A 115,343-nucleotide genomic window follows, 5' to 3' on the forward strand; every position below is an offset into this window, starting at 1 on the left:
CCTTTTCGAGAAATCCCTTTTGTCTGATTCCTATTTTAGATGGGATCGCTATATGCTCAAGATTTCTAATCGTTGTCGTCAACAGCATCTCAACTCCTATTAATTGCGGTTTTCTTCAAGCAAGTCTTTCATAAATCCCCAACAACTGCTGTAGCTTTCGTGACTTTGTATGACGATCTACTGTGGCATTTATAATATGGAATGCTTCCTGCACAGAATCCAACTCAATCTTATCCAATTTCACATTATCAGGTTCATCAGCGCTTCGTCGAATGCCGTTCACTTTTGATCCACTCCTTAATTACCCAATCCTGTTGTATGTTCTTTTGGAACTGGTATGAAAGATGATACTTGGACGAGCTTTACAGAAACCTTTTTCTCTCTGTGTAGCCCCGATATCGGAAACGTCCAACACAGTGCCACCAGTCAATAGGGTCATAACACAACATGAGGTGAAAAGGACTTGACAGCTTCACGAAATTGCCCAGGTGTTTCCTTTAATGATGAAAGTCGAATTTGGATTACATTTTTACTTTTCAATTGAATCTTAGCCGTCATCTCTTCATCGTTGATACTTACAAGCTCGATTCTTTCCCATACGATTAATTGGTAGTGTGCCACTATCCCTTTATCAAACACAAGAACAGTTGGTTTAGGACTTCGATAATGAATGAGATCTCCCAGAATTTCCGATCCGATAAAGAGAGCAATTACCCCTAAGAAAATAGTAAAAGCCATATCGTTTGTGTATTGTAAACCAATCCAAATCATGATAAGCAAACAAAGTGCTTGCATCCCCATCGTAAGATACGGAGGATGTTTCGGATGAAACTTAACCATACCCATAGACACCCTCCTTTCTATTTGAATGTTCATTTCTGCAATTTAATAGTTGATTCATGTTGGAAAAGCCCTTTCTGATTATGAAAGGGCTTCATGTAGGATTACATATCCCTACGCTTAACTACTGCTACAACTGCTACAACTGCTACTGCTACAACTGCTACTACTTCCACTACTACAACTGCTTCCACCACTGCACGACGAATGACCTTTTGAACTGGAAGATCCAGAAGATCCAGAAGATCCATGGGAGCTGGAAGCTGCCATTCCGAATCCAGCAAAAGTAGGGACGACTGCTTCTGACCCAGAAGATCCAGAAGACCCTCTGCGATAGTCGTCGTCATCGTCATCGTCAGTTCGACTACGAGACGGTGATGTGCTTGGAGAAGATGAACGACTTTGCGAAGGCGCCGAACGATAGGAACCTTGAGTTGGTACATATGAATGTATATTTCGTTTTTCAATGTCAGCTTGTCTACTTTGGAGTTCTCGGCTTAGTGAAGCGCTTGACTCTTTAGAATCAGTTGATGCAGTCGTATGAAAGGAGTCCCTCTCATTCTTTGCTCGCTTTTTCTTTCGATTAGCATGTATTACCCAAAGAGAAAGCAAAATAGTAATCATAACAAGCAAAATCACCCATTCTGTCATAACACCCCTACCTTTCATTGTTTATTGTCACCTTATAAATATTATAGACTATAGTCAACAAGTTAGCAAGCCTTGCTTTATTCTAATAAAAAGCAAAAACCAACTATTAGAAAGTTGGTTTTTGTTGCGGATGAAGAATTTTTCAGTCTGTGGTCGGTATAAGAAATAAAAATAAGCAGGCAATTTGCCTGCTTTAGCTTGTTTTCTTCGATACATTCTCTCCTAATTCGCGAAGATCGGGGAAATCATGATAAATCCATGCTACTTGTTCAACCATTGACTTTTCTTTTACTTTACGTAAGGTTTTATGAGCCGATTCTGATCCTTCATAGGCAAACGAAGTCAATGAATTGATTAACATGGTTCGCAAATGAAGAATGTCAGAGAAATTTTTCTTTCCTAATTCTTCGATGATTTCATTAATTACACTATTCATTAACTGATTGTTCCCTTCTCATTATGGTTCCACTTCTATTATCCCATTGAGTGAAGGGTTTTGTGAAGGAGATCCATTTGTTTTTTAACTTCTGAAATCTTTCCAGGATCATCTCCAGTGATCTCCCATGTAGTAGCTAAATCTATAATCGCTTTCATATAGGAAACAATTCCTGAAGCATTGCAAATATGAATAATCGTCCTATCACCAACAGATTGTAAGTTTTCACCCATCTGTGAGAAGGAAATCCCAACTGCCGCATTCCCCGTTTCAGGATAAACCATACCTACAGCGGTTGTTCCAAGACCTAATTCAATCACCGTCGTCCCATCTTCATGTTTATAGACCGACATTCATTGCACCTTCCTTTCCAACTACATTCTGCAAAACAAATCGTTTTTCAAAACGACCGTCTTCATGTTCTTTATAACCGAAAAAGTCATCGACTTGCCGAACCCACAACGACGCATCCGATATTCGTTTATACAAAACCATATACAAACAACAATCAGTGAAATACACTCCATTCTTCTCGAAGATTTTTACCTCTTCTTGAGTATCTGCATGTTTAGCCGTTAACACGTAAGTTGCCTCTTCCATTGTCTTGCTCATGTCAATCGGATAGCAAATATATTGAAAGAGATACTGACCACCCTTAAAATGCTTATACTGATTTCCCATTCTCATAATCTAACATCTCCCTTCTTTATTTTTCTCTCAACAAATTTTATTGAAAATTAGTTTACTCATGAACCTATGCTCACCAGGAATCTCTATTGCATTCTCATATTCAACCTTCATCAGCATATAAACTCGGATTCACGTTCCACTATATAGGAGGAAAACTTCACTCAGCTCTCCACCCTATCCTTTTTCCTCAAGCTCCAGCAAAAGAGCACATTTCTTATCTGAGCATACATGAATGAAAGATACAGAGAGTTGAAAAGACATTTAAATTATACAACCTTAGAGTAATTTTGTAAAATATATTTTACTTGTGAACAACAAAAGGCGGGTTTCATCTCCCGCCTCAACGTTGTTTTCTATTTCATATCTACTGCATCTATACGAGTTTGAAATGCCGATTTAACACTACCATTGACTAATTGATCAACTGATTCCTGTGCTTTCTTTTGATAGGCACTATAACGGTATTTTTCATACATCGCTACTGTTTTCTCAGCTTTTTCAATCAATGGTGTTTGTTCAACAACACCAGGATCTTTTAGTTTGTCCATGCGATTCTGCAATGCATTTTTATCTGCTCCCGCTGGTAATTGATCAACTGCTTCTTGCGCAGTTCTGATATAAGGATCTCGCTTGTACTTCTCAGCGGACTCTACTTTTTTCGTTGCGTCAACTACTTGCTTTGCTAATGCCTCTGCCTCCAATGCACGTTTCACCGCTTCTACACGGGAGATTAAAGCATCTTTACCTGCTCCTTCGGGTAAAGACATAATCGCTGCTTCAGCATCAGATAGGTACGGATTGCGTTTGTACGTTTCAGCCTTCTTCACCTTAGCCTCTGCCGCTTTATACTCAGGCGTATGGGTAGGATCAGTTGGTTGCTTCTCTGGCGATACTGCATTCAATCGTGCAAGTAGAGCGTCCTTTTCTGCTCCTGCTGGCAAATCAGTAACCAATTTACGAGCATCGGTTACATAGGGATCACGTTTGTACATTTCAGCTAATTTTACTTTATCTGTAGCTTTCTTGATTTTTTCAACAAGCAGTGGATCCTTTACTCCTTCTCCGGAATCCGTATCTGCAATAAGCGCATTCATTCGTGCGACCAATGCTTCTTTTTCCGATCCTGGAGGAAGGGCGTTTACAACTGTCCACGCATCTGTCAAGTAAGGATCACGCTTCATTTCCTCGGCCTTCGCCACTTTCTTCTTTGCGATATCCAGTTGTTCACTTAACAGCTTATCCTCAAGCTGTTTTTTGACGACTGTCAAACGATCAACCAGAGTTAGTTTTTGAGGAGATTCAAAGACCTTGTTTATCGCTTCTTCTGCTTCTTTAACGATTGCTGTAGTTGGATTTATTTCTGCCATTCTCACCTTGGATTGTCCCATGTTTAAAGCGGCATCATAACGATCCAGTCGAATGTGTAGTCCGTCTTGGATTGATCCTTTTGGTAATTTACTAACTTCGATACGAGCAAGGTTGATATCTGATTGCAAATGTGTCTGCTCTGCTTTACTTACAAGATCAATAGTTTCAACCACTTTTTGCACAGCATTTAGACGTTGCATTAATTGTGATTTAGTGGATGTATTCTCAACTTTTTCAACCATTTCGATTGCCCTTGTAAAATCAGAAAGAGTTAGAGTTTTTTCTGTCAATACAACATATTTGGTTGCATCCACAATGACTTTTACTCGATTGATACGTTTGATCAATTCTTCTTTGCTGTTCCCTTCTTTTAGATAGTAAATCAATACATTTGCTCGATGTATATCATTTTCATCAAGTGTGTTTTCCGCTTTTTCAACTTGCTCCAAAGCTTTGCTATAACCGTTTACTTTATTCAAATGTTCAATCAAGCGATCTTTTAGTAATCCATTTTCCATCCCAAGTACATGTTTTTCCAATTCTTCGATGATATTTACTGGACTATTCTCGTTTAAATCAAAAACTTTTTCTATCCACTTGAGTTGTTCATTAATCGAATCGATTTTTCGCTTGGCTTCTTCGGTATTCAAATAAGACGGAAGAAATTTCGTTTTAGATTCCAGCAGCTTCATTTTGTCTTTGAAAGTGAGGATGTTATCCTTTCCTATTTCTCCAGAATTGATTTTACCTTCGATCTCGACTAACTGTTGTTCTATAACTTTCAACTCAATAGTCTTTTGAACAACTTCCAGACGATGTAACAAAATCTCTTTTTCTACTATATTAGGCAATGCACCAATTAGATCTTTTGCACGATCTACATTCACCTGATCCATGTTTTTCTCAGCATCTTCAACGGCTTTTGTTGCATTTTCAAGACCTTTCACATTAATTACTTTCGTAAGAGTTGCAACACTACTCTCATTTCCAGCCTTATCTATTGTTTTTACGTGAATGGTATACTCACCATCTTGAAGCGTGATAGGTGTGGCGTATGCTGACCATTGACTACCATTAATCTGAATCAATGTTCGATGAACGCCAGAACCAATATCAGTTCCTGGTGAAACCATTAGCACATTTCCGTTTAGTGTTATCGAAGGTGTTGTCGGGTTTGTCTTGTCAATATTTGTGATCGTGATGGTTTTCATACTTTCATTATTTGCTGCATCCTTTGCATAAACGGTGTATATTCCATTTGCTGAAACCTCAAATGTATTCCCTCTAAGAATTGTGCCACTGTTTGCAAAGAAGCCTACATTCTGATTACCAACCGCATACTTCTGAACTATCACTCCATTTTCGTTATCAGTGATGTTCACACTTACTGTAATACTTTGATTTGTTGGATCTGTTGTTGAAGGAACTAATGCAATCGACGGTGGTGTTTTGTCAACATTTTTCACTTCAATCGTTTGAATTGTTTCGTTACCAGCATTATCTTTGACATAAACACTATATGTCCCATTTAATGAAACCTTGAATGTATTACCGCTAATGACTGTTCCACCTGATTCAAAGAAACTTGCACTCTGTATCTCAGGTGCATATTTCTTCACAGCAACACCGCTCATTGTATCATCACTTGAAACTAATATTTCTGCATCAAGATTAGACGGCGTTTGGTTAGTAGAAGTTAGCGATACGACTGGAGCAGTTTTATCGATCTGTACCAACTTTGTATGAACTGATGAAATGTTTCCAGCTTTATCAATCGCTCTTGCACTTACTGTAGTAATTCCTTCTGTTGTAATAGAGAGTGGTGCGTTATAAATTGTCCAACCTACCGTTGTTGCTCCGCTTAAACTGTATTCAATTCTCCCTACACCAGACCCTCCAACATTATCTCCATTGTTTTCAATGGATACCGTTTGATTATCCTTTTGCCATCCACTCTTACCTGTAATGGATGGGATATTTGGTGGAGTTACATCGGCATTTACGGTGCCAATCGATAAATAGGACGTTGCTACACCAGACTGATTTATCGCTCGAACAAATATTCCATAGTCTCCACCAGTTAATCCTGAAAGAGAAATATTCGCAGAAGAAGATGTTGACTCTCCATTTTTCACAACAACGCCAGAAGAATTGCGAAGTTCATACTGATACTTGGTTCCTGTCGGATTTCCATTTGGATTCCATGTTACATCTAATACGTTACCGTTACGACTAAACTCACCTGATATTAGAGGATTAGCCAAAGTGACAATCGTCCCTTCTGCTGAATAAGCAGTATAGACATTGCTTGTATTTTTAGCTCGAACTTTATACATATATAGGGTATTTGGGCTTAAACCTTTTACATTGTAAGTATTTGAGTTGCCTGTATTAATCGTTGCATTAGAATTTGTAGTATTAACCAATTCATATGTCGTTGTATCTACGTTTCCTTTTTTATCCCAGCTCACAGTCATCGAGTTATTTGACACATTCGAAAATAATGGTTGTCCTGGAATCGAGAAGTTATTAACTATAAATGTTCTGGAATTTGCAGACGAAACGCCACCCTTATTATCCATCACCCAAACTTGAAGTGTGTGCTTACCATCAGCCAAATTGTTAGGCAAAGTATAGTTATAAGAAAAAGCTTGATTTTGTCCATTTGCAACAATCGTTGACAATACATTCTCTGTACCTCCATCAATTGCCCATTTAACTGACATCGTATCGCCGATATCTGTGTCCTTAGCTGTACCTATGATTTGGAAACTTTGACCACGATAATAAGTCTGATTATCCCCAGGCGATGTCATTGTAAATGTAGGCGTGGCATTTCTTGGACCTAACCCAACAATTACGCTGCTTTTTCGAATTGCGCCAGCTTCTATCGTTTGGGGTTCCCATAAAAATCCAGCACCTGTGTCACCAGGGCTAATGATTTGCCCAACAGTATAATTGCTTGGACTTATAGCCAAAGTATCAATATTGTTGGCACTTGTGTGATTTCCAATATATATACGATTTGCATCTACAACGTTAAATGTGTTTCGATGAAAAGCTGTTACTTGTACCCCGCCACTTGAATTGTTCCATCCATTATCCGTTACTTCAAAGGGAGATTTGTCATTTCCATTGACCATCGTATCCCAATAAAACCAGTCCCCAAAGGTTTGATTCGAACCAGATTTATTTAAGGCTTCAAGCTCTACTTTCAAATATCCACCTTCTATTGTTGGATTCACGATAGAAACTCGAAGAGTATACGTAAAATTTGCAGAAGACCTCTTCTGTACAATAGAATTTCCCTCAATCGCGAAATAGTCTAATGGCAAGCTTCCAAACAATGTCGCTGTACCATTTTCCTTTAGTGTGGTAAGTGTTGTTCCAATTTCGCTATTGGCTGGGTAAAAAACTGAAGCACCAGATGGTAACAATCTCATTCCGTATTTCCCGTCATTTTGCATAGAAATTCGAAGTTTTGATGATTGAATTTGTTTGAGAGTCTCAGAATCATTATAGATTGAAATGGTGTCCGAATTTGCATGTGCAATCATCGGAAGCGTTATTTGACTGGTAACAATCGGAGATGCCAATGCTAATGCTAATGCAATCGAAGTTAATTTTGATAATATATGTTTCTTTTTCTTTTCCTTCACAGTTCAATATTCCCTCCTCTTGATAATTATTTTTAGGACTTTATGATTATAAGTTGATAACAATAATTTATTACCGTTGTTGATTATAGGTACAACTATGATTGGTTCAACCACGTTTAAACTCATATGTACAAAAAAAAGACAACTACTTTCGTAGTGTCTTTTTCTTCTTCATGAAATTCCATTGGCAAAGCATCTTTCATTCCATTTTTCGTAAAATCAGATCCGAGCATGAAAAACCTGTCATATTCATTAATGTCCCACTGTGATCAAACAAATAAAGCGGCATGATAATGTACGTGTTCATAATGAGTTTTCACTACAGACAAAAGAAAAGGGACGAAAAGCAACTGATTCATTCTTAAACCAGTTTTCTATCAAACATCAACCAATTTAGCAGCAAGATTACAAGGCAAGGATCGCATCCTCCGAAGAAATGCTATTTATCCGTTTTGTAAGAAGTAAAATATTTTTTACATGAAAAGGTTGAAGATAACCTCGGTAACACGTATACTATATGTAACAAAATAAACAGAGTTGTCTATAGATGATCCACATCGTGATAGCTAAAACTGATTGGGTAAATCCATATGGCATCCTCATCTCTAACCGTAGAATCCAAACATAAAGTAATTTGCGTTTTTGGCGGAACTCGAAGTAATGTTCGATCTAAAAAGTTCTTCTACTCCCAACTAACTCCCTTTGCAATTCACCAAAAATGTAGTAAAGAAGACTATCGAACTCTAAAGCTAAGCACTCAGGTTAATAGAAGCTAAGCATAATAAAGGAGCAATCTATATGATTAAATTGTTAATAAATCCTCATCCCAATAACTATGTAGTTTATTGTGAAAATGAAGAAACGCTGAATGAAGTAGTAACTAAGTTCGAATCGTTTTTACAAGAAAAACATCTACGCTTATTCGTTAAAATCGGAAGAGTTATTCCGAATAAACTAAGCTTTGAATTCAAGTTAACGACCAATGATGAACAGGAGCGAAAAGACATTTTATCTTTTTTGAGTTCCTCTGAGAAAGCAACCGTTACTCGTTATCGAGTTTATGTATCGGACGGTTATTCTTCTCGTTACTACCCAACCAATGATTTGAACTTAGCCATTATACTTGCAAAATCCCTCGATAAGGAAACAGCCGTAAATATTGATGTGTTTCTTTATGAATTCTCGCCAGATACCACTAATCCAGATCTCAATGATGGCTACAAGCTATGGAAAGATAAAGCAGGTAAAACACTCGAAGAAATCATCATTTCTTCTAAAAGTGGTGAATTGGAGATACTCAATCTCGTTGAATAGGAAAAACAAAGGAGGAAGAACTATGAATTTTTCTTCAAATAGTTATCAACCAAACTATGCAATTCCACCTGGAGAAACTATTCAGGAAGTAATCGAAGATCGCGGAATATCAATTGAACAATTATCTACTGAACTCGGTCTTCATGTAGAGATTACAAAATCCCTACTCTCTGGCATAGTTAGAATTACACCTGATATTGCTTCAGGGTTAGAAACTATCTTGCAAATACCCAAAGCATTTTGGCTAAATTTAGAGCGGAGTTATAACGAAACCTTACTTCGCCTCTGGGACGTAGAGAAACAAGAGGAGGAACTAAATTGACCGTATACAAGAACGAAAGGAAACCACTCTATTTCATTTATCAAAGCGGATTCCGACAAATCTCTTTTCCTCCTCGAAATGATCATGAAATAAACTATGATGTGATAACAATTACCTCTTGTGATGACGGGGTGCTCATAACGACAGATATGGATTTTGAAATAGCAAAAGAAAAGCTCGACGAATTTGTTGGTTATCCTGTTGTTGAAATATGGTGCGATTCACATGAAATCAAAGAAGCTGGTTATTTTCGAGGAGCGGAAATAACCAGTGGGAATTATGGCGAGCGTGTGATTTCTCTAAATTGGTGGAAAGAGTCTGAGGTAAGTTATCAAAAGGGACTGTTTCTGTACTCTCATCCACTAAAAGAGACTTTTCAAATCAATGAAGTAAACGAAAACTGCTTTGTACTCCTTACTGTTGATGGAACCTTAAAACAGGAACTAAATTTGACTACTTATCGTTTTGCAAATATGGATGAACGAGAGCAATTTAAAAACAAATTAAAGTCGAAAAAGGAGGTTGCAGAATCATGAATACAATACTTCCTATCAAACGAAAAATTACGGTTATGGGTGAAAATTGGGGATGGTTTGAAATTGAAGACTGTACCGATCATTACAATATGATTCTTTCCTCAGAAGGAAAAGAAAGCGCAGATACCTACTTTCAACCTGGTATTTATACAAGTCAAGAAATTGATGCGTTAAATGGTAAACACTTTTTATTTGGTTTTATTGAAGCACTTGGTCAGAGTGAAAATTGCCCTCCTCAATTATTTGCATTGACGGAACCTCTCGCTTATCATGTGGAAACGATTAACGATAATCTTGTCATCTCTCACAATGCGAAATCAGCAGAAGTGGTAATGTCAGTTATCCAAATGCTCCAAAATACGCAATTGACCAGTAGGAAATATCTTGAGTCGTTGGATGAAGATATCGTTCAACATCCAAAGGTTACAGATCTATTTCAGCATTACTGGATATCCAACTTGAAATTAGAATCTATTGCTCAATTGCTGGAAGTGTCTCAAAAGTAATAGGTAGGATTTTTTCTATGAAGAGTGAAGCAAATACGCTTCATTCTTTTTTTACATAATCTACTTTTTTACAAGGTAATTTTCACTTTAAAAGCAGATATTGGTTTGATTCAGACTGTAATTCACTATGTTCTTTATAATTCTCTTCTGAGATTCTGAATGCTATTGTATAATCCAGTTGTACATCTACGATAATCGAAGGAGAACGACAAATGGGCATAGCCAATAAGATCATGGACTATTTAGGTTTAGGGGATGAATACGAATCAGACCAAGAACTCATAGAAGAGAAACCAAAACAAGTATCAAAGCATCGAATCGTTGAAACCCGCAATGTCATCCCTTTCCCGCAGGAAGCTACGTGGAAAAAGACAACTTGCATCCGATTGGTCGAACCGAGAAATTTTAACGATTCTCAGGATATTGCCGATTATCTTTGTCGAAATCAAGCCTGTATCTTAAACATTAGGATGCTTGACCCACATAATTCAAAGCGAATCCTCGATTTTTTAACTGGCGTTGTCTATGCTTTGGAGGGAGATATTCAACGTATAGGTGACGATACATATATATGCGTTCCTGAATCAATTAATATTGATAGTCTTATTACTACGTCGTTTATTTAATAGGAAAAAGAGAGGATCGCCTTATCATGGCTCCTCTCTCTACTGATCAATTTTTCACTCTTCTTCCTTTCCAGATAATAAACAAGCAACTCGCGAAAACCCAACTTAACACGAATGCCAGGTACTCAGCATCTTCAATCGTTAGTTTGTACATCCAAATTTGATCATGGTTTGAATGGTCATAGTAGTGAACATATGTGATATAAAAGACAGTACATAAGAAGAGCATAGCGACTAATACCGTCAATGTTTTAATTCCACGGAAGATTGCTTTTTTCATACACTTCTCCCTTTCTATTTCAGAAATCCTTTACATCTCTTTCCAACCAATAAATGATGTTTTATATATTATACTCATAAAATTGGTGTTGAAATGTCTTTTCGCAAAAAAAATAACTTGAAGAAGCGCAGACTATACGCCTCGACTACTCTATGCAGCATGAAAATTCCTATTAATCACAGCTAAATCTCCCGTATCAATACAATCTCTAATCTTCTGGACGATTCCGAATACTTGGTTTAGATCGATAAGTTTTGGATCTCCTTCATAAATAACCAATCCACGATAACCACGAATGGTTGCCGTGAATCGACGAATCGTTGAGATCGAAGTTTCTTGGGATACATCTACACTTTCTGTGACCGTGGCACCAACAATACATTTATGACGAGCAAGTATCTTCCATTTCCTCATCTTTATGATACCTCTTGATAATAAGTTTTGTAAGGAATTTTAAACTTCGAGCAATGCTCCGTCATCTTCTTCATGATTTCCTTATCCGATTTACCACACTTTATTAACAGTTGTTCGATTTCCTTTGCACAGGATAACTTGCAAGCTGCATCGTATTCTTTCCACGTAGAATACCCTTTGATTTCATCAAGGTGTTCCATTACATGATAAGCATCCAGTGACCAATAAACTTTTGCGCCCGTTACTTGATGAATGAGTTGAGCCTCGACATCCGTCTCTCTCTGCGCGGGATGGAGTGTACCGCTGTATTCCCCCCAATAATATGGCAATCCAATCACCGAACGTGCGAGTTTTGCTTTATCCTCGTTTACCTTCCGTTGCGCTTTCGCTCCTTCAGCCAAAATCGCAATTGCACCAGTCAAACCTTCCAAACGTCGCTTCAATGTTGTTTCCATATCAACAACTCCCTTTATTCTTAATTTAATCCTCTTATAATTTTGTTTCAACAAATAGACCACGTTTCTTTATATGCATTGAAAAATTATCTTCTGATAGAATACGAAACAAATTTTGATCACGGTTGTCGATTCTTTCACGAAGTTCTTTCGCATTTTGAATAAAGAGTTCCTTATCAAAAAGATCAAGATTTCCTTCATACGTCAGAAGACTTCCCCATCCATGTACATTTCTCACCTGAAATATTCGTAAATTTTCATTGCTTTTTTTTACAAACTCGGAAATTTGCATTCTCCAAGCCCAATCGTGATACTCCACGACTTTCCAGTTTCCCATTTCTAAAGCAACCTTTTCTTCAAATTGTTCATGAATGAGGTGATCAATACTAAATTGACTGTATGGATATCTCAATTCCAACTTTGGGACTTCACAATACACGGCTCCTGCTTCTCTTGCCAAAAGCATACGTCCTACTACTTCATTCGCGTACCCCCAACTGAGAAATGATCCACCCAGCACATTTATACACCCCAAAGTGTGCAGATAAATCTTTCCTTGGTCATTGTAAAAGCCAGCCACTTCATGAATCGATCCATCTTGACCTTTTACAAGCATGATTGGCTTAATATCTTCTATGTCTCCCCTTTCAACTTCAACTTGCTTATCCCTATGATCATTCAACGCACAAACGACATTGCCGTTCTCTAATTGTTCCAGAACTACGAGACGTGGACAAATCTCATGTAAATCTTTATGGTTATACTTTTCATTAGAAACCTCTTCTTTCAACGATACAACCTGCTTCATATAAAAATCCTCCTTAAAAGAAGTAGTAAAACCACCTTTTTTCTATAAACTCTATATTCTAAGCAGTTTCAATCGCAATCATCATTCGGATCGTATTATTTTTTCATAAAAAAAGCCCCGATAATATCAGAGCGAGCTTTCTCTATGCGGCTTGTTGTGTATTTACGAAGGTCATTAACTTTTCAATCACTTCCTGATTGAGAACTGCTCCATCAATTTTGGAGTATACATAAAACACAGGAACTCCTTTTTCTTTTTCATACAGTTCATTTTTAGCTTTGTTACCGAATTTTGCCTTTAATATTTCTGGCGATGATCCTTTTTCATAACTAAGTGGTTTAATCTGTAATGCGCATACTAAAATTGAACCGTGAAACACCTCATAATCAATCGCATATTTATAATCAATTGCCCCATCTACCTTACAGAATGAGAAAGTCGGAAAGAAATTCTCCAATTTTTGGATCGTATTTTTCTCTCTCATAACAACACCATTCCAGGTTTCTCCCATTACACGATATTTGACCATATAAACACATTCGGCAAGTGTAATCCCCAAAAGGTTTCCTCGTTTTTCTAACTCAGCATACATCTTCTCACCCAATTTCTTTAATTCTTCCTCTGTTCTTCCATAGTTTAGATGTAAGTCCTTTGTAGAACCGTTCTTTTCTATTAAAATCAGACGTTCTCTCCCTGACTCATAGTAATAATCTCTCCACTCTTCCTTAGCGGAAAAAGACCGAGATTCAATGAGATTTGTTACATAACCAACAGACATAGGGCTATTCATTTTCATTGCATTCCACATTGCGTTTGTAGATCGAAATTTTTTAGCGTCAATCTGGTTGTGAAATAGATCCATGTGTGTCCAAGCTCCTTTATAGTAAAACTGTTTATAGTCAACAATCCTTGTTTGTTGTTTAAAGTCAACGTAACAAAAATCAAGACTATAATCTATAAAGGAGTGGTCGAACTACGTTCGAGCTTTAGACAACAAAAAAGAGAGGTCTAATTGACCTCTCCCTAAAATTTTCATATTTCAATTTAATATAGCTGTAACTTTACGAAGCACGTTCAATCTCCATATCCACCTGTTGATTAAGATTGACCCAAATAACCGCGCCTTGTGGATGCACATAGGGGATTGGAGTTTGTAATCGTATTGCATTCATTAGCACCCAAGCATGTATGGTTGAATAGGGAGCTACCCCGCAATCTTGAATACAATGTTCATTGATTGCCATCTGGTAGTCAAAAAGTGACAAACTCTTACAATCAACTAACTCTGCTGTTCCGACCACTAACCCTGTTCCACTTTGTATAAGAGCAATCTTCCCTCTGATCTTCGTTTTTGACCCACGAATTTCCCAAACCTTTTTTCCTTCGAGAATGAGGTCTATCCAAGGAGATTTAATTACCAATCCTTTCATGTTTGACCCTCCGTTTTATTCATTCTCAAGTAAACCTCTCACACGTTCCAGCTCTTCTTGAGAATGAACTGTTCCACCAGCATTCAGTTGTAAATACCATTCCAGCACGTCTTTTCGCTCTGCAAGGTTGTTCACATGAAATTTAACTGTGAAGCGGTTTAATCGAATCGGATCTTCATATTCCGAAAAGTAATACCCATAAACTTTGATCTCATTGTTAATAAACCGGGTAATAGCTGTAACACGTTGGAGTCCGTCAACACAAACGAATACACCATCATCTTTTTCTTGATAAGTTTCCCATTTTGTATGATTGAAAAGAATGTCTCGACCCGAACGACCCTCTCGCAACAAGAACTCAACATAATTTATCTGCTGCTCTTCTAACCAAACATGCCCTCGCTGAAAATCTGGATTTAATACAAGTCCCAATTCTTCTTCCCATTTCTGAACCTGATCGGGTAAAGAAGAAAGCGGTACATCAATTCGGTAATTGCCATAGTCATGAAAAGGCTTAATGTCTTTAAATTTCATCTGTCATTACTCCTCTATGCTATTTTTAATTTTGCAATCTTCAGCATATCCTCATTGGTAAGCTTAATCTCAATGCGATCATCCCATTCCCATATTCCCCACCAAGTGCGATACATATAATACGTAAGGCTTATGATTTCTTCGATTTTTTGTGCCAATTCATCATCATTTAAGTATGCTATGTCCGATTGGGTGATTCGAAGTTCACTCTGGTAGAATCGGAGTTGTTTCAATTCCGGTGGATCACCAGGATGATGAATATCAGTAGCAAGAAAGTCTCCAGGATGTTTGTCCATGACGTTCAACACACGCTCAATCGATTTTTCCAATTCCAAACGTATGCGAACTTGAGGATGCTGACCCATATAGATACTTTGATCCGTCAAGAATCGTAACACTCGTCCCATTTCTAAACACATTGACACAAGAATTCCTCGACTTGGTTCTTTTACTTCGGCTCGTTTTCCAACAAAAACCCAATCAGCTCTTGTTACAGCCCCAACAAAATTTACTGTACCGCTTACTTTCATCCGACTATTACTTACTTTTGGAACTTTTGCGTAAACAAGTATAGGATGAGGATCTCCATCATGGGTTTTCGTTACTTGAACCTCGCACCCATTCCATGTTTCAACTGTATTTGTTGCTCGGTATACCTCTCCATGCTCGCCATATTTGAGAACATCCCATATTTTCAACGGTTCCTTCGTCCCAAGTTCTTTAGCATCAAAAATGGTATCTTGAATCCATTTTTTCATATCTTCTAATTCACTCCGACGATGAACAGCAATCATGTGCTCATTTGTTTTTCCTTGTGCATCCAAATCTGGAATTATTGAAGTCAGCTTGTCGATTCGATTGTCAACTTCATTTCGAATTAAACAAGCTTTATGAACAGCATCAATTCGTTTCAATTTGTGATCCCATTCTTTTTTATACTTCACTTTATTGGCATCGGGATTCGTCATTACTTATACCCTCCCTCTATTCCTAAGTAGCATTGTATAGCGGCTAAGTTAACCATCGATGAAATTAATATTTTCAACGGAATCCGACGACTGTTTATAGAAGTTGGAACCGATTCGTTAACTTTTTCATCTGATATTTTGGCATTGGATAATAACCAATACATGTAAGAGAATCAGCAGGAACTTCTGTCAAACCATTGTCTCGATTATAAAACCAGCCTTGATCCATTAGTTTTAAAAGCGCCTTCTCTTTTCCCGACAAAACAATGATTTTCCGATCCTTACTCTCAAACCAATCTTGATAGTAGCGCACGCTTTCTTCGCCAGAAGCATCTCGTTTCGAACAACAATCAATGATTTTTGCCTGAACATGAGCGATCTGTGCTCCAATTTTCCCTGGAGACATTTTTAGATCTTTGTTAACAATAAAATACTGAACTAAATCTGTTTCAGATTGATATTTTTGATACATTTCTGTCAATAGAGTTGCCAACGCAACCACATCAATAGTAGTGCTATAAAGACTTTCACTCTCACGTAGTTCAATTAACCCAACATCTTTTAAGGTTTCCAAATCTTCTTTTGTCAATAACTCCAGATGATTTACCAGCCAATCAAGTTCATGTATGTTCATTGGTTTCGTTCTCCTTAATACAATTTGTGGCGATTGAGTTCCAACACATACCCGAATTCTTTAAAAATTGGCAACAAGCTTCTTATCAGGCGCACCTTGCTGGCTTCTAAGGAAATTTCATCTTGGACACTTATTCTATGGACTTCATCTCGCCTCTTCATCCATTCAAGTTGACTTTCTAATTCCAAAATTCTTATGTTCATCCCTTCAATTATTTTCTTTTTATTGAATGGAATACTTACATGTTCAATGATTTCGTCCCAAAGCATCCTTAGACTCTTTTCATGTAGATTTCGATAATGATTTCGAATATATTCGTGTGGTTTATCGATCCACTTCTTATATTCTTCGAGTTTTAGAGTCAATGCATCGTACTCTTCTTTTTCTTCTCTTTCGCACTGTAAATACGCATCACGAATTTGCTCTTCTTGTCTTACCTCATCTCTAACACCATAGTATTTCTCTGTAATACTAAATTGAATCAATTCAGCATCTTTGAGATAGATCGCAAATATAGATGGATAAGTATTAGGTTGTCGAACTTCAACACGAATCTCTTCTTGTATTCCGTGAGCTTTAGCCCATGATTGAACAAACTGATTGGTTAAATCGGCAAGAAATACTTGAAAATCATGAACTTGAAGCTTCGTTTCGCCAGATACATACCGATTCATAATCTGCGAAGATAAACCCTTTAAACCAAGAAATTGATGTGAAGAACTAAATATAAGTTCAGGTACTATAATTGCCTTCTCTAAAAATTCTTGTTGCTTAGACAACTCGTTTCTTACGTCCTCTATCGCTTGAATAAAAAACGTAGAGGAGAGAACCTCTCGTCTCTCCCTCTGCCGCATTTTCTTATTCTCCTCTCATTATGCAGTTTCTTTCAATTCGCTATCGGAATTATCCAGCAAGCTTTTGAACGCCAATTGTTCAAATATTTTTCGTTTCCCTTCTTCATTGATACAAAGTACTAAATCATCAAGCGTGGTTCCGCTTATTTCTTTTTCATCGATATTCTTTACAATAGTAGCAAGCTTTTTACTTAACAAAGCGGCTTCCTTGCCTACCAATTCGTCATCAGATGTCTTCATCAATTTTGCTGACGGATTTTGCTTGATGCCAAGTGATTTCATCATCACCTTTACATCTGCGTCAGCGGTATTTTCGAGATACTCATAAATCCGTTCCACTGTTCCGAATTCTTGCAACAGCGGAACAACCGATTTCTCCCCCACGCCTTTAACACCTGGAATATTGTCTGATGTATCACCTTCAAGAGCTTTCTTGTCTACGATTTGCTCAGGACGAAGCCCGTAAAACTCCTCTACATACATCGGGGTAAACTCAAATACACCGTCAGGCAAATGAAAGTCTTTGATATTAAGTCCAACCTCTTTATACATTTCTTCTGATTTACTTGTGATATACCAAAGACGGACTCGCTCATCTACCAATTGAAGGGCATCCTGATCTTTTGTCAGGATATTAACTGGAATTTTTTCTTTGAAATTCGTAGCAAATGTGCCAATGATATCGTCTGCTTCATACTCGTCCAACACAAACTGTGGTATGCCCATTTCTTTTAACACTTCTTGTGCCAATGGGAATTGGCTTTTTAGTTCAGGTCTTGTTTCTGGACGGTTTGCCTTGTATCCAGGGTACAATTTGCGTCGAAAGGTATTCCGGCTCAAATCCCATGCAACAGCGACATGAGAAGGACGTTGATTGCGAATGATTTTAAGCAATGTTCGCATCATAGCAAATACCCCATTCGTATAAACCCCATCAATTTTCAACAACTTTTCCTTGGCTTTTTCGTATTCAGCTTCGGTCTTTGCCATCTTGTATGCCATTGGCATATTGCCAAAGAAGCTTGTTGTTAGCAAAGAAGATCCATCAATTATAAGTAGAGATTTCATAGAAATCGTCACTCCCGTCTTTTTGTCACTTAAAGTATACTATAGTCAACGTAATTTATAAAATATTTTTTACGCTATCTTACAAAACATGTTTTTCCGATAGGAAATTCTCGTCAATTTTCCTTGTACAAAACCAAGATTTACGTAGAAACGATAAAGATCGCCTGTACAAGTTCCAAGTGCGTCCGAAGCCTCCAGAACAACGTCTTTCTTCATCCGATGAGCGCACCATAGAATCTTCCTTATCCCAGAAGAACCGATTCCTTGCTTCCTCCTTTTCTCGCTAATTTCTATGACCGTTATATAGAGAAATGTATCGGTTTCGTATGCCTGTACATCCGAAAATTTTTAGAGAAATAAACGATCTACACGATTCTACTCACTGTGATCTCTCTGTATTTCAATCTCTCTCAATTGACTCTTTAGTATCAATTCGATCTCTATTCTGCTCAACTGGCTTATAATCTTTCATCCATCCAAGTGACTTTGCAATCGCAAACGTCAGCAAGGCTTGTCCATATTGCCAGAACCTTTCTCCTGCAACTTGAAATGCCTCAAAATCATTCGTGGATCTTGCTCGTTCCCTCTCTTCAATTACATCTTGAATAGAAACATAGACCATATGAAACAATTCGTAGGGTGCTTTATTGATTAATGTAAGTTCTGTTTCATTTGTGTGAGAAAGCAAATGATCCTTAGCCGCTTCCTTCAACATCCTTTCTTCTACTCTCACATCTACATCGTCCCTTCGGTTGAAAAATACCTAATTAACCGTTATGAATCAAGTCATAAGGCGTTCGAGCACGTTCGACTGGTAAGAAAAAAGCTTCCGTTTGTGGAAGCTCATTCTCCTTTTTTAAAACAACCAAGCGCCTAAGCCTAATCCAATCACTCCACCAACCAGCCAACCCGTAACAAAGTAGGCAACAATGGCAATTGCATTCATTTTGTTCATATAAAATCCCCCTTGTCATATAAAGGCTCAATAAAATGATCGCTACTTACAAAAAAATGATCTCCTTCTATGTGTCATTAACCCTTTATAATATTCACATGCCTATAATTGATTCAAAGATTGAATGATAGACATTGTATGTCTTGATGTTAAGCACTGAAAGTTTCATTGCCGTTGTCTTATTAACCGAATAAGTCTCTTTGTGCTAAAGCTTCGCTTTATCTCTCCCTGTACTAAGTGTCATAAACACCTTTTATATCAAATCTATACATGATATACATGACTACTAAAAGATTGCTTACAAAAAAAGACCAATCCCACAAAGGAATTGGTCTTGCTGTTTATTCTGCCTTTTATAACCGTGGATCAATTTCAGATTCACGACTTGTTTCAAAGAGCATATTCGCTACAACTTGCTGATAATCTCGATTTGACATATCAATGGAATCAATGGGGAAAGACAACATTTTCTTCCCAATCTCATGCTCATTGATCGAAGTCGCAAGTTTTTTACCGATCCTCTTTTGAGAAAAGAGACTGCCGTATTTGTGAGGGAACGTGTAATCATAACCATAGATGATTCGAAGATATTCGGTGTTGCGAACCTTAATAGCAGGAGCAACTCCTTCTTTCTCGATCTCTGGTTTCACAACGACTCCTTCCATCTTACGATCCGTTGTCAATGTTTGATAGAAAGCATTCGCTTTCTCAAAATAGTTTGGATCTGAGAAGTCTACTACCAGATATTCATCATCGGAAATCATGGCAAAGACTTTGCTTGTTTCCACAGAAGGGAATACTTCGGATCCATCCTCTGTAATGGACTTCAACAAGGCGAAAGGTTTGAAGCTTAATTCAGCTTCTGATCCATACAATTCAACCTGCTCATGATAGAGCTTATATGCTTCCTCATGGGCAGACAATGGATAGTAGCTATAGAGTACGTCTCTCACATGTTTGTAATTTCCATATGTGGATTCGCCGTATTTTGCAATGAGTTCCTTCTTAGAAAGATTGTGCTGATCTTTAGAGAAATCCGATTCTTTGTAGGTATCGAACAAAGCGACTGAACTTTCTTCAAAACCATTTTCTTTGAGGAATTCTATTTCCCCTGAAAGTGCTACGTCCATTACTTTAAATTCTCTTTCGATTAGACCTTTTCCTAAAGCCATCCACGGGAGCAACTCGCCATCCAGAATCATCATCTTCCAAGAATTTTTCGCCATCACGCCTGCAAATTTATCAATCAAATCTGCAAAAATTCCTGTAAGATCTACATTCCTGATTTTGTAACCATTACGTGAAACAGCATAGGATTCTTCTACCGTTTTACCAAGGTACACGGTACAACGAGAACCCATGTATTTCGGCTGTAAAGTAACTTGTTGTACCCCTTTAGACTTGAAGTATTCAAGACCCTTTGACAGGCTTTCAAGCTCACCCGTTTCTTCATTTTTATCCGCTGGACTGATTGTACCAGAGATAAAGTTAATCTTGTTTCGCAAGACAAACTGGAGTCTGCGTCGGTCGTCATCATTCAATGCATCCAAGGAGACATTTTCCTTTTTTCGTTCGAACAATCCAGGCAGCTCTACAGGTTCAACAGAAGACCCTTCAACTGACTTGAAGAAGATTTTACCGCCTCCAAATGAGACACTCAGTAGACGATTTCCGTAAACAGAGCCTGTATCAATACCCAGTTTGTTTTTCAAACGAATGCCATTCTTGGATGCAATATGTCCAAAAATGTGATAAGGATGATTTGATACCGCTTCTTTCTGTAAGAAATGCAGTTCCTCTTGTAAGTCCTTTTGCCGATCAAGTGGAAGATTCCGCTGTTTTCTGAGAGAAGTGCTGTCAAGTTTACCCAAATACTTATTTGCGCACGGTGCGTGAGTCACATAAAAAGAGTTCTTCCTCACACCGATATAGCGATAAAACTCAATAGAGCTTTCGACAAGCTCATAAAACATTTCCCTGAGAGGCTCATCCTTTTGTAATACTTCGATTGAGGTGAACTGTGTTTGAATCAGCTCCTCCTCATAGTCAGAAGCAGACAAGTCACCTTTCAATACCTTGTATACAAAGTTCTCATGATTTCCTTTCACCAGCTTAATAAACTCTCGATTCTGAGATAGGAAACGAATGATCTCCTCGGTATTCTTTCCTTTGTCGATGAAATCCCCTACCAGGATCGCAACTTGCTCCCCGTACTTCGGATTTGGACTGAGTTTATCTCCTTCTAAAGAGAATCCCTTTTCTCGGAACAGCTTTTTCAAAGCATTTACATCTTCGTGAACATCGCCGACAATGAAATACTCTTTGTCAGCGGGAAGAATCGCCTTCATATATTCATCTAAGTTTTCGATTTCAACTTTATAACTGACGTTCGCTTTAAAATCTTCATTCAAGAAGTCTTTGCTTTTAATGCGATGAACTTGACGATATTTCCCTTTCCGCAAGCTTGCCAAAACTTCGCTTCTCAGACGGCGAACATCTCTTGAAATAAGAGCACGGTTTTTTGTCTCTGCTCGATAATATTCTTGTGTGTCCTTATAATCGAAGAGGATTACTTCTACGTTGTAGTTGTTTAGCTCCGCAATTTTGCATACTTGATTTCGGAACTCCTCTGACAATCCCTTTGTATCCACGATTACAAACTCTGCATTAATCGGGAACGAAGTTACTGCTCGCAGTTTCTTATCCAGCAAATCAAACGCTTGCTCACTTGCTTCCATCATGATTGAATCATGCTTGTCATACGCATATCCCAGGATATCTCGGCGAATCTCATCAGAAGAGATTACCTGTACGTTTGTTTGGAAGTTCTTCGTTGGAACGAAAACTTGCAACTGAGGAACAAGCACCTCTTGCGCGAACGTTGATTTCCCACATTCTGTCGGGCCTACAAGAATAAAAATGGTATGAAGAGAAGTTTTCATTAGCATGTCACCATCGACTCCTTGTTTTGTTTTTGAATGATTACACCTTGCGTTGTCTGAATTCCATCTACGCTATCACCAATACCGAAGAATTCACAAGTAACAGATGTTCCACACAATTTCTTGATCCAGGTTTGGAATTCGGTTGTAGTCATTTCCCATTTATGATCATCATGACGAAAACCCTCAAGTGCGTAGAACTGGTTAAATTCAGAATTTGGCGTTGTCACGATCAATTGATCGAAATCTACATTCTCAATGATTTGAGTAAGCAAAGCTGAAGATTCCTGAACTTCCATATGTTCAACAACTTCTGTCAAAATGATGTCTACCTTTTCCTCATTATAAGATTCAAGGAAAGCATCAATTGATCCAAAGGTAATGACGTTTTCCATTTCTGCTTTCCGCACTTTTTGCTCGACGATGGCTACCATTTCCTCATTTACGTCGATGGCGTAGTAAAAATATTCGCCCAGATTCTTTGCAAATGGCATCGCATAGAATCCTTCCCCGCAACCAATATCAAGAATTGATTTATCAAAATTGAGGAGAGACTTGATTTTATCCCGACGTTGAATGGCTGTGTTACCAAACTCAAGGTTAATTTGGTTACGATTCGTAGACTCCAGATCCTGTTTGTACTTTTTGAAGCGACCACGATCTACCAAAACATTTCTTCCAAATAAATAGCGGATAAAGAACGGAGCGTCCAGACGATTAATCACAGTGAGATACTTTTTAATGATGCTATCATTAACATCAAGATACTCGCTCGCAAAAATGGCAAGGAACAACGAGAGCAGGCTGACATAATTCAGTAGCTCGTGGATACTCTTCCTTGTTTTAATAAATAGAGAGTAACTTTTGTTTGCTTTTTCAATAGCCTCCAGATGGAATTCAGGAAAATTATCCTGAAAAAAGCGAATGTAACGAACATGTTCAACATTTACCAATGGAATATAAATTTCGTTCTCATAACCATCGATATCCTGATCACTCTGTTTCTTTAACGGTGTATCAAAGAACTCATTCACAATGTTTAGAATAGCCAGAGGAGAACGATACCGTGAAGTATTCAAATACTCAAATTCATCTTTTTCTCTTTGATACGAGACATCATTGTCAGCGTCTTTAAAATAAACACTGTATGAGCCTGGGTTACTGTACCATCCATGTCCTATACCTTTACGAATTTCTTTTAATATCATTCCAGTTGCAGGATTCTTTCGAATTATGAAAGAAAAATCAGGATTTGTCGAAGTTAATTGAACAATCGCCATAGGTAACATCCTTCCTTAACACGAAATTGTATTGTTTATAAACAACATTATTAACAATCTTACCATATTTCTTTCTTACTTTCCTCCTCAATTGTGTTTGAACGCGTACACTCCTTTTTCGTTAAGTTGATCTATTCTATTCAAAAACTCGCTCTTCCATAAAAAGAATAAAAAATAGAGGCGACTCTTGCAGAGTACACCCCTTAATAATGTTTCGTACTAAACCGCTTCTTGTTCTTCGACTTTCACTTGAATGCCTTGTAAGTAGTCCTTATAAGTGTTGTGAAATATCGTATCAGGATACACTTTTTGAATTTGGATCTCATCTCGTTTATCAGAACGATTGAATGCTCCATTTTGTAGTTGATATACTGCCTTTTCTATTGCCTCTTCTGATGTCAGGTTATGAAAAGTCATATGTCCAGCTCCAGATGCAATAAAGTCCACGACATATGTTTTTACACCATCTGTGCTTGTAAGATAGGCATAATAATTTTCAGCCAGCTCCCACTTCCTATCGGGAATTCGTTCCTTCATTTCTGCTCGGTTTTTTTCCTCATCATGAGAGAATAAATTCACTAAAAATGCAAAGTGCCGAACAATATTGACTTCCTTTTTGTTCAATTTCAATTTCACTATCATCATCTCCTTAATGCGCATATGCCTCTTTAACATGCTTTCCAGCGATTGATTTAGCAGTTTGAAAATGGTCTATCATGCTATGAACAGTTTTCCCTGCGACATCAACTCGAAAACGCTTCTTTGCTCCTAAGAATCCTTGATCCTCAAACGCGATGATGTCTGCACTATGTACGATCCCATCTACGATTGCCCAAGACATCCATCTGTTTTCCGTTGTTTTCTTCGTAAGTACCTTAATTTTCCGTGCACCTAACGCCCACCCAAACTTATCCAGATTATTTCGCACCATCCGAATGATCCAAAACCATTCAGCGTTTTCATGTTCTTTTCGAATTTCATCATCAATCGCAAACCAACCCTTTGAAGGAATTCGATTATGTTTCATTTGTTCTGTAAACCACGTAATCGTATCCTCAGAGGATAACCCTTCTGCTTTACCTTTCAAATTTGCTTCATTTGCAATAGAAATAATGAGTTTCTTCTGAGCTTTCATCATGCCCAATCACTCCAATATAAAATAGTTTTTGAAAACACCTTTTTTATAAGCATGTAATATCCTATACATCAGTAATGGTTTCGATAAAATGGCGACAAATAAAAAACGACTGATTCTTTAAAGAACCAATCGTTTAATCTCCTGTTAATTAAGATGTCTAACAGTTTCAGTTGCTCTTGAGTGAAGATGACTCACCAGTTGATAGCGATCCAACACGCCTTGTTAAATTGAATTTGTTTGTTTAGATTTTTCAAGGATAAAGTAACTCCCAATGTACTCGTTTTCACTTTTCCAAACTGTGTATTTCTCGTTAGGAATAATATGTTTGAAAAAAGTGTAAACCCCCATAATCAAAAGACGCCGTTGCTCTCTCTTGGTGTAGCGCTGGAACCTCTCGACGTAGTTCTGAAAAATCCTTGCCGAAAGAGTGTGATCTCCATATGAGGAAAAGAAAAACCATAGATCGAATTTCAACTTTCCTTTCACTTCAATTGTTGCAACGTGATAGTTTCTTTTCGCCTTCTTGATACAACAAGGATTGACTTTTATGACTTCGTTATTTAGGACATACTCTCCGTCTCCGCTCCGTAAGAACCATGAGTGATCAAGAGCGGGGACATCCTTCATTTGTACATCTCTTACGAACATTTACAATCCTCCTTATCACCCTTGTTAAATAGTATCAATATGGTGGATCGCCAATCCTCCGTCATACATTAAGACTGTCCAACAATCCACACAGACGTATTTTCTTGTTCAAGTCGTTCGATGTATGATTTTGCTGTTCTGGCTATTTCCAACCTACCATCGAAAATCCCTTGAATTACACGATCTTTCTTTACGTAGAAGCATCCTCCACAATTGACCAACAGTCATAGTTTTGTTGTTCAATTAAGATATCAGTTAGAATGTTTGGATTTGTTTCACCATACGCAGTCACAAAAACCAACTGCTTTATTTTATCCTTTGGTGGATTATCGAGAGTTTGACTTATCCATTTAATTTGACAGCCATTATCTTTAATGGCTTTCATTCCATAATTTTTAGCAAGGATTTGCAATGCTTCAAACAGATTTAAGTTATTCATTCTTATGACTCCTTTACTTATTTAGCGTTATCTCAATTTCTTAAAACAGAAATCTCAGTTTTACCACTCCAGATATTCTATTTTTCTTATAAATAGACGTAACGTTCGAGGTATTCCCTCTCCTGACTAAATATGGGAGTTTCATAATCTACATCCCATTTATATCGAAGTGCAGTTCTTCTGTAGAATGGTTGCTTGATGATGCAAACACCCCTCTTTTGCCAAACCGGAAGATTGTTCCAATTAATTCCTCTTTCCAGCATCAACTTATCTTGCAATTCCTTTCCATTCAATCCTTGTAGTTCTCCATGAGGAAAGTTTGATTGGGCAACCATTGAAATACTATTTTTTGTAGCATCATTTTGTCGCCAGAGGAAATAATTCGCAACTTCATCTGGTGGTAATACCCAAGCACGACTATCAAATGTTGCAAGTTTCCCTGTTTTAGCAAGCATGATTTCATTGAATTTTGCTGTAGCTAACGATGCCGAAACAGACACCATTTTTTGCAAATTGTTTTCAAACCATGATTGCGAATTAAGTTTGTCGTAATTAGTTATGAGCAATGAAATTTCATCGCTCTGATGATAAACAACTTTGCAACCCATAATATTGCTTGCCAGGTACTTACTTGTTTCCCAGAATGCATGCGCCAAATCTTCATCGAAGGGCTTATTCATCTCTTTGGTATACGTATGAAAATGCGCTCCATCGATTCGAATGATAACAGGCATACGTATCGGCAAATAATAACGAGAAGCATTTTCGTACCGTTTCATCCGATTTGCATAACTATCTCCCTTTTTCATATTCATTCTCCTCCTGTTTGCTTGTTAGATAAAAACACCTATTTAATAAAACATTTCATATCTTATTCAACAGCTCTCTTAACGATAAATCACGATACAAAAAAGCAGACTGCGTGAACTAACACATTCTGCCTTTTACCTTACCCTTTATCAAAGTCAATGATTTGTTCTCCATTATCAATTCTTTGAATTGACACACCCACAGCTAAAGCAGTTGGATTCGGAAGTGATGAAACGCTAATCCATTTCTGTTCAGCGAGTATGACCTTCCGTTAAGAGCTGTGCCATCATCTCATCCTACCAAAAGAAAAGTCAATTAGCGACAGCTAACTGACTGATATTTACCCGTCTTTCTAATTCGTTTCCTTCATTTCCACTTCATACGGATCTTTGTAACCAATCTCTTTCAGTCTTGCCAATACAATTGGCTTCATTGAATCTCGACTCATGTAGGGAATCGCTACAGTTCGACCAGCTGCAATAGGAGACGAGATGACCAAATCTCCTGTTATCAGATCTTGAATCACTGTCCCATTTCCTAAATTATACAAGGCAACACCATTAGGCTTTCTATCTGAACCAGCTTGATTATTTGTTTCTGTTTTTTCTATAGAAGTATCAGGAACTTTGTTTTCCTTCTTATTCGAGGACATTTCATTAATGGATCCACAACCATTCAAAAATATTGTCAACATTACAACACCTAAAATTACTTTCTTCATAGTCATCCTCCTGATTTAATGTCTTAGTTATGAAAGTCAAGATTTTTCTATATTTGCAAACTTATTGGCTGGGTCGCTTCCACTTAAATAAGTTTGCCGTTCTATGATGATCGTTATTTGATCTCCAGTGTTTATCCTTTCTTTGCCTTGATCAACCAACAAATAGTCTATTTCTTCGAAGAGCATATTTGTATCTGATGAATAATTACCTCCATCTTCAAGAGATAAGAAATACTCATCCTTCCACTCGTTGTGACGCAGTTTTCCTGAAACAATATCTCGTACAACTTCTCGTGCCCGACCTTCATCTTCTTCGATCTCAATAAATCCCCTTTTTAAAAGTGACTCCGTAAATACCATTACAGCCCCACGATCATAGATCTCCATCATGAGATAATTACCTTTTGTCGGATGTCCAATCCGTATCACTTGCCAATAGATAGAACGAATTCCTTGTTTCGATATGACTTTGAACTGTTTCATATTCATTAAACTTCCCTTCCCGTTTTCTTTATGAATCGAGTTTTCTCCCTTATTTCTACCAAAAATAGATCCTTCCCTCTACGCATTCCCGAAATAATACATGTCAAAACGAGATGGTTTATGAAAACGCCCCCCAGGATACACATTTTCATCAAGTAGTTCCTGATTTGGAAATAACTCTTTTAGTCGATTCAACAGCTCTTCGGTTGTGGCAATATACAAATGTTTGCAGTCACGCAATGATTCTACAAATAGATCTACATATCTGTCCTCATTTGTATTGATTAAGATTTTTCCATCTTCCCCTCGAATCGGAAAATATCCGAGCGACATGCTTGAATAAACAATATACTTGCTTACATTCAAAGATAGCAGATTCGGGAAGCTTCCAACTTGATAAGAAACATGAGGATGTTCTTGATTAAAAAAACGATACTTATAAGCGTCTACCCCCGTATAACTCTTTTCATTCAGGAATAAATCAGACTGAAATCCAAATTGGCAACCGATATCTAAGATATCTCCATGAATGTTGTTTTCATACATATGTTTTAGTCCTTTTAAATACCTTTCTTCAAAAAAGAGTACTTCTTGCGCTCCGAATAGTTCTTCTTCTGTGTACTCGCCTAACCGATCTTTCACAAGAGGAAACATCACTGAATAATTTCCATTTGCTCTCTCACAAGCCTCCAACAATTTCTTCACTTGTTCCAAGTTCATATAAAAACCTCTCCTTTACACTAAACCTGTTTAAAATTTTTCATAAAAAACCTTGTGTCTAAAAGATGTTGTATTCTATTCATCTCTCCCATGAAAAATCGAAATGAAATCAAATTCAAATAAGCATAATTAGTCCAAAATATTTGCATAAGATATGGAATTAACAATAATAAAAGGAGGTTATACAATGAAAAAAAACATAGCCTTATTCAGTCTTGCTTCTTTAACGATTATTCTCGCGGCTTGCTCTGCTGAAATAAAAACAGATGTTCCCAAACCACATGCATCAGTGGAACAAGGGAAACCTCCTGTATCTGAAAATACAGGGATCGTTGCTGGAAAATTTGAAGCAACCCTTACTGCAAATTCAAACCCTCCAAAACTCGACTTCACCTATGAAATGAAAAACCAGACTGAGAAGGAAACTATTCTTTCATTTAATTCTGGAAAGAAAGTTCATTTTCAATTAAAAGATGAATATGGCAAAGAAGTCCCTATCGACAGCTCGCAGGAGTTCATTCAAGCCATTCAAGAAGTAAAGTTAGCTCCAGGAGAATCTCTCCAAGAACACTTCACGCTTTCTAATCTACAACCTGGGAAGTACACCTTGGAAGCGTCCTTAGCCCTTGTTGAAGATAGCAATGTTTATAAACAAAAGCTTTCGTTTGAAGTAAAACCATCATAATACGTAATCACAAATAAAAAAAGCAGACATTGGGATTTCCCGCCGTCTGCTTTTTTTATTTGATTGGTTTTTTCTTTTCTAATACCATTCCCTCTTTATTAGCTTTCTTCCCTGCTTGAGCTAAGGCTAACACCAACTCTTTGCTCCACGCTGTATCTTTTCCCATCATGAAATCATCCTTTCGAACATCATTCTTACTCTACATTTTCGTCGCATTTTCTCTTAGATATACATGTTTTGAAAACTTGTCTCATAGAGTAGTAGAAACTTTCATTCGAAAAGGAGAGATCATCTTGACTCGGAATAATCTCTTGCATCTCATATATCCAGAGCAGGGAACAGGGACGCTGTGGGACATATGGAAACGATTATTTATTGAAGAAAGTCAATACATGCCTATATCATTGGAGTTGCCAAAAAGAGAATTGTTACGACTTCAAACCTTTATTGATGACATCAATGAACTTGATCAAGAAGCTGACTTTTCAATGGAAAGATTGATCGCTTTCTTATATATGGACTTACTCCAAGATTCTCGCAAAGGAAAACTCAAAAATCGTCCTTTTTCTGAAAAGCTTCTTACCCTGTACCAAGAACATAAAGCACCAAAGTTAAGAGAAGCATGGAAGGTCGTCAACCAATACAAAATGATTCGTGTTGAAGAACCTGTACCAGCATCACATTCCATGACTTCATATCCAATACAGTTGCGAAAAAAACACGTTCTACGTGGGGAAGTCCTTTTGATGGATCTTTATGGTGATGAAAAAGAAAAAATCGGAATCAAAGTTTCCGATTTAATCGCGTTGCTATTAATTGAGTTTGCAGATGAAATCAGAAAGGGACCTACGCAAAAACGAATCCAGTCGATTATGAAAGCCATTCAGTAATAATTATACAGAAGTTCGTTCAAAAACGAACGTTTCAAAGTCCCTCCAATTCATTACGCGGTCTTTTTGTTGTCTATCTGGCTCCAATTGGTTATCAAATAGAAATGTGATGGTTTCTCGATTGTATCCGAGAACCATACTATTTGTACGCAAAAGCCGACTCATTAGATACATGCGATGGAGTAAAACAAAAGCCTCCCCATTATCATCATTATTTTGCTCAATAATTGTTGCGGCATAAACCGCAACTTTTTTTATATGGGAATAAAACAACCCTTTTTTGCTTTTATCACCAAAGCAATTTACATCTACCCAATGCTCCTGACCATCAGCGTTAATGATAAGGCACTTACTAATCTCACCTACTGTTTCATAATCAACAATATGATAGAACTCATTCTCTCTGATGATCCCAGGAATTGTAACAATCGCATCTTTCCAGTGTCCTGACCACCAATGTCTCTCAAGAATCGCCATAATTCCCCCCTTACCACCTCTTCTATAATCATATCATTATTCAGATTATAGAAGAAACACCCTCTTCATTCATTCAAGATCGAAAAATATGCTCGAAAAGGTAAAAGACAATTCGGCTATATGTACAAAAAGGATGGCTTAAAAACCACTCCTTCTTACTTTGCTTCATTTTAGATAAACAATCAACTTACCTGAGAAATCGCTAATTCGTTTTGCTTTTTGCTTTTTGTTTTTTTCTCGTATTCTCTAACAAGTTTCGGCAAGCGAATTGCTTGAATGATTCCTAAGCCTAACAGCATACAACCCGCACTCGCAAATAAGTGATCTGCTCCTACAAACACAGGAAATGACAGCGTAATAACACCAAGCATCACTACATGCGAAATAGTCATGATTGGTTGGATACATCCTTGAACCCGCCCTCGAAACTTGGGATCGATTAAGGTTTGTAACCACCCTCCCATCCCCATATTAACTGCTGGCAAAAAGAATGAGCTGATAAACAAAAAGAGCATCAACCAATACTGGTTAGCAGAGTAGGCAATTAAAATAGTTAAGGTTCCTGTTGCACCAAGCCCAAATAAGAGTAATTGATACTTCTCTAATTTCTTAGCCAGTTTCCCCATGCAAAAGACCCCCAATACAATTCCTACTCCGATGGCAACCCCTTCCCATACTGCCCAATATTCATACTCAGTTGGAACCAATTTGTATTTCAATAAAAAAATCGGAAGGATTGAATATGAAGCATTGATTGCTCCCATTATCAGATATCCCATGATTAATGAAAGCAAAAGTTTAAAGTTAGTGACATACTTGATTCCCTCCATATAATCTCCTGCTACTAACTTCAAATTCAACTGTTTCAAAGAGTGCTTTCCATTCGGCAATCTTACTTCCTCCGAAAACTTGCAAGAGATAATGAGCAAAAAACTAATAATGAATGATATGGCATCGATAATAATTGCGCCTTCAATCCCTGCGATCCAATAAATAAAGACACCCACACCTTTTCCGAATATCCCCATCAAGCTATACATCATTTGATTGATACCTGCGGATATGACATATTCCTCTTTCTTCAATATACCTTGCACCAATGCAGTTTCAGCAGGTTGAAAAAAAGAAGATACTGCTTTCCTCGCAAACAATAAGATCAAGATCAATGGCATCCATTCAATTTTTACTGCGAGCAACAAAAGCAACGTTATTCCCAGACAAATGAGATCAGAGTAATAGGCGATCTTTTGTCTGTCAAATCGATCTGCAACTGTTCCTACTAAAAAGAACACGACAAGAATCGGCAATACATACATAAGTTCGGTGATCGTAGCCCAATAAGGTTGTTCGGAGAATTTACTCAAAATAAATAGTGTAAAAGCTGTCACACCTATGTTTGAACCAATCTGCGATGTAAACGCTGCACATACTAATTTTGTATATGTTTTGTTTTGAAAAATTTGTAACATTTCCTTTTCAATCTCCCTTCCATATTTTTCTCCTATTCTTGCGAAATTAAGTTATTGTATTCGTTTCATGTGAAGGAAGAAATAGATCCTACGAGTAATTTTCATTTTCTTTTTCGTTATCATTAAATCCATTTCTGCATATTATCTCCATTAAAATCGATACACTGGAGGTGAAACTATGAAAAAAAAATCTGAGGTTAAAAACAACTGGACTTCCTGGGCTATAGATAGATCTGAAGGAAGAGAGAATTGGACTTCTTGGAAGAAGAAAGACTAATCTGAAGCAAAAGAGAAACACAAATTATAAAATGGAAAAGACATCTGCATTACTTAACAGATGTCTTTTTCTATTCATCGTATTTTAACAAGTAAGCGTTCTATACGGCTTTAAAAAGATCTTCATCAATAGTAATTCGAATCACAACGTCAGAGATTATTGGCTTTCCCCACTTTCTGAATCTACAAGGTAAACTTCGGCTTCTAAGTAATGATAATAATCATAACAGCCACGACAACCATCCGCCAATTCTTCCATACTAAATGTTGCGGTTGAACCATCTGTACATAAAATTTCAACAGCCTCTGCTTCTATAGAATCTAAGATAGTCGTCCATTTTATAGGAGTTACCCTTTCAATCGTTTTCCCTTCCAGTTGTTGGAGCATCGAGGTGATTCGGTTTTGCTGTTCTCTTTCTTTTCTTTCTTTTCTCTCTTTCTCTTCCTTTTTCATCCTTTCTTTGTCTGCTTCCTCCAACTCTTTCTTTTCTGCCGCTTCTTTCCGTACAAATTCTTGCTCATTTGTGTGACAGCTTGTACATTTTCGGTAATGCTCAACCTCAAAAGTAGACATTGGACTTCCACATGAACAGAAGGAAACTTGTGTCTTCACAGATAAAACCTCCCAACTTGATTCTTATGTTACTTCATGTTTCTTCTTTTGTTTTCATATTCTTCGAGCCTTTTTCTTTGTGAATCTCGTCTATATTTCCAGTCTCTGTATTGCCAGTACATATTAAAAGGAAACAAAACGACCGCTATGATAAATAAAACCCATTCTGGAAATGGATTAAAAGAAAACCCGCTATCACTACCCCTGTGATAAAGAAATACTCCAGTTGTAAATAGTAAGCCTACTACCAAATAACCTATTACCCCATATAGAATCATTAACCACATGATACATCCCACTCCTTATTAGATGCCTTTAACCATAAACCCAATAGACAGTATAGTCCTTTATTCTCTTTTAATTTGACCCTCTAAGTACAAGATGAGTTCGTTATGATTTGGTAAGGAGACAATATAAGGATAATGATTATTTGGTCGAACAACTTGAACAATGCCTAATTCTCCTTCAAAGCACCCATCCATGATGCGAACTTGGTCATTGACTTTAATATTTCCAGTCATTTATATGCCTCCCTTCTAAATTTATTGACTATAGTCTATCATATTTTATGCCACACCAAAAGAAATATTTAGTAAATTAAAATTTACTCCACAATTAAAGAGAGAAGAATGCCTAACCTCTTTCGTTTTCCATATGCATTGGAGTATCTTCTGATTGATTTGATTGATTCCAAGAGGTTTTCCCAATACTCTTCATTCTTTTACGAATGATGTGAAATTGGTTATACAAGAGTCTCCACCCTTTTGCATTTACATAGAATGGAATTTCATTCTTATCCGAAGGAATTTCTTTGTGAACATGCTTGATATATCCCAATTCTTGCATCTTTTGGAGTAAACCACATTGAAACAATTCTGTGTATTGACACGAAATTTCAGTCCAACCAGCAAACCATCTAATTTGAAGTCCTGTCCACCCATTATCGAATAGCTCCAAGAATTGATCTCCGTCCACATCATCAGGAATGTCAAAAATCAGGTAATCCAGTTCCTGTACCGGAAACGCTCCATGTCCTCTCATTTGATTGGTATTATCCAGGTGATTCACTCGCATTTCCCGATAGACCAACATCCCCTTTTTTCTACATTGGATTACATGTTTGCTTATTCCCCACTCTGTTTTGACTTTCTCTTTGTATCTATTAGACATATTGGCACTCCTTTCTGTGATTGTTTTAAATAAGCTATTATGTCAAATTGGTAATTTTTAATAATGGTGATCTAATTATCCACCATTCTACCTTATGACAGTCTTTTCACGGATTAATAACAGGTCGTACAACGTTTGAGCACAAAAAAGAGCTTCTTATTATAAGAAGCTCCCGCTTGTTTTCTATTCACTTTGGTCTTTTACGATCCAGGTAGGCGATTGCTATATCCAACTCTTTATGCAGAGTGCGAAACCCCCAATCTCCCATATTGGTTTGAGGAAGATTGATTTTTCTTTTTCTCTTTCGATTCAATTTCAATATAACCCCCTCCGTTTAGCATTCATTTTTACATCCTATACAGAATGCATACGGATTATACGCAAAAGAAGCGGGACGCTACTTGACCCGCTTCGAAGTGTGAACAATTTATCGATTTGAAATGATCTTGATTGCCTTGTCATTCATTTTCAATAGAGTTTGAAATCCTTCGGTGACAGGAACATGTGTTTCAGGTCGCAATGAGTTCTTCTGCGAAGCCCTTCCTGCCTTTTTGCGAAGACCTACTGCCTTTCGAGCACTTCTTACGTGAGTCCCTTTCATATGGAATCCTCCTTGAGAGTCTTCTTGCCATATATTGTAGCATAATGTTCCAATTGTTTCATCTGTAATAGATCGATATTACGAGTCCGTGTCATATTCTCCATCGGTGATAAACCAATCAAAAATATAAGTAAGATTCAGAATGTGAGAGGCATCGATCCAATCAACGGGAACGTCTTTTGCGGCAATCGTAATCACCATATGATAAAATTCTCCATAATATGGAATGGCAATTAATTTCCCTTCATCAATAGGTACGGCATTTCCACTCGAAAAAGATTCAACCAAATTGGTAACCTCTTCATTCGGAAAGTCTTTGTTATGTCGAATGCCAATGTTTTGTACCAATGATCGAAGAGACTCCTTCTTGTCTTCTTCCGTTTCTGACTTTGGAAACATAAAAAAACTTAGCTTGAAATCAAAAGTCACCGAATAAGTTTTGAGATACTCTTCCAATTGATCCTTGTACATATCCCAATTAGTTGGCAATGGTTTGTTATCAAAGTGAATATCCGTATATTGAATAACATTGGTTAAGGCTTGTACTTTTTTTGTGCTTTGACGCAATGCATCTTTGCTCGCCTGCAAAGTTCTTCGTACCTGATCTTCATGTTGAAACTCAGCATTCCATAGTTTCAATATATTTGGTGTTTGAAAAACAGCCAAATCAACAAAAACAACTAACGCTGAAAACTCAGTCAGCAACTTCCAATCTCTGTAGTCAATATAACCGAACAAGATTCCGAAAGACATCATGATTAGATATAGGACATAAAAGGTTTTTCTGACACGCCCTAAATTGTCCCAATACAGCGAGCTATTTTTCCAATAAAAAATTAACACTCCTAATAGGTATACCATGAAAAGAACAAAGAAAATACCGAAAAAAGTAATCTGCATTGATTGTCCCCTCTCCTATGTAAGCCGAAGCTTTCCTAATTTTTGTTCATCTATGTATTTTATAAACCACCCCTCTTAATTATTGTAGACCGGAAAGAAAAAACCTTTTTTTACACAAAAAAAGACAGCAATAAATGCTGCCTCCATTTGCAAGATTAAAATGTCCAATCCTCTTCTACAACAGGTACAGCTCCTTCAATATCCTCGTGACCTGTTGATGATTCATACGTACTGCTTATCACTTCGAACTTTATATCAAAACCATCAAAGGCTATGTCAAACGGATGAAAGATTCCTTCTTTATCAACGATGCCATAACTGGTTCCGCGATATTCAACAACACCAGTAATATCGCGCTCCCAGAACCCATCATGATACAAGCCTCCATTTGCGCGAATAATGTCAGCCTCAAAGATGTCTTTCTTATGAATATCTTTTTCGTTAATCCAATCCATTAGATCATAGTTATCGTAATCCTCCAGGTGAGCATAAAAACGAGAAAGAGAGACAAAGTTTTGACTATATACCATTTGTCCACCACTTTCTTCATAAACCCAAGCTCGCATTCGTCGATCTCTCATTTTCCATGTCTGTTTTAATACCATCGTATTAGCTCCCTACATTGTCCTATCAACCAATTCAATACCTATTCAATCCAGTATCCTTTCATCTTCTATCTGATGATAACAAGTCTCCAGCAAATTAGGGTGTTGATACACGTTTCCGATCACCTTTAATGAATAACCACTACTCAAATGATTTACAAGTAGGCTCAAATCTTGAATACTCTCTATCGAAATTCTATATACAATCTCATCTCCCTTAAACACTTCTACGAAATCCCCAAAATAGATTTCATTTTCATAATAATCCTGCAAACCTGTAGATTGGCGAATCGACAATTCAGATAAGGCAACCAACCGATCACAGCCATTCGGATCAAGAAGAAGTGCGTCCGAATAATTCATTCTAAGTTGTAACACTTCACACATCATCTGATAGTAGTGATACCAGGCTTGATATTTAAGAGGTAACATCATGTCCACATCCCAACTCTATTGGTATTGTAGAATATCAAAGTCAAGAGCAGCAGATGGTTTCAAGGGTTTGTTACGACTCCCTCCCAAATCGCTCCTCGTTCTTTCAAAAAACTGGAACTCCCTTATCGACATGATAAGAGAATTAATTGTTATGCCATTATTCTTGCTCATTGTTGTTAACTTATTTCTTTACAGTCTTCCCCATGTTTGATAATCGGCTTCTGTCATTTCGTAGTTACGAGCCTTCTCTTGTTCATTTTCAACCTCAATCTTAACCGAACTAAAGCAATCATCACAACACGTTCTTCCTCCATAACGCAAATTTCCGTGTAATGTCGTATAAGCCCTTTTCTCTTTGCAAACAGAGCAATTTACAGGCGAGGTAATAAATTGCCCGGTTCCTTTGTCTTTGATCCTCTTTCTTTTAAATGCCACGATTTTTCCTCCCCGATACTTCAATAGACATTTGTACTGTATGCGCTTTTGTCTCACTTCTCAGAAGTATCTATCGTATGCTTTGCTGGAATAAGCATTGCTGTATTCTCAGCAAGTGAAAACTTCTGTCCTAAGTAATCATCCCATTTCACGGTTGTATATGTTGTAAAGTGAATATTTTGATAGGTATCAGATGTTACAGTTCCGAATCCTCTACCTTCCATATATACACGTTCACCTTCATTAAACCTCTTTTCCATATCCAACCCCCAAGTGATCCTGATCATTTTGAAGAACAATAGACCCTATCTATATCAAAGATTTTCCTTCGTAATCCAGTTCTGGAAAACCAGATTCAAGACTTGAAGTCGTCACTTCTTCCCCACATGAGTGTTTTCCTGTAGAGTCATATTCTTTCGACCACTGGTCACATTTTACACACCACATCGAAGGCTTCATTTTATCTCTACTTTCCATGAAATCATTCAGTCTTCATTGCCAACTATTGTGTCAATTGATTATTCAATTCTGACACAAACCACTTTCCATCTTGCACTTGGTCATGATTTAGAACTTTCATCGGTAATTGACCATGATAAAAGTAATGTGATCTACCAACTACACATTTCATGTGTTTTTTGTTGTTAGACCAAAGCTTCAAAGCTTTCCACATTGGAACTTCAACCCACTCTAAACTATCATAATAAGAAAGATCATGCTCCACCAACATATTTATCATCACCTTATCAGAGTATTTATTTGAGTTTAAATGTTTTTATCTCTATATACCCTCGCATTTCATCATGTGAACTAATTTTGATCACTATCATTGTTGCCAATTTGTGTTAGGTATTTTTACTCTTTTTCTTGATCCAATTCAAAAAGAAATTCTCCGCTATCTCCAGGAGTCTATATCTTCCTCCATCCTCACTTCCTTTACGGACATAAAGAGGAGTCTGAAACGACATAGACTCTATTGCTTTTGCCCATCCTTCATAGCCACCTTTTAAGTTGCTTTTTTTCATATAAAATCCCTCCTAAAAATGATTGCTCGCTGCAATCCTGATTGATAAAAACCATATATTCTATTCAATATTTCTGAGATGTACTTATAAATTTTGATTTGTTATTTGTAAATTATATTTTACATATTAAATCAAACTTACAAATATATCAAGAAGTTCTCGATCATTCCCTGTTTTTGTTTGATCATTCCCTTTGAGAAATTCGAGTCAAAAATTCAATAAATATTGTTCTGCTTTGCTTTGTAAACTCTCCTACAAGGACATATAAGAGTAGTCCAACACGAAATTAAAAGGAGGGTGTAAATTGATGCAAATTGTAACCAATGAATTGACAAATCACTATGAACTATTAACTCCCCCAATGACCGAATTAGGAGAATTTGTATATCTTCGAACGTACAGTCGTTGGCTTCCCGAAAAAGGAAGACGAGAGAAATGGTTAGAGACGATCTCTCGAACAATCGAATATAACTTGGGACTCGAACTTGAGTTCGTAGAAAAAAACATACCATGGGCAAATCTTGATTCAGTAAAAATTCATTTGAAAGAAGAAGCTCAAGAGCTTCTGGATAACATGTTTTATCTTCGACAATTTGCTTCTGGAAGAACGATGTGGGTTGGTGGAACTACGGTAGCCAAGAAGTTTCCCATTTCAAACTTCAACTGTTCGTTCTTAGTTCTCGACAGCTTTGAAGGATTCTGTGAAATGTTTTATCTTCTCATGATTGGTAGCGGAGTGGGCTTCCGTACCATGCCATATGACATTGAGAAACTACCTGTATATCGAACAGGCATTACGTTTACTTCTAAACCATATCGACCTATTCCAAAAGGACAACGAAAAAATCATACTGAACTTCATATCGACGGAAACAAGGCCCGCATTATTGTCGGTGATTCCAAAGAAGGATGGTGTAGCGCCTTAGAACTTTACATCAAAATCTTGACACTATTCTTGTACAACGAAATTACTGAAATTGAAATGGTATTTGATAATGTTCGCCCGAAAGGAGAACGACTTGTTCAATTCGGCGGAACGGCAAGTGGACATACCAGCTTACAAAACATGTTTGAGAAGATTCACCGAATCATGGAAAAGGCTGGAGGCAAACTACGACCTATTGATGCACTTGATATCGCTAACACAATTGGTCAAAACGTGGTAAGTGGTGGAGTACGCAGAACAGCACAAATCAACCTGGCAGCACAAGATGACGATGCTATTGAAAATGCGAAAAACGTTATTTTTACCCAAGATTCCGAAGGTAACTGGATAACAAACAACGATCTTCTTCATCGCACGATGAGTAATAACAGTATTTTTTATGAAGAAAAACCAACCAGAGAACAACTTCATAAGAACTTCGAGAACATGAAGTTAACAGGGGAACGTGGTTTAGTAAATGCAGAATCAGCTCGAAAACGTCGTCAAGATTTCGGTGGGTTGAACCCATGTGCAGAAATTCTTCTGGCAGATCGTGGTCTATGTAACCTTTCTACAGTAAACATGATGGCTTTTGTTCATGAGGGATATTTAGATCAAAAAGCTTTATTCCGCGCATTTGAACTTGCAGCAAGAATTGGGTTCCGAATGACACTCGTCGATCTGGAAATTCCACGTTGGGATGCCCAACAAAAGAAAGATCGATTGATTGGTGTATCTATGACGGGATTCTATGATATGGTGGACGCCATTAATCTCTCGGTACAGGATCAACGCAAATTGTTGAAGGAATTGCGCAAAATTGTTAATACGACGGTGAAAATGTATGCACAATCGTTAAATATCAATCCCTCACTCTTAGCAACGACAATTAAACCTGAAGGAACGATTTCCCAAATTCCAACTGTATCGAGCGGAATTCACCGTTCACATTCTCCTCACTTTATCAGACGTGTTCGCATATCCGCTCATGATCCACTTGCAAAAGTGGTTATGTCACTCGGATATCCGGTCGTCCCAGAAGTAGGACAAACCTGGGAGAATGCAAGCACATTAGTAGTAGAATTCCCTGTTAAGTCACCTGCTAAGAAAACCAAATACGAGATTACAGCTATTGAACAACTGGAAACCTATAAAATGTTCCAAGAGTGCTACACTGACCACAACACATCTATTACCGTAACGGTAAGAAACCATGAGTGGGAAGCTGTTGAACAATGGGTTTGGGACAATTGGGATTCTTTTGTTGCAGTATCCTTCCTCTCATTGGACGATGCGGTTTATCCATTAGCTCCTTATGAGGCTATTGATGAACAAGAATATATTCGTCGCAAAAACGAAATGAAACCATTTGATGCTTCTCTTTTGCTTCGTTTTGAAAAAGGCGAGGACTTGGATATAGGAACGGATAGTTGTGAAGCTGGAGTTTGCCCTGTGCGTTAATCAAAAAGCCCTCTATCAAACAGAGGGCTTTTACTATTTTACCGATTACCGCATCGATTCAACTTTGTAACATGGCTTTCACTGTCGCATAAGGCTAATTAGAGACACATATAATATTTCACAGTTTGTAAAATAGGAGATTTTATATCAATCATGTATTTTGAGGAGGAGTATACAATGGACATTTTTCAATTTGAAAATTATATTTTCGAAATTACAAAAGGATTGGTTCTTGTAAAAAAAGATGAACAGACTATTGCGGAGTTTTTGTTTCAGGAGAATGAGTATAACACCCTGGATATACAAATCTCCGACAATCAACGAATTGATTTGTTTAGTCGCGGCGTAAATAAGGAAAAAACTGCGGGTTCAATTCTTGCTGACCTTGCGATATCTTTGGTTGAGTTAGAGAATAACGAACCCATATATGCAGACATTATTTACACGATTGATTTCAAAAAGGATGCAGATACAATTTTTGATCATCGAGGAATTAGTACTTCTCAAAATCTTGTGACTGATTTTCAGAAGACATCCCAATTGTTTTCTGGATTTGGTATTGAATTTAAAGTCGAGGAGAAGGATAGGGGAAAAAGAATCGTCCTGGAAACGCACACGGAAAAAGTCGAGGGATACATGGGTTTTCAATCTGAGTACGTATTTGATGAAAATGAAGACTTTGTAAAAATCGGCATTTGGGAGTAAATAATCGGTGGAGTGCAACAAATGGTTGCGCTCTTTTTATGTTTGATCACACTATTCAAAATTGAAATTCGAAATTTATTTTTACAAAATAAATTATATGTAGTATAATTGATCAAGATACTTTACAAATGGAAGGATGAATCCACTTGTCAACGCAACTTTTTGGTTATGAGATAACCGAAAGTGATTTAAAACATCAGAATGTAGATAAGTTGATAGGTATTATTGATCGACTCAAAGATGATGGTCCCCGCTTCCGAAACAGTCTAAAGATCATCTGTCAGGTGTACATTGACTCTCCAGATGAATTGCATACGATTCCCAAATACCGCCGCTTTATCCGAAAAGTTGCTACACTTCGCCCCTACTTTCTTTACTATATGAATCTGGATTTGGAGTTTCTTCATATCTTAGGTTGCTTAGGAGACGTTGAGACGTTATCCTTTGATAAACAAATGTCTACAACCGAAGTAGAACAAACCTATGGATCTCCACTATTTACTCCGTTAATGCAAGTCAAGATATCCCTGGATCAAGATGTCTACACCAAAATGGAAGAAAGCATCAAGTCTCTTTGTGTGGAAATCGATGATCCAGTCGGACAGGAAGAACTTATTACCTTTCTTGAGTCTTTCAAACCTAATGAATGAGAGGTAAAAGTATTTGCCTAAATGACGTAGACTTTGGATTTTTTAATGAGGAGGAGTAAGATTGAACCAACTCTCTAAAGAAACGATGGAATTCTTGAGAAAGTATTACCCACAGGTTTCCGTAAGAGCAAACAAGGTGATTATCCAACAGCCTTATCGAATGGTTATTCCATCTGATCTCTATCCACTTCGGAACAAACCTACTATGAAGCTATTTAGCTATATGAATACAAAACGAATCGAGAATGAACCATGGGCTGAAAAGGCATTCAACGACAATGACTATAAAATGGGATATTGTTATACAAATACCGAGAAAATGCATAAGAGTTTTATAGAACAAGGTCTTACAGACGTAAAGACTTACGTTGGATGGATCTTAATTGATGGAATTCCACTTCATCATGCCTGGTTGGTGTACAAAGATATTCATGTCCTTGATCCTGCTATATCGTTAATTCATGAAATCATACGCGAAAAAAAATATGAAGATGTTCACAAGATGAGAGAGGATATCGTAAAGTACCATCGAGAATTTCAAGATAAACCGAACGCTTTCTATCAAACCTTTGGACAAGTCGCTCCTTTTGTTTTGTATATTGGCACAGTTTGCACACCTGATAAGGGGCGGGCAATCTATAATGAAATGATCGACCAATTTCCTAATCATCCATCTTATCGTGCAGAAGGCATGAACCAAAATGGCATGTCTAAAGTGCAGGAGATGTTCTACTCATAATCAATTTCTATTGAAACAAAAAGGAGTTTGAGTTAATAATACTCAAGCTCCTTTTTACGTTGATGGTAATAGTCTCCCCTCATATTTTTACATAATTTTTACCGTAAATCTTGTAGAGCATATCTGCATGCTCTTTTTTCACAAACTTTCTCAGATCACCATCCTTATCCACAAAGGCATAGCGGAACCCAAACTTAGCTTCCTCTTCTGGGGTTGGCGTATAGGCAAATACTCCTTTCGGATAAGTGGTGTCAGTTGAATTCCCATTATCAATATCAGCACTCGATCCGTAGACTTTATAGAGCATATCTGCGTGTTCTTTCAAAGCAAATTTTCGTAGTCCTCCGTCCTTATCAACAAATGCGTAACGGAAGCCAAACTTTGCATCTTCTTCTGGTGTCGGAGTATAGGCAAAGACACCCTTCGGATAATTCGTGTTTGGAGATTTTACATTGTCCACATCAGAATTTGGTCCGTAGACTTTATAGAGCATATCTGCATGTTCTTTCAAAGCAAATTTTCGTAGTCCTCCGTCTTTATCGACAAACGCATAACGGAAACCAAATTTTGCATCTTCCTCTGGTGTTGGTGTATACGCAAATACTCCTTTCGGGTAATTTTTGTTTGGCGAAGTATCCTTATCAACATCCGATGTTGGTCCATAGACCTTATAGAGCATATCTGCGTGTTCTTTCAAAGCGAATTTTCTCAGATCGCCATCTTTATCGACAAACGCGTAGCGGAATCCGAATTTTGCTTCTTCTTCTGCTGTTGGTGTATACGCAAATACTCCCTTCGGATAACTCCCTTTACCACCTGTAGGTTTATCAACCTCTGTATTTTGACCATAGATCTTATAGAGCATATCTGCATTCTCTTTTGTTACAAATTTTCGCAGATCCCCATCCTTATCAACAAACGCATAACGGAAGCCAAACTTTGCATCTTCTTCAGCGGTTGGTTTGTATGCGAACACTCCTTTTGGATAGGTTGTGTTTCCATTCGTTGGTTTTTCAGAATCTGTGACTTGTCCATAGATCTTATAGAGCATCTCAGCATTCTCTTTTGTTACGAATTTTCTTAGATCTCCATCTTTATCAACGAAGGCATAGCGGAATCCGAATTTCGCTTCTTCTTCTGCTGTTGGTGTATAAGCAAATACTCCCTTCGGATAACTTCCGTCGCCGCCTGTAGGTTTATCAACCTCTGTATTTTGACCATAGATCTTATAGAGCATATCTGCATGCTCTTTCGTAACGAACTTCCTTAGATCTCCATCCTTATCGACAAATGCGTACCGAAATCCAAACTTCGCCTCCTCATCCGCTGTCGGTGTGTATTCAAAAACTCCTTTCGGGTAATTTGCATTCATTTGGTTGATAGAGTAAGCATGTGTCGATGTCGTAGTGTTGTTAGTAGAGTTAGCATGAGCCGTTGTCGTTTGAATACTTGCGATTCCTGTTGTTAACATCGCAGTTAATACAAAGACACTCATGATTCTTTTTGTATTCATTGATATTCCTCCTTTTAATTTTTATTGAAACATTGTTGTATTATAGAAAATAAGTTCTCAAATATATCCTTTTGGTGGAAGAACCTTTAGATCTTTAATAAAAATGGACTGAACCACAAAAAGAAAACAAGCTGGTTAATTAAACCCAGCTTGTTCAATAATGTTTAGAAGGAAACGAAATCGAATTCTATCTCTTTTCGCTCTATACTCACTCCTTTTACTCGAACAACGATTGTATCTCCTAATCGAAGACGTTGCTCTTCACCCTCTTCAATCCACTCAAATGTCTTCTCTTCAAAGTAGTACGGAGACTTTAACGAATGCATATAAACTCGACCTTCTACGGTATTCTCCATGGCAACTGTTAACGATGAATTATTCATATTAACAATAGTCGCTATATATGTTTCCCCTACTTTGGATTTCATAAATTCAATTTTTTTAAGAAGTTTATATTCCTCTTCCGCCCGTTCTGCAATTCGTTCGCGCTTTGACGCCATCATTGCAGACTTCTCCACTATTTTCTCCAATTCATTCTTTCTTTCCATCGTAATCATGCCATTTAGATATTCTTTCATAATACGATGAATTTGCAAATCAGGATAACGTCGTATAGGGGAAGTAAAGTGACTGTAATAATCTGCTGCCAAACCAAAGTGCCCTTTGCAGAGTGGTGAATATCTCGCTTGCATCATTGATCGAAGTAGCAAGAAGTTAATTGCCTGTCCCTCTGGTGCATCCTTTACTTTTGCCAACAGCTCTTGAAGCTCTTTGGTTGTAAGGTTTTTCATATCCGAAATGATGTATCCATATTGCTCTATGAAAGCCTGGAAATCTTGCATTCTCTCTTCTCGGGGCTTTTCATGGACGCGATACACAAATGGAATGGCTTTTTTCATGAAGAATTCTGCAACAGTTTCATTGCAAAGTAACATGCATTCTTCAATCAATCCATGAGCAATTCGACGCTCATACTTTTGAACATCTTCTACATCACCATTTGGTGCTAATAAGATTTTTGTTTCGGAAAAATCAAACTCAATAGCACCACGTTTTTTTCGTTTCATCTTTAAAATATCAGACAAATCTTTCATCCATTTGATTCTCTCAACCAAGAATGGATATTTTTCAGAGAACTCCTGAGTATTGCCTTCTAAATGATCAGATACTTCCTTATAAGTTAATCTTGCTCTTGAGTGAATAATCGACTCATGGAATGATCGATCAACCACATTACCTTGCGGAGAAACTTCCATAAATACAGATAGAGCAAGTTTATCTTCATTTGCTTGCAAACTGCATAAATGATTAGATAGCTTTTTCGGCAACATTGGAATGACTGTATCAATAAGATACACAGATGTCCCTCTCTCCAATGCTTCGTTATCTATTTTGCTGTTTTCTTTAACGTAATGAGAAATATCTGCAATATGAACGCCTAAAAGGAAGTTCCCATCTTCGTTTTTCGCTATTGATATGGCATCATCTAAATCTTTTGCATCTTCCCCATCAATCGTAAAGACGATTTCATTCCGCAAATCAAGACGGTTTTCTCTATCTTTAATAGATATGATCTCAGAAATTGCATCAGATTCTCTTATTACCTTAGCAGAAAATTCTTGCGGTATCTTTTTGTCTTTCAGAATAGATAAAAGGTCTATACCCTTATCGAACTTCACACCGATTACTTCTACAATTTCCCCCTCTGGTTTCCGATTTTTCTTCGGATATTTTTTGATTTTGCACACCACTTTATCATAGGACTTAGCATTCAGAGACATATCTTTCGGAATATAAATGTCATATTGAAAGTGAAGATCATCAGGCATAACAAAACCAAAAGTCTCAGAATCCATATAGGTTCCCACGATAGTATCAATCTCTCGCTTGAGAATGCTAATGATTTTCCCTTCAGCGTTACGGCTGCCCACAGGATGACCCATGATGACTGCTACCACAAGGTCTTCGTGCATCGCTTCCCCTACAAAATCCTTTGCTATAAACACTGCTTTTTTCTTCTCAGAGTTTACTACGAATCCATATCCCCTGGAATTTGAATAGAATCGCCCAACAATTAGCGACAATCCCCTCTTAATGGAAACACGACTCTTTTTTGAAGAAACCAAAATTCCCTCTTTCTCCAATTCTTTTATCGCATCTGAAAATACTCTTCGGTGAGATGTTCCGATCCCCAATTGTTGTCTAAGAGATGTTTTACTATAGTGTTTATTTGGGTTGTTTTGCAAGTACATCAGTACATTCTTTTTCAATGAATTCATGTGTAAACCTCCCCTATGTGTATTGGCGTTGACCATATATCTTAGATGGGAGCGGGAAGTTTCATAAACAGTGAGTTTTACAACGATACCTAACATCGATACAATGAAGCCCGAAAGCAGATCAATGGTTGATTTGTTTTTTCTTTTGAGAATTTACGCCACTTTCACGAATACACTCAATTAGGTATTTTCAATGGTGGAGCAAAACCACTTGTCGTATTATAAAAAATGAAGCCAAAGAATTTACTCTCTGGCTTCTTTTTTCGTTGCTGCTTGTTGATAGCTTACGACCTTGTGCTTATTGATAACACCTTTCGCCACTTTCTTCTGCTCCACTGGAGGCAAATCAAAGAAACTTGGATCTTTGATCGTTTGTTGGATGAAGTCTCTGAATGCGCCTGAATAGGGAGACTTCCTTTTATTTTGATTTTTAGAATCTCGGGTTTCACTATCACCTTTCATTGGATACCATCCTTTTCTTAGGATCGTTTTATTAAGTATACCCTCTTTGTCTATGAGCGAGAAGAGACTTACGCCCCTTCCGCCTCGTAGTCCAGGACATTCAAATATCGATAATGACTAAGACGTTTTGGGTCTTTGTGAATGCTACTCACTTCTTCTTTGATACGACGATAAAGATCCATATTCGCCATCATGAGCATGACATACTTATTGTCACCAGATTGTTTTGTTCCAATAAAGTCGCCTGTACCACGGAGTTCTAAGTCGCGCTCCGCAATTTTAAATCCATCCGTAGTTTCAACCATTGCTTGTAATTTTGGGTTATCTTCACGATCTGACAATAAAACACAATAGGATTCAAAATTGCCACGACCGACTCGACCGCGAAGTTGATGAAGTTGGGCTAAACCAAAACGTTCCGCATTTTTAATCACAATCATTGTAGAGTTAGGCACATTCACACCAACCTCAATAATCGTGGTTGAAATTAATACGTTTGTTTCATTTCTGGCAAACCGCTGAATTTGGTCAACTATATCATCCTGTTTCATTTTCCCTGAGATCATGGAAATCTTAACCTCTGGATTGCTCCCAAAATGCTTTGTTAGTTTCTCGAATGTTTTTTCAACTGATTCGATATCTGCCATAGCTTCAGATTCCGAATCTTCAATCAGCGGACAAACAACATATGCTTGATGCCCTTTTTGGATTTGCTGATAGATTCCATTAAAACATCTCATCTCATCAGTTAATAGTACCGTTCTAACTGGCTTTCTCCCCTTTGGGAGTGTTTTAATCGTATAAACATCGACCTGATCACCCCACATCGCTAAAGCTAACGTTCGCGGAATGGGTGTGGCTGACATCGAGATGTGATGTACTCCTTGTCTTGCTTTATCACGCAGTTGATTCCGTTGAACAACACCAAAGCGATGTTCTTCATCAACAATAGTCAGTGCCAATTTAGGGATTACGACGTCTTTACCAATGATCGCATGTGTTCCGACGATCATATGAATCTCCCCATTTTTTAAACCTTTCAAAATTTCCTTTCTCTCTCTGGCTTTCGTATCCCCTGACAGAAAAGCTACTTTAAATGGTGTTCCCTTTAAGCGTTCCGTTAGATCCTCATAGTGTTGCTTAGCTAACACGTTTGTGGGAGCCATTAATGCTGATTGAAAACCATTTTCAGCAGAAACTACCATTAAAAGGATAGCAACAATCGTTTTTCCACAACCCACATCCCCTTGCACCAGTGCATTTACGCGTTGTCCTACCTTTGCTTTTGCACTAATCGAACGCAAGGTTGTACGTTGACCCTCTGTGAGTTCAAAAGGTAACTTCTTCATAAACTCAGAGACTTCTGTAAATCTCGTCAAACAAAACGGTGATGAAAGAAGTGAAGCCGATTCATGTTGATACATTTGCATCGAGTATTCAAATAGATCCTCAAAAATAAAACGCTCTTTTGCTTGTTCTAATTCGGATTCATTTTGCGGCTGGTGGATTGCCTTTAGCGCCTTGCTTGATTTCATCAAACCAAATGATGACAACACTTTCGGCTCCAATGGCTCCTGGTGACTCATCATCATAAGTGCTGATTGAATGGAATTCAATAAGTATTCGTCCGCCATTCCTTTTATTTTTGAATATACAGGAATCATTCTTTGATACTTTTCGACCTCTTGACCAAAATACATGGGGTTTGTCATTTTTGTTTTGTATATTTCATCCACCTGAACCTTACCACAAAAAATGTAAGTTGAACCCACGGTTAACCATTTATATACATAAGGCAAATGAAACCAAGTAATGTTTAAAAAACCACCTGAACCATCGGTTACTTTCGCTCTGACATATTTTTTATCATGGGTTTTCACATCCACAATCTTGCCTACTACAGCAACAATATCGCCATCTTTCAAGTTTCGAATGGGTGTAATCTTCCGAAAGTCGTAGTATTTTCGGGGAAAATACCGCGACAATTCTTCCACACTCGAAATCCCCTTTGATTCAAATTGATTTAATTTTGAATTGGGAATTCCCAAAGCATCAAGCTTCATACCTCCCCGCCCTTTCCTGTCTTTTTTGATATTCATACTATTGTATTTTATTTTTTACAGTTTTATATATTCACGGTATCATAGATACAGCCTTATAGTAAACGATACGACAAATACATATGATATCTGGTGATTTTCGTCGCTATAATGAAACAGCAACAATTTACATGGATTAAGGGAGGTGGAACAAATGCTTTTTAACAAAAAAAGAGAAGTCAAAGAATTTATGAAGTATGAGGATGGGAAGATTGTTTCCATTGAGGTAGAACAAACGCAGAAACACAAACCGATTGATCATTACCAGCAGGAAACGGAGCCAAATATTCCACTTGTGGAAAAAACGAAAATACAAGCGAAGCAGTTTTTTACACCAAAGCGGTTAAAGCATATTGGCTTGATTATTATCTTCATCTTGTTCATATTTGCTCTTTATGATGTTTATAAAGTTTTCTTTGTAACAACATCGGATAAGGGAAATACAGTTGATAAGGGAGTAGTTACCGAACCTATAACACCGCCTACCACGACTGAATCACCTGGCAACACTTCTGTTCCTACAGATAAAACTAAAAATGGAACGACGGTCACAAACCCTATTGAAAAACCTTTAGAAGAGACAATTTCAAAATCCTCAATTGGGGAACTATTGAATGTTGCTAATGAAGTAAATGCCATCATGATGCAAATCGTATCTAAAGAAATAAATGATATTGATAGTTATCATAAAAAACAAGCTAATAAAATAGGTCTTCGCAACAACTTAAAGCAAAGTCAAGCAGATAAAGAAACCATTTATGTAACGCTTCAAAGTTACAAAGACCTTTTTTCGGAGAAGAAGATGATTACTTTGTTTGAAGCAACGGAACGGCGCTTATTTGAATCGATTGCGTTTACAAAAAAGATGTCTGACGCTCTCGCTTCTGATGAAGGAAGCACCTATTCAATACTTGAAGAGTATCCGAAGACAGATGAAGATCTTCAAAAAACTCAACAAAGTGAGTTGATCAAAGTTCTTCAAGAAAATCAGATTCCTTATACAGTTAATGATCAATTGAATGAAGTTCAATATACGATAAAATAGCCCTCTCATTGAGAGGGTTTTTCTGGTTGATTTTTCCTTAACTAAGATACATGATAAGAAGATGATCTTCTATTAAATCAAATGGAGCTGATAAATATGACAACCTATGGATATGGTGGAACAGAAGAGGCGTTATATCTGAAAGCCTATGAATTAGCGAAATCAGGAAAGGCAACATTGTTATTTAGCTTTGAGTCCGATAAGACAAAGCTTTACAAAATTCTCGCATCACATATACTACAAATACCCATTAAAGATGTCACGCTTGAAAAAATAACTGAACTAAAAGAGAAAATTCTAAGTGAAGGTGATTTACCATTTACTTTTGTTGACGTTGCAAGCATGCCTTTAGATGAAATCAGTGAAACAATTGGGCGCAACAAAGCGAACAAAAACATAACAGAGGTTGTATTTGATCGTATTGACGACCAATTAGCCATCGATAATATCGCGAAAAAATTAGGGATTAACGCTCATTATTGATTTACACCATGATGTAATAACAACAGAAGCAACCACAACGGTTGCTTCTTGCTTATTCTATGAATGAGAAACCTAACTGCTTTCACCACCTTTAATTAGGCTACGGGTCTTGGAAGCTTTATCCGCAGGGTTACAGGTTTGTTTCCCGCCTACTATTAACCCTTGTTCGGCGGTTTCAACTCATTGAGAAATAACATTGGAGAAACACACTACTTTAATGGACGGATTTTGGAATAAGACATCCCTTTTCCGATGGCTCCATAAACAATCTCATTTTTATAAGGTTTCAGTTGCATCTCCAACAAGACTCTCATTGCATCTTTACTTCTCAGTTCTCCAACGAAAATAGGGTGATTCGGCTTATTGCATTCGAAATCGATTCCTGATGAAAGCAATCGATATTCTTCTTCAGGATCAATGACAGTAATAGAACCTCCATTGCGCAATTCATGTTGCGGAGACATCAATGAACCCGTAACTCCCACACCAAATCCTGATCTTACAGTTTCCACCAAATCACCATTTGGTTCAAGAATATTTTTATTAAACTTCTCCTTACTTGTTGGGATCAGTAAACATTCACTCATTCCCATATTATATTTCCCCTCTCTTTCTCTGCGCTTACCTCTCATACACATGATAGAAGTAAGTATACGGATTATATTCGTCTGTTATACCTTGAATCGGTGGATGCTCTTTCCACATACTTAAATCAAGATTTGGAAAAAAGGTGTCCCCTTTAAAGCTGTGATGAATACGAGTCAAATAAATCTTATCTACATAAGGAAGATAAATTTTGTATATCTCGGCTCCACCAAAAATAAAAACTTCTTCTTCCCCACTGGTTAAGAAAAAGAGATCCTCCATCGCATGAATGACTTCACACCCTTCTGCCTTATAGGAAGGATCTCTGGTAAGGACAATGTTGCGTCTACCAGGCAAAGGCATTCCAATTGATTCATAATTTTTTCTTCCTAACACAATTGAAGATCCCATCGTTTTTTCTTTAACATATTTTAATTCCCTTGGCAATTTCCAAGGAAGCCCATTATTCTTCCCAATAACTCCATTCTCATCAACTGCGGCTATAATGGATAACTTCATGCTACTTTATCCTCTTGATCTATCACACTCACATCAATTTGAAGCTGATTTGCGATAAATTTTCCAACTTGATCGGAAAGAGTTGAAGAAACACGCTCACGAAAACCAAAAAGCAACGTGCCTCCATCTGTCAAACCTTCTCGAATCAATCTTTCCACGTAGGATTTTACACAGACATCAATATAATCCTGTTTTTCTCCCACAATCCGATTCACTTCTTCACGAACTGTTTCTCGAATTATAGCTCGAATCTCTTCCTTGGTAATTTGGGCCTCATTGTGTATGAAGTTTTTCACTTCTTTATAGCTGCTATGCATAAAACCTATTCACCCCCTTCTTATACAAATTGAACCATCGTAATCACTGATGTGGTCAACATGCAAATCAGCATGATGTAAATCAATGCTTTTTGCCATTTTACTTTTTTCTTTTTATTTTTGTTTGAATTTTCCATGTTTCACTCTCCTATTTTCCAAAATAATTGTCATTTTGTTCTCTACTTTTTCTTACGATAACAATATCAAAAACAAGAAAAAACACCTTACTTGTCGTATGGCGTTCGACGTTGTTCGACTATTCATAACATCTTATGCAATTCATCTTATAATACACATCTAATATTCATAAATTTGTTGCCTATGAATTATGCCTATGTTAAGATTAAGAAGGTTGTTAGAGAACTTGCTATGAAAAGCAAGTGGAAATAAAACAAGTTGTAAGGAGAGGAAAGATCATGGCAAATTCCGCAAAAACAAAGAGAAATATTATCGCAGTAGACAGTGGAAAATACAAAACGAAGGGTGTTCGCTATGAAAACGGCAAGCCCATCAAACGTTTTGAAGCATCTACAAAAATTAATCCTACTACAGAAAAAGCATCAACGTCTCGCTCTTCCTATGTCGTAACTCTTAATGGTCAAGCATCGATGATTGGTGGATTGGCTGGAGAGTACAACTATGACACATCCAAAGCACAAGAAGTTCATCGTCGAGCTACATACCTTGCTGTAAGTGAATTAGCAGATGATCAAAACACCCCAATCGTTCTCGGTATTGGTTGCCCACTTTCGGTATGGTTTAACACTCAGTTGAGAATGGATTATATGCGCTTCATGCTGAACCTGCCAGAAGGCGATCAACGCGATCCAAACGAAGGGGATTTCCATATTGAATTCGAAGTAGATGGCAATAATTTCAAATACAATATTGAGCATCTCATTGTTTACCCTGAAACTTCCGGATTTTTGATTAAAAACGAGGAAAAATACGCTGGTCGGAGCATTGCAGTTGTTGACATTGGCGGTTTGAACGTAAATGGAGTTGTCTATCAACCTACAGGTGAAGACGGCATTTTGGAGCCAAACGAAGACACCTACTTCACTCTTAACAAAGGTGGAAATGTCTTCATGACAGAGCTTGCAAAAGTTTTGAATACTCGCTTTGGAACTAATATTCAAGTCTATGAAATGAATGAACATTTTAAACGTGGGTATATCAAAGTCAACAAAGAAGAATCTGCTAAAATCATAAAAGAATTTACGGATGCCTATCTTGATGAGATCCGCCACAAAATGAAGGCACATAGCTGGAGCGTAGAAACACTCGATTTCGCTTGGGTTGGTGGAGGCAGTTTACTCTTCAAAGGACACATTCTCGCAATCCCAGTTTTCTCCGATTCTGAGATTAGCGACAATGCTGTATGGGATAATGCTGAAGGGTTTGCACTGGCAACAGAAGATGCAATTGAAGAATAATCTAATCATAAAATTCTGCTTACAGGGAGGTGTAACCTGTGGCTCGTAGTAAACAAACCACAAGTGAAGACGGTAAGCGTCAAGGCAACCGAAGAACCTTCTCTGTAAGCAAAGGTTTTTCTGATGTCCATAAAATCTTGGATGAGCTACCTGACAATGAAATGTCACGCTTTGTTTGTGAAGCGATTCGACATTATGACAAGGTAAAAAATAATCCAAATTGGATGACCGAACAAATGCAGCACATCTTACAGACGCAAGCACAATTACAACAAATGATTGCTGGTTTTGGGAATGCGGCTTTTCCAAACCAGCCGTCCCCTTCTCAGCCAATCTACCAACAACAATATGGGGTTTCCACACAACAGGTTCAAATGCCGTTGACAATGCAAATGCCTTACCCTATGCATATGTATCCACCACCGTCTGAACCCATAACTCCTACTCAAGAATCATCACTTACCACAGTGGAGCATGAAGAAATTACAAGTGCCCAGGAAGTGATTGAGCAGTCAATGAAACAAGTGTCTGTGGGTGATAGTGAGGTTACTGGAGATTCTGAGGCTCAGGCTGTAGAGCAAGATCAACGCTTTAATAAACAAGTAGATCATTCACCAGAAAAGACGGAAGAACCAGCTATCAATGCTCCTCGAAGAACGAGATCAGCATTTGCAAAATCATTAGCCCATAAGTCATTGGGAAAAGTTGATAAATGAGAAAAGAGAGTTAGGCATTAAAATTGCTTAACTCTCTTTTCTTTTGCAGAAAAACCTTTATCCCCTCTCCCTTTCGTTATGATGTTCTCTCTCTACGTATAAGATATACTAACCAATTTATATATCTGGTGTTATTAATATATTAACTTGTTGGGTACAGGGAGGAATCATCAAATGATGGATAAAGATCTTTATATGCTTACTGAAAAATTTCAAATACTAATGAGCATTAACGAAGAGGATAAGAAGCGATTTAAAGGCATCGTGTCCTGGGCTGGTCAAATGATGGAGCTAAGTGTAAAAGAAAGGATGTGTAAGGGGATCTTCCCAAAAAGAGGTGAAGTTTGGACGTGTAACTTTGGAGAAAATGTGGGGAGCGAAATCAATGGCATTCGACCCGCTCTTATTCTTCAACTCGATCAAGGGAATCTGTATGGAAACACAACAATCGTCGCTCCTATTACCAATCGTGAAGAACGTCTACCTACACAAGTCACTATTCATTCCGATGATGTCTTGTATGTCGAAACCGAATTGTCTGGGACTGTCGTTTTAGAACAAATTCGATTAGTTTCGAAAGCCCGTCTTGGAAGAAAAATTGCCAATTTGTCCGATTCGGCAATGAGTAGAGTGGAAAAAGCACTATTGCTTGCATTAGGTTATTCAGAAGACATGTTTACTATGTTGGAAATGATTAAGGAAGAGCAAGAACGATTGCAAGTAATGGCATCAAAAAGTGCATAAGCAACACTAAGTAGAGATAACTTTTGTTTCTCTACTCTTTTTTTGATTCATTTTATGAATTGAACGCCTGCCGCATAATATAGAACATTCTTTTATAGATATGGCGTTGTAAAACATTTCTTTCAGGAGGGATTTATTTATGTCTCAAACCGTTTATCAGGCTCAAAAGTATCGCACTGAAATGCTCGTCGCTTCAACTGGAGATCGGGTTAAAAACATCATGAAGGAAAACAAAAAAAGAAAAATTACTCCATACAGAGGGCAAGTATGGACGTGTGACTTTGGTCAAAATGTGGGTGGAGAGATTAATGGTATACGCCCTTGCCTCGTTATTCAATACAACGATGCGAATAGGCTGTCTCGGAACACAATTGTGCTTCCTCTTGACACTTCGAATGATTACCCTGGAGCCATTTACGTACCTTTGGAAGAAGGAGATGTCATATCATTAGGAGGTTATCTGAAAGGCTATGTCATTGTGGATCAAGTGCAAGTGATTTCAAAAGCAAGGCTTGGTCGAAGAATTGCTAAGCTTTCTGATAACGCTATGAATAAAATTGGAGAAGCTATGCGGAAGGTCTTGGATGTTTAACAGCATTAATAAGAAGAGAAAGAGGATTGGTTTCTTTCCTCTTTCTCTTCTTATTATACCGCAACGATAATCAGCGAATTATCGATGAAATATAGAGAAAAGGAGAAAGTAAAAGTATTATGGATTTATTATTAATTTTAGAACTGGTGGGCGTTGTTGCTATCAACGTACTTAGCAATTCAATCGGAACCTTAAAGACCATTTTTATCTCAAAAAAATATCTAAAACCTGCCTATGTGATTACCTTTTTGGATGCGATTATCTTTGCAACTGCACTAAAACAAATTACTTCTGGTAATGGTGTAGAATTCTTGATCGCATTTGCTATTGGTAAAGTGTTTGGTGTATACGTCGCAGATGTAATTGAAACAAGAATGGCTTTAGGCATTTTAGAGACGGAAATTTTCCTGAATGACAAGGAGCGAATGATTGATGTTGCCGATGTCCTTCGAGATAAGGGGTATACAGTTAATACCTCTATCTCTTACGGATACAAAGGAATGAAAAGATACCGAATCGAGGTTACACTTCTTCGGAAAGAGTTCTCCGTGTTAGAAAACGTTCTTAACGATTTTGACATTAAGGATCCAACCATGCAAGTCAAAGACATTTCAAATGTGCGTGGGAAGATATCGGTTAGCAGTGCTGGGTAACAAGAGGCTGGAGAGGAAACTATCTCTCTTGCCTTTTTGTTTGTAAGACACTATCAAGCATGTTTACCTCCCCCACTTGATCATATATTTTATAAAATATGGGTAACAGAAAAACAGACATGAATACAGGAGGATGAAAAATGGTAGACAAAAAGCACAATGGACTCTCCGTTTTGACGATTATTCAGCGCATAATTGCAATTACGATTGGTGGACTATTGATGTCGGTAGGATTGAATGTATTTTTAATTCCTAACCAAGTATTTGATGGTGGCATTGCAGGTGTTTCGATTATTATGTCGCATCTTACAGGAATTGGTTTGGGACTCTTTCTCTTCATACTACACATTCCGTTTGTTTATATTGGATATAAGCAAATAGGTAAGACTTTTGCAATGTCTACAGCATACGGAATCTCGGTTCTTTCGATCAGTACGGCATTTATGCACGGTGTAGAGCCATTCACACATGATGTGTTGCTTGCAACTGTATTTGGAGGAATTATAGGCGGCGTGGGCGTCGGAATTGCCATTCGTTATGGCGGATGCTTAGATGGGGTAGAAATTTTAGCGATTCTTTTCAACAAGAAGCTACCTTTCTCGGTTGGTGAGATTATCATGTTTATCAATTTGTTCATTTTAGGAAGTGGTGGATTTGTCTTTGGGTGGGATCGTGCTATGTACTCACTTATTGCCTACTTTATTGCGTTTAAGGTTATTGATGTTGTCGTTGAAGGTTTTGATGAAATGAAGTCCGCCTGGATTATCAGTGATCACCACGAAGAAATGAAAGAAGCGATTATGCATCGTTTAGGACGAGGAACGACTTACCTAAATGGTGAAGGTGGATTTTCAGGCGATGGTAAAAAGATTCTGATCTGTTATATTGCTCGACTTGAAGAAGCCAAACTAAAAACCATCATTGACGAAATTGATGAAAATGCTTTACTTGCGATTTCTCATGTCAGTGAGTTACGCGGCGCAAACTTTAAGAAAAATGACATTCACTAATGCTAAAGGAGCGATTGTTTTATGGATATCGGTAGGCAAGAAATACGAGACTTTGTTATAAAGACATTTAATAACCCCAAGGTAAAAGCTATACGTGCTTCTCATGTAGCAAAACATGTCGGGGCTTCTCCTCGGGATATTCAAATCGAATTAGTTGTAATGCACTACGATGGTTTAATTGGAATCCAATACGAGCTGAATTGTACACGTTGTTTCAAAACTCTTGATACAAAGTCTAACTTCACTGAATTCAATTCAGAATATGAATGTATCTGCGGGGAAGAATTAGAGGATATTGATCCTCAACAAATTTTAATGATCTTCACTAATATAGATTCTCTTGCACGTTGATTACGAGTATCATACCGATGAAACAACTAAACATCATACATTACAATACAAAGAAAAGAAAAAGAGGTTGTCCAAGTTATTCGGACAGCCTCTTTTTTTACTCAAATCCACCTTTAGCGAAATAGGATCACTGGAATCCCTTTTTTCGTGACAATGGTTTTTATCACTTCTTCTAAGTCAAAACTTTCATTTCTCTCCGTTCCAGATTGAGATTGCTCTCTGTTTTGTTTATTCAGGATTTCTTGAGCGGCAACTGCAATGTTTTTCCGCATTATTTGGATTTCTTCAATCTTTTGATTGCAAGCTCGTTGCAACAAAGTAAAATCGCGTATGGATCGAGAATGAATCATGTCTTTTACCTTTTTCAGTTCTGTTTCAAAATCCAATCCTCCAAACAGACAAATTACTCTCAATTCTTGAAGAAGATGTTCTGGGATGTTAAACATACTGTCTTTCATCTCTAACTTAGCTAATTCAAGATCATATACGAGATTTTCTTGTTGAAGCTCCAGGATTTTATCCTCATTTTTCAATTTTGACAGTAACAGTTCCTCACGATTTATCAACTTATTCATTATTACTTCCTCCCTAAATATTAATCCATTACAGGACACCTATTTTGTAAATTCAATTTATCTTATACAGTAAGTGCATTACTTAATCACAAGCGACAATCAAAAACGATGATTATTTCTGACAATCTCTTATATATTCACAGTTTTCATTGTTCTTGCTCTCTATTCTTTGGCCTTTTTCATCCATTGTTTAATAGACTCCAAGGACTGGTCATGTTTTAGTATATACTTGGTGGCTTTACCTGTTTCTTTATATCCGCCTTCACCTTTGTTGTAGGCACTAAGCACTGCTTCTTTCAACTCTCTACCTTTTAATCCTTTCTTAGCGTATTTTTGGTAGAGGTCGGATAGCATGTAGGTTCCCCAATTGATATTAATATAAGGATCCAACGGTTTATTCTCTGTCTTCAAGGTTTTAGCCATAGAAGCATGATTTACTTTGTTAATCTGAAAGTAACCGTAATTTCCTTTTTCAACAGCATCTGACTGAAAAGAGCTTTCGTGAAAAATAGTTGCCAACGTTTCTTCATAATCTAACCCTCGTTCGCTTACCATTTTAAATAGATATTCTTGTTCTCTTTTTGGCATCGGGATATCCTGAACGTATTGAAATGAATAAGTGTTCTTTGCTGCTCCCGTAAGTGGAAAAAAACCTCCTACGGCTATTACAATTGCCATACAATAGGCAATCCACCTTATCAATATCAATCTTCTTTGTTTTCTGTTCATCGCTTCTCCTTTCATTCACCCATTTCATTGCCACCATATTTATATCAGATGTTACGTTTTGTAACTTGCAACCTACATGTAACGAGCACTGCTAAAAACAATTCTCGTATGTAGACAAAGAAAGAGAGGTTTTAAACCCTCTCTCGTCTTTCGAAAGGATTAGTTAGGCGATTTGATACAGCTCACCAAACGTCATTTCGTAATATGTCTCTTCATTCTTGGTTACTTTATATCTGTCTTTCTTCACTTTTGAAAATTTTTCTGAAAGAAGTTTTTGCATTTCCATAAAATCATTAACAGGTTTTTCTTTTCTCCCTTGTTCATTTAGGAAATACATCAAACCTTTCTCAAATTTAATAGAATACTCTCCGCATTCCAAAATTGTGATCGAAGTAAAATAATACGGACAATCTTTAATCCCCGTTTCAAATACATAAATCTTTTCTTTCCCCGTCTTCAAAGCTTGTGTATATTTACGCAACCGATCCAAAATATCGTTCTTTGTATTCAATGCTTGCTCATAAAAAGAATCATTCATGCCACGAAGCAAGATGTATACTCTTTTACTACCTTCTTGACGAATTTCGATAGCTTTCTTTTCTTCGTTTAGCACAAAATGAAGGTTGGGGAATCTATTAAATTCGCTACAAAATAAGAACATTAATTCTCTTTGATCATTTAAGTATGGGCGTGTAAATATTACCTTTTTGTCATTTTGCCCTGTTAGTTTAAAGTCTTGTGTAAGTAAAGACAACGGTAGCCCTCCTCTACTTATGCTCTTATTTTGAGTTCATCGTTTTTGCAGCGGTTATAAAGACGCCGATACATTTTTACCCTTCTTACCCAATTCTCATCTCCAACTTCCTGCACGTACCCACTTTTATAGATAAGCGCTGCTCCTGCTCGTATAGCCAACTCCTTCAATGCTTCTTCTGTGACTTTCCACATGCACGACACTCCTTCTCTTTAACGGGAAAGGTCTTTTCATCTGCGAGAGATCCTTGCACCTGTTTCATCGATTTATTTATTTCATTCTATTCAATTCTCCCCGTTTTTAAGCGTTTGAACAGGAGATGAAGAAGCATGCCTAATTGTTCTTACCAATCTTACATTGGACGCAATTGATCCCGTGTACCCTCTACAATATCCACTTCATTGCCTTCGCTCTTTTTCTTATTTGTGCAGATTTCGACTTTATATACACCATTTGAAATGGACTTAATCGTTCCAGGGTATTCTTGATTCTTTCCGTATTGGAAGTATACATAGTCACCTACACCCAATTCCTTTAACATTTGACCCATTCTTTTTCAACTCCTCTTTAGTATATTTTATCATTTTCGTTGTCTATAGTCAACGCTCTGCCCTCTTTGCTAACTTCCTTGTAATCTCATTGTTCATTCTTCTTTTAAAAAAAATAGATCCTGAACAAAAAAGAGGAGTGATTTCTCACCCCTCCTTTTTTATCTCCTGCTTGTTCTTTTTTATATGAAAAAAATAGGTTCGTATTCAAAGATACGAACCTATTCAGGGTTAAGCGATTATGAAGTAGTTTGATCCATTATCGTCTGTTTTCCAGACTTCACGAATGAATTGAAGAAATTCTTGACCTAAGACTTCATCAAATTGTGTGCCTAAACCTTCTTGAATACACGCCAAAGCATATTCTTCGGTCATACTCGGCTTATAGCAACGCTTTGATGTAATCGCGTCATACACATCACAACATGCTACAAGTTTCGCATATGGATGAATCTGATCCCCAGAAATTCCGTACGGATAACCCATTCCATCGATCCGCTCGTGATGTTGAATAACAATCGATAGCATTTCTTCCGACAATGAAGGATATTCTTCTTTTAAGAATTGATAGCCTTTTTGTACATGCATGATGAATACGTCAAGATCTTCATCAGTTAGCGCGTTCTCCGTTTCGGGTAGAAGACCTGTCATTAGAAATTCATAACCCCAATTGGTATGTTTCTTAATTACTTCAAAATCCTCTTTTGTTAATTGCTCTACTTTAAACAAAATATTCTTTGGAACAAATAACTTTCCAATATCATGTAAGAGTGATCCTGTTCGAATAATGGATACTTCTCTTGCCGAATATCCCAAGTAATAAGCAAAACCCGTAGCCAACTCCATCACTCTTAATGTATGTTCATACACTTCGGGATAGCGTCCTAATAGGCTTTCAATATTCTCCATTCAACCACTCTCTCCGATTAGTCTAAGAATTTTATACTTTATAGTAGATAACGATTCCTTTATTATCCTCTATCATTCAAAACAGATATGTCATACGAACTTTCTCTCATATTAAATTACCAAGCACCTTTTATAGCATCTACAAACGTTGGAATTTGAATGCTTTTCATTTTGAGTAGGACTACTCGAACACTCTCCCACCCAATAAACACAATGATTGCTCCCCCGACAGCAAATCCAATCGTCTTTAATAACGTCATCGCGATCTCTCCATGAACGAAGTAAACAGCAATTCCAAGAATCAAATAAAAAGTAAGACTTGGCTTTCCAAATTTAAATATCTTCATAAAATATTTCATCCAAGATTTCATTCCTAAAGACTCACTATTCCACTGCTTATATCTACGAATAGCTCCATAAACAGGGGAAACACATATAAAAGTCACTACCAAGTATGGCAAAACTTCAAGTGCCAAGGATACTCCGAATGCTACAGTAGCTCCCAATATAAATAGTCCAATTACATAAAAAATCGCATTTCTCATCATAATTACACTCTCCCTGTATTGATCTGTCCTTTTCAATTCCAACCTGGCAATCTTTTTTCTTTTTTAAACGTAAATGCTATACATTCCCCTTTCTTTTGTAATCTAATAGATTATAGATATTTACCTGTTATGCTAATCAGACACAATAAAAATCATTACATTCGATGCTGACAACAGAAAAAAGTATCGGATTTCTCCGATACTTCGATTATTGAATCTCTTTCCAAAGGATTTGATTTTTGTAACACTTGTCCCCTGTTAATTCAGTGCTGAGCCATTCTGGTTTGACAAACGCTTTCGCCTCTTCCTCTGAGTCAAACTCAATTTCAACAACCTTCAAATCAAGATGATGACTATTTACATAAATATCGATCTCACAATGAAAACCACACGATTCTATCATATAGCGGTATTTTACCAAAGGAGTTTTCTGTGAACTCATCAACAACTGTTCATACGTTTTTTCAGTGATTTCTTTCTCATATTCCTCTCTTACTAAACCGATTCCACATTTCATCGTAATAAAGAACGATGTTTTGCCAGAAGTGATTACTTTACGTACTCGAATTTCTTCTTCGCCGATTGCCAAATAGGTTTGATGGATAACTTGAGATTTCAAGATTTTCATGCCAGTAGGAAGATAGCCAAGCAGATATTTACGTTCAATCTCTTTTTTCATTTCAATCATCCTTTCATGTTACTTTATGAGCAATGAGATAATTAATATCGTTGTTAAGTGAACGGGATAGAACCAATAATAAACGTATCTATTCAGTCTGATCTTCCACCAATCATGGGGCACGTAAAGAACAAACACGATTCCTACAATTGCAAAAAGCTGTATCCAAGCTCCTGTATACCAGGAATAGCAGATAGTTGCTACAGATAGTAGTAAACAAGCTATATGTTTTCTATCTGCGAACCAATAGAACAGCGGGGCAAGCAAAACACCATAAAATCCATAGTCGAAATCAAAAAGGAATACAATTAACGCAAAGACACCGATGTTTCGTATCCTTGTCTTGATCATAGCCAATGAGAGGAGCAATACAAAAAGTATGTTTAAAGTAGTTGTGTCCCACAAAATCATATATGGAATTTGCGATACGAGAGCAAACCCCCATAGTCGTAGCGCATACTTTCCTGAGTTGGAAGTATATCTTGCACCCTGTGCTAATTGAAAAGCAAAAATCGGAAAAGCGAGCCTACCAATTATCCGAAATAGTATTATATCTGGAAAAAATGCCCCGCCGATATGATCAATAACCATACTAATAATGGCAAGTATTTTAAGAAAGTCACTTCCCTTTGTCCCTATTGAATCACGCAAATTCCCCCTCCTCTCTCAACATTCATTTCACAAGAAAAGGGAGCCTCCATGCCTGAAGTCATCCCTTTCTGATACTATTTACTCTTCATAATCGTCATCATTTTCGTTATCCCAACGATGAGATTTCTTACCTCCAGAACGACTCTTTTTATTACTCTGGTTTTCACCTTTGAGTTTTTCTCGCTCTTTTGATTCTCGACGTTTTCGGTGAAGCGTTTTTTCCTTCTCTTTTTCGGCAAGCTCATCTGATTCCAAGAATTCTTCGCTAATGTTCAGTGACATTTCTATACACTCCTTTGAGATAATTTCCTTTGGTGCAGGGATATAATAACACAGTCAACATTTTATACAACATTGTTTATTGTCTATGATGTTCGAGTAATTTCTCGCTTTTTTAAAATATAAAACCTCCCTCGCTATGATTCTGTTTTATCATAGTGAGCAGAGGTTATTTTCATGCTGTTATGTAAGTTCTTACGAGTCGAAAAGAGAGACTCGTAAGTAATTGCTGTTAGATCACATTCAAAATGTTCTTCATAGTTGGATACATCTCATTCATCGGAACGGATCGAGGAATGTGAGTGATAGGTTGTCCTTTCTCATCTTTAAATTGTACTTGTCCCCCAACAAAATACATAAACAAACGAGAAAAATCACCTTGTTGATTACGATATTTCCCTTTCACAACCACTACATCTTGTCTTCCATCAACCAATTCATGTTCCCAATGACGACGGATGAGTGTTTCAACAATTGAAGGAATGTCAATCTTTACAGCTTGTTCCTTTTTACCAAAGAACTTCCCAAAAATATTTCCTAACATATAAAAGTCCTCCCTTAATATAAAATGAAGTCTACGCTTCGCCTATTTTTTCAAAAGATATTAAATTATAGATAGAAGTGATTATGCTTATTCATGGACAGCAAAAACCCCATACCTAAATTTGGGGTATGGGGGTAGAAGGTTATCAAAAAGATGGTTTAAAAAAAAATACGTAAATATAGGCTTCTTCTCTGTTCGAAAGAATCCCCCATCTCTTTAGGTCGCAGGAGTGTTCAATCGATGCATAGATGCTTACTCTTTACCCAATCTGTTCTCTTGGACATATTCCTCCATTCTATATATCTTCATAAACGAGAGCTTTTTAATACCAACACTCTGGATTAATAACATGTGGCTTCTTATTAGAAAATTGCTTCAAGCTTCAAACCACTCATCCTAATTGTCAATGTTCTTCTCTTTTTCAACCGAAGCAACAATCCCTTCAACAGATGGATCATCAGATAATCCATGCTTCTCCAAATACAATTGATACAACAACCGAAATGCTTCAATTGCTTTATTTGTTCCAACCGATCCGTCACTACACTCTTCAGCATCTTCTAATTGCGTTTTCCAAAAATAGGCGTCTACATTACGATCACGCCCTGCAACGAACTCCGTTCCTAAGAATTGAAGCCTGGTCAATGCAATTTCAAGTCCAACTTTATTTTGGAATCGTATCTTCCATTTCGAGAACATGGGGTTTAGTCTCCTTCCGATGGAACATTGATCAAAAGGAGTTGATTGGAATGGGAGGTTGGATAATAAGGATAAATAAATCTCTCGACGTTTTCATAAGTCATTCTGATAGACATAGTTACCTCCGACACTAATAGGATTTACTTCATTTTTACCAATAACTACCGATCCATCAGTTTATGAGAAAAAAATCCTCTTCTAACACATAAACAATGGGACGCTCAGGCGTGAAGTGAATCAATACGCTATACGAAGGAGAATCTTCTTCCTAATCGTCAGCTTCTAACTTCTTCATTACCCGTATATTTTTCACTTCCATCTTACGTTCGTAAGAGTCTTGTTTTTTATCGCGTCTAAATATCCTATCGAACATATAAAATCTCCTTTTTCTTGTTCTTTATGGTCGTCGATCTGATGTTATGACAGTAATTACAGGATCAATACCTGATTCATAAGCCTTTATCACTTTAGAGGTCTTTCTCGACATTTTCTTAGGTAGAAAGGGTGAAAGCTTTTCTTTTATTCGATGCCCCACTCCATAATCCATCCAACAAACAATCCCGATCAAAACAAGGAAATAGACAACCAACCATAACAATTCAAACACTATACACACCCCCTCATTTCATTTTTGTGTTACTTTCTTGATTGATTCAGCCAATTCTCAATTTGATTTACCACTGAAACGCCATCAATCCATTTTTCTATACCTGTGTTTTTTAACTTTGGAGCTATGTTGAAGTCAATAGCTACCATCACATCATCTTGTTTCGCATCCTTAAAATGAACAAAATCAATTGCATAAAGTGGATAGTCTGGTTCGGTAGTAAGAAATCCAGGATCAGCTTCTTCAATTTCAATGCTTTTGGTGTTTACTATCGAACTCCATTCATCGCTTTGGTATTTCAATAGGTAAGCAAGTTGTCCAATTCGTAGATACCGATAACTAACACCTTTATCAGATGCAGAATATAAAGACATATGTTTTTGTGAATGGTTATGCAATGCTTCACGAAAAGACATTACGCTCTTTTTCCCTCCGCTATGCGTTGTTATATTCTCATAAACAACCACTGCTTGTTCCCGCTTACACTTCCGAAGAAACTTCTTTACTTGCCCAAAAGCAGGTGTAACCAAACCATACTTTCTAAGCAATTCAAACACTTGCTTGCGAGTTGGTTCTTTTTCTGAAAGTCGTTGAAATTCTATATCCCCGTCCTTACTAAAATACGCGTCATAATAATCTTCAAAATCAGTTATCAATTTTACTGTCACTACAAAACACCTCTCTAATCCCGTTTCATTTCACGCCTTTGCATCGCTTCATGAAGTTGAATAAAATACTCAAGTGTATAATCTTCTAAAAATGGATTATCCTTGTCTTTCACCCGATAATCTGCGTCACAAATCGCTTTAATAAATGTATAGTAGTATGGTTTCATGTTTTTGATAGCTCCCTTTTCTGTTTTATATTCCATGTATCTTATCAATCATTTCTCATTCAGAGACATGAACTTGATAGAGAATTATGTGTTTCTAATCTGAAGTACATTGACTATAGGCAATATGTTAATTTTAATCGCTTTTAGTGTATATTTCAATCCCAAACCACCAAACAAAAAAAGAAGCAAGCTTTTCAGCTTACTTCATATCACCAAATCAAAAAATGGTCTGGTATTCAGGTTTATACACGACAATGTTTGGCAAGTAAACTCTCGCATTGTAGATCCCAGCATTTACTCCATGTCCTAAATCTTTAGGAACAGTCTGAAACTCAATGTAACCTTCATTCTTAGGAAGTTCCATAGCTGTTTCTATCCAATACGTTATAGTTTCAAGTTTACCTTCATCTGCGTAGATAACTACTAATGGGGTTCGAATCTCTTTTGACTCGCGTGTATATCTCGTTTCCCCAATTGTTCCTCGATTTCTCTTATCAATAAGATTTGGATTTACATTGAAAAAAGTAATAGCTGTTCGCTCTATGGGCAAAGATTCAATGTAAGGTTTTGCAACAGTCTGTCTCCATTCATTAATTTTCGCATGGTAGAGTTTATTAGAAAACTTCTCAGAGTCGACCATTTCATGAATTCCTATAACTGGTAAACAATGAGTACAATGATAATAAATATCATCATTCCCCTACTCATTTGTAAAAACGGATAAACTATTGGACTTTGAATACTTTGCCCAAGTTCTATTACTTTCTCAATACTCAATGCATTACACCTTCCCGTTCAATGGCTTTCAAAGTTTATTCCACTGCAACCCCCATGAACATCGATAGATTCCCAGTGATGCGCTCACCTACTCGAAGAAATAAGCCTGCGGGTTCACCCCCAATTATATGTGAGCCGAACAACAATTTTCCATCATAATGTCCATCCCAGGTTCCAATTTCTTGATCAGGCATTTCTATATACTGTTGATAAATCTTGCGCTGAGTATAGTAGTAATCTGTGCGATCTTCCTCTATATGATTACCTTCTACTATTGAGACACCTCCACCTTCACGCCCCCAAATAGGCTTACTTACATATGGTATTCCACTCTCTTTAAAAGGAGTTTCATTGAAATACGTCGGCAAGAAATACATCTTAATCCATTCTTGTTCTTCGACTGTATAATAATTTAGATCAGACTCCCGCAATTCCCAAATCAATGCCAGAATTGCTTTTGACTGTATCATAAAAGCACTTGGGGGATTAATCAGTTTCACATTTCCAGAAGCAACATGTTCAAAAAATAGATGCCCAATTTTTTTCCCCTTCGCATCAACATCTTCATCCAAGTATTCTAAAGGATAGAGTCGATAAAGAAATTCAATTTTTTCACCTTTTGTAGAGTATAGTCCTGACTCAGAAACAATAATGTCTTCGATTCCAATATACTCTGTCGGTTGATTCAAGCAGTGTTTTAAATTGAAATGGACGGTTTGTCTATCTTCCTCGTGCCATTCATAAGAAGTGTAAAAAACTTTATCTGATGGCTTTAGCCCATACTCTCGTTTGATTCTTTCCCACGCACGTATCAATTTCTCTTCAATACTGTTTGGATGAGAAATATTATGTGCTTTGCAGATCACACGATTTGCAACGGATGGTTCCACTAAACCAGTAGGCGTATCAACATTTGCTTCGATGAGTTTAATTTCATCCTTTGAAACAACAAGATCATATCGAGAGAAATAACTAAAAATTTCATTAGAATTAGACGCCCACACTGCCTCCCATGAAGAAATGGGAAGGTTTAACTTGAAAAATAGATTCCGATTGTTGGCTACGATATGCCATGTCTTTTGTAACACGGACGTAATTCGGTTCGTAGCCAACATAATACGTTCCCATTCTGCTTTTTGCATGGTGTATAAGGAAGGGGACATATACTGATTCCATTCTTCATTTTCAAGAAGAGAACTCCACGTAAAACCCTCTTTCTCCATCACTGAAACCAATTCAAACCATGTTCTCATATAAGATTCCTGTTCAAAAGTCGTATATAACTCTTTACGATTTTTCACCATGACATGTATTCCTCCTTAACTATTTAGAAAAAAAAGGCAAAACGGGATTATGAACCCGCTCCGCCTCCTTTTATACCACCAATTCCCTGGGAGCCGCTTACTGCACCGACAGATGAAGAGGAAGTCTTTGATCCAGTAGATCCTACGAACGCTCCACTTCCCGACGTAGTTCCTCTCTTTCTATCATCATCGTCCTCATCGTGCATTGAACCTGGATTCCCTCCACATCCAGTTAGCAAACCAACACTCAATCCAAGAGTTGTTGCCATGGCTACAAATTTTTTATGGGACATTTTCATAGCGTTTCATTCCTTTCGTTTTATTGTATATAAACAGTATATTATATAGTATTGCATATAGTCTATGTTTAGTTATTGTGGTTCTTAGGAACTTCGTTAGTATTTCAGATTGAGTAGTTCATATTTTTGCCTTTTTAATAAAACGAGCTGCTTTTGCATAATCGATTAAACCCTCTTGATCAAAACCACATAAATCAAGGAGCCTATTCCAAGCCTTCTTTCTAAGTCTCTTCCGATTCCCATACAAGCTTATTTTCGCATATTTTAACATTTTCTTTTTATTAACCATTAAACCCTCTCCTCTACGACTAATACGTTATTTAATCATTTAAGCTCACCTTCATGTTTATCAATTAAAATGACAATGCTTATCGGGATTGCAATCGCCATAACTAACAAAATATCCTCTTCTCCCGATAAATTGAGAAAGAGTAAAACTATTATCATCCACATTACTTGCTTACGAATAAGGTGTTGTAACTCTTGAAACCATCGATACACTAATGCTCTATTTTCAAAGGCAATGACCATTGGCGTGAACAGTAATAAAAATAACAAAACGATTGGTCGAAACGGAAAGAGGATTGTGTCTTTCAATACTCCCCAAAATTTTTTCATTGTTTTCTCCTTTTCAAAAAAGGATAGGCACGATGCCTACCCTCTTGTGCTTTACACCATTTATTTATCCCATGATATTTCATCGATAAGAGTATCAAAGTTTATAGCTTTCAGCATTTCTTCGTCTTGCACCCACTCACGATATTCCTCTACCAATCCAGAATGATGTTTCATTAATCGTTTCAATGTTGCTCGACATGCTTCGTAATCATCAGCAGGAAGAATAATATCCCTGAAAGGTTTGTCATCCTTCCTCAATCGTAAATAGAAAAAACATTCAAGAAAACTCCCGAAATCAATGCAATGTTGATTCTCTACTTTTTTATACCACTTCGATGAATACTCTTCCCGAACTGCATTCGTACTTTTTCGATACTCAGCTTCTTTTGATTGAAAGTAAGCTAAATCATTTTTAATAGCGTCTATCGCACCTTTTTGGAAAAAGCTAAATTCAACTTGTTTCATTTTTTCCAGAGTTAATCTGTGTTCAACTTTTATATCTGAAAAATCATTTGCGGTTGAAATCGTTAGTTCATTGCCATGGTAGTCATAAACAGGGCAGTTTACTTGCTCATCTGTTAGACTATCAACTTCTACGGTTTCAACAAATGCTCCATCTTTAACGATCCAAACATCCGTGTTATCAAAATAATAATCATAGACCATAAAACTTTCTGGATATTGGTAATAAAGAGTCTTCAATGGCAATTCATCACCTGGTATAAAACTTCTCAATTGCCCCCCGCTATGCCAATATGTACTTTCCTCTTTCTTCTCTTTATTACGATTAAAAATTGGAAGATAAAATATCTTTACCTGTTCTTCGCCTAAAAAATCATACATTCCCATTTTTATTCCCCTCTACTAAGATCATTGACCATATGCCCTATTGACATCTATACTTCTTCTGGGGCGCCCCCTGTTCTCCATAGTCTTCCGAGTAACGATAGGAGCATCCCTGCTAACAAGAATAAAATCGTTGCAATCAATTTGTTTAAAGCTGTTCCCCCAAACAGAACCGAATACATCCCATACAACCCAAACAGGGGTGTTACGATTATGCTGAATATGACGAATCCAATGCCAAAGTCTTTTAATGACGACTTCATCAAGATATGCCTCCTTTTCAATTGCTAAAAGTTAAGTCACTTGTTTTCTTGGTTAATTCAAGTTGTTCCTCTTGTTCCTTGATAATCGAGAACCAAGAGTTTTCAGAGCTTAAAAACTTTGTAATCTTTTCAGCTTCGGATGCATTATTTATAAATATAGAAACCTCTCCTTTTGGTTCAGATAAATCAAGAATTGAAATTTTGTGATCATCATTTAGATTAACTTTTTCTCCCTTTTTAGAACCTGTTACATACACAAAAGAAGAACCCTGTCGTTCAACAGCATCAAGTTCATAACTGTAACCTATAAAAAAACGTACAATCTTAAACGAATAATACTTATTTTCTCCAAATAATGGACTTTGTTTATTATTCACGTATTTATAAGCAACAGATTTAGGATATTCATCTTTATCTAATATCTCAATATCTCTTACGAACTCAACGATTTGTGTGGAACCATATCGCTCTTCTAACCAATTGGCTTGATTAATGTCTCTCACCATGACATAAACAAATATTCCCACGATAAATGGTGGCAATAATAAGACTATTATCATCGCGAAAATATCCTCTATTTTTTTCATTGCTTCTTTCCTCCTGTCATTGTACACTTCATTATCTTCCTCCGAAGTTAAATCAATTTCTCTACATCTATCAATATCCGCATCCAAGAATGTAGTTTATAGTAAGTATATTGTTTTATCTTGTCTATAGTCAATAAAAAACAGCGAGATTTACTTCTCGCTGCCCCTCTTGTATTAGTGATATACTACTTTAACGTTATTCCCAAACATATCTTGTAACTTTGAGAAGTTAGCAAAATTCAGATTCAAACTGTCGTTTGCTTGGTACTTCTTGTTTTGATACAAGACATACACTGGCAATTCGCCTTTGTTGTCTTTTACGAACTCGAACAATTCTTGTACCTTTGCTTTATTGTCAGACTTTACCCAAATTGCTTTTGGCTTCTCGCTTTTTGCGATCTGTTCGATATCAAACATGTTTCTTACGATAATTTGCGTATCGTAATCATCCACTTTGATTTGCCCTTGAATCATAACCACTTTTCCCTCAACCAATTTGTCATCATTCATCTCAATGCGATCCGAAAAACAAACTGCCTTTAATTCACCTGTTCGATCTTCCAATTGAAACACCCTGATCGGCTTTTGATCTCGTTTCGTATAGAACGTCTTCATCTCAGAGATGACACCAGCAATCTTCACGACTTGTCCATCGTAGTTGTTTGTTTCTTTAACGTTTTGCCCTTCTCCACCTCCATGCTCTTCGTCAACATGTTCTTCATCGTCTTCCTCTTTAATAAATCCAATTTCCAGTACACCTTCACGGATAAAGTAACCTGAATAATCATCTAAAGGATGTTCCGACAAGTAAAAACCCGCATATTCTTTTTCTTTTTCCAATTTGTAATTCTTATTAAATTCACGAAGATCAGGTATCGGAATTTTCTTCAACTCCTGGAACTCCTCAAACATGGAGAACAAATCCATCTGACCGGAATTGTGTAGCTTCTTCTCCTCAGATGCAGAAGCAAGGATCTTATCCAAGACTTCTAATTTTGCATATCTGGTTCCTTCAAAGCTATCCACTGAACCAGAGTACACCATCGCCTCCAGAATCTTTTTATCAATCTTGGAATGCTTTGCCATACGCTCGGCAAGATCTTGGAAATCCTCAAACTCCCCATTTTTCCTTCGCTCATCAATGATGTGTTCAGATGCTTTTCCAAGTCCTTTAATACCTTGCAGTCCAAAACGAATCCGATCTCCGTCCACAGTAAACATCTGACCGGAACGGTTTGAGTCTGGAGGAAGAATTTCGATTTTCATTTTTTTTACAACCGACAAGAAAAGTCTTAATTTATCAGCTTTATTGATATATGAATTCAGAACTGCTGCCATGAATTCAACAGGATAATAGAATTTCAACCATGCTGTTACTGCCGAGAGAACGCTATATGCCCCGGCGTGGCTCTTATTAAAAGCATACCGACCGAATTCTTTCATTTTACTCCAAATCCGTTCGGCTACTTCTTCATCAATTCCATTTTCCTTACTGCCTGCTATGAATTTCTCACCAAGGGGAGCTATCTTATCTTCGATTTTTTTACCAAAAGCCTTACGTACTTCATCTGCCTCTCCCTTAGTGAAATTTGCCAATTCACGAACAATAAACATGCACTGTTCTTGATACACAATTACACCATACGTGAATTCAAGAATACTTTTCAATTTTGGATGATCATACTGGATGTATTCTGGATTTCGTATATTCTTTAGATAATCAGGAATATATTCAAGCGGTCCAGGACGATACAAGCTCACACCTGCAATCAAGCGTTCAAATAACTCCATTGAGCCATCTTTGGTTTGCATAGCATCCGCAAACAATTCCTTCATGAACGAACGCATACCACCCGACTCTAATTGAAATACTCCGTAACTCTCTCCCTTCGCAATATCCTGGTAGACTCTCTTATCATTCAAAGGAATGTCCAAGTAATGAAGAGGGTTTAGATTCTCAGTAATTCTCCGAGGATTTACATTATCCAGTGTCTTTGAAATGACAGTCATTGTTCGGAGTCCTAAGAAGTCCATTTTTAGAATTCCCGCTTCTTCGCACTCTGCCATGTTGAACTGTGATGTCCGTTCTTTAAGCTTCGTTTCTTTGTTTTCCATGAGTATCTCTGGAATATAGTCGCTAATAGAAGATGGTGCAATCAGAATTCCACAGGCGTGCTGGGATGCATGTCGAGGAAGACCTTCGAGCTTCATTGCGATATCTACGATTTTTTTGACATCAGCTTCTGTCTGGTACATTTTTGCAAATTCTGGTGATTCCTTAAATGCTTTTTTGATTGTCATTTTTGGCACAGCTGGAATGGATTTTGCAATTTTCGATGTAAGAGCAACGGGATAATCCAATACCCTACCCACATCTTTAATGACCGCTCTCGCCGCAAGCGTTCCAAAGGTGATGATTTTAGAAACTGCTTCTTCTCCATACTTTTGCCGTACATAATTGATTACTTCTTCACGTCTGTCATCTGGAAAATCAAGGTCAATATCTGGCATCGAGATACGATCAGGATTCAAGAAACGCTCAAACAGCAATCCTAATGGAATAGGATCTAAGTCGGTAATATTCAAACAGTATGCAGTCAATGCACCTACGACAGAACCTCGACCAGGACCAACCAGAATACCGTTTCTCTTTGCATAATCAACGAAATCCCAAACGATCAAGAAGTAACCTGGGAAACCCATCCCTTCGATAACGCTAAGTTCAAAACTCAACCGATCTCGGTATTCATCATTGTCCTTATCCGTGCCATTAAATCTCTTCTTAAATCCTTCCCATGCCAAATGTTTTAAATATTCAATTTCACTTACAAAAGGTAACGGGACACTGAATTTGGGCATGTATACTTTTCCCAATTCCATTTCAAAGCCACTACACTTTTCTGCGATTTCCAATGTATTATTCAGTGCTTCGGGAATATCTTTAAACAATTCTTCAATTTCATCCGCGTGATGCAAATGATAACCCGAACCATCAAATCTCATATGATCAGGGTCGCTCATCTTTTTTCCCGTACCAATACACAACAATACTTCATGGTCATATCCATCATTTTCATCGGTATAATGACTGTCCGTTGTTCCGATTACTTTTAGATCAAGTTCTCTTGACAACTCCATTAGCTGTTGATTTAGAAGTAGTTCCTCTTGAATACCATGACGTTGCAACTCGACATAGTAATCATCCTTACCAAAGATATCGATGTAGGCTTTCGCCACATATTTTGCGTCTTCATACTTATTAGCCAACAATAGCCTTGCTATTTCGCTGCTCATACACGATGTTGTAGAGATAATTCCTTTTCCATATGTCCCCAGCATATCGTAGTTTACATGAGGCTTATAATAGACATTTTCTTGAGAAAGTGATGTTAGCTTGACCAAGTTTTTAAATCCTTCTTGGTTCTTTGCCAACAAAAGCAAGTGATTCCCCTTTTTCTCTCCTTCAATGGTTTCAGCATAAGCTTCAAAGCCTAAAATCGGTAATTTACCTGCTGCTTTCATTTGCTTGTAATACTCCATAACCCCAAACATGGCACCGTGGTCAGTGATCGCCCCAGCATATTCGGTTTTTCGAACGATATCCGAGATTTTACTCCCACCATCAAGAAGACTGTAACCGCTGTGACGATGCAAATCCGCCCAACGAATTATTTGGAGGATGGCAATTCCCTCTTGAATTTTCCGCACAACGGCTTTTCGTTTTCTTCGCTGATCGGTAAAAAGAGCAGAGGCGTGAGAAGCACTAATGATTCCAATCACGATTCCAAGTTTTACGAGTACGATATTCCCTTTTTCGTATTCTACATCATAGAATTCACCTGGCTTTGCTTCTAACCCAACAATCTCAATAAAATAATCATCTAAAATTTGTAGCGTTGCTGTATCATTTTGGTGTTTTTCTACGACAGCCTTTAATTTCGCTCTACCCATAAAAATACAAGAAACATCTTTCCCATCAACAGTTGCCACATGAATTCCGTTCTTTGTAAGGGTGACATTGACACCAACCAGTTCCGCATCATAATAATCACCAGCTTTTGCGTCCAAACCGACAACATCAATCATATGCGCTTTTATTTTACACATCCGCTGTTCCTCCCTTTACACTATAGTCATTATATTTATTTTATTGACTAAAGTCTACAAGATAACCAAGGATCATTTTTTGTGAAGCTTACATTCTCCTATTGTCAAAAACGATTTTTTCAATCTCCAGTTTTCTAAAAATCCGTATATTATAGTGAATCCTTGATTAATTTATCGAAGCATGTTTTTCAAATAAAAAAAGAGTAGTTATTAACCACCCCTCAGAAATTTCTCCTTTTTATGGAACTCTATCTTTCTTTGTGAATTTTCACATCGATACTACACGCCAATTCCATTCCCTATATAAAATGCCACTACCCATTGATAGGTAGTGGCACTTGTTTATCGAGCAATAACCTTCTTCAACATGCGAATCAACTGATTTGTGATCTCTCTTGGTTCGCAAGAAATAATATTTTTCTCGTACATATTCTTGTATTTCTGAATGTTTGCATCTCGATACGATTCCGTTCCAAACAAGAGAGATACAACAAAAATACCCTTTGCCCTTGCTTCCTTAACAGCTTCTTTGACATCCAGCATTCCTGCCGCAAAACCGCCGTTATAGTCTGATGGAAGTCCATCTGAGAAGATAATCAGGATTCTATCCTTTTCAGGTCGCTTCATCAATTCTCTTGTAGCAACTCGAATGGAATATCCATCTTTGTTACCTCCATCGGCTGCTCGATGATTCAAGAAGTTGTAAGTATAGTTATGAGCCTTTTCATTTTCGTTGAAGTCTTTTACAACATAGTGCGTAACCCATTTTCGTTTGTCTACTGAGAACTGTGCCGCTTTAAACGGAATGATTCCCTTTAATCCCTCTTCTGCTACTCCCACTGCAAACCCAGAATGCATTTGCTTATTATCGCTACCCATCGATCCTGATCCGTCCCACAATAAATAGGCAACAAAATCAGAAGTAGAAGGTACTCCACGTTTCAAGAACACATTAAAATCCTTCGCTCCGACCTTATATAAATTATTAGAGTCGATCACGCCGCGTTTTTGTCCGCGAAGTGTTAGCGCTTCTTTGTTACGGAAGATGGCTTCGACTTCTTTTCGAAATTTCTTTCCCTCACGCTTGATGTTCTCATGTAATTCGTATCGAAGTGGAAAACCCCTAACTTCGTGGAACTTCTTCTCTGAATCATGCTTGTATTGACTTTCAAGCTCTTTCAGATCCTTTTCATCAAGCTTACTGGATTCCTCTGATTTATCCTTTTTCTTTTGATTTGGATCTTTTGATTCTTTGGATATTTTATCTTTCACTTCATCTTCGATGTTCTTAAAAAGATCATCCATTGCCTTCGTTACCATTTCCTCGTCATTCATCTCTGATTCTTCTTCATCTGGGGAATCGTCGCTTTCTCCATTTTGACCTGACGCATTTTCTTCGTCACTATTTGATTCTCCATCTTTCTCAGAATCGTTTGAGTTATCGTCTGAACGGGAATCAGCATCCTCATCATCGCTTTTTCCAGCAGAAGAACCGTCTTCATTCGTATTGCTTTCATAAGCACCTTCCTTTTCAGACTCGCTTCCTTCTTCTGAGCTGCCATCTTTCGATAAGTCACTTCCGTCTTCCTTATCCAATTTCTCTTTAGAATCCTCGTTGCTTTTGGTTGACCCAGAAGAACTGGGGTTCTCCTCTTTTTCTTTTCCTTCCTCGTCCTTCTTATCATTTTCTTCATCGAACTTGAATTCAAGTGGATCGGTATCCTTCTTTTCTTTACCTTTTTTCTTTTCTTTTCCCTTTTCCTTTTTATCATTTTTCATGGTTTCTGGCTTAAAGTGTGTAGAAATCGTTTGCCCCGTGTTAAAGTCTTTTTCTGAGCTGGTTGTAAACTCTGGTTGATTTGGCAGATTGCGAAGGAACTCTTCGTCATACTTCGTTCGTTCTTCCAATAGCTTTGCCAAATAAGGCTCGACTTCAGCAATCATGTCTTTGCAAAGGTTAAGACACAATCGGCATGAAACAGCATTGATTCCTTTAATAATCATGGGCTTGAGTTTCTTGAGATTTTTCTCTAACTCAGTGCCTTTGTAAACTTTGTTAAAGCCTCGTGGATTCAATCCCGTTACGGAATAGGTCACAATGCTGTGAAGAAAATCTTCCAACTCTGAGTTCCCCTTCACTTCTTGTGCTTTCCATATGCTACCGTTCAAAAATTTGAGATACTCAACATAACCAGGCATTTTATTGCCTAAAATTTTCTCAATACGACCATCCTCCACACCATTCCCGAACGCAACTGAAATTTTACTCATATAATCTCGGAGAATCTCTTCATTTATATGTGGATACTTTTTGACCCATTTATCAGCAATATCCTTTTGATATTCAAGGTAGGCTTCAAAGTCAGAAGAATTGACATGCTGTGCTTCATGACCTGTAAGTGCTTGCAGAATGGTAAAAATCTCTTCGAGGGAACTCTTGATGAATATTTCAGGCAACCCCACCGTAATGCTTTTACCATCTGTATATGACCCACCACCGATGTTGAGAATCAGCTTCACATCAGATCGATCAGGAATTAAAAAGCTAACCATCGTTTTCAGTTGATTGTAAATTCGCTCTCGATTAAAGAACTTCTTTACTCGGTCAATATCCCTATCGTCAAAACGATTTCTTGCTGGCTTTTTTGCTACTGATGCAAAAGCATGAAAACGATTCTCTCCCCACAGTAATACCTCACGATCTGCATTTTCACAAAATAAAGGATCAACTTCTTTTAATACTGTATAAACATGTTCATTGGAATTCATATAATCGCTCCTTGTTTCTATATAAATCAACCAGTTTAAAAATAGGCAAGAGAAGGTACTTAGCTGTTAGCACTTCTCCTGCCTGTTCACTACCAACCATTATCGAATCGAAGCATTAATCAATGCTGTGATTTTCTTGCGATCATCTACATCTGTACAACGATTAACAACGTTGGTTATCAAAGCTCTTTTCAATGGAAGTCCTTGATCCACTCCAATGCAAGCATCAACAAATCCTCGAATGGAAATGGCTTTATCACTCACTTCTCCATCGATGACTACCTTCTTTAGTCCCATGTAAAACTTCTCGCATTCGTTAATGACAGTAAGACCTACTTGTGGCACTTTCGCCATTAACACTTCTTTCAAAGATTCCATTTTCGGAAATACGATTGGAACAAAGCGGTCTGCCGTTGCTTCATTCAATTCGAAAGTACCTTGATAATCTCTGTTCATAGAAGCAATCACGATAAAATTTTCATGCGCTTGGATATATCCGTAACCAGGAATCAACATTCTTCGTCTATCATCCAACAGTGAATTGAAAACGATTAACGTATGAGCAAGTCCAGCATTGATCTCATCCAAGTTCAGAATTCCACCTTCAAGTGCCGCCTGAACAGTGGCTTCCAAATCGAATCCCATTTTTGTTTTTCCTTCTTCATCTGATTCGATAGTTTTTCCACCAAGTAACGCATTGTTATCATGCTGTGAGTTAACTGGAAATTCATACAAGGGACGCTTGTACAACCATGCCAATGTTTCAATAAGCACGTTTTTTCCGACTCCACGATCACCTTCAAATAACAGATTCCGATCTCCATTCATGTATGAGATACAATCTAAAACAATGCCCTGACCACCGTCCCGATATAAAACCTTTGGAGGTTTCATGTCTGGAATGTAGGCCGCAACGCCCTCTCGATATTTCGTATAGGATTCAAAAACACGAAGCATCTGCTTCTCCGTTACTCCAGCTTTATCCATATAAGAAATTCTCTCGTCAATTTCTTGTTGCGTTGCAATCCCATCATCGATGATCCTTTTGCACTCCGACTGTAGGGTGCGTACAGATTGATTTTTTGAGAATTCTTCTTTATTTACATTGAATTCGCCAATCACATTTGTTGTAATACTTTGGGTGATTTTCGCAATTTGTCCGTCGACAAAAACGGCTACGATTTCCTCATAATCCGTTAAACCACTTTGATTTCTCTTTTCAATATGACCAGCAGGTTCGCCATCATACAAGGCGACAATTTTATCGTCTTTCATTGTCAGAGTGACATAAGGAACGATTCCTTTTTTCAAATCCTCTGTGATGTTTAACTTTTTTGGATATTGAGTGTTTGCACCAACCAATTTAAACTTAATCACCTGAGCCATCGGATCTTCCTCCTCGATCATTTCCTCTTGATCTAATTCCACAATAAATGCTTTTGATTTTTTTTCGTTCACAAAAGTAACTTCAGTGGTATTCAAAACCACTCCAAAAATAGATTCATTAAATAAAGGATGTACATTCGTTGCAGACAAAGTTCCTCGAACAACAGTAGTCGATTTGTTGGCAACATATCCTACTGACTCCCCATCTTCACCAAGAAAGGCACGAATCGCATAAGGATCTGGATTGCCGAAATCTTTCTCCAGGTATAACTCATCCCCAATTTCAACTTCACGCATTCCAGGATTAAGACCAGATATGCCTACAACAGTAACTAAAATCTTCTCCTTTTCCATATAAGAAGTCTCTCCTTAACTAAAGCAATTTCTACGAGAAAATCCTGCTTTTATTCAAAAACTTCTATATCTTACTTGGATTCGCATAAAAAAATAACGAAGGGGAAACATGTATCCCTTCGCTATTTTCCAATTCCCAATTGATGTTTTTTCCCCAACTGATTCGCTTTCAATGGTTTAATATTCGTTTTTACATATGTTTCGAAGTATTTCTTTACAATCTCTTCTGGTACATCACACAATTTATCATACTCATCTTCGTTTTCGAGAAGAGTGTTGAGCATGTTTTCATACAAGACATCCCAAACCTCTTTGTCATATCGCTTAATTTCTCTTCGGTTGCCACTTAATAACACATCGTCGATACCTCTGCCAAATTGTTCATCCCAGTTTAAGTAATAGACGTAATAACTGTTGGCTTCGAGATGATCTGTCATCGTTTTGAGTTGCCCTGCGACTTGATATTTATAATTCATATCCGAATCAAAGGCGGCAAGCAAACAGTGAATGCGATAGGCTTCACCCTTAAAACGTTTCTTCAAAAGAGGCGATTTCGGGATTTCTTCCAACTCTTTGAGAATTCCTCTCCAAGTCGTTACCCCTTGTACAGAAATTGCAATGGAACCTGTTGTCTTTGCAATATGTTCAGCCTTAAAACGCCCTTCTGTAACAAATACCGTTGTGTTCTTAACTTCATCTGGATAGACAACATCAACAGGAGAACCTGATGATGTGCCACCTTCATACTTTTCATCATCTATTGCAAAAGAAGATGAAAACCAAACATATCGCGTACTTTTGTCTCCTTTGTCATCATGACGAATCTGAATACCCACAACTTGACCTTTTGCATTTTTAATACCGATTCCAAAACCCTTATGCTTTGAAAAGGTGTAAAGCATGGTGCCTGGGGTCTTTTTGGAAGGTTCTTTGTAGAAGCCTGGAATGGTGGAAAGAACTTCTTCACTACCAAAAGAGTCTCTTACTTTCCCGCAAAATTTACTCAACACTTTACGAGTTGGAAAAGTGAAATAGAGTCCATTTGCAATTTCTTCTTCACTAAGACCTCTGGTTTCCATTAAATGCGTTTTGTGAGCATCTGATAGATCACAGGATTTAATGAACAAACGGAACACGCGATTTAGTGTTTCATCGTCAGCAATATGAGATTTAAGTTTTTCTTTGTCCAGCTCCTCATATCGTCTTTGTATTTTTTCAATATCTGCTTTTCGATAGCGTCGATTTGCATAATACTCATCAAATTCCCACGACGAAATAATTTTAAAATCGAGTGCGATACGAAATGCCGCCTCTAAGTAGTTAATGCCATCAAACAAACTAATGAATTTAACTGTATCTCCAACTGCACCGCAGGAAAAGCATTTCCACAACTTCTTACGGTCATTCGCATCAAAGCTACCAATCGTGCGATCATGATGGAACGGGCAAAGTCCTTTGTGGTATCCCCCTTTGCGAACTAACGTCATTCGTGTTCCTAAAACTGACGAAACAGGGAGATTTCTTACTTGTTCGATTACCTGATCAATAAACTGCTTCTTATCCAAAAGTGGATCCCCCTTTGAAACAACTCTTACCATAAAAGTTCATGTACCTATATAAAAGAGAAAGAGCAAGGAATACAATTCCCTGCTCCAATCTGGTCAAACCCCGAATTAGAACGGGATATCATCGTCACTAATATTGATTGGACGACCAACAGTAAAAGGATCTGAATCCCCTCCACTCTCACCAGATTGATCAGCTCCAGATTGACCACTATCTGGTTGACCAGTATTAGAAGCTCCAGAAGCTTCGCCATCTCTTGGCTTATACTTTTTCACTTCGAATCGCTCAATAACGAGCATTTCATACTCATTACCGTTGTACGTCTGTTTTTCAACACGAGCCACAACCTCAATTGGTTGCCATTTGTAACCAAGTTGATGCAAGTTATCAGCATTCTTCGCCCACGCTTCTACATTGAAAAACTTGAGTTTTGTTCGTCCATGTTCATCTTTTCCAAGAGATGGGTCAGGAAACGCAAGAGCAAACGGATGATCTTTGTTTCCTCGTAAAACTTTCGCTCCGTTTTGACCAACTTCTTGAACTTCAGGAGGATTGTTAGACAGAAGCCCTGTTCCAAAAAGCACTCGAACCTCTTTCTTTTCACCCTTAATTTCTCTTACAACATTTTCGATTGTGTACATATAAGTACAGCCTCCCTTAAATAAAAATTTTAAGTAAAATGCCTAATTTTTCGAAACCTGTTTTATGATAGTCGAAATTTAGTAGACCTATTACTCAAAACTATGCTATGCAAATTAAATTGTTTATAGTCAATATTATATGTACCATTGCCTTTGCTGTCAATCTACATACATAGTAAACAAGAGTAGTATCATTGACTATATTCAATGTAAAATGTAGAATGTAAGGTAGAAATCTTTAGGGGGCAATGAAATGGCTCAACATCGCATCTATTTCAATCGCTGCTTTACAACAACGTCAAAACTTATCGAACAAATGAAAAACAATCCAAACAAAGATACATTCAACATCATTATTTCACACTCACAACCAAACCATTACTTACAAAGACACACTGAACACTATGAAATCGAACCAACATGTTCCGAAGATGAATACCTTCATTACATCATGCATAATTGCATGAAGCATGATATTGAAATGTTTATCCCACGTCATCGGGCAACTCGGTTAGCAGAAGATGCGAAGGGACTTCACAAAATAGGTGTTAAGCCCATGTTTGTTGCAACACCAGAAATTTATCAGTTACTCGACAACAAGGTTAAAACTTATGAAGACTTAGCTTTAACTGGAATTGTTGCGATTCCTGATGCCCACGTTGTTCGCACAATCGATGATTTTAAGCATGCTTATGAAAGCATTTTGTCAAAGGGCTCGAAAGCTTGTCTGAAACCCATCAGTGGAATTGGTGGCGAGGGATTTAAGCGGATTCTTGAGATGAATGAAACAGAAGAAGCCTTCCTCTCTTCTTCAACAGCCTTATCCAAAACAAGATTGGAACGAGTGCTCCAAACGGAAGGTTCCGTTTCTCCATTCATGATGAGTGAATTCATGGAGGACGAGGAATATAGCATAGATTGTTTAGCAAAAGATGGAGAATTACTTGTAGCAATTCCTCGCCGAAAAGTAGATCATTACCGTCAAAATATAGAATACCGAGAAGAACTGATCGAGATTGCGGAGAAAATTACAAAGAGGTATAAACTTAGTTTTCTCTTCAATATCCAAACCAAATACCATAAGGGTTTACCCTACCTGGTCGAAATTAATACGCGCTTCTCTGGCGGCATGTATAAATCAGGAGCAACAGGTGCGAATATGCTCTATTGGGCAATTCAATTACTCAAAGGAGAAGACCCTCAGATTCCAAATTTGTATTGGAATGTACAGGCATACGATTCACTTGAATTCAATATGACACCGATTTAAAAAATTCTTAGGGCAGGATATTAACCTGTCCTTTTCTTCACTACAATACATGGTTATCAAAAGTTGGAGTATCGTGCGATAATACACTTGAAAAGGAGTATGTTGAATGGAAAACAAAGAGAACATTACGATTATAATTAAAAAACAAGGACGAGAATTGATACACAAAAAAGCATCTTCGTGTATTTTTGTTGGATTATATCAAGGAGACGAAAGAACAATTTTCCAAACAGGAATGTACGGGTTTATGACTGCAAGTAGTGTTCATAGCGGAATTGCTTCCATTGTGAATAATATTGTGTTTGAAGCAAATTATCCCAAAGAAACAGTACAAGATAAACTGATTTTCGCAAATACTCTTTTTGCTGCTATTGAGAATCATGCAATCCTTACATTTCAAGATTCTGCATACACAGGTGATCTGACAACAAAACACGGTAGTTTCGAACTTACGATCATGGACAAAGAAGGAATTTCACTTCAATCAAATTTTGACAGTTTTTTCTTGGCGATGATGGATGACGTAGAAGAAGAATTAAGCGTTGAGGTAGTTTGGATGTCCTCAAATCTTACTGAAAATGAAGTTGTTCGATCCATTTCACTCATGATTAAAAGCTTCGTTCATCAAATTATGAAGTTAAAAAATACTGACAAACTCCATGAGCAACTAAAACTCGTCCAGGAAGTAATGTCTGACGTTAAGTGGAAATTTTTAGAAGTATTCTATGATCGAATCGAAAATCCGAAAGAAAATGACAATCAAAACAAAAAAGAGAACCTGGGATAACCAGGTTCTCTACTTTTACTCTTATTATTCCACGTCTTAAAATTACTTCAATCACTCTTACAATCTATTTCACATTAATTACGACTAAGTTCAGCAATATCTTTCATAATCTCATATAATTCTACATGTAAATCATCAATTTTTTCTTTATTTTCTATTGAAGTAACTAAGAATATCAGTACTATATCACTAATTGCTTTATCCAACTCTTCCACATTCATATTTTCTGGAGATAGACTGTAATCATATGTGGCTATGAAAGAGTGCATAAATACTTCAAAGTAGGCATTCCACATGTTAGAAAATTTACGCATGATGCTGCGATCCTTCATCAACATACCATCAAAATATTCCTTTTGCAGATCTCTCTGAATGAGATGCTTCTTAATCACTTTAATCAGGGCGTCTTTCTTTCCTAAAATGAACTGAACCGATTCATCTGTGTTCGCAATCTCGCTTTTTACAGCTTGAAACTCCAATGGTCTAATTACCAATACATCAGGAAGTTCACGTAGCATAACATACTGAATAATGTTAGCGTAACGAAGTAAATAGTCCTGTGGAATGAATTGAATCCGACTGATCACATGCTGAATGGTTTGTTGCGCAAATTCAACCTCATGATATTTAGCAATTTCTCTCATCGTTATCAAACTGTAAAGCCACCATCTTTTTTCATTCGATAGTTTGTCAATATCAATCGATTCATTTTCTACCTCTGTTTGAAGATAGGATATCATACGATCCTTTTTGTCAATAAACATAGGCAACGTCCAAGACAACTCATACGCATATACAAAATAAGGCAAAATATCCGTTTGCTCAATATGATTAGGAGCTTGGCCTAATACATATTCGACCTCTTGATGATTATTCGTTGTCATATATCTCATCCCCTCTTTCTTCTTTTTGCTTGTTATTGTTGTAGACTGTCTTTTATTATCATTCAGATTTTCGTGCTCAAATTTGATCCATTATTTGTTTTAGCACACTCACACTTTCCTCACGTTGCTTCTTTTCAAATTCACTCAAATCATGGTTTATATCATAGAAGGGAACATCCTTTCTGCTCTTTTGTAATGTATATCCATGTGCCGCCATATACCAAAGAAAGATATCTATCGTATATACTTGGGCAGAAACCCAATTGATTTGCTTTGTCTCTTCATCATCTCGGTTTTCAACCATCCTATTTAACCTTTTGAGAAGAGTCTTTTGGTCATGAAAATCTTTCATGAAATTAGGCAAATAATTGCCTGAATCTAAATACTCTCTCAGCTTTGTTTCCAAATCAATCACCCCTTCCTGTTCAAACTATATTTTTTAACGTTTAAACCAATTGAAATTTCCTATAAGTCTATGAAAGAAGCTCCCGCAAAACTTGTGCGAGAGCCTCCCTACTGCTTTTATGGTAGGATCGTAAAATGTTCACCTTTAACTTCAATCGATTGTCCGGGCTTTGCGTCATTGATCGCGTATACATTCAGCTTTCCATCTTGAAGCATGTACAGATAGGATTCATATCCTAATGAGTCACGTACAAATGGCATTGACCACTCTGATTTCTCCATTGTAAGCGTCTTTAGATTAATAGGAGTAATCCTATTCTCTTTCATTACTTTCCCGGTAAGATCTTTTTCTTTTGTCACTCGTCCTACATACAATTCATCTGTCTCACCTTTTGACAGAATGGCAGATTCATCCGTTTTCAATTCCAGCAGGTCATCTACATTCAAGTCAGATGGATTTACTTTCATGAGCAAGGAGTTTGTTGTTTGCTTTCCATATCCATTGAGAATGTACAATTTATCCTCTAAACTGATGAGATTCAGACTCTCATCGCCCAATAGAACACTTGTTCTTTCACCATTCGATAAGCTGAGTTTTCCAAGGCGCTTGCCAAATGTATAAAACAAGGAATCCCCCTGTACTGATAGATGGGTAGGATCACCCTCAAGCTCTACCATTTCTACCTTTTTAGCGTCTTTGATATCGACGATTTGAAGTTTATTTGTCCCCTTCTCCGTAAATAATAATCGATCTTTCGTAACGAGCATGTCATCGGCTAATACGAATTGAGCATTCTGCAAAATCTCTTTCACTTCTATTTTCCCTTGTGCTTCTGTAATTGTGTATACCTCTTTATCAAAATCGCTATACGCATACAACGCTTTTCCCTCGATGTCATTAAAGTAAAGATATTTGGGATTGCTGTTGATCACCTTTACCGTTTTCTTAACAACAACATTGGATTTTTCTTCGACTACTGGATTATTAGGTTCTACTTGCTTCTTTTCTACCAATTGATTTGGATCCTTTTCTTTCAAAAAGGTGATTTTCTCTCCAGGATATATAGGGTGAAGGCTACTACGATTATTTACTTCCATCACGAGTTTCAACATCGTTGACGTGTTTCTGTTCGGTGTTAAAGAAGATTGAATCCGCCAAGCATTTTGCCCTTTCTTGATAGAAATCGGTACCTTAATGAAATCTTTGTATGTCTCTATGCTGGGTGATGGATTTGGTTTAGGTGCAGGAAGAGTTGTGGGTTTGGGAATTGAAACCTCAACTACTTCTTCTGTCTTTTTACTCAAGGTTTTAAGATCGAAGTCGCCCATAAATTTACCATCTTTCAAATCATATAAAGAAACAACACCATTGGTCGTATAAGACAACGCATGCGCCGCAATTTTAGGTTTCTCAAGTTGAGTCTTTGGATCAAGGTTATTATCTGATTGATTCATGAAATAAAAACCTACCGACAGCAAAGCGACAACCGCAACCCCTACTCCCGCAATCGTGGCTGTTTTCTTCTTATTGCTCACTATTCTTTCACTCCTTTCATCTTTCTCTTTTTGGATTTTTTAGCTGGCATCTGTCCTTGCATGTCCCGATAAAATTTAACAGCCGTAATACCAATTGCAGTTGCATCTGCTTCGTGTTCTTTTAAATTTTCTCGTTGTAAGAGATGTCTAACAGCGGCAATCACAGCATCCTTGTCAGCTCTTCCGCTTCCAGCAACATACTTCTTCACTGTTCCTGGGACAAATTCTTGGAGTTGAACCTGCTTGCGACCAGCAATCAGATTGATGATACCTGTTGCCATATTTGTCATAACAATAGACGCTGACTTATTTCGACCTTTTTTTCCGTCCGAAGATGCTTTTTGTCTGGGATTAAAGAACAGTTTTTCACACCCAATAATGTCTGGTTTGTATGTCTCAACAAGATCCATTAACAGACTATATAGAAGAGTCATTCGTTGTGGCAACGGACTCTCACTGCTTGTCTTGATAATCCCTGATTTCAAAACAATAAGTTCACCGTGTTCAGTTAGCTTCACAACTGAGAATCCACAATCGGCAATTCCTTGGTCAATTCCTATTCCTATAATAGATTTTCGTGTCTCATTCATCACAACGATCACAGCCATTGCAATATTCCACAGCTATTGACCGATCTTGCGGAAGCATTATTCTTAATCGCTCAATATTTTCAATGAGTCCCGCATTTACGTTTCTATGGACAATTAGTTTCTTAACAGGAAGAATCATCAGGATGGACGGTAATAGCATAATGTCCTTCTGCCAAGGCTCAGTTACACCATGAATTTCAATCTCAAACAATCCATTCAGTAGCATTGTTAGGTGTTCAAAATCAACTGCAATGCCATTGTTCGTTTGAAAGAGGAGTCTGTCATCTTTCCCCCTCATGTGCACGATTTCATATTTTGAGACATCAACATTATTCACAGAAAGAGCTTCGCGAGCTTTTGCATAAATTTCTTGTATGCCATTTGTTGACTCATCTTCTTTTGTTCGATCTACTTCCTCAACTGACAAAATGTTTTTGACATACTGCTGAATTTCTGCCTTAAAACCCCTCATGTTAAACAAACTGAAACTATCCAAGTTGAATGTTTTTGAGTTACGGAGATAATCCGATACGAGAATCAGTGTTAAATCGCTCCAATACGGCGTTGAGTGATAATAGCGAAGCGCATCATTCAAAAAACGAGTTTTTGACACTTTATCTAATGGAAGTAAATCAAGTGATTCTTTTACTGTTTTCACAAATAAAAGATAGGAGATATATACGGCTATAACAGATTCAAAACCAGATGATAGATCCTCTTCTACATCTACCACCATTTCTACCTCACTAACTTTTTTTGGTTCATATCCATTCTTTTTAAGAAAATCAAAGAAATCTGAAAAAGAAGATTTACTTTTTATTGTAAACGTCACGCTTGTCCCTCCCTAAAGTAACCGTATTTTGATTCTATATGTTTTATTGCATATAGTCAACGATTATGAATTTGGTGCCTATGGCGAAAAGTCATCACAAAAAGACTGCCCCGACGGAGCAGCCTTTTTTGGTTATCTTTGTAATATAGAAAGCTGTGTGCCTTTCTGACCTCGTTTCTTTAATGGAATTTTTTTAAGTTGAATTTCTTTATCATTAAAAGAGCGAACACACTTTTCTGCGTTTTTGATAACAATAACATCAACAATTTCATCTTCACCAACCAATTCTATTCCGCTTACACCTTTTCCATTTTTCTTTTGAAGCGGCACATTTTTCACGTCATACTTGATGGCATACTCGTGTTTCGTGAGTAGGACAACTAAATCATTTTCGAGGTCATCAACCGTTTGAACTGCCATTAACTCATCAGATTCATTCAATCTTATTGCAGAAATCAAATTGCGATTGGTTTGATACTCTATTCCATCCACAATCTTTATTAATCCTGCCCTGGTTACAAACAACAAGTTCTTATTGAAAATATCTTTTTCATTTCCAACCCATACAAGCGATTCGTTTTTTTCCATCTTCTTAATCGTATCCAATGGCACCCCTTTGTCTTTGACCTTTCCTTTGGGGATATCCAAGGCTTTTACTTGACCAAAGTTTCCCTTGTTTGTAAAGAAGAAAATCTTTTCTGTATTCAAGACGGGAAATACGAAAGAAAACTCCTTAACTGTCTCTTCCCCAATTCGTTTAAAACTTGCGAAATCGATTGTTTTAATGTATCCAAAACGATCAATTAAGACATGCAACTCTTCTTCTTTTACTTCTTCGATATATATTGCCGCTTCTATTTCTTCGATTGAGGTCTTTCTTAATGTTCCATGCGTTTTCTTGATTTCATTCAAATAACTTGTAATCTCCGAAACAAGCATCGCCTCTTTTTTCAGAATTCCTTCCGATTTCTCGATCTTTGCTCTAACTTCTTTCATCTCCTTGTTAACCTTGTGAACTTCTAATTGTATTAATCTTTGAAGTTCCATCGAGAGAATCGATTCGGTTTGGAGTTCCGTAAAATCAAGCTTTTTCGCTTCTTTCTCGGATCGTTTTGTTTTGAAATGAATTCCGTCTGTTATCCCCTTTGTTAGACAGGATTTTACTGTATTTATGTCAGGACTTCCTCGCAATACCTCAATGATCGTATCAATTACATCTATAGCTTTCAGTTGTCCTTCTAATACTTCCCAACGATCTCTTGCTTTCTTCAACAAATGCGTATGCTTCCGAAGTGTAATCTCTCGTTGAAATTCAACAAAGTGATGTATCATGTCCCTTAAACTGAGGGTTACTGGCTCATTATTTACTAAGGCTAAAAAATTACATGAAAAAGTATCTTCTAATGGAGTTTTCTTGAAAAGCTTATTCTTGAGATTTTGGATATCCACGCCACGCTTTAATTCCAACACAATTCGAATACCATTCTTATCTGATTCATCACGGACATCAGAAAGTTCTTCCAACTTACGATCTTTCATCAAATCAATGATTTTCTGAATCAACCTGGATTTACTTCCTGCATATGTGATAGGAATTTCCGTTATAACCAAGTTCGTTCGCCCATGACCAGCAACTTCCTCTACCATTTTTGCGCGAACTCGGATACTTCCACTTCCCTTTTCATATATATTTAGTAACTCCTGTTTATTTGTGATAATTCCGCCCGTAGGAAAATCAGGTCCCTTCATATATTTCATTAATTTTTTCACACTTACAGATGGATCCTTTATATACTCAACGATGGCGTTTATTACTTCATTCACGTTATGTGACGGTATACTCGTTGCCATTCCAACGGCAATACCGCTTGCACCATTTACCAAAAGGTTGGGAAACTTCGTAGGCAGAACGACAGGTTCTTTATGATATCCATCAAAATTGTCTACCATCTCAACTACATCGAAATTTAAATTCTCCAGGATCTCTAAGGCTGTCGTTGAAAGTTTTGATTCCGTGTAGCGCATCGCAGCCGCAGGATCCCCATCGATTGATCCAAAGTTTCCCTGCCCATTAATTAATGGCAACAACATTCGAAAGTCCTGTGTCATTCCCACCATTGTTTCATAAATAGCAGAGTCGCCATGTGGATGATACTTCGACATGACCTCACCGACTACTTTTGCACTTTTACGATGAGCCTTGTCTGGATGTAGTCCAATTTCGTCCATTGTAAACAATATTCGCCGATGAACTGGCTTTAACCCATCTCTTGCATCAGGCAATGCTCGTCTCTTGATCACACTTGTTGCGTAATCACGATAGGAATTCTTCATTTCACTTGCATATTCAATATCAATTATTCGTTCGGCTGACATTTATACATACTCCTCTCTTTTTCTTTGTTGTATGAAAAGGACGAAGCAAGGCTTAGTCTCCCCTGCTTCGTCCTTTTTTCTATGCGTTTTTCGTCATCATTACGCATCCACAGTAGCATGCTTTGCATTTTGGGTTATAAATTCTCGACGGGGAGGAACTTTGCTTCCCATAAGAATGTTTGTGATATCATTTGCTTCAATCGCATCCTCTATTGTTACTCTTTTTAAACATCTCGTTTTTTTATCCATTGTTGTTTCCCATAATTGATCGGCATTCATCTCTCCAAGTCCTTTATACCGTTGCAACGAAAACTTTTTCCCGCCGATCTTTTTCTTGAATGCATTTAAAGCATGATCATCAAATAAGTATTCGATGATATTTTTACCGTAGGTGACTTTGTAAAGAGGTGGCATCCCAATATAGATGTATCCTTCATAAATCAGTTCAGGCATAAACCGATAGAAGAAGGTTAATAGCAGCGTTCGTATATGACTACCATCAACATCTGCATCCGTTAAAATAACGATTTTATGATATTTCACTTTCGTAATATCAAAATCATCACCTAATCCTTCCCCAAAACCTGAACCTAATGCTGAAATTAGTGATGCCACCTCGGTGTTTTGTATAATTTTCGCCAAGGTGCTCTTTTCTACGTTTAAGATTTTACCCTTAATAGGGAGTATCGCTTGAAACTTCCTATCTCTTGCGAGTTTGGCTGTCCCTCCAGCCGAATCCCCCTCTACGATGTAGATTTCGCAGTCTTCTGGTTTTCTACTTTGACAAGCTGCAAGCTTCCCGTTGACTGTAAGTGAGGAACTTTTGGATAAAAATCCTTCTCTTGCTTTTTCTTCTACTTTACGAAGCTTTAATGACTTCATGGCATTGTCCACGATAGTTTTCAAGGTATCGATATTTCGGTCAAAATACAGCTTTAATTCCTGCGCCAATACTTCATCGACTATTCCTCTCGCGTTTGTATTCGTCAACTTGGTTTTTGTCTGTCCTTCATATTGAGGATTCGAATGTTTGATAAGAATAATTGCTGTAATTCCATTTCGAACGTCTTTCCCGTCGAAATTATCATCCTTATCTTTTAAGACATTCAATTCTCGTGCATATTGATTAGCGACTCGTGTTAACGCTGACTTGAAGCCACTCACATGTGTTCCGCCCTCAACGGTATTAATATTATTGCAAAAAGAGAGAATGGATTCCGAATACTCTTTTGTATATTGAAGAGCGATTTCAACCCCAATACCTCCTGACTCTCCTGAAACATAAATGATGTCATTGTGAAGAATCTCTTTGGCTCTATTAATGTCTCGAATTAATCCTACAATCCCATCTTTCTCATAGAACTCTACTCTTTCATTTGTCGTTTCATCATGGAAGAGTAGAGTCAATCCTTTGTTCAGATATGCGAGTTCTTTTAAACGTTTCTTAATTATTTCGGGCTTAAATTCTACTGTTTCCAGAATCCTGTCATCAGGCATAAATGTCACCGTCGTTCCTCTTTCAGTAGTTTCCCCAACTACTGGTAACAAGCCATCAATAAGATCAATAGTTGGATGTCCTCCATTTTCATATTGATCACGATATATTTTTCCATTCTGATATACTTCAACAGTAAGCCACTTTGACAAGGCATTTACAACTGAGGCACCAACCCCATGCAATCCCCCTGCCGCTTTATATGTCTGATTATTAAATTTCCCGCCTGCATGTAACTCTGTGTAGACAACTCGACAAGCTGAAATCCCTTTTTGTTTTTGAATTCCTACAGGGACACCTCTCCCATTATCTTTGACAGTCAGGGAACCATCTTTATTCTTGTAAATTTCAATACGGGTGCAATATCCTGCTAAAGCTTCATCTACACTATTGTCAACAATCTCCCAGACAAGATGGTGAAGTCCTTTAGAATTGGTGCTCCCAATATACATACCAGGTCGAACACGAACAGCTTCCAATCCCTCTAACAATAGGATCGAATCGCCTGTATATACTTCGTTTGACTCGTTTGACACACTTTCACTCTCCTTTCGATGTGGACTTTCCTTTCATTAAACTTTCCTCAACAAAAAAGCAGTCCTCATAAATTTTTTTCATATTGCTTATATTTTTAATGCCAAATCCTATGCATTTTACTAATTGGTTAAAATCATTTAGGGTTCGACATGAAACGTATAGAATTTCTGTTGTCTATAGTCTATAATATTTATAACGTTGCATATAATGTATCCGCTATGGACGTAAATACAATATTATATAGAAAGGGTGAGAATATGCCTTATGATTTAATTGGCAAGATACTTCTCTTAGCGCTTAGCAGTTTTTCTGTGATTTTTTCTCTGCTTACTATTGCCAAAAAGAAAAAACACTTTCAAATCTTCCCCGAGTCAATCAGGAAAGAATACTATAAAATCGTTCGTAACATGACGATTGCTAACAGTATTTCAGCAATATTGATTATTGCTGGATTATACTGGTTTTCAACCAACTTTGTTTACCTTTTATTGATCATTTCGATGTTCTTGAGCGTCGCATCTATACATTCTGTATATGATGAATTTGGTGAAACAAATGAATAGTAGACCCCTTTTTAGAGACGAAAAAGTGTCTCCTCAATTCAACCGTAAGAAACATTGGAACCGAGCTACAGACAAAAGCATAGAAACAAACACCGCAAAGAAACAAGTCAAACAAGTGAAGCGTGGAGAAATTTATTTCGCCGAAATCTTTGATGCTTATGGCTCCGAGCAAAGTGGTACTCGACCTGTATTGATCTTGCAAAATGATGTTGGGAATAGATTTAGTCCCACCACGATAGTGGCATTTTTGACTTCTATTTACAAAAAAATTGACTTACCTGTTCATGAAGAATTGCCAAAGGAAATCTCTCAACTACCAGATGATTCTGTAATCTTACTTGAGCAAATTCGAACTTTGGATAAGGATCGTTTGGTTCGAAAAGTATCTACACTCGACCAAAAATTCATGGCACGTATCAATGAAAAACTATTAATCAGCTTAGGAATGCATCCTGATTTCAGCTAACACAAACATACCACCTGACTTACAATGAAAAAGACACCCATCGTTAAAGATAAGGTGTCTTTTTTATGCGATTTTTTGGTGTGGAACTTCGCGAATGGAAAGTTCCTCGATTTTACCTAAACGTACTTTTGGAACAAAGGACAATATTTCCACGTACCCTATCTGTTCAAGTGTTACCAATAAAGAGTTCGAATAAGATGGGGCAAGTGTGATCATCCTTACCTTTGAAACACCAAACTTCTTTTTGATTTGTGTAGGATAATACAAACACTGCCACACTAATTCCTTGTCATCTGATACTTTTAACTCAATGATGCAATAGGTTCCATTCTTATCTCGCGCCAAAATATCTATTCGACCATCCGTTATACTAAACTGACGATCTATGTAAACCATTCCTTCCTCAACCAAGTTCAATCGTGAAAACAAATAGTCTTCAACATCCTGCTCCGTTATTGTTTTCGTATCTTGCCGTTGATATTCACTTACATGAACCCAAGCTTCACCTATTTGTTCCATTGTACGTATCCACATATCATGTGAGTCTGGATACACAACCCCTTCTATCTTATTCGGCTGCACTGTAGTTACATTGTAAACTCGATTTAAATAACAAAGTGCATGGTGCTTCCAATACCAACCGTACTCTTTTGATTTTTTGTATGACTTTGCTTTATTGATAGCGTATCGGATAATTGCTTGTTGTTGTTCAATCAGATATTGATCCATTGAAAGATGATTGCCTTTCCCATCTGATACAAAACGAATAGAATTCTCAAAGTTCCAGCTCTCCATGATGTTTTGCAAAGAGTTTTCTAAGGCAATTCCCTTCTTCATTGTTTCACCCTTATATATAAACGTTTCTTCCTTAGGAAGATTCAATTCCTCACACAAAAATAGCACCATCTCTTTTGCGATACGATTCTTCTCAAAGTTCTTTCCTTGTCTGCTAATGAAGAATCGCAATGCAAAATAGTGGTACAAAACAGTGTCATCCTCTATTCCATATTGCTTCCTTAGTGTTTGAATCATTAATTCCTGAAACTCACTTTCATAATTCATTTTGCTCACCTTTTCTCTTTTTTTATCAACTCCTCTTATCTTATATTATTAGTTTCGTTGACTATAGTCAATGTTACATTTTGAAAATTTGTAAATTATATTTTACGATTTATCATTTACGTTGTATAATTTAATTAAACGAACAATGCCACTTTGTCATTCAATATTCTACAGATATTCGATCAACTGGAATTAAGGATATTCAAATCCCATATAACAGTACATACCGAATTTTATATAACGAAGCAGGAGGAGAATATACTTATGAGCAAAAATTATGAGAAAAAAAGCCCCGAACAAATCATTCGCTTGGATGGCAAAAATGTATTTTTGGAAGTAATGAATAGCGCCTTTGGAATTGGAAAGATACAAATCAACTTCCAAGAATACGACGCTTCCCAAGAGAAAGGAAATCGGATTAAAAAAGACATCTCCATTTTTTTTAGTGCAGACAAGTTCCTTGTGTTAGCAAACGATTTACTTAGTGGTAGGTTGACTGCTTTAGCTAAAAAATCCAAGGAAGATGCTCTCAAATTACAGGAAGATAACAAGAAAAAAGGCATTGATCGCAAGGTCTATGCAAAAGAAATTTACATGGATCAAGGAGGAACATCCGCTGCGAGATTGGCAGCAAAAGACAAATCTCGCCCTGATGGTAAATCTGAAGCTCGTCTTTTGAAAATTACACCTGGAGAAAGCATGCCGTGGTTGATGGTAGCAGAACTCGGGCCTGGAGAAGAGAATGAAAAAGGACTGATCATACCGAAGTTTGTGAACAATCGACCAGAAAAACAGATTCGAGTGCCTTTTACTGATGATGACTTCAAACGTCTGGTCTTGATTGTAAAAGCACATTACGAAGCTTTCCTTTCTGCTCAATATGGAAAGGGTGCTCTCACTTACAAAAGAGACGAGAAAGCAAGCTAAACATTAGTAATATGCATGGAAGCCACTGATAAAAGTGGCTTCTCTTACTTAACAAGAAGTAAAGAGAGGTGCTACGATGGACAGTATCATTACGATTATAATAAGTCCGAGTTACGGAATATTTGAACCAAGCAAGTCACTTGAAAGGAAGTTGAAAAGTTTTGGTTATGAAAATTTGGATTCCATAGAGGCAAGAACTGACGAACGAGTAATTTCATTTATCCGTTCTCATATGGAGAAATCGAGTAATCAATTCCCATTCGCCTTCTTGGGTAAAGAAAAACATCAATACTTGTCATTGGTTGATATTGATATTTCACATCCGTGGACAATTATAAATAGTGATGGATCTGAAAGAATTCATTATTTAAATTACATTGTCTTAGATGCAGAAATCAATTACTGCAAACCGATTTGACGGAGCGGATGAATAATTTTTGCACGTATCACCGTTCGGATTCGATTGAAAATAATACAAACCACTTCAAGCAAGGGGAATAAGGGCTTGTACTTATCAAAATGCATTTAATAGGACTTATGTCCCCCATTCCTCATAGAAAAAAGATAAATTATCGCTTCGGTTTTTCTTCTGAATTCCGATTCAAACATAAATCAACCGCATATAATCCAAGGATTTAAAAACGAAAGGAGAGTTTCTAAATGAAGACAGCTCGCTTTGTTGTGGTATTCCCAAAGCCAAAGGGTGATCCAAAAGAGTTCATGGCGCATTATCGGAATGTTCACCGTGGGCATGCAAATGATATCCCTAATGTTCTCACGATTAAGGATTCAACTGTAGAACAACACGATATGCCTGTAAGCGTGATGGAACCATATTTTATCTCGATTGTGGAATTCGCAGATATGGAAACACTCGTCGCGTCTATGGCGTCAAATGCTGGTCAAGCATTGATGAAAGACTATCAGGAAATCAGTGCGAATTACTTCTCTGTACCTCCTATTTGCTTCACGACCACAGATGGTCTACCTGGACTGTCTGCATAAAAGGCATGAAAAAGACTGATAGATTAACCCTATCAGTCTTTTTCATTTGTATCGATATAAGAAAACGAAAGAAGGCTTGCGATAAGGGGGTATCGCAAGCCTTCACTTTATTAAACAGGTTAGAGATAGTTTCATGATCGACTATGTTTTCATTATAACTTCATGATTAAATATAGTCAATAAATAAACCATTACTTTTCCAAATTGAATTCGTTGTTTTTTTATGTATTGATACGATAACGCATATAATATTGGTGAATCACATTAAACAGGGGAAGTCTTTGGGCTTTACTGTACAAAGGAGAGATGGCTTTTCATGATGATGACTACAATTTTAAGCATTTTAGGTCTTTATTTCGTGCTAAAAATTGGGTTTATCGTATGGAACAACACGGGATCGAAAATCCAGGTATCACGTTCCATTCAACGACTATCTTTTTGCATTGGTACAGCTATCGTTCAGATTTTGGCGTTTTGAGGGGGACAAAAAAATCTGATCAAGAAAAAAGAGGAGTCTTTTGACCCCTCTTTTTTTCTTGTGTTTCAAGTGTGTTCAAAAGGAGAAGAAAATAGAAACTCAAAAATGTTGAGAATCAAAAAGGGTAAACTCAAAAGTATGCATCTCCCCCACGAAAGGAAATACATCACAATCAAAAACAACGTTTCCTCTAAGAAAGGAAACACACCGCAAACGCTTAAACTAATATAACCTTATTATTTGCTATTGCAGTTGTCAAGAGAACAACATCGACTTGATTAATAAAAAAAGAGCTGAATAACCAGCTCTTTCTCACGCTACCAAATTCAATTTTTCTAACCTAATATGAATTAATGAAAAAACTCGTTTTAATCCTCTCATGAAGCAACATCCAGACAATCAACATTGCTATTCAGACATGCTAATAGCTATGTTCAATTCGTATGAGTGCCAGTAGAGTTTCCTTGCAAACTGCATTCGATCCGCTTCACTAAAACATGTCCCTTCTTCCGTTAGCGTGACTAACAATGCCGCAACAATAAGACCAGGAGAAAGATTCTTCAGCTCCCATTCCCCAATCCTCGCATCGAGATAATCCCCTACAGCAAGATACGTTATTCCCTCATTAAGAATGGATCGATTGTGACCATCCACAAGGTAACAGCGTTGATATGAGTCTTCATCGATGATAAGTGTAGTTTCTAATGAACTCTTGCTTTTTGTCTTTTTTATTTCTTGAAGGTATACAAAAAATTCCGTAAGCCTCTTTTTGTAGAAAGGACTCGTTAGCAAAAGCTCCTTCATTACAGTGGCAAAAGATATACTCGCCAACAACTCTTTTACCTTCATATCTTCACCTCTGTAACTACTTTGAATTTCGATATTGACATAACTCTTCCTGGCTACCTAATTTCAGATAATCCAATACCCGTTGATTCACTTCCTCAAAATTCACACCAACTTGGACATCTTTGTTGTACCAGGTTTTCGTAGGTATGTCGAAATACACGCTACCAATTGAAAGTAATACATAAATGCGTTGCATCTTCTTTTGCTTGGTAATCTCTTTTTCCCAATAACTTACCCGTTTAATTTTGAAGGTAATAGGAACAACCTTCGGCATTTCCTTCTCTCCCTTTTTTGGGATTACGACTTCTTCAAACAGGGAAGTCTGAACTGGTTCAGAATCATTTGTAGGAACACTTCCATATTTGGGAGCGTGTGTTTTGAGATAGTGGAGGACAACATGCGCTAATGCAATAGAGTCATCTAACGCACGGTGATGATTCGCAATTTCTACTCCAGCTTCCTTGCATATTCCCTTTAAGTCATGCTTGGGCAAATCAGGAAGATATAATTTCGCTAACACATTCGTACAGATGATTTGGTTGCTCGCAATTATCCCGACCTTTCGAAAATAAACTTGCAAAAAACGCCCCCAATCAAAATCAGCTTTATGCGCGACAAAAACACTATCTCCAATAAACCGATAAAAATCGGGTAAAACTTGACCAAAAGCAGGTTTTCCCGCTACCATTTCATTTGTTACACCTGTTAAATCTATGATTTTTTGGCTTATCTTCACTCCAGGATCAATTAATTGCGTAAAAGTATCAACAATTTTCCCATCTTCAATAGCAACTCCCGCTACCTCAAATATCCGACCGCCTTTATCTGGTGAAAAACCAGTTGTCTCAATATCTCCTACAACTAAACGCTTCGAATTCAGTAATAATTGATGCATCTGCAAAGCATTTTCAGGCACCTTTTTGATTTTTGACGGTTTCTTTGCCTTTGCAACAGCCACGATTACTTCTCCTTTCTCTCAACAACCATATTTTTCAATACAACGTGATTTTCGCAAATCTACTACGATGTTTAGCTTTCTGATATCATATGCGATTCTCAAAATAGATAAATAGTTTATCTACGATTTCATTTCTTCGCTAATGGTTCCATATAGATTAGAATGGTAAATAGACTCAACAAATTTATGCCGTTCATGAATCGGAATGGCTTGATATAGTTCACTCAAGGTGTACTCCTTTGTAGAAGTAGAGATAATCGATTCCAATTTGTTAATCTTTCGAGAATGAAAACTCATGATTCCCTCCATTACAGCTTGCCGATATAATCCAAACACCAAAAAAGGATTGGTAAAAAGAATGACCGATAAGAAGAATACATCCCCGCGAAGTAATGAAGAGGGGTTATTGTACGCATAGATACCCATTCCATCCATAAAGGACAATGTGGCGATGATGGATAACCAGAACTTCCACTTTGGTTTGATCAAGACAACGTATTCTTTATGTATTTGGAGAATTTTTGATTTCAACATATATGCTCCCTTTAATCCGTTGATTTTAGATTATTATATTAATAACGTTGTTTATAGTCAATTTTTAATTTTGTTCTTTCCACATACAAAAAAACCCTAATCATTGATTAGGGCTGAAATAGCGAATATATATTTACTTATATATAATATTTATCAAGTTCATGAGTCCTAAGCTGCGCTTATAATTTATCTGTATGATTTTGTACTTGAAAAGCATAGACCAACCGATTTTTTGCTTCATTCGTTCGAAAGTATTTTACATCTAACTCATTGATGGGTAAACGCACTCGATCAAGACCATCACAATCTTTAAAGATCTGATACAGCCTCCAATATCTGTCTTTTGCCTTTTTATGAAGATGCATCTTTTGTAGTGCTTTTTGCCCTTCCTCATCATCACGACAATGATATTCAATAAGAAATCTAACGATACCTACTTCATCGATTGTGAGGTTTCGAATATCATATCCTTCTTTTTCGCCATTTGCTCTTTTCGCTACGCAATTCACCTCGATGAGAGGATTAAAACCTGAGAGATTTCTCACATATTGCTTCCAGCTCCACTCGCCATGCATTTTGCAGTGATAATCATGCTTTCTCCCAATATCGTGATAAATACTCGCATTAGCCAAAATCGCTCGATCACTATCAGACAATCTTAATAACCTGGAAAGTGTAATTGCGTGAAAAAGAACACGCTTCACATGGTGGATTCCATGTATACCTTGTGGGTGTTTATAGTGAGACTCTTTAATGAAAGTATTTTTGTACAAGACATACTCATCCAGATGCCCCTCTTCCTCCAAGCGGCTCCACTCATCAACGAGTTGCGTCATTGGGACTATTTCAACATCTTCTAACTGCTCTGGAAATACAATGATTTCTTTTTCGTTTCGATGATTATCGTAATCTAACACATGCTCTTTTCTCACTCTTGCTTGATAAACCTTAGCATGAAGATCAGATCGAATCCGAGTAGCAAAGAAACAGGCTACGCTTAAAGAGGTTGTCCAACTCATTGATTGGTCATAAGGAGTAGACTCACTCCCTTCTCCTCTATATACAGTTAACACATCTCCTTGATAATCATCATCCAGCAAATCACGTATTTCGATTCGCCGATCCACTGATTGATGTTTCCACACATCATGTTTAATATCTTTATCAATTAATGTATGTCCATAATCCAAAAGTGTGTAGACTTCTTTATATAGATCGTACTTTTGGTCATCCTCGATCAACCAATACATCTTGTTTAGTAAGAGAACTTTTGCTTGATCCTCCGTAAACACAAAAATTCTACAATAGTCTTTCTCTTCCCAAGCCTTCATCGCTGCTTCTCTAATAGAGATGATTCGTTGTATTCCCATTGCAAAATCAAAAAATTGATCATTAAATACATCGATAGTAACGTAAGCGGGAAAATCGTAATAGCAATAACATGGTCTGGTTTTATCAACGAAGTAAAAATGCTCTGCATTTAAATTATACTTTCTTGCAATTCTTTGTACTTCTTCCTTCTCGGGGAATCCTCCTAACTTCCCTTCTACCTCTTGTTTTTTCTCGTTCGAGATATTTATTAATTGAATTAACTGTTCTTCAGTAAAGGGTTCTTTCAAAGCCCTCAATATATCCCTTATCATTTTATATGTACACGACCTCTCTATAGACTTGTACCAATTTTACACCAGACTTGATAATCTTGTAAATTATATTTTACTAAACACAATAGCTGTGATACAATTTGAAAATAAGCGTACAATAGATGGAATGTTATATATAAGGAGGATTTATCTACATGACTACTATGCAAGCTAAACAACGTGTGAAAGAACTTCGTTTGGAAATCCGTAAGCACGATGAGCTTTATGAACTAAGCAAGCCAATTCTTAGTGACCAAGAATACGACAATCTCTATTATGAGCTTCTCGACCTTGAGAAACAACATCCTGAATTTGCAGACCCAGATTCACCAACTCAAAAAATCTATGCTGTCATGGTAGATGAGTTGGAGAAAGTGAGACATAGCTCTTTCATGGGGTCACAGGAAAAAATCAAAACCTGGGATGGCGTTCTTGCATTTGCTAAACGATTTGGCGGTAAACTTCTGGCTCAATACAAGCTTGATGGATTGACCGTCGTGTTAACCTACGTTGACGGCTTACTCAAAATGGCAGTGACCAGAGGCGATGGAGAAGTTGGTCAGAACATTATTCATACCGTTCGAACTATCAAAAATCTTCCCTCTGTCATTCCGTTTAAAGGTCATTTGGAAGTTCGTATGGAAGGAATCATCCCTTACGCAGAGTTTGAGCATATCAATGTGGATGGAACGTATTCCAACCCTCGAAATTTGGTTAGCGGAACATTGAGTCAACTAAATGCCAAAATTGCTGAGGAGCGAGCTGTACAAGGTATTGTTTTCGATGTTGTTAAAGTCGAAGGAATCACATTCGATACGATCAGCGATCAACTTCAATTCCTGAAAGAGCAAGGTTTTACAACAGTTGAATCATTTGCTTTTGAACAAACAGAAGAAGGTTTTTCTGAATTAAAATCATTCATTCAAAACGTTGAAGAGAACATACGTAAAACTCTCCCATTTATGATTGATGGACTGGTCATTAAGTTCGATCAGCTTCGCGCAAAAGAAGAACTCGGAAATACTTCGAAACACCCTCGATGGAGTGCAGCTTATAAGTTTGCATCGTTAGAAGCCTCTACCGGAATCGAAGGTGTTGAACATTCTGTAGGAAGAACAGGACAAATTACCCCTGTTGCTCTACTGCAAACAGTTGACATTGATGGTGTGAATGTAAGCAGAGCATCACTTGCTAACTATGGCATGATTGAAGAAAAAGACATTCGTATTGGGGATCGCGTATTTGTCATCCGGGCAAATGATGTAATTCCAAAAGTAACGGCTTCCATTAAAGATGTTCGTACAGGAAAAGAAACAGTAATTAAGGCTCCTGACAAGTGTCCAGTTTGTGGATCAGCGACGGAATTTGATGGTGCAAACCTCTTTTGCCGTGGAGAACAATGCGAACCTCAACTGCAAGGAAAAATCGAACACTTTGCAAGTCGAAAAGCACTCAACATTAATAGTCTTGGTGAAAGCACGGTGGAACTTTTCTTTAATGAAGGGATCGTTCGTCACTTCCTTGATTTGTACAATCTTCAAGAAAAAGAAGAACAAATTTGTGCATTAGAAGGCTTCGGCAAGAAATCATTTGTAAAATTACAGAAGGAACTTGAACGGGTTAAATCAGAACCTCTCCACAAGGTCTTAATTGCCCTTTCTGTTAAGCATCTCGGTGAGTCCAAGTCAAAAGACTTGTCTAAGGTATTCGCTGATATGGATGCCATTTTGACAGCCTCAGAAGACAAGGAAAGTTTCTACCAGACGCTTATTTCTCTACCTGATTTTGGAATTGCGATCACGGACAGTATCGTGTCCTTCTTTACAAATGAAGAGAGTCGAATTATGATTCGAAAAATGCAGGAAATCGGATTTACAATGAAAAGTGAATTTGAAGCTAAATCACAAGATGAGAATCTTCCACTTGCTGGGCAAACGGTAGTGGTTACTGGAACGCTTGACTCCATGGGGCGAGAAGAAGCAAAAGCAAAACTCGAAGCATTAGGAGCTAAAGTATCTGGATCTATTAGCAAAAAAACATCTTTTGTTGTTGTCGGAGAAGGAAAATCTAAGCGTGACAAAGCTATTGAGCTTGATGTTAAGATTGTATTAGAGGATGAATTCCTTAAACTTCTTGAGACTGCTCAATAATTACACTCAAATAAAACAAGAAGGACACACAATTTAATGTGTGTCCTTCTTTGTTACGCTTTTACCTATTCATCAATATCTCTCATAATTTCACATACGCGTAGAGCTTCCTTTTTCTCATAAATTTTGGAATCGTAAATTGTCTCGTCACAACTAATAAAATTTTCGCTCCATCCGTAGAAAGGCTAAGAGCTTCTCCCATTCCATTTGTGTTATTTCATTTCCATCAAGCTTGATCATATACTTACTCAGTAAGTTGACATCCGCCAATTCAATTTCCAAAGAAGTTTCACTTCCCCCAATACCTTGCGAGTATTCTCTTTCTTCTGGAACTTTGTTGCACTTACCTTCTTCCAAAACAGAAATTTCATCAAAATTAACACCTTTATTTCCGAGCAAAAAGTCAGTTGAAACACGAAAAGCTTCTGCAATTTTGGATATTGTTTCAATGGAAGGATTTTTAACTTTTCCATTAAAGAGTGACGTGATTGTAGATTGTGGCAAACCAGATTCTTTTGCAAGTTTGTACTTTGTCCAACCTCGGATTGTCATTAATTCCTCTATACGATCTCTTATTGTCATAATGGAATTCCCCTTCATTAGCGAAATCTTTGCTGATATTCGATTTGTCGGTATATTGATTCGTCAACATATTCTATTGTCATTATAACGAAAGATTTATTTCATAAAAAGAAAAACACTGCAATTGAGTATGCGAAATAAGATCTAATCATATCGTCGTTGTCAATTGACGCTTACTACCCGACTACGGGCATTTCCTTACCAAACGATGATACTTGCTTTGATTACGCGTATGAAGTTTTTAACAAAAAGGGTTTTTCCCGCAAGAATGTTACGACATGACAAATGGCATGATAGGAACGAAATATTCAACTTCTAAAAATACCCATACACAATTCCGACACATTTTGTTCATAATTTCGTCACAGAAATATACAATATAAAAACTAACAAGGGATGGTGAAAATGATATGCATAATGTAATAATGTTTTCTATTGGACTTGTAACTATGAGTATTCCTCTGATTGCAACGTTGGTAATTGTTCGAACTTCAAAAGCCAATAATCACTGAAACAAAAAACGCCTACTCAAACGAGTAAGCGTTTTTCTAATTTATCAACTGGATTATGCTACAGTTTTTGCTTCATAATGATCCTGGGCTTTCTCCACGATGATTTGTATATCTTCACAGATATGATCAAGCTTTTCTTCACGCTCTACCTCTTCGACTGGAAGTTCAAAATACAAATCAATGGAGTATCCGTTTTCTTCTTTGTCAAAATACACTAATGACATATCGCAAAGAAACAAATTGGATGGCATTTCGAGCTTCTCCATAAACGATTTAAAGATCGAAGTAAGCCGAAGAACAGCATATTTCTCCACAAATCCCCTTCGCTTCATCAGTTTGAGTAAGTCTTTTTCTTCGACTCCAAAATAATTCATCGTAAATTCTTCATTGACACAGAATTTTTTCGTTACAAGAATGACATCCTTCTTTATTACACTCTCGGTTTTTGTTTCATGTAGTCCATGCGCTTTCAACTTCTCGTTTAGTTTAAAGCGAATGACTTCAAACTCTGCGAATATCTCGTCTTCTGTTTTTAGAAAACTTGTTTTGGTATAGAGGTACTCTTCAAATGATGCGGGAGTGCAGGATTCATCTTTTATAAACATGTACGTATCCATGTCCAATATTTTGTTTTCAACCATCTGATCCAACGCCAAATATAAGGAATCTTTGACGAGTTTCGGATAGTCTTTCATTAATTCAGTTTTATACTGAATCAGATCCATTCCTCGCTGATTAATTCTATTCATGCACAACCTCCTCTTTTTTAATATTTTTTATATCTTAGAAGCTCTTTGTAATTTCATTCAGATCTATCTTTATTTTCGTTTCTATCTGATTAAGTACATTAAATTGTGAAGTCAATAAAACAGGAAACGCCGTCTATTCCGCAATTGGTTTGAATGGAAGAAGTCTAAACCATACTTTTCCAATAACCTCATCTTTGCTTACAAATCCGACCTCAGAACGCCGACTGTCAATGCTGTTTCCACGATTATCTCCCATTACAAACATCATGTTTTCAGGAACAATCCCTTCTACATTTCCTGAAGTGGAAATTCCTTTTAAGTATGGTTCATCAATCAATTTGTCATTGACATACACATTTCCATCCTTTACTGAGATCTTCTCACCTTGCGTCGCTATAACACGCTTAATCAAGATCTTTTCACCAGGTAAACGACTCTGAAATACAACGATATCTTTGTGTTGAGGTTCCCCTATTTTGTAAGCCAAACGATTTAAAATTAAATAATCCTGGCTATTTAGAGTTGGAAACATAGATTCACCCGAAACCAATGTCGGCTTAATAACAAAACTAACACCACTTCCGATAAGAGCTGCTATGATGAGTACCTTAATCCAACTAACAAATTCCTTGAACGTTGATGTTTGGGACATTTCTTCCTTTTTCATTTCGCTGCTTGTTTTCTCCATGTTACACACTTCCTTTCTTGTTACTTTTTCAACTTCATTAGTCCTTTAATGATTTGCTGACGAACCTCCAAAAAGTTATCCTTTGATACATCGACGTTCATTCGATATTGGGTTCGAACGCTGTACACACTCTCTTCTTCATGCACAACTTTTTTCTCCAGTTCTGTTGGCTTGGAAGCAAAAGGGAAACACTTCTCCAACAGCTCATACTCATTGGGAGCATGAACGCGAATGATTTTGTCAACATCCCTCACCTCGTCAAGATTCGGGTAATCAATGTGGTTAGAAATTTGAATCAGTATCTCAATTTGGTTATTTGGATTCGACGCAAAAGTAATTTGATAGGATACAACATCTTTCATAAACTTCGTAAGGGACTGATCTATTGATCTGTCCAGCCTATTTTTCGCACCGTTAATGTTAAATTTCGATAAGAAGTTTGCGTCAAATAAATTTTGAATCAGATCTGGTTCCTTATCTCTTAGCATTTTCAGTTTTACTTCTAACTCATAAATCTCAGCAAAATGATTCTTTAATTCAGTCATGCTATCAGATACGAGTTTTGGCATATTGATGCTGGTAATACTCAAGATCTTATCTTCGTAAATCTCTTCCAATTCCCCATAATCTGTTACCAATATGATTACGCCAGCTTCTACCGCAAGAACAATTCCTCGCAAATTGCGTAGGGCATTATTGTCGTTTTCTAATTCAATTTGCAATCGGTTATTCGGTTTAACATCTTGGAAATCCAATCTTCCATCCTCCTTTTCCTTAAATGAATAACAAAAAATATCTGATTTATTGTAGAATGCTACTCTTGAAATTAATCATTTTTCTTGTTGGATCACTTCCAATAAGAGCAAGCTAACAGAATATAAAACAAGAAGTTGTTACAAAAAAACAATAAAAAAGAGAGGGGAATCTCCCTCTCAACTGTTAACGCTCTAATTTTCATTCATCTTTTACAGATTGGTTTCTGCTTGGGAAAGAACAAACCACTTTCCACACATAAGATCAGAAAAAGGAATTGAAAAAAGTTCTTTTCGAATTTCTTCACTCGCTCCATTTTTCACGACTTCAATCTGATAGAGTGACTTGTTTCGGAAGCGCATCACTTCACCACGATGTTCATCATGTTGCACAACCCAATCGGTTTGATTACTTGATTTAATGAATTCCATCACATCTTCAAATGGAATGTAGATAATGTCTTCACTACCATCTGCCGTCTTCATTTCCTGAATCGCCTGATACACGTTATATCCGTAGTATTGGCGGACATCCAACCCGAAATCTGAAAGAGAATGTTTTAAAAAGTGGCGTACACTATCCAGATCAATCTTTAGCAATTTTTCAGCGGAATTACGCAGGACATCTGTAAAATACTCCAAGTTTCCAAGCTTTATTTCTTCAGTAGCTTCAAGGAGTGTATCAATGACATCCGCTGCTCCAAGAATTTTTCCTTCGATGCTTTCATCTTTAGCTTCTAAGGTAAACTTTCGGAAAAGTTCAGCCCAATTTTTTGGCAGAATTTTGACAGCGTACTCTTCTTCAAAGATAACTTGCTCCAGCTCATCCACTGCTTGAAGCATTGCTGGTGTTCTACGTTTTGTGTGACTCAAAATATCGCCCGTGATTAATTCTAATTCATCATGTGTAATAGCTTTTTGAAGTAACAAGCCCATATCCACACTATTCCCGAATTTTTGCATCTCCAGATAAGCAAGAGACTGAGCAATTTTAGCAACCGACCAAGAGTGTTCGGCTACAGATCGCTGTTTGAACAGATACAAATTTTGATACCGTTTCAGGTTCATTAGACCTCGAATTTTTGATAAATAGGTTCCTACATACATTGTATCTTCCTCCTCATTCTTCTATTTCGTTCTAAATTTGATTGCCAAATTTGAAAGAATTACTCGACCCAACCATCTAACACTACTTTAACCATCGTGCCATAATTAGACACTTGCTCAATTGCCGCTGTAATACCTTCTTATCTTTGATCAATCGATATTTCAATACTCTGTAAACACAGGTTTTCCGTCATAAAAGTCCTTTTTTGCCGATAAGAACGCTTGGTACGCTGAACAATATCTTTTACATTCCGGTAATCCGAGGCTGTAATTTTGTCGCAGTATCACTTTAGCCTCTATGACCTGACCTTTCTCAATTAATTCCGTAACTTCTACAGGCAAATTGTTTTCATATCGGATCGTAAAGTCTTCTTCTGTTACAGGGCGGTAAAATTTCATTACTATCTCCTATCTCATTGGGTTCTATTTTTAAAAGTTATCGTCTCAAGTTTTTTAAAATTACGTTTACTATAGTCATTATAGCAATATTGTTGTTTTTATTCAACGATGTAAAAGATTTTTTACAACATTTTTTTCATCAAACATGGTTCTTCTTTTTCTATAAGTAAGTTTGATCCATTCCTCATATAATGAGAGAATATTACAATGAAAGGGGTGTGCGAAAATGCAACTATCATGGGAGCAATTTCAACTCGTTATCAATAAGAAATTACGTTACAATCAACTACTATTGGTAATTTCGATTGTACTCGCCGTTATTTTCTTCTTTGTACAGAGAGAAAACTTGTTATGGTCTGGGTACTTTTTGTTAATAGGTTCGCTAAGTCTACCAAACATCAATCGCTGTAAAGAAGATATTGAGTTGTTTAAAAACAACCGTTTTGCATCTGAAACAGGAAAGGTTTTGGATGTTTTCCCAGAAAAAGAAGGTGGGAGCAATTGGATAATTTTTTTAGAAACTGATTCTTCTACAAATAAAAAAGACCAACTCCTTGAATTTGTTGTTCCCGCAGAGCCAGGAGTAAAAGAAACACAAGTAGTAACAGTACACTATACACCAAAAATGTCCATTCCTGTTCGCATCGATTTAGAAGAAGAATAGAGAATGCAGAAAAGACTCCTGTTTTTGTCAACAAGAGTCTTTTCCTTGTTTGTAACCATTTTTTCACGTTTTGATCATCTCAAATCAACAGGATACAACACATGATCATAAACTATCTTTGACCACGACTCAAAGGATGGGTAATGGTTTTTTAAGTCATTTTCATGAATCCAGATTCCTTTTTGTACCCCTTCTTCTTGAGTGTCTATATCATCTGTATCCAATTCTATTTCAAATATAATCCCCAAGTGATCAGCGTCTACACCTTCCTCACCCTTGATTAGTCCTTTTAGATGTATAGATACTATCATGGGAGCCTCAATATTTGCCTCTTCTTGAAGCTCTCTCATTAAACCATTTAATATCGTCTTACTTAAATTATTTGTTTCATGATCTATATCCTCCTTTCCTACATGTCCCCCAAGCATCCCTTTTTTTCCGATCAACCTGAGTTCTCCACTACCATTTTCTCTCAGGATAAAAAAGTAACGGCGTTTGTGCCGAACAATAGCATAGGGAATCGGGTGCCGCTTTTCAGGATGATGTTCCAGCAAACTTCGCTTCATCACATCAAAAGGGAGATATGGCAATTTCTCCACAATCGAAAAACCATGCGGAATATCCAACAGAGCTGTCTCTTCAAAATATATGATTTCTTCCTTATTACTTGGTTTGTGATATTCTAACCATTCTGCTTTTAATTCGTTCAGCTCTTTCCATTCTAAGGAATCCACTTCATGTGTGTCTCTTTTTCTCAAAATTTCTTCTAAGTTCCCCTGGGTGACCCAATGTTCACGATCTTGCATAGTCATTAGCTTCTCCTCCTACATGTATCAATAGGTATATGGATTTGATTGTACCATTTTATTTTTATTTTGCAAAAAATATTTTCGCATTTTCATCCATTCTTGTATTTTGAGAAACATGTCAAACAATTTTTCTATAGATAAAGTTGCTAAGGCAACAATTTAGCATTGGAAACATACAATGGCCTGATAGAGCAACAGGGCAAACCATTGTCATATCTTTGTCCTAATCCTACAATGGTTGAAAAGCGAGCAATTTCAGCGCTGTTTCTTGATCTTCATCAGAGTACGCATCTACTAATGAAAGTACATATTGCCATTTCATAGAATTCCTGCACACACGATGGACAAATATATGTGTCTTGGTTGCATAGCCTTTTTCTAACATTTGTTGCTCAAAATTTGGTTTTGATTGAACTACTTGCATAAGTAAATCATAAATATCCTGAGCATGGTTTGCTTCGATAAAGGGAATATAACGCTTAAACCAATCTGGATAATCGTATTCATCTAACAAGATCTCAAAATGGTTCAACGTCTTTCTCTCATATTTTTCAATTACCCTACTCATTCGGAAATCAAGATTTTCCCCTATTCCTTCTTTCTTTGCGTACTCATAGATACTATTCGCAATTAGAAAGAATAACTCTACTTTCTTTTTTGAACTAATGAAAGCATTTATCGTTTGCTTCACTTGTTGATTTCCACTTTGAGCTAAACAACGTTCTGCAAAAAAAGCGAAATTACCCATCGCAGACAAACTATGCTCAATTAATTCATGACGCATCATATCTCCATACATTTTCATTATTTCAGACTTTACTGTCATAGTAATCAACACTATTCCCTCCTCTTTCCCTTTATTTATACTTTTTTCTATTCTATGTTTCCGGAGTTAATCCATAAGAAATAAATGTTTTAATGGAGTGAATTCAAGTTTGACACCACACAATAAAGAAAGAGACAGGGAATTATATCCTTGTCTCTTTCGGATCATTATTTTGGAATAACAGCATCAATTCGAGCTTGAAGTATTTTTTTAGCGATTTGATCACGAAGGCTATCTACTAACGCCTGCGCCTTCTCTTTGAATAAAGCACTTCGGTAGCTCTCATACAATTCTACAGCATTCGTTGCATTCTTTACATCTTGTTCGAGCTGTTTATCAGCAACCATCTGATTGTAGAGTAACTTTAAATTCTCTGAGCGAACCTTTAATTCATTATAAAGAGCTTTGTACTTTGAATTTTCGCGAATGTCTGATGGTACTGCATTCATCTTCTCTAAAGCATAGACAATGTTCGCTTTAGAGAAGTATTTCTCTCCACGTTCTACGGCTTTAACCCAGTCGAGATAGATTTTTCTTGCAATCGGATCTTTGATCGTGTCTGCAACTTTGCCAGCATCATCCCCAGGCTCAAACTGACCATCTTTATCGCCTCCTGGGTTCGTTGGAGAAAGGATCGCATCCAAACGATCTTTCAAGTCGTTTTTATCCTTTCCATTTGGTAGTGCGTTCACTAAATCATAGGCGTCCGAAATATACGGATCGCGTTTATACTTTTCAGCTTGCTCTACCTTTTGAATAGCTTTTTTAAGAGCGTCTTGATAGGCTTTCTCTGCCATTGCCTTTTTAACTGCATCAAGACGTTCTTGTAGTGACGTTTTAGAAGGAGATGGTTTGAGCACGTCAATCAATTTTTGAGCGTCTGTTGCATATGGGTCGCGCAAATAATTCTCAGCTTGATCAACCTTATTAGTCGCTGACTTGAGTGCTGAATCGACTGCATCTAAACGTTTATGATAGGCATCTTTGTCAGATCCTTCTGGCAGTGTGTTGACGATATCCCTTGCTGCATTCACATCGGATTGTGCTTTTGTTTTTTCTGCTTTTTTCACAGCCATTTCGACCGCATCTGTTTCATCGTCGTTCACTTTAATTGCATCCAAGCGATGATTTAAATCGTCTTTCACTTTGCCATCTGGAAGCTTGTTCACCGCTTCTCTTGCGATATTTACATCTTCCTTGAGCTTGGATTGTTCTGCTTTCACTACTTTCTTGGTGGCATCTGCAATCAGTTCTGCGAGTTTATTCGCTTCATCGATTTGCTTTTGAACTTCATCGAGGCGCTTGTTCAAATCATCCTTCGCTTGACCGTCAGGAAGTTTATTAACTGCCTCTCTTGCTGTGTTTACATCGACTTGTTTTTTGCTATTTTCAGCGGTTACAACTTTCTTAGTTGCCTCTTCTACGGCTATGCTGTCATCAATTTGCTTTTGCACCTCATCTAAGCGGTGATTCAAATCATCTTTCACCTGACCATCTGGAAGCTTATTTACTGCATCTCGTGCATGATCTACGTCCGATTGTCTTTTACTATTTTCTGCGATTACGACTTTTTTTGTTGCCTCTTCTATTGCTTTATTGTCGTCAATTTGCTTTTGCACCTCATCTAAGCGATGATTCAAATCATCTTTTACTTGACCATCTGGAAGCTTATTTACTGCATCTCGTGCAACGTTTACATCATCTTGTTGTTTTGATTTCTCTGCTTTTTCAACTTTATTCGTAGCATCCGTAATTAACTCAGCAAGCTTATTCTTTTCATCAATCTTCTTTTGCACTTCATTCAGGCGATCCTGCAATGCTGACTTTTCAGGTACATCTGGAAGTTTGTTTATCAAAATTTGTGCCGAATCGACATTTTCCTGTGTTTGATTTGTCTCAGCACGTTCAACGGATCTGGTTGCTTCTGCTAATGCGGCTGCATAGACCAATACGACTTTCTGTGTGGTGGTGCTTGTATTTCCTGCCCTATCAACTGATTTTGCACTGACCGTATAAGTTCCATCTTCTAACTTCATAGTGCCAATATATTCCTGCCAGCTACTGTCATTTAATTGATATGTTGTTATTGCGATACCTGATTCATTATCTGTCCCTGGTGTAATCACCAGTTGATTACTTGAGACTAAAATAGAAGGAGGCGTTGGTACAATTTTATCAATGTTACGAACAACGTAGCTACTTTCGTTAGACATGTTACCCGCTACATTCGCACTTCGTGCAAAAATCGTAGTGTTCTCTGTAACGACTATGGGCGTTGTGTAAGTGAACCACGCACCATCTGCACCTATCTTATATTCCTTTGTAACTGCATCTGATGGATAGGTAATCGTGACTTTCACATTTCCATTTGTAGCAGTAGTTATGTCTGGAACCAAGATTGCATCGTTTGGTGGCGTTTTGTCAATATTTGCTATGGCAATCGTTTTTATGGTTGCATTCTCTGCCTTATCCTTCGCATAGACCGTGTAGGTTCCGTTTTCTGATACAGAAATACTATTACCTTTTAATGTGGTTCCACCACTGGCAAAATAATTTACATCTTGAATCCCTGCTGCGTACTTCTGAACAGATATACCACTTTCGTTATCTACAATGTTTGCTGTTATTGTTACATCTTGATTTGTAGGTGTAGTCGTAGAGGGAACGAGTGTAATAGTTGGTGCTGTTTCATCAAAAATTGCCTGAACTGGGAACGATTTTGCAGTAGTGGTTGCATCGCCTAACTGACCATTGCTATTCCACCCCCAACTCCAAACAGTTCCATCTGCTTTCAATGCCAGAGAATGAAAAGAACCTGCCCGAATATCAACTACATTATTTAACCCGCTTGCTTGTACAGGAATCGCTGAATATGCTTCTGTTGATCCATTTCCCATTTGTTTATTGCTATTCCCTCCCCATGACCAAACGGTTCCATCCGATTTTAATGCTACCGTGTGACCATTGTTTGAATCGATTGCAATTACATTTGTTAATCCACTTACTTTTACAGGTGTATATCGATGAATTGTTGTTCCATCACCAAGATCTCCTTCTGAATTCGATCCCCAAGTCCATACAGTTCCGTCTGATTTTAATGCGACAGAAGAAAAACCTATTCCAGAAATTTTTGTCACGTTCGTCAATCCGCTAACTTTTAAAGGTATGAACTTGTCAACATCCGTTCCATCACCAAGTTGACCATTCCTATTATAGCCCCATGTCCAAACCGTTCCATCCGATTTTAATGCCAAGGTGTGATGTCCTCCAGCGGCAATGGCGATTACATCGGTTATTCCGTTTACTTTAACAGGAGTTGAACGATCCACAGTTGTTCCATCACCGAGTTGACCGTTGCTATTCTTTCCCCACGTCCACACTGTACCGTCAGATTTCAATGCAACTGAATGAGAATACATCGATTTAACATCTATCATGCCTGTCAAGCTTGTCAATTTTACAGGGGTACGTTTACCAATAGTAGTTCCATCTCCTAATTGCCCCACATCGTTAGCTCCCCAAGCCCACACAGTCCCATCAGATTTTATCCCCACCGAATATTCATCATCTCCATCGACAGTAATAAAATCGCTAAATCCTTTTACTTTTACTGGAGCTTTTTTTACACTGGTTGTCCCATCTCCCAGTTGACCAGATCTATTTTGTCCCCAAATCCAAGCGGTTCCATCAGACTCAATGAACATTGAGTGGGAACCTCCAGCTGAGATTACCCCCGCCTTTATGTTTGTTCCAGAGAGAGCTTGTGCTTTGGAAGGAGAACCTCCAATAAGCGATACTGAAACCAGCGTCGCCAATACTGCCATAGACATTATTTTCGACTTTTTACTTATTTTCATATTAATTATCTCTTCCTTTCCTACCGTTTATTTTCTGTATGTTACAGATCTTGTTTGATTAAAATAACCTTTTTCTTCATTTTTTTGTATATTCTTAGTGTTCAAGCGTGTTTGAGCTTGCTGACGTAAAAAAAGAAACCCATTTCTATGAAATAGGCTTCTTTAGCAGTTTAATTATGCAGGTATTTCATTTGACTCAGAAACCGTTTCAAGCATCGAATAGATCGCAAGCAATTCATCCGAAGAAAGTGGGCTGTCTGTCATTTTTATAGAATTCTCGATGTGAAGCTCTTTTGCATATCCATAAATGGTTGCGAGCAGATTCTCTGCTTTTTCCCACATGGTATCAATTTCATGACTACTCGCCAGAACTTCGAGAATCTCTAATCGGACTTCTTCAATTTTTGGGTTGTGAAAGATGTTCTTCTCCGCCACCCTTACTGCGGATTTTTGCAGTGACTCAATTGTTTTGTGACTAACCTTATCGTTTTTTTGCAAGCTTAGGAGAATTTTCGATACGTTCTCAAAAGCATCATTTAACGTGTTCCCGATAATTTCATACAATGTTGAAATCGTATCTTGGTTCAAACCATTCTTGATTTGATCTTGAATCGACTCCTCAAACATATCCAGGTTTTCCGTGACAGGAAAAGCTTTTGCAGACAAAGACATGTAAAAGCTTTCCTTATACTCTTCTTTGGATGGAAGTTTGGCAACAACTGTAGCAAAAGTCGATTCCTTATCAATCGTATTCAACTCTTCCAAGGAACTCTTGAGGATTTCTTTGAACCGACTCAAAAGATTATCCCACTGTAAAACTATTTCATCACGCAACTTGAAATACTCCGTCTTTCTTTCCTCGAATTCTCTGTTGAATGTTTTATAGGTTTCAATAGGCATAAACGAATCTTCGTAACCAATACACGCTCTTCGTCGAGCCATACGTGTAGCCTGCTCCAAGTTGTGAAGTTTCTTCTCGTAAGAGTCGGGAATAAAACTCATTTTTCCCATCTTAATATGCTCCTTCATCAACTCTTTCACATCGTCCCCTTTTTGATTAACATCGATTCCAAAGAGTTTTGGACTCACCTCAACATAATTTCGCTTGCGTCCAATATGCTCTTTAACGATCAGTCCTTGCTTACGCAGATAACCCGCCAGGTCTTCAATATCTACAACCAACCCTTGATCTTTTAGATCCTGGATCAATTCATTGGTTTTTTCCATATTGAATCCAGTCGAATTAACCGTTTTTACATTTTCTATATTTACCTTTGCCATATAAAAATCGCTCCTCTATATAAAGTGTGGGATAAGGAGTCTTAAACTCCCAATCAGCAAAACAGCCAATTTTTTCAAAAACGTGTGTTTGTCACTACGATCTTTTCAATAATCAAGCACCTTTTTCGTCATAACTCCCCAAAAACATTGTCTTTTGAAATAATTTCACGAATTGATCGGTTGCGTCTGCTGATCGATCCAGGAATTCAAAATGTCCCATTTGCAAGTTTAGGTTCAAAATGATATTAAAGGCTACTGCCTCTCTTGAACGAGGAATATGCAGGGCACCCCAGTCTGAACGTCCCATTGCTGAACCAAGAACATGTTCTAATATCAATCGTTGTTCATCTGGGAATTCAATTTTTTCAACTTCCTCGAAAAAAATCTTCATTGTAAGATAGGACGCTTCGAACAGTTCACCTTCGACCGTTTTTTCTACCCTATTGCCATTGAACTTGTACGCTCGGACACGACCAATTGGTTCTAAAATGCAAGCCGCTGT

The 115,343-nt window shown here is 37.3% G+C and carries 127 protein-coding genes (2 of these 127 cut by a window edge); 28 read left to right on the top strand and 99 right to left on the bottom strand.

Features of this window, described 5'->3' with window-relative positions:
* The 8 genes from ACFVS2_RS20830 to ACFVS2_RS20865 all read right to left on the bottom strand — a co-directional run.
* A protein-coding gene (locus tag ACFVS2_RS20830) for a glycine-rich domain-containing protein (protein WP_390237189.1) crosses the window boundary here: on the bottom strand, positions 1-88 show its beginning. Its footprint begins 725 nt before the window's first position; only the first 88 of its 813 coding nucleotides appear in the window; the start codon lies at positions 86-88; its stop codon lies off the left edge, out of view.
* Between the two features lie 27 nt (positions 89-115).
* Entirely contained in the window at positions 116-283 is a 168-nt protein-coding gene (locus tag ACFVS2_RS20835; protein ID WP_390237190.1) for a hypothetical protein, read from the bottom strand.
* Positions 284-435: 152 nt separating this feature from the next.
* Positions 436-846, bottom strand: a complete 411-nt coding sequence (locus tag ACFVS2_RS20840; protein ID WP_390237192.1) for a hypothetical protein — start codon at positions 844-846, stop codon at positions 436-438.
* Between the two features lie 98 nt (positions 847-944).
* Entirely contained in the window at positions 945-1,307 is a 363-nt protein-coding gene (locus tag ACFVS2_RS20845; RefSeq protein ID WP_390237194.1) for a hypothetical protein, read from the bottom strand.
* 377 nt (positions 1,308-1,684) lie between these two features.
* On the bottom strand, positions 1,685-1,927 hold the full coding sequence (locus ACFVS2_RS20850; protein WP_390237196.1) for a hypothetical protein: 243 nt from the start codon (positions 1,925-1,927) through the stop codon (positions 1,685-1,687).
* A 38-nt stretch (positions 1,928-1,965) separates the two neighbouring features.
* A complete protein-coding gene (locus ACFVS2_RS20855; RefSeq protein WP_390237198.1) occupies positions 1,966-2,280 on the bottom strand; it encodes a hypothetical protein in 315 nt (104 codons plus the stop codon).
* Positions 2,267-2,614 (bottom strand): hypothetical protein, encoded by a 348-nt coding sequence (locus tag ACFVS2_RS20860; protein ID WP_390237200.1) that lies wholly within the window; start codon positions 2,612-2,614, stop codon positions 2,267-2,269. The genes ACFVS2_RS20855 and ACFVS2_RS20860 overlap by 14 nt, the downstream gene beginning before the upstream one ends.
* 356 nt (positions 2,615-2,970) lie before the next feature.
* Positions 2,971-7,644 carry an OmpL47-type beta-barrel domain-containing protein gene (locus ACFVS2_RS20865; RefSeq protein ID WP_390237202.1) on the bottom strand — a complete coding sequence of 1,558 codons (4,674 nt, stop codon included), beginning with the start codon at positions 7,642-7,644 and terminating at the stop codon, positions 2,971-2,973.
* 798 nt (positions 7,645-8,442) lie between these two features.
* On the opposite strand from ACFVS2_RS20865, the gene ACFVS2_RS20870 reads away from it, so the two are divergent.
* From ACFVS2_RS20870 to ACFVS2_RS20890, 5 genes are all read left to right on the top strand, one after another.
* A complete protein-coding gene (locus tag ACFVS2_RS20870; RefSeq protein ID WP_390237204.1) occupies positions 8,443-8,958 on the top strand; it encodes a hypothetical protein in 516 nt (171 codons plus the stop codon).
* A 22-nt stretch (positions 8,959-8,980) separates the two neighbouring features.
* Positions 8,981-9,280, top strand: a complete 300-nt coding sequence (locus ACFVS2_RS20875) for a helix-turn-helix transcriptional regulator (protein ID WP_390237206.1) — start codon at positions 8,981-8,983, stop codon at positions 9,278-9,280.
* On the top strand, positions 9,277-9,816 hold the full coding sequence (locus ACFVS2_RS20880) for a hypothetical protein (RefSeq protein WP_390237208.1): 540 nt from the start codon (positions 9,277-9,279) through the stop codon (positions 9,814-9,816). The genes ACFVS2_RS20875 and ACFVS2_RS20880 overlap by 4 nt, the downstream gene beginning before the upstream one ends.
* A complete protein-coding gene (locus tag ACFVS2_RS20885; protein ID WP_390237210.1) occupies positions 9,813-10,322 on the top strand; it encodes a hypothetical protein in 510 nt (169 codons plus the stop codon). Before ACFVS2_RS20880 ends, ACFVS2_RS20885 begins: the two co-directional genes overlap by 4 nt.
* Positions 10,323-10,534: 212 nt before the next feature.
* Positions 10,535-10,948 (top strand): cell division protein SepF, encoded by a 414-nt coding sequence (locus ACFVS2_RS20890; RefSeq protein ID WP_390237212.1) that lies wholly within the window; start codon positions 10,535-10,537, stop codon positions 10,946-10,948.
* Between the two features lie 430 nt (positions 10,949-11,378).
* Here the strand turns inward: ACFVS2_RS20890 and ACFVS2_RS20895 are convergent, their stop codons facing one another.
* The 21 genes from ACFVS2_RS20895 to ACFVS2_RS20995 all read right to left on the bottom strand — a co-directional run bounded on the left by ACFVS2_RS20895 (position 11,379) and on the right by ACFVS2_RS20995 (position 28,529).
* The gene (locus tag ACFVS2_RS20895) at positions 11,379-11,642 is read right to left on the bottom strand and encodes a hypothetical protein (protein ID WP_390237214.1); all 264 of its coding nucleotides are present in this window, start codon (positions 11,640-11,642) and stop codon (positions 11,379-11,381) included.
* 2 nt (positions 11,643-11,644) lie between these two features.
* A complete protein-coding gene (locus tag ACFVS2_RS20900) occupies positions 11,645-12,097 on the bottom strand; it encodes a hypothetical protein (protein ID WP_390237215.1) in 453 nt (150 codons plus the stop codon).
* A 34-nt stretch (positions 12,098-12,131) separates the two neighbouring features.
* Positions 12,132-12,905 carry a hypothetical protein gene (locus ACFVS2_RS20905; RefSeq protein WP_390237216.1) on the bottom strand — a complete coding sequence of 258 codons (774 nt, stop codon included), beginning with the start codon at positions 12,903-12,905 and terminating at the stop codon, positions 12,132-12,134.
* Positions 12,906-13,047: 142 nt separating this feature from the next.
* On the bottom strand, positions 13,048-13,767 hold the full coding sequence (locus ACFVS2_RS20910) for an MjaI family restriction endonuclease (protein WP_390237218.1): 720 nt from the start codon (positions 13,765-13,767) through the stop codon (positions 13,048-13,050).
* Positions 13,768-13,966: 199 nt separating this feature from the next.
* Positions 13,967-14,335: an ASCH domain-containing protein gene (locus ACFVS2_RS20915; RefSeq protein WP_390237220.1), complete on the bottom strand. Its 369-nt coding sequence runs from the start codon at positions 14,333-14,335 to the stop codon at positions 13,967-13,969.
* Positions 14,336-14,350: 15 nt separating this feature from the next.
* Positions 14,351-14,869, bottom strand: a complete 519-nt coding sequence (locus ACFVS2_RS20920; protein WP_390237221.1) for a DUF262 domain-containing protein — start codon at positions 14,867-14,869, stop codon at positions 14,351-14,353.
* Between the two features lie 14 nt (positions 14,870-14,883).
* Positions 14,884-15,837: a hypothetical protein gene (locus tag ACFVS2_RS20925; protein ID WP_390237223.1), complete on the bottom strand. Its 954-nt coding sequence runs from the start codon at positions 15,835-15,837 to the stop codon at positions 14,884-14,886.
* A gap of 94 nt (positions 15,838-15,931) precedes the next feature.
* Positions 15,932-16,471: an aminoacyl-tRNA hydrolase gene (locus ACFVS2_RS20930; RefSeq protein ID WP_390237224.1), complete on the bottom strand. Its 540-nt coding sequence runs from the start codon at positions 16,469-16,471 to the stop codon at positions 15,932-15,934.
* A 14-nt stretch (positions 16,472-16,485) separates the two neighbouring features.
* Positions 16,486-17,325 carry a hypothetical protein gene (locus ACFVS2_RS20935; RefSeq protein ID WP_390237226.1) on the bottom strand — a complete coding sequence of 280 codons (840 nt, stop codon included), beginning with the start codon at positions 17,323-17,325 and terminating at the stop codon, positions 16,486-16,488.
* Positions 17,326-17,343: 18 nt separating this feature from the next.
* Positions 17,344-18,393: a 5'-3' exonuclease gene (locus ACFVS2_RS20940; RefSeq protein WP_390237228.1), complete on the bottom strand. Its 1,050-nt coding sequence runs from the start codon at positions 18,391-18,393 to the stop codon at positions 17,344-17,346.
* Between the two features lie 400 nt (positions 18,394-18,793).
* Positions 18,794-19,126, bottom strand: coding sequence for a hypothetical protein (locus tag ACFVS2_RS20945; protein ID WP_390237230.1), 333 nt, complete (start codon positions 19,124-19,126; stop codon positions 18,794-18,796).
* Between the two features lie 575 nt (positions 19,127-19,701).
* Positions 19,702-22,296, bottom strand: coding sequence for a metallophosphoesterase (locus ACFVS2_RS20950; protein ID WP_390237232.1), 2,595 nt, complete (start codon positions 22,294-22,296; stop codon positions 19,702-19,704).
* The gene (locus tag ACFVS2_RS20955) at positions 22,290-23,570 is read right to left on the bottom strand and encodes a class I SAM-dependent methyltransferase (protein WP_390237234.1); all 1,281 of its coding nucleotides are present in this window, start codon (positions 23,568-23,570) and stop codon (positions 22,290-22,292) included. Before ACFVS2_RS20955 ends, ACFVS2_RS20950 begins: the two co-directional genes overlap by 7 nt.
* A gap of 219 nt (positions 23,571-23,789) precedes the next feature.
* Complete coding sequence (locus ACFVS2_RS20960) at positions 23,790-24,206, bottom strand: hypothetical protein (RefSeq protein ID WP_390237236.1); 417 nt, start codon at positions 24,204-24,206, stop codon at positions 23,790-23,792.
* A gap of 13 nt (positions 24,207-24,219) precedes the next feature.
* Positions 24,220-24,708, bottom strand: a complete 489-nt coding sequence (locus ACFVS2_RS20965) for a hypothetical protein (protein ID WP_390237238.1) — start codon at positions 24,706-24,708, stop codon at positions 24,220-24,222.
* A 222-nt stretch (positions 24,709-24,930) separates the two neighbouring features.
* A complete protein-coding gene (locus ACFVS2_RS20970; protein ID WP_390237240.1) occupies positions 24,931-25,356 on the bottom strand; it encodes a hypothetical protein in 426 nt (141 codons plus the stop codon).
* A 190-nt stretch (positions 25,357-25,546) separates the two neighbouring features.
* A complete protein-coding gene (locus ACFVS2_RS20975) occupies positions 25,547-25,795 on the bottom strand; it encodes a hypothetical protein (protein WP_390237242.1) in 249 nt (82 codons plus the stop codon).
* Positions 25,796-25,881: 86 nt separating this feature from the next.
* Entirely contained in the window at positions 25,882-26,604 is a 723-nt protein-coding gene (locus ACFVS2_RS20980) for a tRNA(His) guanylyltransferase Thg1 family protein (protein ID WP_390237244.1), read from the bottom strand.
* A gap of 353 nt (positions 26,605-26,957) precedes the next feature.
* Positions 26,958-27,326, bottom strand: coding sequence for a hypothetical protein (locus ACFVS2_RS20985; RefSeq protein WP_390237247.1), 369 nt, complete (start codon positions 27,324-27,326; stop codon positions 26,958-26,960).
* Between the two features lie 36 nt (positions 27,327-27,362).
* Entirely contained in the window at positions 27,363-27,815 is a 453-nt protein-coding gene (locus ACFVS2_RS20990; RefSeq protein ID WP_390237248.1) for a hypothetical protein, read from the bottom strand.
* 72 nt (positions 27,816-27,887) lie between these two features.
* Positions 27,888-28,529, bottom strand: coding sequence for a hypothetical protein (locus ACFVS2_RS20995; protein WP_390237251.1), 642 nt, complete (start codon positions 28,527-28,529; stop codon positions 27,888-27,890).
* 187 nt (positions 28,530-28,716) lie between these two features.
* On the opposite strand from ACFVS2_RS20995, the gene ACFVS2_RS21000 reads away from it, so the two are divergent.
* The gene (locus ACFVS2_RS21000; protein ID WP_390237254.1) at positions 28,717-29,214 is read left to right on the top strand and encodes a BsuPI-related putative proteinase inhibitor; all 498 of its coding nucleotides are present in this window, start codon (positions 28,717-28,719) and stop codon (positions 29,212-29,214) included.
* Positions 29,215-29,507: 293 nt separating this feature from the next.
* A complete protein-coding gene (locus tag ACFVS2_RS21005; protein WP_390237257.1) occupies positions 29,508-30,104 on the top strand; it encodes a hypothetical protein in 597 nt (198 codons plus the stop codon).
* Between the two features lie 3 nt (positions 30,105-30,107).
* Here ACFVS2_RS21005 and ACFVS2_RS21010 read toward each other — a convergent pair whose 3' ends face one another.
* From ACFVS2_RS21010 to ACFVS2_RS21075, 14 genes are all read right to left on the bottom strand, one after another.
* Positions 30,108-30,581: a hypothetical protein gene (locus ACFVS2_RS21010; protein WP_390237260.1), complete on the bottom strand. Its 474-nt coding sequence runs from the start codon at positions 30,579-30,581 to the stop codon at positions 30,108-30,110.
* Between the two features lie 182 nt (positions 30,582-30,763).
* Positions 30,764-32,050 carry an MFS transporter gene (locus ACFVS2_RS21015; protein ID WP_390237263.1) on the bottom strand — a complete coding sequence of 429 codons (1,287 nt, stop codon included), beginning with the start codon at positions 32,048-32,050 and terminating at the stop codon, positions 30,764-30,766.
* A 433-nt stretch (positions 32,051-32,483) separates the two neighbouring features.
* Positions 32,484-32,939 (bottom strand): hypothetical protein, encoded by a 456-nt coding sequence (locus ACFVS2_RS21020; protein ID WP_390237265.1) that lies wholly within the window; start codon positions 32,937-32,939, stop codon positions 32,484-32,486.
* Positions 32,940-32,968: 29 nt separating this feature from the next.
* Positions 32,969-33,226, bottom strand: coding sequence for a hypothetical protein (locus tag ACFVS2_RS21025; RefSeq protein ID WP_390237268.1), 258 nt, complete (start codon positions 33,224-33,226; stop codon positions 32,969-32,971).
* 60 nt (positions 33,227-33,286) lie between these two features.
* Complete coding sequence (locus ACFVS2_RS21030) at positions 33,287-33,460, bottom strand: KOW domain-containing RNA-binding protein (RefSeq protein WP_390237271.1); 174 nt, start codon at positions 33,458-33,460, stop codon at positions 33,287-33,289.
* A gap of 112 nt (positions 33,461-33,572) precedes the next feature.
* Entirely contained in the window at positions 33,573-34,109 is a 537-nt protein-coding gene (locus tag ACFVS2_RS21035) for a hypothetical protein (protein ID WP_390237274.1), read from the bottom strand.
* Positions 34,110-34,536: 427 nt separating this feature from the next.
* Positions 34,537-34,710 carry a hypothetical protein gene (locus ACFVS2_RS21040; protein ID WP_390237276.1) on the bottom strand — a complete coding sequence of 58 codons (174 nt, stop codon included), beginning with the start codon at positions 34,708-34,710 and terminating at the stop codon, positions 34,537-34,539.
* Between the two features lie 78 nt (positions 34,711-34,788).
* Complete coding sequence (locus ACFVS2_RS21045) at positions 34,789-35,610, bottom strand: type II toxin-antitoxin system SpoIISA family toxin (protein WP_390237278.1); 822 nt, start codon at positions 35,608-35,610, stop codon at positions 34,789-34,791.
* Between the two features lie 155 nt (positions 35,611-35,765).
* Positions 35,766-36,215 carry a hypothetical protein gene (locus ACFVS2_RS21050; protein ID WP_390237280.1) on the bottom strand — a complete coding sequence of 150 codons (450 nt, stop codon included), beginning with the start codon at positions 36,213-36,215 and terminating at the stop codon, positions 35,766-35,768.
* Positions 36,216-36,260: 45 nt separating this feature from the next.
* On the bottom strand, positions 36,261-36,650 hold the full coding sequence (locus ACFVS2_RS21055) for a YopX family protein (RefSeq protein ID WP_390237282.1): 390 nt from the start codon (positions 36,648-36,650) through the stop codon (positions 36,261-36,263).
* 189 nt (positions 36,651-36,839) lie between these two features.
* Positions 36,840-37,085 carry a hypothetical protein gene (locus ACFVS2_RS21060; protein WP_390237285.1) on the bottom strand — a complete coding sequence of 82 codons (246 nt, stop codon included), beginning with the start codon at positions 37,083-37,085 and terminating at the stop codon, positions 36,840-36,842.
* Positions 37,086-37,138: 53 nt separating this feature from the next.
* Positions 37,139-37,345: a hypothetical protein gene (locus tag ACFVS2_RS21065; RefSeq protein WP_390237288.1), complete on the bottom strand. Its 207-nt coding sequence runs from the start codon at positions 37,343-37,345 to the stop codon at positions 37,139-37,141.
* Positions 37,346-37,587: 242 nt separating this feature from the next.
* A complete protein-coding gene (locus ACFVS2_RS21070) occupies positions 37,588-37,815 on the bottom strand; it encodes a hypothetical protein (protein ID WP_390237290.1) in 228 nt (75 codons plus the stop codon).
* Between the two features lie 115 nt (positions 37,816-37,930).
* Positions 37,931-38,110 carry a hypothetical protein gene (locus tag ACFVS2_RS21075; RefSeq protein WP_390237292.1) on the bottom strand — a complete coding sequence of 60 codons (180 nt, stop codon included), beginning with the start codon at positions 38,108-38,110 and terminating at the stop codon, positions 37,931-37,933.
* 307 nt (positions 38,111-38,417) lie between these two features.
* On the opposite strand from ACFVS2_RS21075, the gene nrdJ reads away from it, so the two are divergent.
* The 4 genes from nrdJ (at position 38,418) to ACFVS2_RS21095 (ending at position 42,590) form a co-directional block, all read left to right on the top strand.
* Entirely contained in the window at positions 38,418-40,496 is a 2,079-nt protein-coding gene (nrdJ, locus tag ACFVS2_RS21080) for a ribonucleoside-triphosphate reductase, adenosylcobalamin-dependent (RefSeq protein WP_390237294.1), read from the top strand.
* A gap of 177 nt (positions 40,497-40,673) precedes the next feature.
* Positions 40,674-41,201, top strand: coding sequence for a hypothetical protein (locus ACFVS2_RS21085; RefSeq protein ID WP_390237297.1), 528 nt, complete (start codon positions 40,674-40,676; stop codon positions 41,199-41,201).
* Between the two features lie 146 nt (positions 41,202-41,347).
* Entirely contained in the window at positions 41,348-41,851 is a 504-nt protein-coding gene (locus ACFVS2_RS21090; RefSeq protein ID WP_390237299.1) for a hypothetical protein, read from the top strand.
* Between the two features lie 61 nt (positions 41,852-41,912).
* Positions 41,913-42,590 carry a hypothetical protein gene (locus ACFVS2_RS21095; protein ID WP_390237301.1) on the top strand — a complete coding sequence of 226 codons (678 nt, stop codon included), beginning with the start codon at positions 41,913-41,915 and terminating at the stop codon, positions 42,588-42,590.
* Between the two features lie 79 nt (positions 42,591-42,669).
* On the opposite strand, the gene ACFVS2_RS21100 is transcribed toward ACFVS2_RS21095, so the two are convergent.
* The 4 genes from ACFVS2_RS21100 to ACFVS2_RS21115 form a co-directional block, all read right to left on the bottom strand.
* A complete protein-coding gene (locus ACFVS2_RS21100; protein ID WP_390237303.1) occupies positions 42,670-44,103 on the bottom strand; it encodes a hypothetical protein in 1,434 nt (477 codons plus the stop codon).
* Between the two features lie 164 nt (positions 44,104-44,267).
* A complete protein-coding gene (gene rnr, locus ACFVS2_RS21105) occupies positions 44,268-46,382 on the bottom strand; it encodes a ribonuclease R (RefSeq protein WP_390237305.1) in 2,115 nt (704 codons plus the stop codon).
* Between the two features lie 243 nt (positions 46,383-46,625).
* Entirely contained in the window at positions 46,626-46,844 is a 219-nt protein-coding gene (locus ACFVS2_RS21110) for a hypothetical protein (protein ID WP_390237308.1), read from the bottom strand.
* 68 nt (positions 46,845-46,912) lie between these two features.
* On the bottom strand, positions 46,913-48,907 hold the full coding sequence (locus ACFVS2_RS21115; protein WP_390237310.1) for an ATP-dependent DNA helicase RecG: 1,995 nt from the start codon (positions 48,905-48,907) through the stop codon (positions 46,913-46,915).
* A gap of 190 nt (positions 48,908-49,097) precedes the next feature.
* On the opposite strand from ACFVS2_RS21115, the gene ACFVS2_RS21120 reads away from it, so the two are divergent.
* Positions 49,098-49,988 carry a hypothetical protein gene (locus ACFVS2_RS21120; protein WP_390237312.1) on the top strand — a complete coding sequence of 297 codons (891 nt, stop codon included), beginning with the start codon at positions 49,098-49,100 and terminating at the stop codon, positions 49,986-49,988.
* Between the two features lie 96 nt (positions 49,989-50,084).
* Entirely contained in the window at positions 50,085-50,471 is a 387-nt protein-coding gene (locus ACFVS2_RS21125) for a hypothetical protein (RefSeq protein ID WP_390237314.1), read from the top strand.
* A 209-nt stretch (positions 50,472-50,680) separates the two neighbouring features.
* Here ACFVS2_RS21125 and ACFVS2_RS21130 read toward each other — a convergent pair whose 3' ends face one another.
* Genes ACFVS2_RS21130 through ACFVS2_RS21140 form a run of 3 tightly spaced genes read right to left on the bottom strand, consistent with a single transcriptional unit; the run spans position 50,681 to position 51,892 of the window.
* Positions 50,681-51,064: a hypothetical protein gene (locus tag ACFVS2_RS21130; RefSeq protein WP_390237316.1), complete on the bottom strand. Its 384-nt coding sequence runs from the start codon at positions 51,062-51,064 to the stop codon at positions 50,681-50,683.
* 28 nt (positions 51,065-51,092) lie between these two features.
* Positions 51,093-51,575, bottom strand: coding sequence for a dihydrofolate reductase (locus ACFVS2_RS21135; RefSeq protein ID WP_390237318.1), 483 nt, complete (start codon positions 51,573-51,575; stop codon positions 51,093-51,095).
* Entirely contained in the window at positions 51,572-51,892 is a 321-nt protein-coding gene (locus ACFVS2_RS21140; RefSeq protein WP_390237319.1) for a hypothetical protein, read from the bottom strand. Before ACFVS2_RS21140 ends, ACFVS2_RS21135 begins: the two co-directional genes overlap by 4 nt.
* Positions 51,893-52,308: 416 nt before the next feature.
* Here ACFVS2_RS21140 and ACFVS2_RS21145 point away from each other — a divergent pair, with 416 nt between their 5' ends.
* From ACFVS2_RS21145 to ACFVS2_RS21175, 7 genes are all read left to right on the top strand, one after another.
* Positions 52,309-53,328: a ParM/StbA family protein gene (locus ACFVS2_RS21145; protein WP_390237321.1), complete on the top strand. Its 1,020-nt coding sequence runs from the start codon at positions 52,309-52,311 to the stop codon at positions 53,326-53,328.
* 38 nt (positions 53,329-53,366) lie between these two features.
* Positions 53,367-54,044 carry a hypothetical protein gene (locus tag ACFVS2_RS21150; RefSeq protein ID WP_390237322.1) on the top strand — a complete coding sequence of 226 codons (678 nt, stop codon included), beginning with the start codon at positions 53,367-53,369 and terminating at the stop codon, positions 54,042-54,044.
* A gap of 174 nt (positions 54,045-54,218) precedes the next feature.
* Positions 54,219-54,788, top strand: coding sequence for a type II toxin-antitoxin system PemK/MazF family toxin (locus ACFVS2_RS21155; RefSeq protein ID WP_390237323.1), 570 nt, complete (start codon positions 54,219-54,221; stop codon positions 54,786-54,788).
* A gap of 139 nt (positions 54,789-54,927) precedes the next feature.
* Complete coding sequence (locus ACFVS2_RS21160; protein WP_390237325.1) at positions 54,928-55,380, top strand: type II toxin-antitoxin system PemK/MazF family toxin; 453 nt, start codon at positions 54,928-54,930, stop codon at positions 55,378-55,380.
* Between the two features lie 119 nt (positions 55,381-55,499).
* Positions 55,500-56,033: a DUF5698 domain-containing protein gene (locus ACFVS2_RS21165; protein WP_390237327.1), complete on the top strand. Its 534-nt coding sequence runs from the start codon at positions 55,500-55,502 to the stop codon at positions 56,031-56,033.
* Positions 56,034-56,173: 140 nt separating this feature from the next.
* Positions 56,174-57,043 (top strand): YitT family protein, encoded by an 870-nt coding sequence (locus ACFVS2_RS21170; RefSeq protein WP_390237329.1) that lies wholly within the window; start codon positions 56,174-56,176, stop codon positions 57,041-57,043.
* A gap of 21 nt (positions 57,044-57,064) precedes the next feature.
* On the top strand, positions 57,065-57,394 hold the full coding sequence (locus ACFVS2_RS21175; RefSeq protein ID WP_390237330.1) for a hypothetical protein: 330 nt from the start codon (positions 57,065-57,067) through the stop codon (positions 57,392-57,394).
* Between the two features lie 113 nt (positions 57,395-57,507).
* Here the strand turns inward: ACFVS2_RS21175 and ACFVS2_RS21180 are convergent, their stop codons facing one another.
* From ACFVS2_RS21180 to ACFVS2_RS21305, 26 genes are all read right to left on the bottom strand, one after another.
* Positions 57,508-57,969 carry a hypothetical protein gene (locus ACFVS2_RS21180; RefSeq protein WP_390237331.1) on the bottom strand — a complete coding sequence of 154 codons (462 nt, stop codon included), beginning with the start codon at positions 57,967-57,969 and terminating at the stop codon, positions 57,508-57,510.
* A gap of 162 nt (positions 57,970-58,131) precedes the next feature.
* Positions 58,132-58,647 carry a transglycosylase SLT domain-containing protein gene (locus ACFVS2_RS21185; RefSeq protein WP_390237332.1) on the bottom strand — a complete coding sequence of 172 codons (516 nt, stop codon included), beginning with the start codon at positions 58,645-58,647 and terminating at the stop codon, positions 58,132-58,134.
* A gap of 214 nt (positions 58,648-58,861) precedes the next feature.
* Positions 58,862-59,452 carry a hypothetical protein gene (locus tag ACFVS2_RS21190; RefSeq protein WP_390237334.1) on the bottom strand — a complete coding sequence of 197 codons (591 nt, stop codon included), beginning with the start codon at positions 59,450-59,452 and terminating at the stop codon, positions 58,862-58,864.
* A gap of 17 nt (positions 59,453-59,469) precedes the next feature.
* A complete protein-coding gene (locus tag ACFVS2_RS21195) occupies positions 59,470-59,646 on the bottom strand; it encodes a hypothetical protein (protein WP_390237335.1) in 177 nt (58 codons plus the stop codon).
* A 158-nt stretch (positions 59,647-59,804) separates the two neighbouring features.
* Positions 59,805-60,002 carry a hypothetical protein gene (locus ACFVS2_RS21200; protein ID WP_390237336.1) on the bottom strand — a complete coding sequence of 66 codons (198 nt, stop codon included), beginning with the start codon at positions 60,000-60,002 and terminating at the stop codon, positions 59,805-59,807.
* A 229-nt stretch (positions 60,003-60,231) separates the two neighbouring features.
* Positions 60,232-60,909, bottom strand: coding sequence for an HD-GYP domain-containing protein (locus ACFVS2_RS21205; RefSeq protein WP_390237337.1), 678 nt, complete (start codon positions 60,907-60,909; stop codon positions 60,232-60,234).
* Between the two features lie 116 nt (positions 60,910-61,025).
* Positions 61,026-61,457 (bottom strand): hypothetical protein, encoded by a 432-nt coding sequence (locus ACFVS2_RS21210; protein ID WP_390237338.1) that lies wholly within the window; start codon positions 61,455-61,457, stop codon positions 61,026-61,028.
* A gap of 208 nt (positions 61,458-61,665) precedes the next feature.
* On the bottom strand, positions 61,666-62,136 hold the full coding sequence (locus tag ACFVS2_RS21215; RefSeq protein ID WP_390237340.1) for a CYTH domain-containing protein: 471 nt from the start codon (positions 62,134-62,136) through the stop codon (positions 61,666-61,668).
* A gap of 18 nt (positions 62,137-62,154) precedes the next feature.
* Positions 62,155-62,787: a TraX family protein gene (locus tag ACFVS2_RS21220; RefSeq protein WP_390237342.1), complete on the bottom strand. Its 633-nt coding sequence runs from the start codon at positions 62,785-62,787 to the stop codon at positions 62,155-62,157.
* A 78-nt stretch (positions 62,788-62,865) separates the two neighbouring features.
* Positions 62,866-63,069 (bottom strand): hypothetical protein, encoded by a 204-nt coding sequence (locus ACFVS2_RS21225; RefSeq protein WP_390237344.1) that lies wholly within the window; start codon positions 63,067-63,069, stop codon positions 62,866-62,868.
* A gap of 229 nt (positions 63,070-63,298) precedes the next feature.
* The gene (locus tag ACFVS2_RS21230) at positions 63,299-63,610 is read right to left on the bottom strand and encodes a hypothetical protein (protein ID WP_390237345.1); all 312 of its coding nucleotides are present in this window, start codon (positions 63,608-63,610) and stop codon (positions 63,299-63,301) included.
* 396 nt (positions 63,611-64,006) lie between these two features.
* On the bottom strand, positions 64,007-64,309 hold the full coding sequence (locus tag ACFVS2_RS21235) for a hypothetical protein (protein ID WP_390237346.1): 303 nt from the start codon (positions 64,307-64,309) through the stop codon (positions 64,007-64,009).
* 636 nt (positions 64,310-64,945) lie between these two features.
* Positions 64,946-65,584: a hypothetical protein gene (locus tag ACFVS2_RS21240; protein ID WP_390237347.1), complete on the bottom strand. Its 639-nt coding sequence runs from the start codon at positions 65,582-65,584 to the stop codon at positions 64,946-64,948.
* Positions 65,585-65,598: 14 nt separating this feature from the next.
* Entirely contained in the window at positions 65,599-65,751 is a 153-nt protein-coding gene (locus ACFVS2_RS21245; protein ID WP_390237348.1) for a hypothetical protein, read from the bottom strand.
* Positions 65,752-65,968: 217 nt separating this feature from the next.
* Complete coding sequence (locus ACFVS2_RS21250) at positions 65,969-66,391, bottom strand: hypothetical protein (protein WP_390237350.1); 423 nt, start codon at positions 66,389-66,391, stop codon at positions 65,969-65,971.
* A 172-nt stretch (positions 66,392-66,563) separates the two neighbouring features.
* Positions 66,564-67,832 (bottom strand): glutathionylspermidine synthase family protein, encoded by a 1,269-nt coding sequence (locus ACFVS2_RS21255; protein ID WP_390237353.1) that lies wholly within the window; start codon positions 67,830-67,832, stop codon positions 66,564-66,566.
* 417 nt (positions 67,833-68,249) lie between these two features.
* Complete coding sequence (locus tag ACFVS2_RS21260) at positions 68,250-68,420, bottom strand: hypothetical protein (protein WP_390237356.1); 171 nt, start codon at positions 68,418-68,420, stop codon at positions 68,250-68,252.
* A gap of 35 nt (positions 68,421-68,455) precedes the next feature.
* The gene (locus tag ACFVS2_RS21265) at positions 68,456-68,749 is read right to left on the bottom strand and encodes a hypothetical protein (RefSeq protein ID WP_390237359.1); all 294 of its coding nucleotides are present in this window, start codon (positions 68,747-68,749) and stop codon (positions 68,456-68,458) included.
* A 60-nt stretch (positions 68,750-68,809) separates the two neighbouring features.
* Entirely contained in the window at positions 68,810-69,598 is a 789-nt protein-coding gene (locus ACFVS2_RS21270) for a hypothetical protein (protein WP_390237362.1), read from the bottom strand.
* Positions 69,599-69,645: 47 nt separating this feature from the next.
* Positions 69,646-69,858 carry a hypothetical protein gene (locus tag ACFVS2_RS21275; protein ID WP_390237364.1) on the bottom strand — a complete coding sequence of 71 codons (213 nt, stop codon included), beginning with the start codon at positions 69,856-69,858 and terminating at the stop codon, positions 69,646-69,648.
* Between the two features lie 17 nt (positions 69,859-69,875).
* Positions 69,876-70,445, bottom strand: coding sequence for a hypothetical protein (locus tag ACFVS2_RS21280; RefSeq protein WP_390237365.1), 570 nt, complete (start codon positions 70,443-70,445; stop codon positions 69,876-69,878).
* 174 nt (positions 70,446-70,619) lie between these two features.
* Positions 70,620-74,552 (bottom strand): DNA polymerase III subunit alpha, encoded by a 3,933-nt coding sequence (gene dnaE / locus ACFVS2_RS21285; RefSeq protein ID WP_390237367.1) that lies wholly within the window; start codon positions 74,550-74,552, stop codon positions 70,620-70,622.
* Between the two features lie 342 nt (positions 74,553-74,894).
* Entirely contained in the window at positions 74,895-77,321 is a 2,427-nt protein-coding gene (locus ACFVS2_RS21290) for a hypothetical protein (RefSeq protein WP_390237370.1), read from the bottom strand.
* Positions 77,322-77,420: 99 nt separating this feature from the next.
* A complete protein-coding gene (locus ACFVS2_RS21295; protein ID WP_390237373.1) occupies positions 77,421-79,061 on the bottom strand; it encodes an AAA family ATPase in 1,641 nt (546 codons plus the stop codon).
* A gap of 122 nt (positions 79,062-79,183) precedes the next feature.
* Entirely contained in the window at positions 79,184-80,626 is a 1,443-nt protein-coding gene (locus ACFVS2_RS21300; protein WP_390237376.1) for a CHC2 zinc finger domain-containing protein, read from the bottom strand.
* A gap of 108 nt (positions 80,627-80,734) precedes the next feature.
* The gene (locus ACFVS2_RS21305) at positions 80,735-81,268 is read right to left on the bottom strand and encodes a single stranded DNA-binding domain-containing protein (protein ID WP_390237378.1); all 534 of its coding nucleotides are present in this window, start codon (positions 81,266-81,268) and stop codon (positions 80,735-80,737) included.
* Between the two features lie 253 nt (positions 81,269-81,521).
* Here ACFVS2_RS21305 and ACFVS2_RS21310 point away from each other — a divergent pair, with 253 nt between their 5' ends.
* Together ACFVS2_RS21310 and ACFVS2_RS21315 are read left to right on the top strand one after the other, a co-directional pair.
* Complete coding sequence (locus tag ACFVS2_RS21310) at positions 81,522-82,538, top strand: ATP-grasp domain-containing protein (protein WP_390237381.1); 1,017 nt, start codon at positions 81,522-81,524, stop codon at positions 82,536-82,538.
* Positions 82,539-82,644: 106 nt separating this feature from the next.
* Positions 82,645-83,325, top strand: a complete 681-nt coding sequence (locus ACFVS2_RS21315; protein WP_390237383.1) for a hypothetical protein — start codon at positions 82,645-82,647, stop codon at positions 83,323-83,325.
* 74 nt (positions 83,326-83,399) lie between these two features.
* Here ACFVS2_RS21315 and ACFVS2_RS21320 read toward each other — a convergent pair whose 3' ends face one another.
* From ACFVS2_RS21320 to ACFVS2_RS21350, 7 genes are all read right to left on the bottom strand, one after another.
* Positions 83,400-84,209 (bottom strand): hypothetical protein, encoded by an 810-nt coding sequence (locus ACFVS2_RS21320; RefSeq protein ID WP_390237386.1) that lies wholly within the window; start codon positions 84,207-84,209, stop codon positions 83,400-83,402.
* Between the two features lie 76 nt (positions 84,210-84,285).
* Positions 84,286-84,615 carry a hypothetical protein gene (locus ACFVS2_RS21325; RefSeq protein WP_390237389.1) on the bottom strand — a complete coding sequence of 110 codons (330 nt, stop codon included), beginning with the start codon at positions 84,613-84,615 and terminating at the stop codon, positions 84,286-84,288.
* A gap of 116 nt (positions 84,616-84,731) precedes the next feature.
* Complete coding sequence (locus tag ACFVS2_RS21330; RefSeq protein ID WP_390237392.1) at positions 84,732-86,150, bottom strand: hypothetical protein; 1,419 nt, start codon at positions 86,148-86,150, stop codon at positions 84,732-84,734.
* Positions 86,150-86,758, bottom strand: a complete 609-nt coding sequence (locus tag ACFVS2_RS21335) for a crossover junction endodeoxyribonuclease RuvC (protein WP_390237395.1) — start codon at positions 86,756-86,758, stop codon at positions 86,150-86,152. The genes ACFVS2_RS21330 and ACFVS2_RS21335 overlap by 1 nt, the downstream gene beginning before the upstream one ends.
* A complete protein-coding gene (locus ACFVS2_RS21340; RefSeq protein WP_390237397.1) occupies positions 86,733-87,572 on the bottom strand; it encodes a hypothetical protein in 840 nt (279 codons plus the stop codon). Before ACFVS2_RS21340 ends, ACFVS2_RS21335 begins: the two co-directional genes overlap by 26 nt.
* 132 nt (positions 87,573-87,704) lie before the next feature.
* The gene (locus ACFVS2_RS21345) at positions 87,705-89,948 is read right to left on the bottom strand and encodes a DNA gyrase/topoisomerase IV subunit A (protein WP_390237398.1); all 2,244 of its coding nucleotides are present in this window, start codon (positions 89,946-89,948) and stop codon (positions 87,705-87,707) included.
* Positions 89,949-90,047: 99 nt separating this feature from the next.
* Positions 90,048-91,979, bottom strand: a complete 1,932-nt coding sequence (locus tag ACFVS2_RS21350) for a DNA gyrase/topoisomerase IV subunit B (RefSeq protein WP_390237400.1) — start codon at positions 91,977-91,979, stop codon at positions 90,048-90,050.
* A gap of 679 nt (positions 91,980-92,658) precedes the next feature.
* Between ACFVS2_RS21350 and ACFVS2_RS21355 the strand changes: the two genes are divergently transcribed.
* On the top strand, positions 92,659-93,009 hold the full coding sequence (locus tag ACFVS2_RS21355; protein WP_390237813.1) for a type II toxin-antitoxin system PemK/MazF family toxin: 351 nt from the start codon (positions 92,659-92,661) through the stop codon (positions 93,007-93,009).
* Positions 93,010-93,072: 63 nt separating this feature from the next.
* Here the strand turns inward: ACFVS2_RS21355 and ACFVS2_RS21360 are convergent, their stop codons facing one another.
* Positions 93,073-94,071: an endonuclease NucS domain-containing protein gene (locus ACFVS2_RS21360; protein ID WP_390237402.1), complete on the bottom strand. Its 999-nt coding sequence runs from the start codon at positions 94,069-94,071 to the stop codon at positions 93,073-93,075.
* A gap of 153 nt (positions 94,072-94,224) precedes the next feature.
* Here ACFVS2_RS21360 and ACFVS2_RS21365 point away from each other — a divergent pair, with 153 nt between their 5' ends.
* The 3 genes from ACFVS2_RS21365 to ACFVS2_RS21375 all read left to right on the top strand — a co-directional run bounded on the left by ACFVS2_RS21365 (position 94,225) and on the right by ACFVS2_RS21375 (position 96,003).
* Positions 94,225-94,998, top strand: a complete 774-nt coding sequence (locus ACFVS2_RS21365; protein WP_390237404.1) for a hypothetical protein — start codon at positions 94,225-94,227, stop codon at positions 94,996-94,998.
* A gap of 76 nt (positions 94,999-95,074) precedes the next feature.
* Entirely contained in the window at positions 95,075-95,416 is a 342-nt protein-coding gene (locus ACFVS2_RS21370) for a hypothetical protein (RefSeq protein ID WP_390237407.1), read from the top strand.
* Positions 95,417-95,658: 242 nt separating this feature from the next.
* Positions 95,659-96,003 carry an EthD domain-containing protein gene (locus ACFVS2_RS21375; protein ID WP_390237410.1) on the top strand — a complete coding sequence of 115 codons (345 nt, stop codon included), beginning with the start codon at positions 95,659-95,661 and terminating at the stop codon, positions 96,001-96,003.
* Between the two features lie 886 nt (positions 96,004-96,889).
* On the opposite strand, the gene ACFVS2_RS21380 is transcribed toward ACFVS2_RS21375, so the two are convergent.
* The 4 genes from ACFVS2_RS21380 to ACFVS2_RS21395 form a co-directional block, all read right to left on the bottom strand.
* Complete coding sequence (locus tag ACFVS2_RS21380) at positions 96,890-97,330, bottom strand: hypothetical protein (RefSeq protein WP_390237413.1); 441 nt, start codon at positions 97,328-97,330, stop codon at positions 96,890-96,892.
* A 16-nt stretch (positions 97,331-97,346) separates the two neighbouring features.
* Positions 97,347-98,288: a 3'-5' exonuclease gene (locus ACFVS2_RS21385; protein ID WP_390237416.1), complete on the bottom strand. Its 942-nt coding sequence runs from the start codon at positions 98,286-98,288 to the stop codon at positions 97,347-97,349.
* Between the two features lie 120 nt (positions 98,289-98,408).
* Positions 98,409-98,819: a hypothetical protein gene (locus ACFVS2_RS21390; protein ID WP_390237418.1), complete on the bottom strand. Its 411-nt coding sequence runs from the start codon at positions 98,817-98,819 to the stop codon at positions 98,409-98,411.
* 182 nt (positions 98,820-99,001) lie between these two features.
* Entirely contained in the window at positions 99,002-100,441 is a 1,440-nt protein-coding gene (locus ACFVS2_RS21395; protein WP_390237420.1) for an HD domain-containing protein, read from the bottom strand.
* A 179-nt stretch (positions 100,442-100,620) separates the two neighbouring features.
* Here ACFVS2_RS21395 and ligA point away from each other — a divergent pair, with 179 nt between their 5' ends.
* Complete coding sequence (ligA, locus tag ACFVS2_RS21400) at positions 100,621-102,615, top strand: NAD-dependent DNA ligase LigA (RefSeq protein ID WP_390237423.1); 1,995 nt, start codon at positions 100,621-100,623, stop codon at positions 102,613-102,615.
* A 153-nt stretch (positions 102,616-102,768) separates the two neighbouring features.
* Here ligA and ACFVS2_RS21405 read toward each other — a convergent pair whose 3' ends face one another.
* From ACFVS2_RS21405 to ACFVS2_RS21430, 6 genes are all read right to left on the bottom strand, one after another.
* Positions 102,769-103,197 (bottom strand): helix-turn-helix domain-containing protein, encoded by a 429-nt coding sequence (locus ACFVS2_RS21405; protein WP_390237426.1) that lies wholly within the window; start codon positions 103,195-103,197, stop codon positions 102,769-102,771.
* 565 nt (positions 103,198-103,762) lie between these two features.
* The gene (locus tag ACFVS2_RS21410) at positions 103,763-104,458 is read right to left on the bottom strand and encodes a hypothetical protein (protein ID WP_390237428.1); all 696 of its coding nucleotides are present in this window, start codon (positions 104,456-104,458) and stop codon (positions 103,763-103,765) included.
* Between the two features lie 133 nt (positions 104,459-104,591).
* Entirely contained in the window at positions 104,592-105,146 is a 555-nt protein-coding gene (gene lepB / locus ACFVS2_RS21415) for a signal peptidase I (protein WP_390237430.1), read from the bottom strand.
* Positions 105,147-105,166: 20 nt separating this feature from the next.
* Positions 105,167-105,901 carry a hypothetical protein gene (locus tag ACFVS2_RS21420; protein ID WP_390237433.1) on the bottom strand — a complete coding sequence of 245 codons (735 nt, stop codon included), beginning with the start codon at positions 105,899-105,901 and terminating at the stop codon, positions 105,167-105,169.
* 210 nt (positions 105,902-106,111) lie between these two features.
* On the bottom strand, positions 106,112-107,005 hold the full coding sequence (locus ACFVS2_RS21425; protein WP_390237435.1) for a YfbR-like 5'-deoxynucleotidase: 894 nt from the start codon (positions 107,003-107,005) through the stop codon (positions 106,112-106,114).
* Positions 107,006-107,167: 162 nt separating this feature from the next.
* Positions 107,168-107,404 (bottom strand): hypothetical protein, encoded by a 237-nt coding sequence (locus ACFVS2_RS21430; RefSeq protein WP_390237437.1) that lies wholly within the window; start codon positions 107,402-107,404, stop codon positions 107,168-107,170.
* Positions 107,405-107,630: 226 nt separating this feature from the next.
* On the opposite strand from ACFVS2_RS21430, the gene ACFVS2_RS21435 reads away from it, so the two are divergent.
* Positions 107,631-108,068 (top strand): hypothetical protein, encoded by a 438-nt coding sequence (locus ACFVS2_RS21435; RefSeq protein WP_390237439.1) that lies wholly within the window; start codon positions 107,631-107,633, stop codon positions 108,066-108,068.
* Between the two features lie 74 nt (positions 108,069-108,142).
* Here the strand turns inward: ACFVS2_RS21435 and ACFVS2_RS21440 are convergent, their stop codons facing one another.
* From ACFVS2_RS21440 to ACFVS2_RS21460, 5 genes are all read right to left on the bottom strand, one after another.
* Positions 108,143-108,880 (bottom strand): NUDIX hydrolase, encoded by a 738-nt coding sequence (locus ACFVS2_RS21440; RefSeq protein ID WP_390237442.1) that lies wholly within the window; start codon positions 108,878-108,880, stop codon positions 108,143-108,145.
* A 226-nt stretch (positions 108,881-109,106) separates the two neighbouring features.
* Positions 109,107-109,712: a hypothetical protein gene (locus ACFVS2_RS21445; protein ID WP_390237444.1), complete on the bottom strand. Its 606-nt coding sequence runs from the start codon at positions 109,710-109,712 to the stop codon at positions 109,107-109,109.
* A 158-nt stretch (positions 109,713-109,870) separates the two neighbouring features.
* Entirely contained in the window at positions 109,871-113,560 is a 3,690-nt protein-coding gene (locus ACFVS2_RS21450; protein WP_390237446.1) for an RCC1 domain-containing protein, read from the bottom strand.
* Positions 113,561-113,734: 174 nt separating this feature from the next.
* On the bottom strand, positions 113,735-114,841 hold the full coding sequence (locus ACFVS2_RS21455; RefSeq protein ID WP_390237448.1) for a hypothetical protein: 1,107 nt from the start codon (positions 114,839-114,841) through the stop codon (positions 113,735-113,737).
* Positions 114,842-114,953: 112 nt separating this feature from the next.
* Positions 114,954-115,343 carry the final stretch of a metal-dependent phosphohydrolase gene (locus tag ACFVS2_RS21460; protein ID WP_390237451.1) on the bottom strand. Its footprint extends 573 nt past the window's final position, so the window shows 390 of its 963 coding nt (coding positions 574-963); its start codon lies beyond the right edge, outside the window; the stop codon is at positions 114,954-114,956.

Source organism: Brevibacillus sp. NPDC058079 (assembly GCF_042885155.1).
In the GTDB taxonomy this organism is placed as follows: Bacteria; Bacillota; Bacilli; order Brevibacillales; family Brevibacillaceae; genus Brevibacillus.

Bases quoted from the DNA above. Each gene is read 5' to 3' on its own strand.
- ACFVS2_RS20840 (WP_390237192.1), bottom strand. From the start codon at position 846: ATGGGTATGGTTAAGTTTCATCCGAAACATCCTCCGTATCTTACGATG.
- ACFVS2_RS20850 (WP_390237196.1), bottom strand. From the start codon at position 1,927: ATGAATAGTGTAATTAATGAAATCATCGAAGAATTAGGAAAGAAAAAT.
- ACFVS2_RS20855 (WP_390237198.1), bottom strand. From the start codon at position 2,280: ATGTCGGTCTATAAACATGAAGATGGGACGACGGTGATTGAATTAGGT.
- ACFVS2_RS20860 (WP_390237200.1), bottom strand. From the start codon at position 2,614: ATGAGAATGGGAAATCAGTATAAGCATTTTAAGGGTGGTCAGTATCTC.
- ACFVS2_RS20870 (WP_390237204.1), top strand. From the start codon at position 8,443: ATGATTAAATTGTTAATAAATCCTCATCCCAATAACTATGTAGTTTAT.
- ACFVS2_RS20875 (WP_390237206.1), top strand. From the start codon at position 8,981: ATGAATTTTTCTTCAAATAGTTATCAACCAAACTATGCAATTCCACCT.
- ACFVS2_RS20885 (WP_390237210.1), top strand. From the start codon at position 9,813: ATGAATACAATACTTCCTATCAAACGAAAAATTACGGTTATGGGTGAA.
- ACFVS2_RS20890 (WP_390237212.1), top strand. From the start codon at position 10,535: ATGGGCATAGCCAATAAGATCATGGACTATTTAGGTTTAGGGGATGAA.
- ACFVS2_RS20895 (WP_390237214.1), bottom strand. From the start codon at position 11,642: ATGAGGAAATGGAAGATACTTGCTCGTCATAAATGTATTGTTGGTGCC.
- ACFVS2_RS20900 (WP_390237215.1), bottom strand. From the start codon at position 12,097: ATGGAAACAACATTGAAGCGACGTTTGGAAGGTTTGACTGGTGCAATT.
- ACFVS2_RS20905 (WP_390237216.1), bottom strand. From the start codon at position 12,905: ATGAAGCAGGTTGTATCGTTGAAAGAAGAGGTTTCTAATGAAAAGTAT.
- ACFVS2_RS20910 (WP_390237218.1), bottom strand. From the start codon at position 13,767: ATGGATCTATTTCACAACCAGATTGACGCTAAAAAATTTCGATCTACA.
- ACFVS2_RS20915 (WP_390237220.1), bottom strand. From the start codon at position 14,335: ATGAAAGGATTGGTAATTAAATCTCCTTGGATAGACCTCATTCTCGAA.
- ACFVS2_RS20920 (WP_390237221.1), bottom strand. From the start codon at position 14,869: ATGAAATTTAAAGACATTAAGCCTTTTCATGACTATGGCAATTACCGA.
- ACFVS2_RS20925 (WP_390237223.1), bottom strand. From the start codon at position 15,837: ATGACGAATCCCGATGCCAATAAAGTGAAGTATAAAAAAGAATGGGAT.
- ACFVS2_RS20930 (WP_390237224.1), bottom strand. From the start codon at position 16,471: ATGAACATACATGAACTTGATTGGCTGGTAAATCATCTGGAGTTATTG.
- ACFVS2_RS20935 (WP_390237226.1), bottom strand. From the start codon at position 17,325: ATGCGGCAGAGGGAGAGACGAGAGGTTCTCTCCTCTACGTTTTTTATT.
- ACFVS2_RS20940 (WP_390237228.1), bottom strand. From the start codon at position 18,393: ATGAAATCTCTACTTATAATTGATGGATCTTCTTTGCTAACAACAAGC.
- ACFVS2_RS20950 (WP_390237232.1), bottom strand. From the start codon at position 22,296: ATGCTAATGAAAACTTCTCTTCATACCATTTTTATTCTTGTAGGCCCG.
- ACFVS2_RS20955 (WP_390237234.1), bottom strand. From the start codon at position 23,570: ATGGCGATTGTTCAATTAACTTCGACAAATCCTGATTTTTCTTTCATA.
- ACFVS2_RS20965 (WP_390237238.1), bottom strand. From the start codon at position 24,708: ATGATGAAAGCTCAGAAGAAACTCATTATTTCTATTGCAAATGAAGCA.
- ACFVS2_RS20970 (WP_390237240.1), bottom strand. From the start codon at position 25,356: ATGTTCGTAAGAGATGTACAAATGAAGGATGTCCCCGCTCTTGATCAC.
- ACFVS2_RS20975 (WP_390237242.1), bottom strand. From the start codon at position 25,795: ATGAATAACTTAAATCTGTTTGAAGCATTGCAAATCCTTGCTAAAAAT.
- ACFVS2_RS20980 (WP_390237244.1), bottom strand. From the start codon at position 26,604: ATGAAAAAGGGAGATAGTTATGCAAATCGGATGAAACGGTACGAAAAT.
- ACFVS2_RS20985 (WP_390237247.1), bottom strand. From the start codon at position 27,326: ATGAAGAAAGTAATTTTAGGTGTTGTAATGTTGACAATATTTTTGAAT.
- ACFVS2_RS20990 (WP_390237248.1), bottom strand. From the start codon at position 27,815: ATGAATATGAAACAGTTCAAAGTCATATCGAAACAAGGAATTCGTTCT.
- ACFVS2_RS20995 (WP_390237251.1), bottom strand. From the start codon at position 28,529: ATGAACTTGGAACAAGTGAAGAAATTGTTGGAGGCTTGTGAGAGAGCA.
- ACFVS2_RS21000 (WP_390237254.1), top strand. From the start codon at position 28,717: ATGAAAAAAAACATAGCCTTATTCAGTCTTGCTTCTTTAACGATTATT.
- ACFVS2_RS21010 (WP_390237260.1), bottom strand. From the start codon at position 30,581: ATGGCGATTCTTGAGAGACATTGGTGGTCAGGACACTGGAAAGATGCG.
- ACFVS2_RS21015 (WP_390237263.1), bottom strand. From the start codon at position 32,050: ATGTTACAAATTTTTCAAAACAAAACATATACAAAATTAGTATGTGCA.
- ACFVS2_RS21025 (WP_390237268.1), bottom strand. From the start codon at position 33,226: ATGTGGTTAATGATTCTATATGGGGTAATAGGTTATTTGGTAGTAGGC.
- ACFVS2_RS21030 (WP_390237271.1), bottom strand. From the start codon at position 33,460: ATGACTGGAAATATTAAAGTCAATGACCAAGTTCGCATCATGGATGGG.
- ACFVS2_RS21035 (WP_390237274.1), bottom strand. From the start codon at position 34,109: ATGTCTAATAGATACAAAGAGAAAGTCAAAACAGAGTGGGGAATAAGC.
- ACFVS2_RS21040 (WP_390237276.1), bottom strand. From the start codon at position 34,710: ATGAAAGGGACTCACGTAAGAAGTGCTCGAAAGGCAGTAGGTCTTCGC.
- ACFVS2_RS21045 (WP_390237278.1), bottom strand. From the start codon at position 35,610: ATGCAGATTACTTTTTTCGGTATTTTCTTTGTTCTTTTCATGGTATAC.
- ACFVS2_RS21050 (WP_390237280.1), bottom strand. From the start codon at position 36,215: ATGGTATTAAAACAGACATGGAAAATGAGAGATCGACGAATGCGAGCT.
- ACFVS2_RS21055 (WP_390237282.1), bottom strand. From the start codon at position 36,650: ATGATGTTACCTCTTAAATATCAAGCCTGGTATCACTACTATCAGATG.
- ACFVS2_RS21065 (WP_390237288.1), bottom strand. From the start codon at position 37,345: ATGGAAAAGAGGTTTAATGAAGGTGAACGTGTATATATGGAAGGTAGA.
- ACFVS2_RS21070 (WP_390237290.1), bottom strand. From the start codon at position 37,815: ATGTTGGTGGAGCATGATCTTTCTTATTATGATAGTTTAGAGTGGGTT.
- ACFVS2_RS21075 (WP_390237292.1), bottom strand. From the start codon at position 38,110: ATGAAAAAAAGCAACTTAAAAGGTGGCTATGAAGGATGGGCAAAAGCA.
- nrdJ (WP_390237294.1), top strand. From the start codon at position 38,418: ATGCAAATTGTAACCAATGAATTGACAAATCACTATGAACTATTAACT.
- ACFVS2_RS21085 (WP_390237297.1), top strand. From the start codon at position 40,674: ATGGACATTTTTCAATTTGAAAATTATATTTTCGAAATTACAAAAGGA.
- ACFVS2_RS21100 (WP_390237303.1), bottom strand. From the start codon at position 44,103: ATGAATACAAAAAGAATCATGAGTGTCTTTGTATTAACTGCGATGTTA.
- rnr (WP_390237305.1), bottom strand. From the start codon at position 46,382: ATGAATTCATTGAAAAAGAATGTACTGATGTACTTGCAAAACAACCCA.
- ACFVS2_RS21110 (WP_390237308.1), bottom strand. From the start codon at position 46,844: ATGAAAGGTGATAGTGAAACCCGAGATTCTAAAAATCAAAATAAAAGG.
- ACFVS2_RS21115 (WP_390237310.1), bottom strand. From the start codon at position 48,907: ATGAAGCTTGATGCTTTGGGAATTCCCAATTCAAAATTAAATCAATTT.
- ACFVS2_RS21120 (WP_390237312.1), top strand. From the start codon at position 49,098: ATGCTTTTTAACAAAAAAAGAGAAGTCAAAGAATTTATGAAGTATGAG.
- ACFVS2_RS21125 (WP_390237314.1), top strand. From the start codon at position 50,085: ATGACAACCTATGGATATGGTGGAACAGAAGAGGCGTTATATCTGAAA.
- ACFVS2_RS21130 (WP_390237316.1), bottom strand. From the start codon at position 51,064: ATGGGAATGAGTGAATGTTTACTGATCCCAACAAGTAAGGAGAAGTTT.
- ACFVS2_RS21135 (WP_390237318.1), bottom strand. From the start codon at position 51,575: ATGAAGTTATCCATTATAGCCGCAGTTGATGAGAATGGAGTTATTGGG.
- ACFVS2_RS21140 (WP_390237319.1), bottom strand. From the start codon at position 51,892: ATGCATAGCAGCTATAAAGAAGTGAAAAACTTCATACACAATGAGGCC.
- ACFVS2_RS21145 (WP_390237321.1), top strand. From the start codon at position 52,309: ATGGCAAATTCCGCAAAAACAAAGAGAAATATTATCGCAGTAGACAGT.
- ACFVS2_RS21155 (WP_390237323.1), top strand. From the start codon at position 54,219: ATGATGGATAAAGATCTTTATATGCTTACTGAAAAATTTCAAATACTA.
- ACFVS2_RS21160 (WP_390237325.1), top strand. From the start codon at position 54,928: ATGTCTCAAACCGTTTATCAGGCTCAAAAGTATCGCACTGAAATGCTC.
- ACFVS2_RS21165 (WP_390237327.1), top strand. From the start codon at position 55,500: ATGGATTTATTATTAATTTTAGAACTGGTGGGCGTTGTTGCTATCAAC.
- ACFVS2_RS21170 (WP_390237329.1), top strand. From the start codon at position 56,174: ATGGTAGACAAAAAGCACAATGGACTCTCCGTTTTGACGATTATTCAG.
- ACFVS2_RS21175 (WP_390237330.1), top strand. From the start codon at position 57,065: ATGGATATCGGTAGGCAAGAAATACGAGACTTTGTTATAAAGACATTT.
- ACFVS2_RS21180 (WP_390237331.1), bottom strand. From the start codon at position 57,969: ATGAATAAGTTGATAAATCGTGAGGAACTGTTACTGTCAAAATTGAAA.
- ACFVS2_RS21185 (WP_390237332.1), bottom strand. From the start codon at position 58,647: ATGGCAATTGTAATAGCCGTAGGAGGTTTTTTTCCACTTACGGGAGCA.
- ACFVS2_RS21195 (WP_390237335.1), bottom strand. From the start codon at position 59,646: ATGTGGAAAGTCACAGAAGAAGCATTGAAGGAGTTGGCTATACGAGCA.
- ACFVS2_RS21200 (WP_390237336.1), bottom strand. From the start codon at position 60,002: ATGGGTCAAATGTTAAAGGAATTGGGTGTAGGTGACTATGTATACTTC.
- ACFVS2_RS21205 (WP_390237337.1), bottom strand. From the start codon at position 60,909: ATGGAGAATATTGAAAGCCTATTAGGACGCTATCCCGAAGTGTATGAA.
- ACFVS2_RS21210 (WP_390237338.1), bottom strand. From the start codon at position 61,457: ATGATGAGAAATGCGATTTTTTATGTAATTGGACTATTTATATTGGGA.
- ACFVS2_RS21215 (WP_390237340.1), bottom strand. From the start codon at position 62,136: ATGAAAAAAGAGATTGAACGTAAATATCTGCTTGGCTATCTTCCTACT.
- ACFVS2_RS21225 (WP_390237344.1), bottom strand. From the start codon at position 63,069: ATGTCACTGAACATTAGCGAAGAATTCTTGGAATCAGATGAGCTTGCC.
- ACFVS2_RS21230 (WP_390237345.1), bottom strand. From the start codon at position 63,610: ATGTTAGGAAATATTTTTGGGAAGTTCTTTGGTAAAAAGGAACAAGCT.
- ACFVS2_RS21235 (WP_390237346.1), bottom strand. From the start codon at position 64,309: ATGTTCTCGAAATGGAAGATACGATTCCAAAATAAAGTTGGACTTGAA.
- ACFVS2_RS21245 (WP_390237348.1), bottom strand. From the start codon at position 65,751: ATGAAACCATACTACTATACATTTATTAAAGCGATTTGTGACGCAGAT.
- ACFVS2_RS21250 (WP_390237350.1), bottom strand. From the start codon at position 66,391: ATGGTCGACTCTGAGAAGTTTTCTAATAAACTCTACCATGCGAAAATT.
- ACFVS2_RS21255 (WP_390237353.1), bottom strand. From the start codon at position 67,832: ATGGTGAAAAATCGTAAAGAGTTATATACGACTTTTGAACAGGAATCT.
- ACFVS2_RS21260 (WP_390237356.1), bottom strand. From the start codon at position 68,420: ATGGTTAATAAAAAGAAAATGTTAAAATATGCGAAAATAAGCTTGTAT.
- ACFVS2_RS21265 (WP_390237359.1), bottom strand. From the start codon at position 68,749: ATGAAAAAATTTTGGGGAGTATTGAAAGACACAATCCTCTTTCCGTTT.
- ACFVS2_RS21270 (WP_390237362.1), bottom strand. From the start codon at position 69,598: ATGGGAATGTATGATTTTTTAGGCGAAGAACAGGTAAAGATATTTTAT.
- ACFVS2_RS21275 (WP_390237364.1), bottom strand. From the start codon at position 69,858: ATGAAGTCGTCATTAAAAGACTTTGGCATTGGATTCGTCATATTCAGC.
- ACFVS2_RS21280 (WP_390237365.1), bottom strand. From the start codon at position 70,445: ATGAAAAAAATAGAGGATATTTTCGCGATGATAATAGTCTTATTATTG.
- dnaE (WP_390237367.1), bottom strand. From the start codon at position 74,552: ATGTGTAAAATAAAAGCGCATATGATTGATGTTGTCGGTTTGGACGCA.
- ACFVS2_RS21290 (WP_390237370.1), bottom strand. From the start codon at position 77,321: ATGAATTCCAATGAACATGTTTATACAGTATTAAAAGAAGTTGATCCT.
- ACFVS2_RS21295 (WP_390237373.1), bottom strand. From the start codon at position 79,061: ATGGAAAAGGAGAAGATTTTAGTTACTGTTGTAGGCATATCTGGTCTT.
- ACFVS2_RS21305 (WP_390237378.1), bottom strand. From the start codon at position 81,268: ATGTACACAATCGAAAATGTTGTAAGAGAAATTAAGGGTGAAAAGAAA.
- ACFVS2_RS21310 (WP_390237381.1), top strand. From the start codon at position 81,522: ATGGCTCAACATCGCATCTATTTCAATCGCTGCTTTACAACAACGTCA.
- ACFVS2_RS21315 (WP_390237383.1), top strand. From the start codon at position 82,645: ATGGAAAACAAAGAGAACATTACGATTATAATTAAAAAACAAGGACGA.
- ACFVS2_RS21320 (WP_390237386.1), bottom strand. From the start codon at position 84,209: ATGACAACGAATAATCATCAAGAGGTCGAATATGTATTAGGCCAAGCT.
- ACFVS2_RS21335 (WP_390237395.1), bottom strand. From the start codon at position 86,758: ATGGCTGTGATCGTTGTGATGAATGAGACACGAAAATCTATTATAGGA.
- ACFVS2_RS21345 (WP_390237398.1), bottom strand. From the start codon at position 89,948: ATGTCAGCCGAACGAATAATTGATATTGAATATGCAAGTGAAATGAAG.
- ACFVS2_RS21360 (WP_390237402.1), bottom strand. From the start codon at position 94,071: ATGAATTATGAAAGTGAGTTTCAGGAATTAATGATTCAAACACTAAGG.
- ACFVS2_RS21370 (WP_390237407.1), top strand. From the start codon at position 95,075: ATGGACAGTATCATTACGATTATAATAAGTCCGAGTTACGGAATATTT.
- ACFVS2_RS21375 (WP_390237410.1), top strand. From the start codon at position 95,659: ATGAAGACAGCTCGCTTTGTTGTGGTATTCCCAAAGCCAAAGGGTGAT.
- ACFVS2_RS21380 (WP_390237413.1), bottom strand. From the start codon at position 97,330: ATGAAGGTAAAAGAGTTGTTGGCGAGTATATCTTTTGCCACTGTAATG.
- ligA (WP_390237423.1), top strand. From the start codon at position 100,621: ATGACTACTATGCAAGCTAAACAACGTGTGAAAGAACTTCGTTTGGAA.
- ACFVS2_RS21405 (WP_390237426.1), bottom strand. From the start codon at position 103,197: ATGACAATAAGAGATCGTATAGAGGAATTAATGACAATCCGAGGTTGG.
- ACFVS2_RS21410 (WP_390237428.1), bottom strand. From the start codon at position 104,458: ATGAATAGAATTAATCAGCGAGGAATGGATCTGATTCAGTATAAAACT.
- lepB (WP_390237430.1), bottom strand. From the start codon at position 105,146: ATGGAGAAAACAAGCAGCGAAATGAAAAAGGAAGAAATGTCCCAAACA.
- ACFVS2_RS21425 (WP_390237435.1), bottom strand. From the start codon at position 107,005: ATGTATGTAGGAACCTATTTATCAAAAATTCGAGGTCTAATGAACCTG.
- ACFVS2_RS21430 (WP_390237437.1), bottom strand. From the start codon at position 107,404: ATGAAATTTTACCGCCCTGTAACAGAAGAAGACTTTACGATCCGATAT.
- ACFVS2_RS21435 (WP_390237439.1), top strand. From the start codon at position 107,631: ATGCAACTATCATGGGAGCAATTTCAACTCGTTATCAATAAGAAATTA.
- ACFVS2_RS21440 (WP_390237442.1), bottom strand. From the start codon at position 108,880: ATGACTATGCAAGATCGTGAACATTGGGTCACCCAGGGGAACTTAGAA.
- ACFVS2_RS21450 (WP_390237446.1), bottom strand. From the start codon at position 113,560: ATGAAAATAAGTAAAAAGTCGAAAATAATGTCTATGGCAGTATTGGCG.
- ACFVS2_RS21455 (WP_390237448.1), bottom strand. From the start codon at position 114,841: ATGGCAAAGGTAAATATAGAAAATGTAAAAACGGTTAATTCGACTGGA.